The following is a 96,031-nucleotide window of genomic DNA, read 5'->3' on the forward strand; positions in this document are numbered from 1 at the left end:
CACGCCGGACGGACCATGGGCGTCGCGGACCCGCGTAATCTCGCTGGCGACGAGATCGAGCGCCACATCCCACGACACTTCGACGAAGTCATCGCGTCCGCGTGCGTGGCCATCGGCAGCCTCGCGCTTGTCGAGCCAGCCGCGCCGCACCATCGGCGTGCGAATGCGGGTGGGCGAGTAGACCATCGGCGCGATCGATTCGAGCAACGGCGAGGGGTTGGGATCCGCCGCGAATGGCTCGCAGCGGATCAACCGGCCGTCTTCCACGACTGCCGTGAAGGCGCCCCAATGCGCCAGTTGCGGGTAGCGGCGAATCGTCACGGTCTCAATCGCCCTGGATGCCAGCCTTGCGGATCAGGTCGCCCCATTTGGCGCGCTCCGTATTCAGCAGCTTGGCGAACTGCTGCGGCGTGTCCGACGTGGCGTCCATGCCGGAAACCGCCAGACGCTGTCGGATGTCCGGATCGGCCATCACTTTCACGAGTGCCTTGTTCAACTGCGCGATGACCTCGGCCGGCGTGCCGGCGGGCGCCACCAGCCCGTACCAGTTGGTGACGTCATAACCGGGAACGCCCGATTCCGCGACGGTCGGCACGCCGGGGAACTGCGGCGAGCGCGTGGCGGTGGTCACGGCCAGCGCACGCAGCTTTCCCGAGGCGATCAGCGGCTTTGCCGAGGGATCCGAGAACGTGATCGGCACGATGCCACCCATCACATCGGTCAGCGCGGGCGTGGTGCCCTTGTACGGCACATGCTGCATCTGCAGCCCCGTCAGCATCTTGAACTGCTCGGCCGCGATCTGGCCGATGGTGCCGTTGCCACCCGACGCGTACGAGAACTTGCCATTGGCGCTGCGCAGGGCCGCGAGCATGCCGTGTACGTCCTTGTAGGGCGCATCGGCGCCTGTGACCAGCACATTGGGCATCGTGACCAGCACGCTGATCGGTGCGAAGTCCTTCTGCGGGTCGTAGTTCAGCTTGCGCAGGTTCGGCCAGATCGTGAACGAGCCCGGCGTGGCGACGTACAGCGTATAGCCGTCCGGCGCGGACTTCGCGACCAGATCCGTGGCGATCAGTCCGCCCGCGCCGGGACGGTTGTCGATGATGACATTGGCTTTGAGGTGCTCCGACAGCGCGGGCGCAATGGCGCGCGCGAGCGCATCGGCGCCGCCGCCCGGCGGGAAGCCCACCACTACGCGGATTGGCTTCGATGCATCGGGCCAGGCCGCATGGGCGGCGAGCGGCGCGGTGACGGCAAGGAAGGGAACGAGAAGGCGCAACGCGCGTGCAAACATGATCAAACTCCGGTCAACCAGTAAAACTTCACTTCGCCGCATGGCGGGACGCTGCAAGTCAGGAAATCGACACCGTGTCCCATTCCCAGGCCACGAACGCCAGGCGCTCGCCGGTATGGACGACGGGATCGCTACGCAGGCCGATCAGCACGCCATCGCGTGATAGCGGCTTCACGGGTGTGAGCGACGCGTCGAGCTTCAGCGTGTCGCCAATCGATGCGCCTTCCGGCACCAGATCGCCCGCGCGCGCCGCCGGGAGGAACAGGCCCCCTTCGTCGGCCGTGATCCAGCCGCGCCGCTTGACGCGTCGCAGGCTGGTGGCAGCCGGCTTGGCCGGTCTGTCCGGCGTGGCATCGAGGATGCCCATCTGCACGGCCAGTGTGTGGAAGCCGGTTTCCGCCACTGCGATGTTGTCGGCCTCGAAGCGGCTGCCGCTGCCCAGTTCGAGCATGAACGCGCAGACGCCCGCGGCCAGGCACTGATAGTCGAGCGCGCCAGCGATATTGCCGGGAAGTTCGCCCTTGCCGCCGACGTCCTGCTGGCAGGCAACATGCGGATGAAACGGCGCCATTGCGGCCAGTACATCGGCCTCGGTGACGCGGCTGTCCGGATGCACCTTGTAGACCGTGTAGGGCCGCGCGTCGAACAGCGGGTTCATCGTATGGAGGTTGATCAGCACGTCCGCCACGCCACGGATTTCGCTCATCAGGGCATGGGCGAGACGTTCCGAGACGAGTCCACCGGCGTTACCCGGATATGTCTGGTCGAGATCGAGTTCGTCGTAGGGATTGCGCTTGCGGCGCGCGTCCAGCGCTTGCGGATTGCCCGTGGGCGTCACCACGACATTGCCGCGCAGGGTGGCGGGATCGAGGCTGCGCGCGAAGCGCAGCGCGGCCACCATGCCATTGATTTCGTCGCCATGCACCTGGCCGTGCAGCCATAGCGTGCGGCCCGGTTGTGCGCCGCGCACCGCGACATAGGGCAGCGTGACGGACATCCCCGAGGCCATCGAGCCAACGGGAAGTTGCCCGCTGGTGCGGGCCGGGCCGGATTGCTGGCGCAGCCAGTCACCGATGATGGGCATGGGAAGACTCCTGATGTGTGAGGGGTAGATCGGCTATATCGGCAATCGCGGCGAAGGCCTGGTCGAGGTCGGCCAGCAGGTCGGGCACGCCTTCCAGGCCGATGTGCAGGCGGATCACGGTGCCATGGGCGGCCCAGTCCGTGACGCTGCGCGCGCGGCGCATGTCGGCCAGCACGGCCAGGCTCTCGAAGCCGCCCCAGGAGGCGCCGATGCCGAACAGCGTGAGACTGTCGACGAACCGCTCCGGCGCCACCGGTGCCTGCGAGCGCAACGTGAACGACAGCAGGCCGTTGGTGCCGTGGCAGTCGCGTTGCCAGAGGGCATGGTTGGGATCGTGCGGCAGGGCAGGGCAGAAGACGTCGGCCACTTCGGGGCGATCGAGCAGCCAGTGGGCCACTGCGAGGGCACTCTGCTGATGCTGTGCCAGACGGGCGCCGAGCGTGCGGATGCCGCGTTGCACCAGATACGCGTCGTCCGGGCTCACCGTGATGCCGAACGCATCGGCCATCGTCGCCAGTTCCGGCCACGCCGCCTCGGTGGTGCAGACGGTGCCCATCATCACGTCGGAATGGCCGCCGAGATATTTGGTGGCCGCCATCAGCGAGATATCGGCGCCGAGTTCCAGCGGCCGGTACAGCAGGCCAGAACCCCAGGTGTTGTCCGCCGCAACCAGCGCCCCATGGGCGTGGGCACGGGCGGCCAGTGCCGGCAGGTCGCACATCTCATAGACCAGCGAGCCGGGCGCTTCCACATAGACCAGTCGCGTTTCGGGCCGCAGCTTCGCGTCGAGATCGGACCCATCCGCCGCATAGAAATCAGTGGCGATGCCGTGCTGGCGGAGGAAGCCGTTGGCCAGGTTGCGCACGGGCTCGTAGACGCAATCGGGCAGCAACACATGTTGTCCCGGCCGCACGTAGGCTAGGATGGTCATCGCGGCAGCGGCCAGCCCCGAGGGAAACAGCCGCGTGCGATAGCCGCCCTCGAGCATGGTCACCATGTCTTCCAGCGCGAAGTTGGTCGGATTGCCGCGCGCGCCGTAGGTGAACAGCCGCTCGGTATCGCGGCGCGCACGCATTTCGCGTTGCTGCGCCACGGAATCGAACAGGACGGTGCTGGCGCGCACCACCGGCGGGTTCACGGGCTGGCCGCCTTGCACGGCATATGTGCGTCCGGCATGGGCAAGGCGGGTAGGAAGCGATGGTGTCATGGTTGGCCTGGGGGGATGGCTCATGGTTGTACGGGACGTCGCAAGGACCGTGCCCTGTTGTGCTAATGCCGGATCGGGGGTCAGTCGACGTGCGCGCCGGAGAGCTTGACGATCTGCGACCAGCGCGAGATGTCCAGCTTCAACTGCGCCGCGAAGGCCTCCGGCGTGTTGCCCACCACGTCGCTGCCGCCTTCGTTGATTGTCTTCACCACGTCCGGCATCTGCAGCACCTGCACGATGGCGCGATTCAGCAGCGCCACGCGTTCCGGCGACGTGCCGGCCGGCACGAAGAAGCCGTACCAGTCCTCGAATCGTGCATTGCGATAGCCCAGGTCTTCAAGCGTCGGCACCTTGGTGAATACCCCGAGACGGCGCGGGCTGGTGACGGCCAATGCCCGCATGCGGCCGGTCTGGATGAAGCCCGCCACCGAGGAGGTCGACGTGATCAGCACATCCACCTGTCCGCCAAGCAGGTCGTTGATGGCCGGCCCCGCGCCCTTGTACGGCACATGCTGCAGCGACACGTTGCTGTCCTTGTCCAGCACCACGCCCACCAGATGCGACAGCGTGCCGTTGCCGGGCGTGGCGTAAGTGATCTTCTGTGGCTGCGCCTTGGCCTGGGTGGCCAGCTCCTCGAAGGTCTTCCACGGGGCGTTGGCCGATACCACGATAGCCAGCGGTGCCGCGTTGATCTGCGTGACCGGGATGAACTGCTTGACGGGGTCGAAGCCGGGCGAGCGATAGAGCGTCGGGTTCACCGCCATGATCGACACTTGCGAGGTCAGCACCGTATAGCCGTCCGCCTTCGATTCCGCCGCATAGCGCGTGCCGATGTTGCCCCCCGCGCCGCCACGGTTGTCGATGACGGCGCTCTGGCCCAGCACCTGCGACAGGCGCGTGGCCACCACGCGCGAAACGGCGTCGTTGCCACCGCCGGCAGGGAAGGGCGACACGATGCGCAGCGGCTGCGTCGGGAAGCCATTCACCGGGGCCAGCGGCTGCTGTGCCGACGCAAGGCTCGTCGTGACAGCGGCGGTGACGGCGAGTGCTGCAACCAGGTACTGCGAAAGACGGGATGACATCGGGCGTGACATGGGGCGACCTCGTTCTTATATGGCAGGTTTAGGGCGGCGGTGCAGGGGTGAGATGAAATCAGGCGATGGGCGGGAAGTGGAATGTGGCCAGTTCCTGCGCGTCCAGCTGCGCGATCAGGCCGGTTTCCCACGCCAGGTACTGGCGCGCGGCGGCCTTGTTGCCGTCGTGGCGGTCGTGGACGAAGAACAGGTAGTCGATGCAGCACGCATCGGGCAGCGTGTCGGCGCCCTGATGGGTCGGCAGGCCAGCGGCGCGCCATGCGTGCAGGCCGCCTTGCAGGCGCCGCACATCGGGATAGCCGAGCGCATGGAGGTCGCGCACGGCGATGTCAGCCGGATCGTCGCCATCGGCATCACCGACGAGCACCAGTGTGGTGTCGTGCGGCACGCCATGCAGGTCATGCGCGAGCCGCGCGCGCGTGGTCCACTGGCTCCCGGCGATATGGCCGGCGCGGAAGCTCATGCTGCCGCGCAGATCGATGGCCAGCATCGACCGGTCCACGAGACCGGCGGCCAGTGCCGCAACGCTGACGGCCTCCGGCGAGATCGCTCCATGCGTGGGCCCTTGCGCGGCCTTGACGCCGGCCGCCAGCCCGGCCTGCAGCCCGCCATCGAGGACCACGGCGTCGTGGCCCATCTGGCGCAGCCAGCTCGCCACCACCGTCGCACGGACGCCTTCCGCATCGAACAGCACCAACCGCGCCCGGCGTACGCCGACGTACTGGTCGGTGGCCTGCATCAGCTGGCCGCCCGGCGTGTGCTGCGCGCCGGGCAGGGTCTGCGCAGCGAATTCCTCGGCTGTGCGCACGTCGCACAGGTAGGTGGTGCGCGACCGGTCCGCCAGCCAGCCGATGGCCTGCGCCGCAGCGATGTGCGGCACGTTGAAGCGCGCGGCCAGCGACTGTGCGGCATGGCGCGCGGCGTCGAGGTCGCGCGGGGTGGCGTTGTCCGGATACCGGGCCGTGCCGCCGTGTTCGAGCGTGAAGTCGTTCAGATACCAGCCCTGCGTGCCGTTTTCGAGCGCGTAGACCGGGTTGCTGACACCGACGTTGATCAGCGACTGTGCGCCGATGATGCTGCGCGTGCGTCCCGCGCAATTGATGACGATCGGCGTGGCGGGATCGGGCACCAGATCGCGCAGGCGATAGGCCAGCTCGCCATTGGGGCAGCAGATGGCGCCCGGGATGTTCATCTTGCGGAATTCGCTGATCGGGCGGCCATCGAGCACAACCGGGGCGTTCGGGCCGGCCTGCATCGCGGCAAGCTCGGCCGCCGAGACGCGCGGCGTGCCGTAGTGATGCTCGGCCAGTTCGCCGAACGTCTTCGAAGGCAGGTTGACCCCGGCGAAGAGGGTGTAGCCGGCGGCCTGCCATGCCGGCATGCCGCCGTCGAGCACGAACAGCGCCGTGTAGCCGAGCCGCGCCAGCGCACTGGCGGCGGCTTGCGCCACGCCGTCGCCATTGTCGGCCAGCACGATGCGCGCGTCAGTGCGCGGCGCCAGTCGCCCGACATCGAGTTCCAGGCGGCTGAATGGCAGCGGCACGGCGTAGAACGGATGGCCTTCGCCGTATTGGCCGTGCTCTCGCACGTCGAACAGCGCGATTTCGTCGGCATCGTGCAGCCAGCCTTTCAGGGTGGCGGCGTCGACAGCGGTGTGGTGTGGATGGCTCATGAAATTCCGGGCGATAGGGGGCCGTCCTCTCCGCAGAGAGGAAAATTCGGCGTGCTGTGTCAGGAGTCGGGGGGCGGCCTTGTCTGGCGCAGGCCCCCCTCAGGCGGCTGTGGTTACCGGCGGGTCTGTACGCCCATGTTCATGATCTGGCAGCGTCCGGTCTCGAGGTCGAACGTCAGCCGGTCGGTCAGCGTTTCCAGCGCGCGGCCGTACATATGCAGGTGGCGGATGACGTCGTCACCGCGGATCTCGACCGAGTGAATGTCATCCGGCAGCAGGGCGATGCCGTGGCGCGGCCCCACCTCTACCGTGCGCGAGTGCTCGAGCGTGCCCACGCCTGGCTGGCTGCCATCGTCCGTGCGCGCGTAGACGTCGTTGAATTCCACGCCGCTGACGCCGGCCACGCAGGCCCATGTGGTGTGGTTGTGCGGCGGAATGCGCTTGCCGGGGCGCATGACGTTCAGGTAAAGCGCGTAGGTCTTGTCCGGATCCTCGGCGATGAGGTAGCGCGCCTGGCGCTCGCCGGGCTCCGGGGGCGGGTAATCGGCCTCGGCCCAGAATTCGGTGTGCGCGGCCAGGTCTTCCACATGGGTCAGGACATCGGCCAGACTGGCGCGAGTCACGCCGCCCCTGTCTACGATGTTCCTAATGGATTCAATGGTGTCTCCGACGGCTGCCTGGCGCTGTTGTGCGATGGACATGTTGCGATCAATCCTTGCAATCGTTGTTTTTGACGGGTAGAACGGTGTGTCGAGTTTCACTGTAATGAACACCTGTCCTGAAAACCACTTAATGCGCAACGAAAATCCATTAGCAGGTCTAATGAATGCGTAATCTTGACCTGGACTTGCTTCGCACCCTGGTGGCCATCGCCGACCACGAGACCTTTGGCGCTGCCGCCGAAACCGTGCAGCGCACCCAATCGGCCGTGACCCAGCAGATGCAGCGGCTGGAAGAGCAGATCGGGCTGCCGCTGTTCGAACGCCAGGGGCGTGGCAAGCACCTGACGCGTCATGGCAAGAAGCTGCTGGAGTACGCGCGGCAGTTGCTGACGATCAACGACGAAGCCCTGCGCATGTTGCGCGAGGGCGACCTGACTGGCTCCCTCCGCATCGGCGCGCCGCATGACGTGGCCGACACCATCCTGCCGGGGCTGCTGTCGCACATCGCGCGATCCTCTCCCGCCCTGCGGCTGGAGATCCACGTGGGGCGAAGCCCATTCCTGATGGATTCCCTGCGACGCGGCGAGATCGACCTGACGGTTTCCACGCGCGAAGACAACACGCTCGACGGCATCGTGCTGCGGACCACCCCGACGATCTGGGTCTGCTCGGCGGATTTCGTCTACGAGCGTGGTACGGCGGTGCCGTTGATTCTGGCCGACGAGCCGAGCCTGTTTCGCAAGCTGTCGCTCGAAGCGCTGACGCAGGCCGGCGTGCCCTGGCGCATTGCGTATCTGGCGCCCAGCCTGATCGGCATCAAGGCGGCGCTGCGCGGCGGGCTGGGCATCACCGCACGCAGCATCGACCTGCTGGCGGCGGACATGCGCATCCTCGGCGAAGCCGACGGCCTGCCGCGGTTGCCCGATGTCACCTATTACCTTTGGGCACGTCCCAATGCGGTCAATCCCGTCGCGCGTCATGTCTTCTCGATGCTTAAAACAGCGCTGCAGCGCGGATTGGTCAGCGCGTGACCGGAGCGCGCGATTTCAGCCGTGCAACACTTAAGAAGGCGCCATCGTAGGCGCGGGTGTGCGGGATGCCAACGAATAAGATTGCCTATCGTTATCTGTCGATGGCTTTCGTTTTGCTTTCAGCCGAACAATCAGTCGCCAGGCACCATGGCGCGCACCTGCGCGAGCAGCCACGCGTGAGCGGGGTCGGAGAAGGGGGAGGAAAAGGAGAAGGGGGAGTGGAAGTAGACGCAGGCCAATGTGCCGGTTTTTCGATGGGGAGCGCATCGTCCCGCCTGGATAGACATGGACGATGCGATCGTTTAGGCAGACGACATCAGTTTGCAGTGGGCATGGCGAACTCGGCGCCGCGCGCGGTGTCGTTGGGCCAGCGTTGCATGATGCTCTTCTGCCGGGTGTAGAACCGGACGCCTTCCTCGCCATAGGCGTGCATGTCGCCAAACAGCGAGCGCTTCCAGCCGCCGAAGCCGTGCCACGCCATCGGCACGGGGATCGGCACGTTGATGCCGACCATGCCAACTTCGATACGACGGGCGAATTCGCGCGCCACTTGCCCATCCCGCGTGTAGCAGGCCACGCCGTTGCCGAACTCGTGCTCGTTGACCAGCTTTACCGCTTGCGCGAAATCGTCTACGCGCACACACGACAGCACGGGGCCGAAGATCTCTTCCTTGTAGATACGCATTTCGGGAGTGACGTTGTCGAACAGCGTTCCGCCGGTAAAGAACCCCTGCTCATGGCCGGGCACCTTGTAGTTGCGGCCATCGACAACAAGCTTCGCGCCTTCCTGCACGCCGAGCGCCACGTAGTTCTCGATGCGTTCGAGCGCCTGGCCGGTCACGACGGGGCCCATCTCGGCGTCAGCTTCCATGCCGTTCTTGATGATGAGTTCCCGTGCGCGCGCTTCCAGCTTCGGCATGATCTTGTCCGCCACGTCGCCGACGAGCACGGCCACGGAGATGGCCATGCAGCGCTCGCCCGCCGAGCCGTATGCGGCACCGATCAGTCCATCGACGGCCTGGTCGATATCGGCGTCGGGCATGACCACCATGTGGTTCTTTGCACCGCCCAGGGCCTGCACCCGCTTGCCGAGCCGCGCGCCCGTCTCGTAGATGTAGTTCGCAATCGGCGTCGAGCCGACGAAGCTCACGGCCTTGACCTCCCGGTGATGGAGCAGGGCGTCGACCACCGTCTTGTCACCTTGCACGACGTTGAAAACGCCATCGGGCAGTCCGGCTTCCTTGAGCAGGCGGGCCATGAAGAGCGATGCCGAAGGATCGCGCTCGCTTGGCTTCAGGATGAAGCAGTTGCCGGTGGCGATGGCGACCGGGAACATCCAGCACGGCACCATGCAAGGGAAATTGAACGGCGTGATGCCTGCCACAACGCCCAGCGGCTGGCGCAGCGTCCAGTTGTCCATGCCGGTGGAGACCTGGTCGGTGAAGTCGCCCTTGAGCAGTTGGGGAACACCGCATGCAAATTCGATGATGTCGATGCCGCGGCTGACTTCACCGGCCGCATCGCTGAGCACCTTGCCGTGCTCGGCGGTAATGATCGCGGCAAGTTCGTCCTTGTGCCGGTTCATCAGTTCGAGGAACTTGAACATGACGCGCGCCCGGCGAATCGGCGGGGTATCGGCCCACTTCGGAAACGCTGCGGCGGCGGATGCGACGGCTACATCGACGTCCTGCGCCGTGCCCAGTCGAACCTGGCGCGCGACCGCGCCAGTAGCAGGATTGAACACGGCCTGCGACCGCTCGCCGTTGCCTTGATACGGTTCGCCGGAAACAAAGTGAATCACCTCGGCGGGGTGGGTATAGGGCGCAGTCATGGTCATCTCCTGTCAGTGTCGGGCGGGGATCGACATACCCGCCGCGTGATCGATGACTGGAGTGTATGGATGGCCGCTCCCGCGGGGTAGTCACCCACCGCCGAACATATTGTTCAGGAAATTTAGCCACTGCCATGTTATAGATACGAAAAGTCCCATCAAAAAAGTGCCGATTAAGGAGTGTCTGGATGCGCAAGGACCACGTGGAGGACCTTTGGGAGCACCTGCATTGGCTTGTGGTGCTGCATCAGCAAGGCAGTTTCAGCAAAGCTGCCGCACGCCTTGGCGTCAGCAAGGCCTCGATGAGCCAGCACATTACGGATCTCGAGAAGGCCGCCGGCATTACCCTGGTGCAGCGGACTACCCGCAGCGCTTCGTTGACGGATGCGGGGCGGCAAATGGTCGAGTCCATGCGTGGCGCGTTCGAGCAGATCGCAACGGGCTACGCCCAGGTGCGCGACCTGGCGGGCGCACCCAGGGGGTTTCTTCGCGTGACGGCGCCAGTGGCTTTTGCCAGGCAACAACTGATACCTCGTCTGCCCGATTTCCTGCGCCGTTATCCGCAGATCCAGCTTGAGTTGGATATGTCGGATCGATTGCGGCCGCTGGCGCAGGAGGGCTTTGACATCGCCGTCAGGCATACATCGACCCCGCCGGAGACCCACGTCGCATGGACCCTCGCGGCCACGCGCTCGGTGCTGGTGGCAAGCCGTGCGTACCTGCGGAGCAGGGGGACGCCGGAGACGCCGCAAGCCTTGATGGGCCATGCATGCCTTCACTATCCACGGCTGCAGGGCGCGGCCACATGGACCTTTGTTCCTGCGGTGGCGGAGCGCAATGTCCGACATGCCGATCCCGTGACGGTGCCGGTGACGGGTCCCTTGTCCGTGAATAACAGCGAAGCCTTGCGCGATGCCGCAATCGAAGGCCTGGGCATCGCGCTGCTTCCGGACTTCAGCGCCCAATCGGCGCTGGAAACCGGACGGCTCGTCGAGGTCCTGCCGGAATGGCGTTCAGCGGGTGCCTTCGGGGATTGGCTCTACGCCATCCGCCCCTACTCCGCGCATGCCTCGCGGGTCTCGCAAGTCTTCGTGGAGTACTTGCGAGAGTCCTTCGCGCAAGGGTTTACCTCAACGCCCCCAACCCTGATCTGACGCGCGTCGCGCAATACGTCGACTACAAGGCGCTTTTGGCCTTTTAGTTCAAAAAATATCAAGTTATTTAATATTGATTCAGAAATATCGATTACTTAAACTCGCTTCAACACCCACCCACAAAAGACTCAGGGGAAAAGTGATGGAGGCGACAAAGCCCGCGCAACGCACGCTGAAGGTACGTATTGCCCGCGGCACCGAGGACGGCAATTTCACGACCTATGAGGTGCCATGGCGCGAGAACCAGACCGTTCTCGACGTGGTGACCGAAGTGCAGCGGCGTATCGAACCAACCCTGTCCTACCGCTTCGCGTGCCGGGTTGGGGTATGCGGATCCTGCGCGATGACGGTGAACGGCAAGCCGCGCTGGACATGCCGCACCCACGTCAGCCGCGTAGAAGAGGATGGCGTGATCGTCATCGAGCCGTTGCGCAACATGCCGCGCATCAAGGACCTCGTGGTCGACATGTCGGAGTTCTTCGACAAATGGAAGAAGGCCGGCAGCACCTTCGTGGGCACCGCGACGCGCCATGAGCCCCCGGCCGCGGTATCCCCGACCAGCAAGAAGCGAAAGATGGCCGACGCTGCCATCGAATGCATCAACTGCGGCGTTTGCTATGCGTCCTGCGACGTGGTGGCATGGGACAAGGAGTACCTCGGTCCCGCCGCGTTGAATCGCGCATGGACCCTCTTCAACGACGAACGTCATGCGGACCCCAAGGACGTGCTGAAGAAGGCGACTTCCGGCAGCGGCTGCAATTCCTGCCATACGCAGGGCAATTGCATGACGCACTGCCCGGTCAGCCTGAGCCCGACGGGAAGCATTGCCGGCCTGAAGAAGAATGCCCTGCTGCAATTCCTGAAGGGAGGGGACTGATCATGGAGCAGCGTCTGTTCGCCCTTCAGCGCCTCAGCGCGATGGTCATGGCGCCGTTCGTGCTGGTACATCTGGGGATCATCCTCTATGCAGTGCGAGGCGGCCTGACCGCCGCCGAGATTCTCGCGCGCACGCAGGGCAGTCTTTTCTGGATTCCGTTCTATTCCCTGTTCGTGATCAGCGTGGCGGTGCACGTGCCGATCGGGCTGCGCAACATCCTGATCGAATGGGCGCGCCTGAGCCGCGGCGCCGCATCGGTGTGCTGCTTCCTCTTCGGCCTGTTGCTGCTGTCGATGGGCCTGCGCGCGGTTGCCGCAGTGGGAGGCTTGCTGTCATGAAGTCTCCGAGAAACCACCGCGCCTACTGGGCCTTCCTTGGTCACCGCCTGTCGGGGCTGGCGCTTGGCGTCTTCCTGCCCGCGCACTTCTATGTCCTTGGACTCGCGCTGGAGCAACAGGCGCGTATGGACGCGTTCCTGAAATTCGCCGACATGGGCGCCGTCAAGTTCGGCGAATGGGGCCTGGTGCTGCTGTTTTCCATCCACATGTGCTTTGGCCTGCGACTGCTGGCGCTTGAACTCCTGCCATGGAGTACCACCCGAGACGCGCGCCTGTCGTGGATCAGTTGGGGTGGTGTGCTGTCGCTGTGCGTCGGCGTGATCTTTGCCCTGGGGGTTATTTGAAATGCAGATCGAGAACCACAAGACGGACATCCTGATTCTTGGCACGGGCGGGGCAGGGCTGTTTGCCGCCCTGCATGCCAAGAAGGCCAATCCTGCGCTCAAGGTTTCCGTGGCGGTGAAGGGCCTGCTCGGCAAGTGCGGTTGCACGCGGATGGTGCAGGGCGGATACAACGTGGCGCTGTCCACAGGCGATTCGGTCGAACGCCATTTCATGGACACCATCGAGGGCGGCAAATGGCTGCCGCGCCAGGATCTGGCCTGGCGGCTGGTCGAAGGCGCGGTCGAGCGCGTGCGGGAACTCGAGAACGAGATCGGCTGCTTCTTTGACCGCAACCCCGACGGCACGCTGCACCAGAAGGCTTTCGCGGGCCAGAGCTTTGACCGCACCGTCCACAAGGCGGACCTGACCGGCATCGAGATCATCAATCGCCTGATGGAACAGGTGCGGGCCCTGGATGTGGAAGAGCTGGAGGAGCACCGCGCCATCGAGCTGATCCCGGCCGCGGATGGCTCCGGCATCGCCGGCGTGCTGTTCATCGACATGCGGCGCGGCACCTACCGCTTCGTACAGGCCAAGGCGGTGCTGCTGGCCACGGGGGCGGGCCCGACGATGTACCGCTACCACACGCCATCCGGCGACAAGACCTGCGACGGCCTGGCGATGGCCATGCGCTACGGGCTGAGCCTGCGCGACATGGAGATGGTGCAGTTCCACCCGACGGGACTGCTGGGAGGCCCGGATACCCGCATGACCGGCACGGTGCTCGAAGAGGGCCTGCGCGGTGCCGGCGGTTGGCTGGTCAATGGCAACGGTGACCGTTTCATGACCAACTATGACGCACGCGGCGAGCGCGCGACGCGCGACGTGGTCAGCCGGGGCATCTACGCCGAAATGCGCGCAGGCCGGACCGGCCCGATGGGTGGGATCTACATCCAGATGAGCCACCTTGGACCCGAGAAGGTGGCCAAGACGTTCCCCGGCATGGTCAACCGCTGCAAGGATTGTGGCTTTGACCTGGCCGGCGGTCGCGTGGAGGTGGTGCCCACCGCTCATTATCTGATGGGCGGCGTGGAGTTCGATGTGGATTGCAGCACGGCTTCGCCGGGACTGTTTGCGGCCGGGGAGGATTGCGGCGGCGTGCACGGCGCCAATCGCCTGGGCGGCAATGGCGTGGCGAACTCGACGGTATTCGGCGGCATCGCCGGCGATTCGATGGCTGCGTATGCCACCGGTGTGCAGCATTGGAAGGAGCCGGACAAGCGCGTCATCCTGCGCGGTATCGAGCGTGCCGAGTATCCGTTCTCGAAGGCTCCCGGCGCCATTCACGAGTTGCGCGATGCGCTCGCCCAGACGATGTGGGACGACGTCGGTGTACTGCGCCACGAGGCGGCGATGCGCCGGGGACTGGATTCCATCGCTTCGCACAATGCCGCACTGCTGGCCATGGGCGTTCCGGATGGCGACCGCCGCTACAACGTCACCTGGCATGACTGGCTCAACCTGCAGAGCCTCGTGGACATGTCCCGCGTGATCACCGTTTCCGCACTGGCGCGCGAGAACAGCCGGGGCGCGCATTTCCGCGAGGACTTCCCGGAGCCCGGCGATCTGCACGGGAGCCGCTACACCCGCGTGACCGCGGACGGCGATGATATTCGCCTGGACATGGTGCCAGTGAAGTTCGACATCGTAACGCCAGGCACGTCCCTGATTACCGGTGAGGCCGGTCAACCCCCAAAAGTTGCAGCATAGAGGACCGCTACGATGACCATCTCCATCGATCGGGTCGAGGAAGCCGCGTTCGAGATCATGAAACGCGCGGCGATCGAGATCCCCAAGGACTACAAGCAAGGCATCCAGGCGTTGCAGAAGACGGAGACCGGCAAGCTGCCGCGCTTCGTGATCCACGCCATGCAGGACAACTGGGAAGCGGCGGACCAGGACCGGCGCCCCATGTGTGCCGATACCGGGCTGCCACGCTACTACGTCAAGGTTGGCAACAACGCTTCGGTGCAGCGCGGCTTCGTCGCGGTCGAGCGCGCGCTGCGCAAGGCCACGGCCGATGCCACGCTGGCGGTGCCGCTGCGGCCCAATCGCGTGCACCCGCTCTGGCGCACGGACAACAACAATAACGTCGGCATCAATGCGCCGGAGATCGAGTGGTCGTTCGAGCCCGACGCCGACTGGGTCGACATCACGACCGTGCACAAGGGCGGGCTGTTCGGCACCGACTACCGGATGCTGTTCCCCGGCGACGGCATCGACGGTATCAAGCGATTCGTGCTCGATACGCTGATTGCCTTCGGCAAGCGCGGGCTGGCATGCCAGCCCGCCATCGTCGGCATCGGCCTGGGCGGCTCGAAGGATACCTGCATGCAGCTTGGCAAGCAGGCGGCCTGCCTGCGCGTGGTGGGCGACCGCAATCCCGATCCCAAGATCGCCGAACTCGAGCGCGAACTGATGACGCTGGGCAACTCGATCGGCATGGGTGCCATGGGCTTCGTGGGCTCGTCGATGGTGGTGGACTGCCATATCGAGGTAGGCCACACCCACACGGGCGGGATGCCGATCAGCCTCCACACGTTCTGCCTGTCGTCGCGGCGGGCAACGGCCCGGATTCACCCGGACGGCAACATCGAGTATCGCACGGACCCCCAGTGGTTCACCCCATACCTGCGCAGGGAGACGGTCGAATGGTAAGCCCCCAAGACGATGAACTGAAGGTCTTCCACATCAATCTGCCAGCCACGACGGAAGACCTCGCAAGACTTGAGCTGGGCTCGGCCGTCTACTTGACCGGCCTGGTCTATACCGCCCGGGAAGGCATCTACAAGAAGGTGCTCGATGAGGGCCTGGAGGCACCGGTGGAACTGCGCGGGCTCAGCAACGTGAACTTCCACTGTTCACCGGCTGCGGCGCCCAACGAGGACGGCGGCTACAACGTAGGCGCGGTGACCGCGACGGCAAGCTTCCGCTTCTCCAAATGGATTCCCAAGTGGATGGAGAAGACGGGGTGCCGCATCTTTATCGGCAAGGGTGGCATGCCCGCCGACGACTACAAGCGCGTGCTGGCGCCCGGCGGGGCGATCTACCTCACAACCGTCGGCTATGGCACGGGCGCGCTGCTTGGGCGCGGCATCAAGCGTGTGCAGGACGTGTTCTGGCTGGATGAACTCGGCATTGCACAGGCGATGTGGATGTTCGACGTCGAGAACTTCGGTCCGTTTATCGTCGAGAGCGACCTGGAAGGCAATTCGCTGTTTGCGCAGCACGCGGAGATCATCAACGCCGGGATCGACAAGCTCTACGCCGGCCTCAAGCCGCCGGCGCTGCACCGGTACGGCGAGACCGACGATCGCAAGAACGAGGTGATGTAAGGCCATTCCCGCATCCAACCAGCCAGGAAGACGACATGATCATTGATTTCAGACTCCGCCCGCCGGTCGGCGGCTTTCTCGACACGTTGATGTACTCGGCCGGCGAGCGGCGCGACGGCTTTACCCGGACGGTTGGCTTCGAGCCTTCCCCCGCAGCGCAACGACAGTCCATGGAACTGCTGCTCAAGGAGATGGACGAAGGCGGGGTCGACAAGGGCGTGGTGGTCGGTCGCCTTGCCGGCACGCTGGGAAGCGTCTCCAATGAAGACGTCGCACGCATCGTGGGCGACTATCCGGAGCGCTTCATCGGTGCCGCCTCGATCGATCCGACGAACCGCGTGGCGGCGTGCAAGACCATTTCGGACGCGGTCGCCCACGGGTTCAAGGCCATCAATATCGAGCCCGGCTCCTACCCGGTTCCCATGTACGCGGACGATCGACGCCTCTATCCGATCTACGCGCACTGCGAGGATCTGGAGGTGCCGGTGATCATGATGGTAGGCGGAACAGCCGGCCCGGACTTGAGCTACTCCGACCCCGTGCGCACTGATCGCGTGCTGGCGGACTTCCCTAAGCTGAAGGTCGTCGTTGCGCACGGCGGCTGGCCCTGGGTGACCGAGATCCTGCACATCGCGTTCCGCCGCCCGAATATGTACCTTTCACCGGACATGTACTTCTCGCGGATGCCAGGCTGGGAGGAATACGTCAAGGCCGCGGATTCCTTCCTCGCAGACCGCATGCTGTACGCAAGCTCGTTCCCATTCTGCCCGGTACGGGACTACAAGCAGTGGTTCGAAACATTGCCGATCCGTCCCGAGAACCTCGAAAAGGTGATGGGTGGCAACGCCCGCCGCCTGCTGGGCATCTAGAGTTCGACATGGACGTCAAGACGCTCTACACGCTGGTAGCCATCGCCGACCGGGGCAGCTTCGCGGAGGCCGGCAATGCTATCGGCCTGACGGTATCGGCCGTCAGCATGCAAATGCGCTCGCTCGAAGAGGAGTTGGGCATCACGATCTTCGATCGTAGCCGCAGGCCGCCGGTATTGACGGACGCCGGCCTCGCCTTCACGAATCGCGCCCGAGACCTGCTGACCCACTGGGAGAGCATGAGCGCGGCCCTCAAGCGCGATGCGGCTGGCGGTGTGCTCAAGCTCGGCTCGGTTCACACCTGCGTCTCCGGGGTGTTGCCGCTGGCCTTGAAGCGCCTGCACCAGCAGGGTCATCGCATCGACATTCACCTGACCACGGGCCTGACACACGATCTGGAACGGGCGGTGCACCGGCGGCAACTCGATGTCGCCGTTGTCACCGAGCCGGAGGTTCCACGCCTGGACCTGCAGTTCATGCCTTTCTTCAACGAAGAGTTTGTCGTGATCACCCACGCCACTACGCGCGGCGATTCGGACAAGGGTGTGCTGGAAACCACGCCTTATGTGCGATTCAATCGCACGGCGCGCGTGGGCCTGCTCGTTCAGGAAGAAATGGTGCGACGACAGATCGCCGTCCGCTCGACCATGGAGATCGACACGCTCGAAGGCGTCATCGCGATGGTCGCCAACGGCCTGGGATCGTCAGTGGTGCCGGCCCGTGGCGTCGAGAACGAATTTCCGGCGTCGATTCGCACCATTCCGTTCGGCTCGCCGCCGCTGATGCGTCGCATCGGGATTCTGGTGCCGCGCGACAACCCCCGTGCGCATCTGTCGAGGTTGCTGCTGGACGCATTGACCGCTGTCACGACACCCGCCAGCACACCGGACGACGGCCGCCCGAAGCTGGTGCAGAAGGGCTGACGCATGCGGTAAGGACGTATACGAAAGTCGCATACGAAAGCGACGCCACACAAAGGAGACAACGATGAACGCAGCAAGCACTGGCAAGGCCATCTGGCATTGGTTTGGACGAGGGCGGCACGGGTTGAGCCGGATACGTCAGCATCCCGTTGTGAAAGAGCTGTGCGGCGATGCGGACGCCAGGCGATACAACACATCGACCGCGGCAGCCATGTTTGCGTTTGCGATTGCTCCGCTAGCCATGGTGCCGGCTCACGCGGAGGAATGGCCGGGCAAGCCGATTCGTCTGGTAGTGCCGTTTGCCGCGGGCGGCGCGACCGATCTGCTTGCACGTGCGGTGGCCGTGGAACTGGGCAAGCAATGGAAGCAGCCCGTTGTCGTGGACAACCGCCCGGGTGCAGGCGGTGCCGTGGGCGCGGAAGCCGTAGCCAAATCCGTGCCGGATGGCTACACGCTGCTGCTCGCCTCCGGCAGCATGTTCACGGTCAACCCGTTCATCTATCAGAAGCTTCCCTACTCGGCTGAAAGCTTCGAGATGATCAGCAAGATCGCCAGTGGGCCGATGGTGGTAACGGTCAACACGAAGATTCCGGCGAAAACGATGACCGAGCTCATCGCTTATGCAAAGGCCAACCCGGGCAAATTGACCTTCGCGTCGGCAGGCAACGGTAGCCAGGTGCATATCGCCAGTGAAGCGTTTGCCGACGCTGCCGGCATCGACGTCGTGCATGTGCCGTACAAGGGCGAAGGACCGGCCTATGCGGACCTGATGGCGGGCACGGTAGACATGACAGTGGGGAACATCAATGCCATCTCCCCGCTCCTCAAGGGCGGCCGCCTTCGCGCGCTTGCCGTGACGGGCAACGAACGGTCCGCGCTGCTTCCTGACGTGCCGACTGTCGCGGAGGCGGGGCTGGAGGGCTTTACGTTCTATGGCTGGTTCGCGCTGATGGCGCCGGCCGGCACGCCAAAGGCGTTGACGGCGAAAATGTATGCCGACCTGGAGCGCGCCGCTGCAGAACCGGGCATGCAGCGCTATCTGGCCGCGCAAGGCATGGCCAGGACGATCACGCCGAAAGGTCGTCTTCCCGAGGAGATTGCCCAGGAATCGGGGCGCTGGAAGCCGCTGGTGACAAAGCGAAAGATCTCCGCCAACTAGGACGGGCACAGGGCATGGGCACTGAACATTACGCAGCCCTCGGGGCAACAGTGGTTGGCGCCTACACGGTGTTCGGACTCACCGGCTTCGGTGCGGCGATGGTCGCCGTGCCGATCCTGGTGCAGTTCATCCCGCTGCAGTTCGTGGTGCCGCTGCTGCTTCTGCTCGATCTTGTGACGACCACAATGGTTGGCCTGCGCAACTGGAGCGCTGTGTCTCGTCAAGAGCTGTCCCGCCTGATCCCGTTCATGATGGTGGGCGTGGCGCTCGGTACGACCGTACTGGCCAAGGTCGAGTCCCGCTGGCTGCTTGTCGGGTTGGGACTCTTTGTGCTCATCATGACGGGGCGGACGCTCCTTGGCGGCGCGCATCGGGAGGAAGAGGCGGCGAGGGGGTGGTCAGTGCCGGCCGGCGTCGTGGGCGGTGTGTTCAGCGCATTGTTCGGCACCGGAGGTCCGGTCTACACCATGTACCTGTCCCGGCGACTTCCGCGGATCGACGAGTTTCGCTCGACCATCGCGGCTGTCATCATGGTGAGTGCGCTGGTGCGCCTGACAGCATTTGCATACAGCGGATTGCTGTTTCAGAGTGATTTGCTGCGCAGTGCCGTGTTCGCCCTGCCATTCGGCCTCGTCGGCCTGGCGATAGGTTCTCGCCTGCGTCGTCGGATCTCGCCCGACGCGGTGCGTCGCGCGCTCTTGGTCCTTCTCTGCATCAGCGGCGTTTCGGTGCTCTGTCGCGGCTTGTTGATGCATTGAGACAAACTTAACAGGATTTTTATCGCGCTCGACGCCATCTTGATGCAGCTTGTATCTGAGTCCGCATACGCTTGATTTGTCACCGTACGATATCAATCGAGGATAAAGATGTGGCTCAGATTTGCACTTGGCGGCCTTGCGATGTTGGCGGTAGTTGCCCTCTTCTGGTTCCAGTTCCGACTGGCAAACAAGGTCTCCCGCGTGGAGGACGTCGCTTTCGATCATCTGGAACACAAGGCAAAGTCGCATTGACCCCGCAGCGGGGCCATCAGACGGTTCAGAACGTGTACGCCGCCGACAGGTAGACGAAGTTTGTATTGTGGCCGCCCACGGCGCTGAGGACTTTTGCCACGTCGACATGCACCAGGCCGGCATTCATGACAATGTGCCGGTCCACCTGCCAGTACACGTCAAAGGCAAGTTGGCTGCCCGTGTAGCGCCCGGCGCGACCCGCCGTGCCGGGAATGGGCGTGGCCACGCTCGTGTAGACGGCATCGTTGGTCGTCTGTCGCCAGATAAAGTCCCAGGACAGGGTCAGCTTGAGTCGCGGAATCGGCTTTAGCGTCAGGGACGGCTGTAGGTCCATGACATTCGATGCACCCAGTAGTCCTGCCTGATTGAAGTACGCCAGTTTTGGAAACAGGCCGCCATACGTGCCCAGCTTTCCGTCGCGCGGATTGGTATCACCACTGCCGATGGTGGCCTTGATGCCCGCACGCGCCTTCCAGTCGGCGACGGAAAATCCATAGCCGGTGTCGGTGGAGAAGCCCCAGGCAAGCAAGTCCTGCGCGCCAAAACTGCCAAACTGTCCCAGGGCTTCCCAATCCCAGTCCCACTGACCGTGCGTGCCAAAGACCCGCCCACCAACGGAATGCCGTCGCTCCACGCCGGTTCCGATGCTGTACAGCGCGTGGTTGTTCTCGAAGCCAAGGTAGTAGACGTCGATGCCCGATGACGGCACAAAGGTCTTGGGGAAGGTCGAGTAGACGCCCCAAAAGGCCTGCGACTGATTGGGCCGATCGTCGAAATCGCCCGCCTTCAGCAGCACCGGCCGCGTGGCAAACGCATCGATCTTCACACCGCTGTTTGTAGCACCACCCACGCGGACACCATCGAAGGCGCGCCGGACGTTTGGCGCATCCCGCACCGACACCAGCCGTTGCGCGCCGAATGCCATCTCCTGACGCCCGACCCGCAGCAAGGCGGTGTCCATCGTGCTGCCTGCCTTCGGCACATGCACATCGACAAACGCCTGTTGCACGTCCACCCGGTCTTCGTAAGGCGGTATGGCGACCTCCTTGCCCGGCGCCAGATGATTGCCGAGTTGCACGAATGCGCGCAGATAGTCGCCAGCATGCACGTCGGCATGGAGGAGGAGGCGATGCAACAGGTAGCCGTCCGCCGACGGGCCCGGCACGCCGAAGTTCGGCGCCGAGTAGGATTCGAAGCGCTCTCGAATCTCTCCGCCCAGGCTCAGATAGATGTCCGGTGAACCGAGCGGCCGATACTTGATCGCGTCCCAGGGGTCGCTACGGCGCGCCGGATCTCGCAGATAGCTGTAATCCTCGTCGTAGCGAAGAAAATTGTATGGGGGCGGTGACGGCTGGGCGCATCCATTGGACGACATGCCCGCGAGAACGCAGGCCAGTACCACCGGCGGCGCGGACGCTCTTATCGACATGCGTGACATTGACCACTCCTGCGATCAAGGAACCGGCAGGGCCGCCAGGGCCATGCCGGTTCCGACGCTTAGCGCGCGGAGTCCAGCGCCTCGCCCTTCTTCTGCACGTCTTGCGCCTTCGCGTAGCTTTCAATCAGCAACTGGTAGGCCGGGAAGATCTTCGTGTAGATCTCCGCCCATTGCTGCGCGTCATCGCGATGCCACGTGCGTTGCAGTTCGGAGGCCACGCCGGCGGTATCCATCGGTACCACACCGGCCTGCACCACGCGGGCCAGCGTGATTTCCTGCGCCATCTTCGAGTAGGTGCCGGAAGCATCCACTACGGCGAAAACCCGGTACCCGTCAGCCACGGCGCTGATGGACGGGAACGCCATGCACACACTCGTGATGGTGCCGGCGATGATCAGGGTTTTCTTGCCTGTCGCTTCCACGGCGGCGACGAATTCGGGGTTGTCCCATGCATTGATTTCGCCTTTGCGCGCGACGTACTTCGCGTGCGGTGCGTTCTCGTGAATCTCCGGAATCAGCGGGCCATTGGGCCCTTGTGGCACGGAAGCCGTAGTAATGACCGGCAGTTTGCACAGCGTCGCCATCTTTGCCAGGGCGGCGGCGCGCTGGCGCAGTTCCGGCATGGGCATATCGCCTACGGTCTGGAAGAGACCGCTCTGATGATCGATCAGCAGCATCGCCGAGTCGTCCGGGTCGATGACAGGTCGCTTGCCGTTGAAGTTGGCGGGTTGGGACATGATGGGTCTCCTGGGTAAGGGGCGGTGGCATCGCACCGTGTGGAAGGTCTGGCCGCTCGCGACCATTCGTCGGATGGAGAAAGCATAGGATTGGGACGCGGGACGCACTAGAGTGCTAGATTGGACGTCATAGTCCTATCTGGTGAACGATGAAGGGAGAAGGAAGTGGCGTGCAGGACCTAAATGACCTCTACTTCTATGTGCAGGCGGTTGAGCACGGCGGATTCGCGCCGGCTGGCCGCGCACTGGGAATGCCCAAGTCCCGGCTTAGCCGGCGCATCGCCGTCCTGGAGGAACGACTCGGCGTTCGGCTGATCCAGCGCTCGACGCGCCGCTTCACCATGACCGAGATTGGCCGCACCTACTACGAGCATTGCAAGGCGATGCTGATGGAGGCCGAGGCTGCACAGGAAGCCGTGGAGCTGACGCGCGCCGAGCCGCGCGGTACCGTCAGGGTGACCTGTCCGGTGGCATTGCTGCACGCGCACGTCGGCGACATGCTGGCCAGGTTCATGGCCGCGCACCCGCAGGTGATCGTGCATCTGGAAGCGACCAATCGGCGCGTGGATCCGGTCGGCGATGCTGTGGATGTTTCCATCCGCGTCAGGCCGGCGCCATTGCAAGACAGCGACCTTGTCATCCGCGTGCTGGCGGAACGCAGGCAATGTCTGGTGGCCAGTAGCGCCCTGGTAGAAGGGCAGCGCGAGCTGCCACGCGCGCCGGCTGATCTCGCCGACCTGCCAAGCCTTGCACTGGGCGCAACGCAGGCGGAATACGCCTGGACGCTGTTTGGTCCGGATGGGGCGCAGGCGGTGGTGCGACATCGCCCGCGCCTGGTGACAGGCGATATGATTGCACTGCGAGCCGCAGCACTGGCAGGTGTCGGTATCGGCCAGCTGCCGGTGATGATGGTACGTGAGCAGTTGAACGCGGGGCAGCTGGTACGGCTCCTGCCGGACTGGGCACCTCGCGCCGAACTGCTTCACGTCGTATTCCCGTCCCGGCGCGGCGTTTTGCCAGCCGTACGCGCATTGATCGAGTTTTTGGTCGAGAGATTTGCCGAAATGGACGAGGAGTAGGGGCAGGCCGCAGTAGATCTCGAGCAGGCGTCTTTGCGGCGGTCTCTTCACCCCAATCCGATTTGGCATGTTTCCTGCCTTGTTGAGGCTATCGCCAAGCGCCCCCTCGAATCCGCAGGAAAGATGAAGATTCAGTCGGAAATTTCTGCAAGGGCGCCGCTTTCAGACAGACAAATCGCATGAAGGATGAATACCGCCGGCACCCACTGACACCCGACGACACGTTTCCGGCCGCGTCCGGTCACGCGGCGGACAACTTCGTCCGCGTGCGCGGGGCCCGTGAGCACAACCTCAAGAACGTCGATGTCGATATCCCACGCAACGCGCTGGTCGTATTTACCGGGGTCTCGGGGTCCGGCAAGTCCTCCCTGGCATTCGGCACGCTTTACGCGGAAGCGCAGCGGCGCTACTTCGAGTCGGTGGCCCCCTATGCCAGACGGCTGATCGAGCAGGTTGGCGTGCCGGAGGTGGATGCGATCGAAGGGCTGCCGCCCGCCGTCGCGCTCCAGCAGCAACGCGGTACGCCGAATGCACGTTCCACGGTTGGAAGCGTCGCCACGCTGGGGAGTCTTGTCCGCATGCTCTATTCGCGCGCGGGCACTTATCCGTCCCGGCAGCCGATGCTGTACGCCGAGGACTTCTCGCCCAACACGGTGGAGGGCGCCTGCCCCACGTGCCATGGTCTGGGGCGCATCTATGATGTGACCGAGCAGTCGATGGTGCCCGACGATACCTTGTCGATACGCGAGCGCGCCATCGCGGCGTGGCCGCCCGCATGGCACGGGCAGAACCTGCGCGACATCCTGGTGACGCTCGGTTACGACGTGGACAAGCCGTGGCGCGAGCTGCCGAAGAAGGACCGTGACTGGATCCTGTTCACCGAAGAACAGCCCACGGTGCCGGTGTACGCAGGATTCACGCCCAAGGAGGTGCGCGCCGCGCTCAAGCGCAAGATGGAGCCGAGCTATCAGGGCACGTTCACGGGCGCCCGTCGCTATGTTCTGCAGACCTTCGCCACGACGCAGAGCGCGCTGATGAAGAAGCGCGTTTCGCAATACATGATTGGACGCGAATGCCCGGCCTGTCACGGCAAGCGGCTCAAGAAGGAAGCGCTATCGGTGACGTTTGCGGGCATGGACATCGGCACGTTCGCGAACCTTCCGCTTGCCCGCGTGGCGGAGATCATGCGGCCGATTGCGCACGGCGAGTGGGCGAGCCCCGAGGCAATCTCCGGCGCGGTGCCGAGCACGAAGGCGATGCGCGCCGCCACGGCGCGGCGCGTGGCGGCAGGGGGATCCGCACACAAGGCGGCGCCCGACGTGCGACGCACGCCCAACCTCTCCGACGAAAAGCGGCTGGCCGCGCAGCGCATCGCGGAAGAGCTGATGGAGCGGGTTTCCACGCTCATCGATCTCGGGCTCGGGTATCTGTCGCTGGACCGCAGCACGCCGACGCTGTCATCGGGCGAATTGCAACGGCTGCGGCTGGCCACGCAGCTATCTTCCCAACTGTTCGGCGTGGTCTATGTGCTCGACGAGCCCTCGGCCGGGCTGCATCCCGCCGATGGCGAAGCGCTGCTGGTGGCGTTGCGACGATTGAAGGCCGCCGGCAACTCGCTGTTCGTGGTCGAACATGACACACAGACCATGCGTCACGCGGACTGGATCGTAGACGTGGGGCCGGCCGCTGGCGAGGGCGGCGGCCACGTGCTCTACAGCGGGCCGCTCGACGGGCTTGCCGCGGTGCAGGCATCGCGTACCGCAGCGTATCTGTTTGGCGAGCAACAGGTGCCGCTGCGAGAACCCCGCGAACCCGCTGGGTGGCTCAAGCTCGTGCATGTCGCCCGCAACAATCTCCACAAGATCGATGCGGCGATACCACTGGGGTGCTTCGTGGCGGTGACGGGTGTCTCGGGATCGGGGAAGTCGAGCCTGATCAGCCAGGCCCTGCCGGAGTTGGTGAACCGGCATCTTGGCCGCGCCAACGATAGCGATGCCGACGAGGAGCGCGATCCACTGTTCGCGGTGACGGATACGCCGACAAGTGGGCGCGTGGCGGGCGACCTGGAGGCGGTGCGCCGTCTGGTGCGCGTCGACCAGAAGCCCATTGGCCGCACCCCGCGATCGAACCTCGCTACCTATACCGGGCTGTTCGATCATGTCCGCAAGCTGTTTGCCGACACCCCCGCCGCGCGCAAGCGGCGCTATACGCCGGGACGATTTTCCTTCAACGTCGCCCAAGGCCGTTGCCCCACATGTGAAGGCGAGGGCTTCGTCAGCGTGGAGCTGCTGTTCCTGCCGAGTGTGTATGCGCCGTGTACCGCCTGCCACGGCACGCGCTATCAGGCGCAGACGCTGGAAATCACCTGGCAAGGCCGGAATATTGCCGAGATCCTCGACCTGACCGTCGATGCGGCATGCGAAGTCTTTGCGGATGAGCCTTCGGTGATGCGATCGCTGAAGGCGTTGCAGGACATCGGATTGGGATACCTTCGATTGGGGCAGCCGGCCACCGAGCTGTCGGGTGGCGAGGCACAGCGGATCAAACTGGCCACCGAACTGCAGCGCGCCCAGCGCGGCGACACGCTCTACGTGCTGGACGAACCCACCAACGGACTGCATCCGGCCGATGTGGACCGCCTGCTCCTGCAACTACAGGAGCTGGTGGATGCGGGCAATACCGTGGTCGTTGTCGAGCACGACATGCGTGTCGTGGCCCAGGCGGATTGGGTGATCGACATGGGTCCGGGCGCCGGAGAGCAGGGCGGCCGCGTCGTGGCTAGCGGCCGCCCCACCGATATCACCAGCGTGGCGACGAGCCGCACTGGCGAATATCTGGCAAAGGAATTGAGTTGACCCGTTCAAGGCCGCTCAACCGTCGGTCGACACTGTGACGTGTTCCCAGGCGCAGAGTTCGCTTGCTGCAGCAGACAGCTTGCTTCGCACGAGTTGGAGTGCGTCGCTACCAAGCAGAAGATGCGCGGGCGGCTGATCTGCATCGATCACGGCGAGCATCGCACGCGCTGCCTTTGCGGGATCTCCCAACTGCTTTCCGCTCTTCTCGATACGTGCCTCGCGAACCGGTTCGAAGATAGCGTCGTAGTCGGGGATTGAGCGTGGCGTGCGGGTCATCGATCGACCCGCCCAGTCGGTGCGAAACGAGCCCGGCGCGACAGCGGTAACCGCAATACCGAAGGGCTGCACTTCCTTGGCAAGCGCGTCCGAGATGCCTTCCAGAGCGAACTTGCTCCCACAATAGTAAGCAATACCGGGCATCGTGATGTAGCCGCCCATAGACGTAATGTTAAGAACATGACCGCGCCGGCGTTCACGCATGAAAGGCAGCACGGCCTTCATCATGGCGACTGCGCCGAACACGTTCACGTCGAACTGTCGGCGCATCTCGGACAAAGGCGACTCTTCCAGAATGCCTTCATGCCCGTAGCCCGCGTTGTTGACGAGGACATCGATGGGGCCGACGTTCGATTCGATCTCCGCAACGACGCCGTCGATGGCGTCGAATTCGGTCACGTCGAGTATGCGGGCGAAAGCCCTGTCGATGGATAGCGCTTCGAAGTCTTGCTTCGCTCGCGCGCTTCTCACCGTGCCGACCACGCGGTGGCCGGCCGCCAGCGCCTCTTGAGCGAGCGCACGACCAAAGCCGCTGCTGACGCCGGTAATGAGCAAGCGTTTGCTGGATGCCATTTGAGCTTCTCCGTTCGGTAGACTGGAGAGCGCATGTTATTCTGCAGAAATCAGTGATATAAGCGCCAATCTCCTGTTTTTCTTGCCTAAAACTATGTATTCGAAGAGTGATACGGGTAATCATCCGTCTTCGTCAGACGGCGGGCAACGACGATTGGTCGATCTGCTCGGCGCATTGGCGCACAACGAGGGATACAACCTCACGGCGCTCCCCGGGGTCCGAATACTGCGCTCCGATCGCGCCTTGTCGCGTACTCCGGTTCTTTACGATCCGGGAATTGTCATCGTTTGCCAGGGCCGCAAGCGTGGTTACTTCGGTGACAAGCGCTATGTCTACGACGCGCAGCACTACCTCGCCGTCTCAGTTCCCGTTCCATTCGATATGGAGACGGACGCGACGCCGGCGCATCCCCTTCTCGCGATGTATTTGCACCTGGATTTTGCGGTCGCCGCCGAGTTGATGCTGCAGATCGACCGGCAGTCGGTGGCCGAGCGCGCGCAGCCACCGCAGGCCATGATGTCAAGTCCAATGGATGCGGACATGCGCGCATCGGTATTGCGCTTCCTGGAGGCGATGAACCGACCGCTCGAGGCAGCCGTGTTGGGTCCCGGACTGCTGCGAGAACTGTATTTCCGGGTACTCACCGGGGAGCAGGGAAGCGCCATGCGAGAGGCGCTTGCGATGAAAGGTCAGTATGGAAAGATCGGCCGGGCGCTGCGCCGCATTCATGCCGATTACGCGGAACCGCTCGACCTGTCGCAACTCGCACTGGAAGCCGGCATGAGTATTCCTACCTTCCACAGCCATTTCAAGGAGATCACGCAGACGTCACCCATGCAGTATCTAAAGTCGACGCGCCTGCATCAGGCTCGCCTGCTAATGGTGCGTCAAGATCTGACCGCAGAAGCGGCTGGCCGTGCCGTGGGCTACACAAGTCCATCACAATTCAGCAGAGAATTTAGAAGACTTTTTGGCTTGACCCCGGCGGCGGAGGCGAAGCGAATGCGAGAAGGGTTTGCGGTCCCCCCGGTGTTCCATGACGCTGAGTACGTCTCCTCGCACTGATGGCGCTTGCTGTCCGGATAGACTTAGCATCTTTCGATTTCACGGCGGGGCCTGACCCCTTGCGAGCAACAATCACCTATGCCTTACGATCTGACCAACCGGCTGGTACTGGGGCTCGCGTCGAGTGCGCTGTTCGATCTCGACGAGTCCGACAAGATTTTCCGCGGCGACGGCGAGGAAGCCTACCGCGACTACCAACGCAAGCACCAGCACGTGCCGTTGCGCCCGGGCGTGGCATTTCCCTTCATTCGACGACTGCTATCGCTCAACGAACTGCGTCCGGGTGATCCGCTGGTGGAGGTGATCCTGCTCTCCAGGAATGATCCCGACACCGGCATGCGGGTGATGGAGTCGATCAAGGCTCATGGGCTGGATATCAGTCGTGCCCTGTTTCTGCAGGGCGGCGCGCCGCAGCGCTATATCGAAGCCCTGAACATCAGCCTGTTCCTTTCCGCAAATCAGACCGATGTCCGCCAGGCGATCCTGGCTGGGCATGCGGCCGGCCAGGTTCTGGCTGGCACCTTGCCCGCCGATACGGAGTCTGACGAGCTACGGCTGGCCTTCGACTTTGACGGGGTGATTGCCGACGATGCGGCCGAGGCCGTTTTCCACAACGGCCAGCTCGACGCATTCCTTCAGCACGAGCAGAAACACATCGACATCCCCCACAATCCGGGACCCCTGGCGCCGTTCCTGAAGAAACTGGCGGTGATCCAGGCGCTCGAGAGCGAGCGCGTGCAGCGGGACCCGCAGTACAAGCAGAAGTTGAGCGTGGCGATCGTCACCGCGCGCAACGCGCCGGCGCATGAACGCGTGGTCAACACCATGCGCCACTGGGGCATCTCGGTCAACGAGGCGTTCTTTCTGGGCGGGGTGGAGAAGCGGCTCGTCCTGGAAGTGCTCCAGCCGCACATTTTTTTCGACGACCAGCGCCTGCATCTGGAACCGGCCGCCGGGACCCTGCCATGCGTCCATATCCCGTTCGGGATCCGAAACGCCGAGCAGCTTTCCCCGGAGGCCGTGGATGGCGGGGCGATGCCAGCTTAATTCGCCTTACATGGCAGTGATGTTTTTCGCCTTGACGATGGCGCTCCAGCGGTCGTAGTCCTTGTTCAGGCGTGCCTGCATCTGCTTGCCGTCCTGGAACGAGGCGATGGCGCCGGCACTTACCAGCTTCTGCTGCAGTTCCTTGTCGCTGGTGACGATGTCGCGGGTCTCGCGGGCAATGCGGTCCACAATGGCCTGCGGCGTCTCCAGCGGCGCGATCAGGCCGCCCCAGGAGTCGAAGTCGAAGCCCGGGAAGCCCTGTTCGGACACCGTCTTCACGCCGGTCAGCAGCACCTTGGCATTGGGCGAACTCAGGGCGATCGCCTTGAGCTTGCCGGCGCGGATGTGGGGCAGGGCGGCCACTACGTCGGCGAACATGATGCCCACCTGTCCGCCCAGCAGGTCCGCAACGGCCGGCGCACTGCCGCGGTACGGCACGTGCTGCATGTCGAAGCCGCCCAGGTCCTTGAGCTGCTCCATGGCCAGGTGCCCGAAGCTGCCGGTGCCCGAGCTGGTGTAGTTCAGCGGCGTCTTGCTGGCCTTGGCGAAGCGGATCAGGTCCGGCAGGGTCTCCACGCCGGGCACCACGGCGGGATTGATGACGATGGCCATCGGCAGCACATAGACCGTGGCCACGGACAGGAAGTCCTTCTTCACGTCATAGGCGTTGTTCTTGTACATCAGCGGTGCCAGCAGGGCCGGCATGCCGAACATCGACAGGCTGTAGCCATCGGCCGGGCTCTTGATAAAGCTGGCCGTGCCGATGGAACCCGACGCACCCGGCTTGTTCTCGATGATGACCTGCTGCCCGAGCCGCTCCGACAGCTTCTGGGCCACGATCCGGGCGGCGGTGTCCGTGGGGCCGCCCGCCGGGAACGCGACGGTCATCTTGATGAACTTCTCCGGCCAGCCGGTCTTGGCGAGCACGGCGGGCATCATCGATGCCAGGGAGGCCGCGGCGCCGGCCTTGAGGATCTGGCGGCGGCTGAGTCGCAGCTTGGTCATGGGTTTTGTCTCCAGTTTTGAATCGAAATATCGGGATCAGATCACGCCTCGGGATCGCAGGCCCGCGATAGCGTTGTCGTCGAGTTGTAGCACTTCCTTGAAGATTTCCGTGGTGTGCTCGCCCATATGGGGCGGCGGGCGCCGCACGGGCAGGCGTTGGCCATCCATCGCATAGGGCGGGGCCAGCACGGCCTGCGCGCCGGCCTCGGTGTCGTGGAAATGGTGCAGCAGCCCCGCGTCGGCGGTGCGTTGGGACTGTAGCGCGTCGAGCATGCCCAGCACCTCGCCGCACGGAATCTGCGCGGCGGTCAGCCGTTGCAGCAATTCGGCCCGGGTGAAGCGCCGCAGGGTCTCGCGCAGCGCGGCCAGTAGGGTGTCGCGATGGGCCGAGCGCGTCGTGTTCGTCGCAAATCGCGGATCTTCCGCCCATTCGGGACGACCGATGACTTCGCGGCAGAATCGCTGGAACTGGCCGTTGTTACCCACGGTGATCACGAGCGGGCCGTCGGCGGCCTCGAAGACGCCGTAAGGAACGATGGACGGATGGGCGTTGCCGAACTTCGGCGGATCGCCGGCCTTGAGCAGCGCTTCCATGCCGTAGTACGACGTGATCATCAGCCCGCAGTCATAGAGGGCCATCTGCACATGGCGTCCGCGTCCGGTGGTGTGGCGCGCGAACAGCGCCGCCAGGATCGCCTGCCCGGCGTACATGCCGGTGAACATGTCCACGGCCGCGACGCCAAACTTCAGCGGACCTTGCCCGGCCTCGCCGTTGGTGGCCATTACGCCGGCTTCGCCCTGCACCACGAGGTCGTAGCCGGGACGCTCGGCCTCCGGCGTGAAGCGCGCGTAGCCGGAGATCGAGCAATAGACGAGGCCCGCATTGTCCGCGCTGAGCTGTTCGTAGCCAAGGCCCAGCTTTTCGGCGCCACCGACCTTGAAGTTCTGGATCACCACGTCGCTGCGCGCGGCCAGCTGGCGCGCCAGCTGCACGCCCTCTTCGCTCTGCAAGTCCAGGGTGACCGAGCGCTTGTTGCGGTTGGCGCTATTGAAATAGGAGGTATTGCGCGTGCCGATCCGCACGCCCCAGTCGCGGGTGTCGTCGCCGCGCGCGGGGTGCTCGACCTTGATGACATCGGCGCCGAGGTCTGCCAGCGCCATCGCACACATCGGCCCGGCCAGTACGCGCGAGAGGTCAAGGATGCGCACGCCTGCCAACGGCAACGGCGCGGCCTGATTCTGTAATTCCATTGTCTGTGTCTCCTGTCAGCGCATTGTCTATATGTTCCGTATGCTTGACAATTGCTACCAATCCGCAACGCATATGACTACGGAAAGTTGACAATGGACCTGAACGGGCTGTCCCTGCTCGTGGACATCATCGAGGCCGGCAATCTCAGCCGCGCCGCGGCGCAGCTCGGCATGAGCCGCGCCAACGTCAGCAAGCGCCTCAACCACTTCGAGCGGCAGATTGGCGCGGAATTGCTGCGACGCAGCACGCGGCAACTGGAACCGACGGAACTCGGCTGGCAGTTGTATGAGCATGCCCGGGCCATCCGCCACGAAGTAATGGCGGCGCAGGAGTCGGTCCAGAGTCTGGGGAAGCGGTTGAGCGGCACGGTCCGGCTCAGCGTGCCGAGCGGCTTCGGCCAGCACACCATGTCCGCGTGGTTCATCGCGTTCATGAACCTGTATCCGGCCATCACGCTGAACGTGGTGTTCGACAACGACATCGACGACCTGATCAAGGGCGCGGTGGACTTCTCCGTCCGCGTGATGGGCGACGCGCCCACCAACGCCGTGGCCTGCAGCCTGGGCGACGTCGAATATGTGGCCTGCGCGACGCCGGATCTGGTGCGCACCTACGGCATGCCGCAGACCCTCGAGCAATTCAAGGACCTGCCGCTGATCACCTCGGAACTGACGGGCCAGAAGCTGCACGCGGCGGGGAGGCCGGGCCCGGCAAGCCGGCAGCTCGACATTCGGCCCAGGCTGATGTCGGCGAACTTCTTCTTCCTGCGCGATGCCATCCTCCAGGGGCTGGGGGTGGGACTGGTGCCGCACTACATGGTGGATCAGGACCTCGCCACGGGGGCGCTGCTGCGCCTGCCGCTGCCGCCGGAGGATTTATCTTTCCTCCGGACCACCATGTACCTGCTCTACATGCCGGCGCGCTACCAGACGCGCGCCGTGGCCACGCTGATCGCGTTCCTGCAGGAACGCGCGGCAGGGCGCGGCGCCTAGATCACACCGTGTTCGTAGGCGTAGCGGATCAGGTCGGTGTTCTTCTTGACCCCGAGCTTGTCCATGGCCGTGGATTTCTGCGATGAGACGGTGCTGATCGACCGCCCGACCCGGGTGGCGATCTCCTGTAACTGCAAGCCCTGGACGTAGAGGCGCACCACTTCCGTCTCGCGCAGGGTCAGGTCGTGGACTGCCTTCTTCATGGCGCCGGAGGCGTTCAGCAGCGTGCGGATGGTCGAGGAATAGAAGCACTCGTCCGTGGTGGTCACGTGCACGCAGGCCTGGACCACCTCGTCGAGTTCATCCTGCTTGCTGACGAACGCGCGCACGCCGAGGTGCATGGCACGGGCCACGATGCCCGGGTTCATCTGGCCGCTGATCACCACGATGCGGGCGTCGGGATGGCGCGCGATGAGCTGCCGCAGCAGGTTGAAGCCGTCGACACTGCGGTCTGCCTGCCCCATGGCGAAGTCTGTCACGATGATGTCGAGTTCGGCATCGGCCAGCGCATGGATCAACGCGCCGCCGTTTGCGCATGCGCAGATCACCTCGAACCCAGGCGTGGCGGCGAGGCAGTCATGCAATGCCTTGAGGATGAGAGGGTGGTCGTCTGCGACGGCGATGCGATTGGCCATCAAGGTCATAACGTTGTCTCCGAACAGGTCATGCTGGCGTGGTCAAGGCCCCGCCGGCGCGTGGCGGCCGGCGGGTGAGGGGGAGAGCTATCGGGGACGATTGGCGCGCAGGCTGGCCTGCTGCGCCGCGAGGGCCGTGCGCAATGCCTGGTACTCGGGCAGGAGGCGGACCATCTGCATGACGAACTGTTCGCAGCGCTGCGAGGGCACCGGGGAGGCCGCCGTGCACAGCACCGCGGCCGGATGCGCCAGCGCCGGATGGACGGCCAGCCAGCGCGGCGTGGCCGCATAGCCGCGCAGGCGCAGCAGCATCAGCAGTTCCACCGGCACGGCCTGTTCGATGGGCTGGTCGAAGTCCGCGAGTGCCGTGGGCGAATGGCCGTGGCTTTGCGCGAGATGGCGGTCGGCCAGTTGTAGCGCCAGTTCCACGAACGCGGTTTCGTTGTCGCGCCAGTGCAAGGCCATATCGGCAAGCGGCGATTCCGTGGGGCGGAACGCGGCCCCGGGCACCTCGACATCGAGCGCCTGCCCGGCCACCCGGATGATCATGCCGGTGACGCCGCTCAGCGTGGGCTGGTAGAGATTGTCGAGTTCGGAGTGCTCGCCAAACCATTCCCGTAGCGCGAACGCCGCCAGATCGCGCCAGTCGAGCGCAAGCAGCATCGCCACCTGGAGCGCCAGATCGGACAGATCGGTCTTGTTATAGTGGGTGCCGTACCAGTGCTTGCGGTGCACGACCATAGCGTGCGAGCCGGCCAGGCTTTCGAGCACGCCGGACCGCAGGCTGGCCGTATTCGGCGCGGGCGCACCGCGCGCGGTGGCATTGATGGCCTGCCATTGGCGAACCCGGCCCAGTCGGTACATCGCCCGCGCCACGCGCGATAGCGATACGGTGGCCGGTGCTTCGAAGAACTCGGCCATGGTCTTGCAGTACCGATTCCTGAGCAGGGCAGCCTCCATCTCGGCGGGATGGGTGCCGAGGTGGCTCGGATGGTCTGTCTCAACCTCCAGCGGAATATTTGTTTGCATATGCGATCTGTGTGAACACCGTTGGCCTACGTTAGCCGCTTAGCCGTGATGTCACCATCGCTGTTTCCTGAAAATGCAATCTCTCTGCTGTCAGGCCACCCCCTTCGTCGACATCGATTTGAATAATCTGCGAGTCGCTGGACCTACCAGTGATAGGAGAAGCCCACCGCGCCGCCATGCGTGCTGCCGTGGGTGCCGAGTTCGCCGTCGTAGCGAATGGACAATCGGCTACGCGGCGTGGGACTGACGCTCATGCCCAGCCGCAGTTGAGCGGCATTGCGGTTCTGGCCGCTGCCGTGCACCGTGAAGTCGGTGGCGGGGGCGCCGGCGTAGCGCGCGTTGATAGCCAGCGTGTTCGTGCCGAAGGTGTGGACCCAGGCCGCCGCGGCGTCGATACGCCACGCGCCGCCCGGTCCGTCGAACAGATGGCGCCACTCGGTGCCGAGCAGCGACCGGACCGAATGCGTCGTGCGCGAAGGCAGCACAAGGTTGACGCTGTCCGCCCCGGATTCCACCGTGCCGGACAACTTCACAGACTGCAACTCCGCGCCGGCAAACGGTGACAGCACGCCGGGCAGGGCCAGCGGCAGGTCCACGCCGGTGCGCAGGGCGGTGAAGAACTGATTGCCGTGCGCGCCGCCCGTGGCCGTACGGGGCACCTCGGTGAACGTGATGTCGCGACGCATATCGTCGATATTGCGCGCGTAGCCCAGTGCCTGCCGGAACCAGAAACGGCCTGCCGTGTAGCGGCCATAGAGCACGGCCTGATAGCTGTCGAACTGGCCGTGCACCGGCAGGCCGTGGGTGAAGGTATTGCCGTGGAGGTAGCCGAATGCCATCCCGCCGGTGAACGCCGGCGTCCATTGATAGTCGACCCCGGCCATGACGCCCGCCAGGTTGATGTCCTGCGACAGCCACGTGTCATACCCGCCGATGCGGCCGGTGTTGCCCAGCACTGTGGCCCATGCGCAGAAGCGCCCCGCCGGTGCCGCGCCGGTGCAGGTGTTGTCCGCAAGCCGGGTGTCGATGGCGTTCATGCCCGCCCGCGCCGCCGCGTAGTGGGCGTTCGGCAGCGCGGCGTAGGCTTCCGCGCTCAACTGGTCGATCGCCGCGTAGGCTCCTGCACCTTCCTGATTGAACAGTTCGAGCGCCACCGACAGGAAGTCCCGGCTCGGCGCGTTGTTGGTGCCTGCGGCGAAGGCGTCGCGGTCCAGGGCAGTTTCCACGGCGATCTCGTTCGGTGTACCGCCGGCCAGGGCGAAGCCGCGTGCGACCACGAGGTAGGCATTCCCGGCATCGTAGGCCAGGGACGGCGTGGCGAACGGATTGAGCGTGGTCACGCCCGCGAACGTGCCGGTCAGCCCGCCCGAGGCCGACAGGATGCGGTACGTATCGGCAGGACGCAGCGACAGCGCGCGCAGACGGGCCTGCACCATGCCGCCGGCCAGCGCGGCGGGGCCGGTGACGTCGATCAGGTCGTTGCTGGTGGGCGAGACATCCACCTGATACACGGCGCCGGCCGCGTGGCTGTAGCTGCCCACGACAGACAGCGTGCCGACCGACAGCGGCGCCCTCGGCGTAGTCGGCAAGACGGTGTTCCCGGGCGCGACGATGCCCTGCACGCTGACGGCGCCCTGTACCGTGCCCGTGCCGGCCAGCGCCGCGCCGGGCGACACCGCCACGGCCGGGCTGGCGAGCGTGCCGTTCACGCGCAGGGTGCCGGTCTCGACCGTGGCCGATGTCCCGATCTCCGCGGTGCCGTCGAGCAACCAGTCCGTGCCGCGCATATAAAAATTGGGGAAGTTATAGGCGCGGCCGGGCAGGCTGCCGCTGCCCTGCAGAATCAGGGCGTTGCCGGCGCCGTTGCCACCGTCGAGGTCGCCCGATAAGGCGCTGCCGGTATCGAGCGTCAACGTGCTATTTGCCCCGGTGAACTGCACGGCGACGCCGCTGCCGCTCAGCGTGCCCGCGTTGACGATGGCGACGTTGGCGCCCGCCACGATGGCCGGCCCCTGGCTGCCGGCGATCGTCGCCCCCGGCTGGTTGACCACGCTGGCGGGACCATCCGCGCCACCGATCCGGATGGCCGGGACGCCCGCGCCGCTGGCCGTGATCGTGCCGGCATTGACGATCTGGCTCCCGCCGTTGAGGGTGATGGCGCTGGTTGTCGGCGACTGGAGCGCTCCGCCCGGCGCCACTTCTATATAGAGGCCGGTGACGCCGGGCTGGGCGGTCAGGCTGCCGGTGAGCTGCCCGGCCACCACGAAGCCGCCGCCGCCGACCTGCCACGCCTGCTCGTCGAGGTTCGCGCCCGTCAGTGTCCAGATGCTGGCGCCCTGCTTCTGGAGGATGCCGAAGTTCCGGTACTGCGCGGCGGGGCCGAGCGCGGAGAGGTCGAAGCTGCCAGCGTCGGCGCCGCCGAGCACCAGCATGTTGCCGGCGCTGCCCGCCGCGCCACCGTCCACGACGCCGGTGATCCGCGAGGTGCCGCTGATCTCGAGCCGGTCGTCCGCCGGGCCGAAGGCGATGGCCACGCCGCTGCGCCCGTTGATCGTGCCGCTGTTGACGATGGAGGCCGGCGCGCTGGGGCCCGAGTGCAGGTCGATGGCTGCGCCCTCGTCCGACGCAATCAAGCCGGCGTTGTCGAGGGTGAGGGCAGGCGTGGCCAGGATGCCGTGCGCATGCCCGACGATGCGGCCCGTCGCCAGATTGACCACGGTGCCGCTCTCGGCGAAATGGATGGCGGCCTGCGTGCTGGAGTAGTCGAACACATCGCCGGCGATGTCGCCGGCATTGATCACGATGCTGCCGGACTGCCCGAGGTAGATGCCGTCGAGCTTGCCGGCGATCACCGCGCCGGCGTGGTTCACCACGGTGCCGCCGGCGAACATCGCCACCGCGGTGGTGCCGGGGCTCGCCAGCACGCCGAAGTTGGTCAAGGTGCCCAGGGGGAGGTGCACCGCGTTGTAGCCGCCATAGACGGTGCCGTTGTTGGTCAGTGCCCAGCCGGAGCTGCCCGATGCGTCGATGGCAACGGCGCCGTTCCCACGCGTGTCGATGATCGCGCCGGGTACCACGACGAACGGGTTGTCGGCGCGGCTCAGTTTGTAGCCCACCTCCGAACTCGTCAGGTCAGTCGCATGAAGGGGCTGGAAGGCGGTGGCGAACAACAGGAGTACAGCGATGCGAACTCGGGACGGAACGGGCATCGGCAATTTCCCATGGATCGGAAACTGAATCCAATATGTTTGATAATGGGTGATATTGGATTATCAGAGGATTATCGGGTGGATTTGAAGGGCAGTGTATGTGATGCGAAGGGGTTGGGAAAGTGGATTAATGTCAGGGCGGGGGATTTATTTTCCTGCGGAGTCTGATATTTATTTTCCCGATCGACATAACGCAATCTCGCGATTGTCATTTATTATCCATGTGCCGGTCGACCATGCAAGAAATACAGAGCCAGCAGGCTTGACAGCGAAGGGGGCTGCTCACTCCCAGCGCAATGCCGGATTACCCGGGGAGCGCTCCCAACATATATGTAACAGCGCTGGAATTCTGGGTGGCTCGCCCTAGGGTATTAGGATGGGCACTGCCCTTCTCATTTTGCATCCTTAGCCACAGGGGATTACGAATGGCCATCCAGTCACTCGCATCTCATAGCACGGCGCAATTACGAAGAATGATTGGCCACTTGCAGACGGAACTGGACGCCCTGGAGCGTCTGTCTTCACTGGATACCGAGGTGCAGGCGCGCCTTGGCTACGCCTGCACGCGGCTGCGGGAGGGGCTCGAAGCGGTGGAGGACGCACAGCGCTCGCTGCGATCGCTGCAGGAAGTGCGGCCTTCGGCACTGCGCAATGCCCGTCCGTCGCGCAAGGCCTGACGGACGGGTGGACGGGCATATGGCGACGAATCAGGCCATCGCCGGCATCCCTGCCAGGAGTTTGTCCAGCGTGATCGGGTAGTCGCGCACCCGCACGCCGGTGGCGTGGTAGATGGCATTGGCCACCGCCGCGCCCACCCCGCAAATGCCGAGTTCTCCCACGCCCTTCGCTTTCATCGGCGAGGAAATGGGATCCACCTCGTCCAGGAAAATCACGTCCTGGTGGGGAATATCGGCGTGCACGGGCACCTCGTAGCCGGCGAGGTCGTGATTGACGAAAAAGCCCACGCGCTTGTCGATGGCAAGTTCCTCCATCAAGGCGGCGCCCACGCCCATCGTCATGGCGCCGATCACCTGGCTGCGTGCCGACTTCGGATTCAGGATCCGCCCCGCCGCGCAGACGGCCAGCATGCGGCGCACGCGGATCTCGGCGGTTGCCATGTCCACGCCCACCTCGACGAAATGCGCGCCGAAGGTCGATTGCTGGTACTTCTTGTCGAGATCGCCGAATTCCAGGGTGTCCTCGGCGGTCACGCCGTCCCCCGCCGCCTGTGCCAGCGGCACGCTGCGGCCCCCGGCGCGAATCTGGCCACCCTCGAACACCGCGTCCGTGCCGCTCAGGCCGGCACGCTCGGCCAGCAGTTGGCGCAGCTTCACGCAGGCGGCATAGACGCCTGACGTCGAACTGTTGGCGCCCCACTGCCCGCCGGACCCCGCCGACACCGGGAACGACGAATCGCCCAGCCGCACCACCACCTGTTCGATCGGCACGCCCAGCATCTCGGCCGCCGTCTGGGCGATGACCGTATAGCTGCCCGTGCCGATATCGGTCATATCGGTCTCCACGATGACCCGGCCGCCCTTGTCCACCCCCACGCGCGCGCCGGACTTCATGACGAGGTTGTTCCGGAAGGCCGACGCCACGCCCATGCCGACCAGCCATTGCCCCGCCTTGGTCGCACCGGGTTTGGGATTGCGCGCCTGCCAGCCGAAGCGCTCGGCGCCCAGCCGCAGGCATTGGACGAACTGCCGCTGCGAGAACGGCCGCGCCGGCTTCTCCGGATCGACCTGCGTGTCGTTGAGGATGCGGAACTGCACGGGGTCGATGCCGGCCTTCTCGGCGATCTCGTCGATGGCGATCTCCAGCGCCATCATGCCCGGCGCCTCGCCCGGCGCGCGCATGGCGTTGCCTTCGGGCAGGTCCAGCGTGGCCAGTCGCAGCGCGGTCATCCGGTTGGCGCCGGCGTAGAGCAGGCGCGTCTGCTGCACGGCGGTCTCGGGCCCGCCGCCGGGCAGGTCGCCCGACCAGCTTTCATGGGCGATGGCCGTGATCTTGCCGTCCCGCGTGGTGCCGATGCGGATGCGCTGGATCGTCGCTGGCCGGTGCGTGGTGTTGTTGAACATCAGGGGCCGCGTCAGCGCCACCTTCACGGGCCGCTTGGCCGCGCGCGCGCCCAGCGCCGCGAGCAGCGCCTCGGCCCGCACGAACAGCTTGCCGCCGAAGCCGCCGCCGATATAGGGCGAGATCACGCGCACGTTCTCCTTGGGGATGCCGAGCGTGGCCGCCAGGTCTTCGCGGCCCCAGGCGATCATCTGGTTGGCCGTCCACAACGTGAGCTTGTCGCCGTTCCAGGCGGCGATGGAGGCGTGCGGCTCCATCATCGCGTGCGACTGGTCGGGCGTGGTGTAGGTGGCGTCCAGCTGCACCGGCGCTGCCGCAAAGCTGCCGGCGAAGTCGCCGACGGCCGTCTCCGGCTTGCCCGAAAAGTCATCGCCCTTCGGCGCGACGGCCGTATCGCGCGCGGCGGCCAGGTCGAACGCGCCTTTCTCGGCGGTATAGCGCACGCGGATCATCTGCGCCGCCGCGCGGGCCTGCTCGAAGGTCTCCGCTACCACCAGCGCCACGGCCTGGTGATAGTGCTGGATCTCCGGGCCGCCGAGCAGCTTCGCGGTATTGCGCTGGCCCTTGCCGAGCTTGCCGGCATTCGCGGCTGTGACGATGGCCAGCACGCCGGGCGCGCGGCGCGCGGCGGCGGTGTCCATCGACACAATGCGGCCGCGTCCGATGCCGGCACCGACCACGTAGCCGTACGCCTGGTTGCGCGCCACGTCGTGCCGCTCGTAGGCGTAGGGCGCCGTGCCGGTGGCCTTGTGGGGACCGTCGATACGGTCCGTGGGTTTGCCGACCACGCGAAGCTGGTCGATCGGATTGGTGGTGGCGGGGGTGTCGAATTTCATCGTCCGTCTCCTCCGGTCAGGTGCGGGCCTGCGCCAGCACGGCGGCGAGGGTGCGCTGGAACAGCGGCACCTTGAAGGCGTTGTCGTGGGTGGGCCGGGCGTCCGCGAACAGGCGCTGGGTCACGGCCTGGGCGCCGCGCGGCAACTCGGTCTCGGCGGCTTCCAGGCGCCACGGCCGGTGCGCCACGCCGCCCACGGCCACGCGGCCGGTGCCGTCGCGCTGCACGATGGCGGCCACGGACACCAGCGCGAACGCGTACGAGGCCCGGTCGCGCACCTTCCGGTACAACTGCGCGCCGCCGATGGGCGGGGGCAGCGTCACGGCGGTGATCAGCTCGCCCGGCTCCAGCGCGGTCTCGATATGCGGCGTGTTGCCCGGCAGCTTGTGGAAATCGAGGATCGGGATGACGCGCACGGCGCCCTTCGGGTTGACAGTCTCCACCGAGGCGTCGAGCACGCGCATCGCCACGGCCATGTCGCTCGGATGCGTGGCGATGCACGCATTGCTGGCGCCGATGACCGCATGCTGCCGCGTCACGCCGCCGATGGCCGCGCAGCCGCTGCCCGGCACGCGCTTGTTGCAGGGCTGGTCGGTATCGTAGAAATAGGGGCAGCGCGTGCGTTGCAGCAGGTTGCCCGCCGTGGTGGCGCGGTTGCGCAGCTGCCCGGAGGCGCCGGCCAGCAGCGCGCGCGCCAGCACGCCGTAGTCGCGCCGCACGCGCGGGTCGGCGGCGAGGTCGGTGTTGCGGACCAGCGCGCCGATGCGCAGCCCGCCCTGGGAGGTGGCCTCGATCTTGTCCAGCGCCAGGCCGTTCACGTCGATCAGGTGCAGCGGGGTCTCGATGCCGAGTTTCATCAGATCGAGCAGATTGGTGCCGCCCGCGATGAAGCGGCTGCCCGGGATGCGCGTGGCGGACGCGGCGGCCTGCGCCGGCGACTGGGCGCGTTCGTAGGTAAAGGGGATCATGCTTTTCTCCCGGCGACGTCGCCAATGGCGTCGAGGATGTTGGAATAGGCGCCGCAGCGGCAGATGTTGCCGCTCATCCGCTCGCGGATCTCCTCGGCGCTCAGGGGCGGGCGCGCGTTGAGGTCCGCGCTGACGTGGCTCGGGATGCCGGCCTGGATCTCGTCGAGCACGGCCACGGCGGAACAGATCTGGCCGGGCGTGCAGTAGCCGCACTGGTAGCCGTCATGCTTCACGAAGGCCACCTGCATCGGATGCATGCGCTCGGGCGTGCCCAGACCCTCGATCGTCGTGATCTTGGCCTCGTGGTGCATCACGGCGAGCGTCAGGCAGGAGTTCAGCCGGCGCCCATCGACGATGACCGTGCACGCGCCGCACTGGCCGTGGTCGCAGCCTTTCTTGGTGCCGGTCAGGTGCAGGTGTTCGCGCAGGGCGTCCAGCAGCGTGGTGCGGGTGTCGAGGTCGAGGTCGCGCCGCTGGCCGTTGACGATCAGCGACACCTTGTGGGAGATGGGCGGGCGCGTGGTGGCGGGGGAGGGCGCGGCGGCGGGCTGGCCGGTGGCGGCGCCCGGCACGGCGGCGGCGGTCACCGTGACCGCGCTCGCCTTGAGCAGTTCGCGCCGCGATAGCTTGAGAGGCTGATGGTCGCGGAAGTCTTCCATGGGGTGGGGTCCTTGTTATCGTCCGTGGGCGGGGACGCCAGAAATTGCAATGTGGCGACGGTTGCGCGCAGTTATTACACGGCGCGGGCCGGCCGAGCGGGGCGGCTGCCAGTGCGGGCAGAGCGGCGCACAAAACATGCCCGAGCCCGCCCGCGCCCGCCTGCGCCCTCGCCCGGCCTGCCCGCCGGCATTCGACGTTTCACGTCGCCATGAAGCATCGGCGGCACGGCGTGACGCACACTGCATCCATTCGCCACGGAGCCGCCCCCATGTACGTTGCCGATCCGATTGCCGCCGTTACCGATCCCGACCCCTATCCGTACTACCGGCACCTGGCCGCCACGCGGCCGTTCTACCACGATGCCGCGCTGGGCCTGTGGGTGGCCGCCAGCGCCGACGCGGCCGCCGAGGTCCTCGCCCATCCCGACTGCCGGGTCCGCCCGGTGGCCCAGCCGGTGCCGCCCGCGCTGGCCGGCACCCCGGCGGGCGCCCTGTTCGGCCGGCTGGTGCGCATGACCGACGGCGCGCCCCATGCGGCGCTCAAGGCCGTGGTCATGCGGGCGATGGCCGGCATCGACCTTCCGGATGCCCGCACCCGCGCCCGCGCGCTGGCCGCCCACCTGCCGCGCGCGGAGGCGGACGACGCCCACGAGGCCAATCGCTGGATGTTCACGCTGCCCGTGCTCTGCGTGGCGGACCTGCTCGGGCTGCCGCTGGAGCGGGACGAAGCCGGCCATGTGTCCACGCGGGTGGCGGGCTTCGTGGCGACGTTCGCCGCGGCCATGTCACCGCTCGCCCGGCCTGCCGATGTGGAGGCGGGCGCCGTGGCCGCGCAATGGCTGACGCGCTGGGCGGGGGAGCATGCCGCCCCCGGCGGCTTGCTCGCGGCGATGTCGCAGGCCGCTATCGACACCGCTATCGACGCCGATATCGACCCCGCCACGCTGCTGGCCAACGCCATCGGCCTGATGATCCAGGCGTGCGAGGCCACGGCCGGGCTGGTTGGGAATACGCTGGTGCGGCTGGGGCGGTTGGGCGAAGCATCGGGCGATCTGGACGAACTTGTCGCGGACGTCGCCTGTACCGATCCGCCGGTGCAGAACACGCGCCGCTTCCTGGCGGCGGACGCCACGCTCTGCGGCGAATCCCTGAAGGCTGGCGATGCCGTGCTGGTGCTGCTGGCCGCCGCATCGCACGACCCGGCGGGGGCGCGCCCCGACCGCCCCTGGACCTTCGGCACCGGCCGCCACGGCTGCCCCGGCGACGCGCTGGCGCGTCTTCTAGCAGCAACCACCGTCGACAGCCTGCTCCAGCGCGATGTCGACCCGCGCCGCCTGCTGGCCGGCTTGCGCTATCGTCCGTCCGTGAACGCCCGCATTCCGCTGTTCACACCATCCCACTAATAAATAGAGGAGCCCCCATGATTGCCGTGATCTTCGAAGTCGAACCCGCGCCGGGCCGCCAGGACGCCTATCTCGACATCGCCGCCCACCTGAAGCCGACGCTTGAGGCCATCGATGGCTTTATCTCGGTGGAGCGCTTCCAGAGCCTGACCACGCCGGGCAAGCTGCTGTCCCTCTCGTTCTTCCGCGACGAAGCGGCGGTCATGGCATGGCGCAACACGCTAGACCACCGCCAGGCGCAGGCGGCCGGGCGCGGCGGCGTGTTCGCCAACTACCGGCTGCGCGTGGCCCAGGTGCTGCGCGACTACGGCCTGAACGAGCGCGACGAGGCGCCGGCGGACAGCCGGGCGGTCCACGCCGAGGTGCCCACCGGCATGCCCGCCCCCCGCTGAAGGAGTTTGTCGATGTTCCACGTAGGTCCTGAATTCGCGTTTATCGGCCTGACCTTCCTGCTGGCCGGCTTCGTCAAGGGCGTGGTGGGCCTTGGCCTGCCGACCGTGGCGGTGGGCCTGCTCGGGCTGGTCATGCCGCCCGTGCAGGCCGCCGCGCTGCTGGTGGCGCCGTCCATGGTGACCAACGTCGTGCAGCTGTTCAGCGGCCCGCGCTTCGGTCAACTGCTGCTGCGGCTGTGGCCGATGCTGGTCACCATCTGCGCCGGCACGTGGCTTTGCGCCGCGCTGGTGCCGGCCAGGATGATGGACCACGCCACCAACGCGCTCGGCGTGGCGCTGATCGTCTATGCCGTGATGGGCCTCGCCGCCGTGCGGCTGGTCGTGCCGCCCCGGGCGGAACGCTGGATGGCGCCGCTGGCCGGGCTGGTTACGGGGGCGATCACCGCCGTGACCGGGGTCTTCGTCATTCCCGCCGTGCCTTACCTGCAGGGGCTCGGCCTCGACAAGGAGAGCATGGTGCAGGCGCTGGGGCTGTCGTTCACGGTCTCGACCATCGCGCTGGCGGTGAGCCTGGCGCTGGGCGGCGCGCTGCTCCATACGCCGGTGCTCGGGGCCTCGCTGCTGGCGCTGGTGCCCGCGCTGGGCGGGATGTTCCTCGGCCAGTGGCTGCGGCACCGGATCAGCGCGGAGCGCTTCCGGCGCCTGTTCTTCTGCGGATTGCTGTTGCTGGGGGCGGATCTGGCCCTGCGCGGCATCGTCTGACCGGACATGGCATGAAAACCTGACACAATCGCCCCCGATACTGGTGCAGGATCGCAGCGTGGCATCCGCCACGGCACCAGACGACGAAAGGGCGATGCGGCATGACACGGCGCAGGGGTACTACCCAACTGTGGGCAACGCTGGGCAAGCAGGCGGCGCGTAGCGCCCGGCGCCTGCAACGCACGGTGACCAATTCCGTGCTGAAGACGGCCAAGCAACAAAGCAGTGCGGTCAGCGAGGCCGTGGGCCGCGCCGTGGGCAAGGCTGCGCACAGGGCGCTGACCGGCGTGGTCACGCCGGCGCCGTCGCCGGTCAGCAAGGGCGGCGGGGTCTGGGAGGAGGGGGTCTGGGGCTTCACCCTTGGCCTGGGCGCGCTGGGCCAGCGGCGCTACCGGATCTTCGTGCCGCCAGGCGTGAGCGCCGCGCGACCCGCGCCGCTGCTGGTGCTGCTGCACGGCTGCGGGCAGGACGCCGCCAGCTTTGCCGCCTGCGCGCGCGTGACCACCGTGGCGCGCGATGCGCGCTGGGTGGTGCTGATGCCCGAGCAGTCGGTGCAGGCGAACTCGCAGCGCTGCTGGAACTGGTTCCGGCCGGACGCCCGGGGCGCATCCGAGGCGGCGCTGCTGATGTCGATGATCGACCATGTCTGCCGGCGCTACGCCATCATCGGCGAACGGGTCTGCACGCTGGGGCTGTCTGCGGGCGGGGCGATGGCGATGATGCTCGGCCTGCGCTATCCGGATCGTTTTGCCGCCGTGGGTTCGCACTCGGGCGCGGTGCCCTACAGCGCCGTCAACGCGGCCCAGGCCCCGCGAGCCATGCGCGGCGAGCGCGTACCGGACGCCGTGGCGGCCCGGCTGGCGCTGGCGGGCCGGCGACCGCCCCCGCTGCTGCTGTTGCATGGCGATGACGACACCGTGGTCACCTACGACAACGCCACGTCGGCCGCTGCACTGTGGCTGGAGCTGCTGCCGCCCGGCGCGCCCGCCCCCAAGGCCATGCCGCCCCGGCGCGTGCGGCGCGGCACCCGGCGTGCGGTGGATGTCTTCGACTGGCAGGCCGGCGTGCGGCCCTTTATGCGGCTGGTCAAGGTGGAGGGGCTGCGCCACGCCTGGAGCGGTGGCGCGCCGGGGCAGGCCTTCGCCGACCCGACCGGCCCGGATGCGCTGAAGATCGCCCTGCGCTTTTTCTCCGTGAACGGGCGCGGGCTGGCTTGATGGGGTGACTTACCCCGGGGTTTAGTTCGTGCCGACCGGCTCGAAGGCCACGTCGCTGGTCGGACACGCCACGCACGGCAGGATCAGGCCCTCGTCCTTTTCATCCGCACTGAGTCCCGGCCATTCGATCCGATAGCGCACGCTCCCCGCGTGAAGCTGGCTGATGCAGGCCCGGCAGGTGCCGTTGCGGCAGGAGCTGGGCAGGGCGACGCCTTCGAGCAAGGCCGCCTCCAACAGGCTCAGCGCGGCCGGCGCGGCGTAGTGCGTCTCGCCGGGCAGCACGCGGGCGGTGAATTCGGCGCTGTCGTGGGTGGTGATGTCGTCCGGATCAGGCATCGGCTTCCGGAAACTGGGCGCGGCCATGGGTGGCGTCGCGCAGGGTGGCGATGGCGGAATCGCGCAGCGTGGCCGGCAGGCGGATCACCAGCCGGGCCAGCGCGCCGTACTGGGTGTCGGCCAGCATGCAGCCCTCGCCAGCCATCGATTCGATCCAGCGGCGCACGCGCGGTTCGTCGGCATAGTCCACCTCGACATCCAGCGTGGCGTAGGCGATGCGCTCGACGCGCTCGGCGTCCTTGAGCGCGGCGGCGATCGCATCGGTATAGGCGCGCACGAGTCCACCCGCGCCGAGCTTGACCCCGCCGTAGTAGCGGATCACCGCCGCCAGCACGCCATCGAGATCATGGTGGCGCAGCACTTCGAGGATCGGCCGGCCCGCCGTGCCAGACGGCTCGCCGTCATCGGACATGCCCGACTGTCCACCCGCCAGCAGCGCCCAACACACATGCGTGGCCCCCGGGTGCTGCGCGCGCAGGTCCTGGAGCACTGCCATGGCGGCCTCGCGGTCCGGCACGGGCGTGGCCAGGCCGATAAAGCGGCTCTTGCGGATCTCGAGGTCCGAGTGGACGGGGGTGGCAAGCGTGTAGGTGGGCAAGGCGGCGAAAATCGGCCGAAACCGGCGGGGTGACTGGGCAGGAGGGGAGTGTAGCGCAGCCGGGGCGCTGCGCCGTCCGGGTCTGACCGCGCCGGGGCGCCGCGCCTGCTACCCTTGCGCCTGTCACCCGCGAAAACAGGAGCGCCCATGAACCGCCCGTCCCCCGACCTCGCCGCGCGCCGCATGGCGCCTGCCACCGAGCGCAACCGGGAGCCGATCCTTGCCGTGCTGCGCCAGGTGCTGCCGGCCAGCGGCACGGTGCTCGAGATTGCCAGCGGCACCGGCCAGCACGCCGCGCACTTTGCCGCCGCGCTGCCGGGCATCACCTGGCAGCCGAGCGACCCCGATGCCACCTGGCGCGAGTCGATCGCGGCCTGGGCGGCCCACGCCGGGGCGACGAACGTGCTGCCGCCGCTGGCCCTCGACGTGCGCGCGGAACCCTGGGGCATCGACGCCGTGGCCGCCATCGTCTGTATCAATATGGTCCACATCTCGCCGTGGGCGGCCGCCGAGGCGCTGTTCGCCGGCGCCGGCAAGCGGCTCGGGCCGGGCGGCGTGCTCTATCTCTACGGCCCCTACAAGCGCGACGGCGCCCACACGGCGCCCAGCAACGAAGCCTTCGACGCGCAGCTGCGTGCCGCCGATGCCGAATGGGGCGTGCGCGACATGGAAGCGGTGATCGCCCTCGGGGCTGCCCAAGGCATGACCTGCGACGCGCCCATCCCGATGCCGGCGAACAACTTCAGCCTGGTCTTCCGCAAGCCGGCGGCAGGCTAGCCGCGCACGAGCATGATCACCGCCGTGACGATCAGGCAGACGGCGAACGCGGCGCGCAGGCGGCGCTCCGGCATCCGGTGCGCCAGCGCCACGCCCCAGGAGATCGTCAGCATGCCGCCGAGCGAGAGCGGGATGCCGCTGGTCCAGTCGACATGCCCGGCCTGGGCATAGGTCATCAGCGCGACCACGGCGCCCGGCGTGACCAGCGCCAGCGCCAGCCCCTGCGCGGCGGCCTGCCGCATGCCGAACAGGCCGACCAGCGCCGGCGCGGCTACCACGCCGCCGCCCACGCTGAAGAAGCCCGAGAAGAGCCCACCCACCACGCCCACAGCCGGAATCCAGCGCGATGACAGCCGCGCCTGCTGCTGGGTCACGGCCCGGCCGGGCATCAGGCGCCACAAAAAATACAGGGCAAGGCCGATCATGAAGATCGCGAAGATCCGGCGCAGTAGCTGGGCGTCCATGGCGGTGGCCAGCCGGGCGGAGAAGTAGGTGGCCAGCACGGCCGAGAGGCCGAGGACGATGGCGGTGCGCAGTTCGATATCGGCCCGCTTGCGGTACTGCCAGAAGCCGATGACCACGTTGGGCGCGATCATCACCAGCGAGGTGCCCTGGGCGAGCTGCTGGTCCATCCCGTAGAGCAGGCCGAGGGCCGGAATGGCGATCAGCCCGCCGCCGATGCCGAACAAGCCTCCGACCCCGCCGAGCAGCCCTCCAAGTCCGAAGATGAGCAGGGCAGACAGCAACGAATGGTCAGGCATGGTGAATCCGGGGGCATCAGGGGGGCGAAGAGCGTCGATGATACGCGGACATTGGGGGATACATGGCCGCCGCCCGGGGGCTACCCTTTAGCGATCCGCTAACTACCCTTTCGCCGGCGCAGTCAGCGCCAGCGTATTGGCGCGCACTTCCACCCTGACCGGATCGGTCTGCTTCCATTGCCGCCGGGGCACCACCAGCTTCCAGCCGGCTGCCTCGTCCGGGTTGCGGAACAGGGCGACGATGCCGACGAACTCGGCATCGGCATGCATCGGCTCGGCCAGGCTGACCCGCTCGTCCGGGCGCAGGACGACATCGCGCTGCGCCAGCAGGTCGGGCTTCAGCGCTGCCAGGTCGTTGGTCTGGAGCTGGGCGTAGCTCAGTTCGCGGAAGGCGTCGGGCGTCTTCAGTTGGTAGACCCGGACCACCGTCGACAACGATTTCCCGGCGTCGGTGGCGTTCAGCGACGACCGGCTGGCGAGGTCGAGATTCATCGTCTTGACCTGCGTGGTGAAGGCCCACTTCGCGGCGTCCACGGTGTTGTCTTTCACGGCCTGGCCGATGCCGCATCCGGCAAGGCTGGTGGCGAGGGTGGCGAACAGGCACATCGCCCCGGTGCAGAACGGCTGTCTCATCGTGTTTGTCCTCATGATTAGTGGTGGCTGGAGGGGTGGCGCTCCGGGCGCGCGGCGGGTTGGACGATGCCGTTCCAGATGCCCAGTTGCACCCGGGTCACGGCTTCCTCGGGCGCGGGCAGCTGGGTGGAATAGCCCAGCCGCACCGCCCCGTCGTTCAGCGCCGGCGCCGGCATCAGCGACGTGCGCACGTGCATTTCGATACAGGCATGCGCGGTGTGCCCAAGGTAGAAGCGCAACAGGGCCATCACCTCCCGGTGCTGGGCGTGGCCGGGCATCAGGCCCTGCACGAGGTCCGCCGTGCGGGGCGTGATGACCACCCGCACGGCATTCGCGCGATCGAAAAAACCGCGCCCGAGCACGCAGTTCTGCCCGAGCGGCCGGCGTTCGTCGGCGCCGGCCGGCAGGCGGGTCCAGACCGGATGGAACTCATCCACGCGCACGCCGGCGTCGGGCACCGCGTGTTGCAGCACGCCGGCCAGGCCCTCGGCCGTGCGGGTGCGCTGGCTGGCCAGCCCCAGCATCGACAGCAGCTTCTGGGTGGGCACGGTGTTGCTGACGGCGGACCCGCCAAGACCGAGCCCGAGCAGGCTCAGCAGGTAGCGGGATACCTCGTCGCCGCCGTCGCGCCGGAAGCCCAGCGGGTAGCGGTACTTGCGCGCCACGCGATAGAACTGCGTGACGATGCGGTGGTGGAACAGGTCGAGGAAGGCCGCCAGCGGCTCCGCGCCATCGCGCCGCTGGGCCACTTCGTCGACGAAATACGATGGCATACGGGCATCGACGCCATACAACCCCAGGAAGTTGGTGCGCACTACGGGCGGGGCGCCGGGGTGGTCCGGGTCACGCTCCACGGCGTCGATCTCGCGCCCCGGAAAGCCGAGCCGGCCGTTCGAGCGGAAGCGTACCGGCTCATTGGCCGGCGAATCGGTGGTGCCGAGCGGCGGGTGGCCTGGCGCCGCCAGCTCGATCAACTCGCACAGGCGGAAGAAGTTCATGCGTGGGGCATCGGCCAGCAATGCCTCGCTCAGCGGGCGGGGCGCCCGGTTGTCCGGTGCGTTCAAAACGCCCCCCCCTGGCCCTTGCTGTCCGGCCACGTCAGCCGCTGTCCGGACGGTTGCGAGACAATCACGAGCCGCGTGTAGAGATTGAGCGTGGCGTACAGCGACAGGAAGCGGTTCAGCATCTCGCCGAACAGTTCGAGGTCGCCCGCGCCGGCAAAGCGCGTGCTGTCCAGCCAGACCTCGATCTCCACGCCGCGCAGCAGGCCGCCGCTCTCCAGTTTTTGCAAGGGGCGGTGCCGCACCTCGGCGATGGCATCGATCCGTTGCCGGTTGGTCTCGCCGTCCGTCCAGTCATAGAGCGCCAGCGTGCCGCGCAGCACCTCCGCGTCGAGCAGCGAGAGGTAGTTCGGCGCCAGATGCGAGAGCACGCGCCAGTGGAAGCGGTCGCCGGTGGGCGGATAGACGGGCAGCGTCGGCGCCGTGAGGTTGCGGATCGACGCCACGTTGGTGAAGCCACCGCGCATCTGCGTGATGCCAGCCTCGCGCAGGCCCTTGCGCGGCAGCATGCCGTGGGTGCCGGTGACGGACAGGGACAGCGTTTCCTCGGGCAGCGTGTCCTGCTGCTCCCAGGCATGGCCGCCGAGCACCAGCCAGGTGTCCACCCGGCCTGACGGCCCGCGCCGCACGCGCGTGTGGAAGTAGCGCTCGGGCATCTCGTGCCGCAGCATGCCGCCGCGATGCCGGAACGCCGCGAATGGTGCGTACTCGAAGCGCTCGCCGCTGGCGGGCTCGAAGCCGCGCACGGTGTCCACCGAGTACGCCTCGACATGCCGGCCATGCTGCGCCATCGCCCGCACGCGGTACTCGGTCTCGCAGTGCGTAAGAGTGACCGGGTCAGCCTCGAGTTCGAACAGGTTGATGATCGGCGCGCAATGCAGCCGCACATTCTCGGCGGAGAAGCGCAGGTCGTCCGGGAACGGCCGGGCGAGCACGACCTCGACATCGAACTGTTCCGCCTCCGGCGCCAGCCGGGCGATGGCGGGGAGGTCGAGCCCGAACAGGTCCACGAACATGAACTTCTCGGGGAACGTGAAGTACTCGAGCATCAGTTGGTAGCCGCCGAAGGCGTTGTCCGGCTTGGGCCACAGCCGCTCGTCGGCCGCGAAGCCGGCGGGCCGCAGCGACAGGCCCGGCATCGGGAGGGGCGTGCCGGGGCGGTCGGCCGGGTGACCCGGCACCCGGACGTGCATCGCCACCGGTTTGGCGGTCAGCGCGGCATAGAGCGCGAGCGCCAAGGGGCGGTCGGCATGGAGAAACAGCCGCAGGCGTGGCACCTCCAGCAGCGCGATCTTGGCCTGCGCCTGCAACGCCAGCCGCAGGCGGATCACCGAGCGGCCGTCCTCGCGGGTATAGGTGGCCGCTTCGGTCAGGCGCAGCGGATACAGGTCTACAGCCTGCGTGGTGCGGTAGATGCAGGCAACGCTGTCGGCCTGACTGCTCTGGCCTTGCCCCGGCTGCGCGCCCAGCGCAACCGGGTCGGAGACGACTTCCAGCCCGGCAGGCAGCACCTCGTGGCGTTGCAGCGTGCCCATGGCCGGCGCCATTTCGATGATCGAGAGCGACGGGATCATGCGCAGGTAGTGGGGCCACAGCATGCTGACGAGGCCCTCGGTCAATTCCGGCAGTTCATCGTCCAGTTTGTGACGCAGGCGGCCCATCAGGAAGGCGAAGCCCTCGAACAGCCGCTCGACGTGCGGGTCGCGCTCGCCGATGCGGTCCAGGTTCAGCATGCGCGCGCGGTCCGGGTAGGCCTGGGCGAACTCGGTGCCCGCTTCGCGCAGGTAGCGCATCTCCGCTTCGTAGTAGCGCAGGATCTCGTTGTCTTGGGTCGGGTGCTTCATGTCTCGGAAAGGCTAGGCGGTGGCGATGGCGCGCGCCGGGTCGATGGCGATCAGATCGACCAGCAGGGTGTCGATGCGGTGGGCGATGGCGGGCTTGTCGGCGTCCTTGCGCGACAGCCGCGCCCGGAGCAGCCGCAGCAGTTGCTGCTTGGCCTCGAACGCGAGGCCCGGCTCCCACGCGGCCAGCTGGAAGCGCGCGGCGGTGGCTTCCAGCGTGGCGAGAAGGTGCAGCGCCGTATCGGCGCGATCCGCGCGGGCGGCCACGCGCGCCATCACCAGTTGACGGATGAAGCGGTCGCGCTCGCCATCGGGCAAAGGCAGCCCTTGCAGCCACGCGAACGCCACGTCCAGACTCTGCTGCGCGGAGAGATCGATGGCCTGGGCCTCGGTTTCCGCCCAGTCGGTGCTGGCGGATGAGACCGACACCGGCGCGACGGCCTCGCCTCGCTCGACATCGCGCACGGTGGCGTGGCGCGCGATCCACTCGAGCGTGGTGTCGTCGGCGAATGGCGTGCCATCGGCAAAGCTCAGTTGCTCGATGCCGGGCAGCCGCTCCAGCATCAGCGCGCAGTCGGTGGCCAGCAGGTCCCGGACGCGCGCGTAGTCGCCGCCGGCCTGGTCCTGCGCCGTGAAGGCGTAGTACTGGAGGTCCAGCCAGAAATGGTTGGCGCCCTCGGCAAAGGCGCGTTCGAGCCGGTCGAGCAGTTCCGGCCACTGCTTCTGCAACAGCAGGCGCTTGAGTTGGGCGCGCAACTCGGCGCGTGGGGCGATTAGCCGCGTCTTGCCGCTGGGCTCGTGCGGCGGCGCCTCGGTCAGGGTGTCCCAACGGACGCAGCGCATGAGCCGGTACGCGGCCAGATAGCCCTGCGGCTGCTCGCGCAGGAACGTGGCCATCTGGCGCGCGCGGTCCAGCAGGTCGCGCGAGGAGGAGACATCGCCCGTGGGCAGCGCCATTGGCGTCGCGGACGGGGCGGCCTCGGCGCCGGTGTCATGGGCGGCGGGCGATTCCACGCGGCCCTCGAAGCGGCGGAAGAGGGCATCGAGCGCCGGCCGCGCGGTCTCGGGCCACTGCGCGGTGCGCTCGAGGATCAGCGCCAGCGCCGACAGCGTGCGCTCCAGCGGCAGCCCGGTCAGCCCGTGCACGCGGTCGAGCCGATCCGTGAACGTTGCGCTGGCGAGCCATTCGAGCGACGCCTTGCGGCTTTCGGCCCGGACGGGCAGCAGTTGCGTGCCGAAGCGGTCCACCAGCGCCGCCAGCAGCTCGAAGCCGGACGCGATGCCCTCCGCACCGTCCCGCCGCATGCGCGCGTAGAGATAGTAGGCGGCGAGCCGCGCATCCTTGGCGGTGCCCTGGAGCAGACGCTCCGCCGTCTCGACAATCAGCGTGTCGTTGACATCGGACAGCTTGGCGACTTCGTCCTTGATGGCGAGGAAATCGTCGTCGTAGCCGGGGTCGTCCCCGGCGGGCGCATCGGGGCGGATGGGCCGCAGCCACGGTTCCCATCGCGCGATGGCCGCCCGGGCCAGATCCGACGGCGCGCGCGTGCCGAACAGCGCGTTGAGCAACTGGTTAAACATCGTTCCCCTTGGTGGTGGATGGTTGGGGCTTGTCGAGGAAGATCCGGGACGGCAGCACGAAATCGCGCAGCGAGAGCAGTTCGAGCGGCCCATGGCCAAGCTCGGTGCGCAACTGGTAGCGGATGGGGTAGGTGACGTCCTTGGCCGGCGGCTGCATGGCCGGGCGCGCGGTGAGGCTGTCGGGGTCCGGCGCCGCAGCCACGACGGGGCTATCCGGCTGGCCCTGCCATGTGAGCTGGAACGTGGCGCTGTCGATCGGCTCGATGCTGGCCCGCTCGAGCATCCTGACGAGGCCCCATCGTCCGGTGAACTCATAGTGCTTGTTGGTGCCGGCCGTCTCGGCCTGCCACTGGAGCCGGGTGCCGGGGTTCTCCAGGTTGCTCGCCGGCCACGTCATGGCTTGCCAGTGTTCGCGCTGGTTGTAGTAGTGGAGGGTCTGGCCGTCGAGGGTCAGTAGCGTATCGGTCAGGCCCGGCGTGGGAATCGGCTTCATCTCGAACTGGTAGCGGGGCTCGCCTTGCGTGAGCAGCCGCGTGCCGATGCGCTGGAGCCGGTTGATCGCCGCAAGGAAGGCCGGATCGAACGCGAGCGCGTGCCCGCCCGACGCCGCCGGCTGCCACGCATCGCCCTGCAGTTCGAGCACGCCGGCGAGCTGGGCCGTGAGAAAGCCGTGGATCAGCCCGCCCTGCGGACGCAGGAAGCGGGCCAGTTCCGGCAGCGAGGCGTCGTTAGCGGTATCCGCAAACGGGTAGCGGCCGGCGAAGGCGCGGCCCCATGCCATGGCGATGCTGTCTCGCCAGGCGGCGTTCAGGCTGGCCTGCGCCGGCTGGAGCACGGTCTGGGTGGCCTGGGCGATGGGGCGCACGAACAGCGACTCGCCCATCCCGGCCCACTCGGCGCCGAGGCTTGCAGCAATCAGTTGCGCGTACGCCTGGGTATCGGCCAATTCCGAGCCCTTGCCCTGGAACAGCGCCTGCGCCATCTGGCGGGCCTGGGCGTCGGCGTCCGGGCTGTTGCTGACCTGCTGGAGCCGCAACCGCAGGGCCGTCGCGCGATCGAGGAAGCGCTGCAGGCTCATGTCGCCGCCGGCACCTTCACCAACGGCCATCAGCCGCTGGATGGGTCCGAAGGTCGAGCCCAGCGGGCCGGCGGTGTCGGGCTTGACGATCCCGGCGCTGGCTGCCTTCTTGCCGAGCATGTCCTGCGCCTTGGCGACGAGTGTGTCTGACAGCGAGTCCTTCCGCGCGCCCGCGCCGCCCTGGTAATCGAGTGACTTCATTAGCGCGATTACAGGCGACTGCCGCGCATCGGCCATCAGCTTCAACTGGTCGATGGCTGCCGGCAACGTGGGCGCGGGCTCCCACTGGAGGCTGTTCATGAAGCGCTGCCACTGCTCGGCGTAATCGGCGAAATACTGGGCGGTGAGCGTGGCCTGCAAGTCATTTGGGCTGTCCGACTGCTGGGCATTGCCGTCTGACAGCACCCAATCGCTGGCGACTTCCGTGCGCTTGGCGGCCCGCGCGATGGCTTCGGCCACGTGGCCCTCGTAGGCCTGCCGGGTGTAGGCGCCGGGCACCAGCGCATTGGCTCGGACCAGCCCGCGCGCGTCGGTGCCGGGGGTGAGCGACACCAGCGTCTGATCCGCGTACTTGTTGCCGATGCCATCGATCACCTGGCGGTAGATCGTGTCCTGCGCGTTGCGCTGGCCGATGACCGCCAGCACCGTGCGCCGCGCGCCGGCCACCAGCTCGGGGCTCGCCTCGATGCGCCAGTCGGGATGGGCCTTGACGCGGGCGGCATGGAACGTGAGCAGCCGCTCCGCCAGATCGTCCCGCTCGCCCGGCGTGATACGGGCCTCCGTCTGCCAGTGCCGGACCAGTTGCGGCCCGAGGAAGTCTGGCTCGGCGCGCTCGGGGTTGGCCAGCATCAGATAGGTCTTGAGTGTGTGATGGCCGTCCAGCGCCCACTGGCTGGCCTGCGCGTCGAGCCCATCCACCGGCATCTGGGAGAGATCGACGAGCACATCCTCCAGATCCTGCTGAATCGGACTGACGAGAAGCTCGCGGCTGGCCGCCGCATAGGGCTTCCACATGGCCGCAAGCAGGGCGGCGTCGCGGTTCAGGCCGAAGCGGGTGGTGAGCGGCGCGTGATGACCGGGGCGCGGTTCGTAGCGTTCGATCTGGTGTTGGAGGGCGACGAGCGAGCGGAGGCGCCCGGCTGGGCTCAACTCGGATGCGTTGGCATCGATAGCCCACTGCGTGGCGTGGATGTTGCGGGCGTTCTGGAAGCCGGACAGCAGCATCCCGGCGGTCCATAGCCCGATGGCGCCGAGGGCGATGGTCGAAAAGACGGTGACGGGGTGGAAACCGACACGCCGGCCGGGATGACGGCGGGCGGAATCGGCGATGTGTTGCCAGAGGGGCGATCTATTGGCCGGCGAGTGCGAAGAAAACAGGATACCGGCCGGCGTGATGCGGTGGCTATGCGTTCCAGCAAGGGCAGCCGACCACGCGGCAAGCGGCTTGATCCGAGCGTCAAGCCGTTGAGACAATTGTGCGAGGCGGGTCGCGGAACCGCCCTCCATTAGGCGTGCCGTTCCGTGGCGTGCAAGACGATCGCGAAGGTCCCGAAGACGCCCTTCAATAGCTGCGGCATCGGCGCGGCTCGGCAACGCGCAGCCTATGACAGAGGTATCGCTATCGGAATCGTGGTTCGCGGCAGAAACGTCAAGCACATAGGTGGGCGCTGCCCAGCGTAGTGCTTCGGCGATCCGAACAAGACGTACCATGCCGATTGGATTGCCGCGTCGGGAAGGATCAAGATTGGTGTTGTCATCGATCACTAGTAGGACAGCATCCACCGGGCGCCCGGGGCGGAGCTTCCGGAGTTCCGTCAACCATGCGTGATCCGGGCTTCCGTCTTGCCCTCCCTTTTGCCATAGCAGTACCGCATCGTCCGTCATCAGCCATTGGCGATTCGCCAGGTCGGGCAACAGCTTCTCGATGGTGTCGTCGGCGCCGGTGAGGAGCACCCAGGGCAGCCGATTGCCGCGCCGCAAGCACGCGCCAACCCGCTTCGGCCAGGTCTCCCGAAGCGATGATAGCGTTATCGGCTGTGTCGCAGAACTCCCCAGGCCACCGAGCGCGCCTTGCGTCGTGCCGACCAGATTGGACGCTCCAAGTCGAAGGTGGCCGCGCACCGCTTGCGACGCCTTGGCCCAGCGTGCCCATCTCGATAGCGAGGCGCCTATGGCCAGTACGAGCGCGCCCAGCGCAATCCCAGACAGCCACGTGCTCTTCGCCTCCTGTGTAGGGATGCCGAGGCGCTCGCCCCAAATGCTGATGGCACCGGCAATCAGTAGTGCGAGAACAAGGATCGACACAAGGTCAAGTTGCAGCTTCTTCATGATGGCGTGATGCTTTTGCAGGTGTTACCCGTCTTGGGGGCGAGTCAGACATCCATGTATGAGGTGTATTGCGACGGCAGCAACAACGGGCTGGGGCTGCAACGGCAGACACAAAGATCGTCGCTCAGCGCAGCCTCGCGTCCATCGGGGCCCGTGGTGGACAGGCGCGGACCGATACATACGATCTGTCCCACCGACTTGCAGACTGGACACCAGACTGGGTCGCCCTCATAGGCTTGCTCGCGATGCCCTACCATATCGTTGGCGTCTCCGCCCTGTACGATGCCCCCCAAGGTGGTGAGATCCCCCCTCAAGATGTCGTATCGTCTGGTCATGCCGACTCTCCTGGCTCACAAGGCGCCGGGCCGAAGCCGCATGCTGTTGAGCAATGTGTCCCACATCTGTATGGCGCCGGCTTCGTCGACAGGAGATGTCGCGAGCTCCGGTGTAAGAGAATGCGTACTTGGGCCCCCCAGTGTCAGCCGAATCTCGGTGTGGGGTTGCGCGACGGTCTCGGGGTCTCCCTGCGCCATCAGATAGAACTGATAGATCTGTATCGTTCCATCAGTGATGGAAAACAGTACTTCCTCTGCTTCCATCCCGGCGACCTGTCGTTTGCCATCACGCAGGAAGCGGACGTTGCCGCTGAAGCCTTTATTGTTCAAGTTACCGCGTAAATCTGGTAGGGTCTGACGAAGCGATAGCTTCTTGTCTGATTCCACGGCATCGCGCATTCTGATGAGGAGCCCCGCGTACCTTCCCGGTAGCAGAGCAAAGCTCTGAGTAACGCGCTCGCTATCGCGTGAACGGCCGCCAATCAAAGCCCCGTCGATACAGAATCCTGGTTCGGTCGGGACCGTCCAGTCGTCACGATAGGTGACGTCTCGAAGGACTTCGGATAGGCCGGCGATGGCGGACTGAATAATCCTCTTGGGTACCGTCGACTTCATCGCTAGCATCGTGCCGCCGGCCAGGACGTATCCTTCCTGCTTGAAGAAGGGATCCGGTCGTTTTCCATCCATCGTAAATAGGAAGACTCGTGAGTTTTGGGTCGGTGATGCAACCTGCTCCAGCATCGGTACATTCACCTTAAAACGCATGGATTCCAAGCCCCTTTCCTTCATCTCCTGGTAGGAAATCGAGCTCTCGCGCTTTTCCCTGCGCAGCGTTTCTTCACGTTTGCGCATTTCATGGTCAAACGTCTGGAAGCTGACATTCCTCCTGATCTCAATTTCGTCGCCCCAGAAGCCGTAACGCTCAGAACTGATCTCGCTCGCCGCAGGGCGATCGAATACGAAACGGCCGATACACCAAGGTCTCGAATTAGCAAGCAGCGGGTTGTTCATCATCATAGGTTCCACGGGAGCGATCTGCGCACACGCAGACAGAAGATTCATTGAGACAAGAATCGGGAGTATAGAAAGTCGGATTCGATAGGATGTTCTCGTCAATTATCTAGCCCCTCAACGGAATGGACGATTCTTGCAACGCTATAGAGAGTGGCCCAGCGCGACCACGGATGATTGAAGCTGGCCTGGTGCTCGTACCCACCTTGCACGAAGACCATCTGCACACCTCGGGCTTTATTGCCCGGAACGCCAGGTAGCAAGCCTCGGCCTTGCGCCGCAGCGGACAATGCAGGCACCGTCCCGTCTCCCGGGACAATGCCGTTATCCCGCTGACCAGGCTGCGGGATAACGGCCGCCTTCTGGACGGTCACTTTGACAAACTGCCCGCGGACGAGAACGATCATCGTCCCGTTGTGATCATCCTCAATCAATTTTGCGGCTATGAGATCTTCCTTCGTCGTACCATCGGGAAAGGCTCCCTCCCACAAGACTTTGCCCCAGGTTTGCAATTTTTCCGCGGGCAGTCCGGGTTCCAAAGGCTTGGGCGTCTTCGATTCCGCTGTCGAGTGAGGTTTCAGATTTCCATCTGCATAAAGCGCGAAAGTGTTGGGATGATATGTGTTGACCAAGCGCTCTTGACGCTCTACTACGGACTGCATCAAACCGCTGTAGTACTCAAATACATCAAGAGACATGTCCTTCCGCTTCAGCATCTTCTCCACCACCCCTGCGGGATCGAGCAACGATCTGTCCGGAAGTAACCCGTACCAGACTGCATCGGTGTAGAGGCTCCTAATCGCATCTTTCTCTGGAAGGGCTATGATCTCCCTACCGTCTCGTTTGTCCACGAATATCCACCACGGTGCCCCATCGTTGTAATCGGGCGTCGGGGACAGTTCCATCGGCCCTTCCGCGTTGCTGGCGATCGCCACGAACTCAGCATCGTCTCGGCCAAGAAGACTCTCGTTAATGAATCCTTCGGCGCCTGTGCGGAGTCGCTTTGCAAATAGTGGCGCGCCAGTGGCCGGCTGAACTCCATGGATGACACCGAGGATGTCGTTCTCTCCGCCGCAGAATGCCGAGGCCATGCGGGCCACCAGTCCCCCCATCGAGTGGGTGATGATGATGGCCTTGTCGGTATGGTTTTCGCGGCAGATCTGGCGAATGCCCAGAATTGGCGTAACTTCCTTGGTCACTGTGTGTTTGAAGGAGAGTCCGTCCAGCACCTCCTGCGCTGACTTTTCATTTGATTGCAGGAAGTTGTAGCCAATGGCGTAGACGGGATAGCGATACCTGGCCAAGGCCTTGAATTCGTCGGAATCGGCAGTGATCGCTTGCCCCTCTCCGAAAGCGCCATAGTCCTTCGGATCCGTACCGAGCACGGCCTTCAAGGCGGCGTTCTCCCCGCCAGGATCGCCATGTGCCCATTCCCCAATCGGCTTACCCATCTTCATAGGATTGTTCAGTGTGGACTCAAGCCACGCTAGCGTCGGATGGTAGCTCCAGCGATGCACGGTGCCCCAGCCGCGTCGACGAGCCTCGTCTTCGTCAAGGCCACAGTCACCCACGTCCACCGGGCCGAATGGATCGACGACCGCACCCAGCGGGTCATATCGGCTGGCGCGACCGGCGGCGCTTCTGAACCATCCGCGAATGATAGAAAGGACGCCGCCGAGGCTGGAGAGCACAGCATCCATGTTCGGTGGATACCATACGGTCTCCGTCGAGTCTTCCTTGCTCAAGAGCAGCGAACCCATGACACCTGGCAGGAAGACGACGGGGATCGGCTGCCGGTCGTCCGCGTAGACTTCCTTGCGCCGCTTGTCACTATCCGGCGTTAGGAGCGTCCGGACGGAGGGCGTGCCATCCGGGTCGAAGCCGCCCTCTAGTCGTACTACTTGTTCCTCTCCCGCTCCAGTGTCGGAAAGGGGCACGTTATCCAGCGCGGGATTCGCCGGGCTCTGCATTCCACCGCTCATACCACTCCTCATTGATCGTGCATGGAACAACCATTCGTCACAGATCGGATCTGAACGCCGTCATCGGTCGATCGGCTTCAGGATGGCGCAGTCGAACCGGTCCGGCTCACCGACAAAAATCACCGGACACTGCCCGTTACCACCCATCGACAAGGCTGCGCACGCTATGGCAAGCCATGGTGCCGCCGCGCGTGCATCGCCGATGGTTTGATCGATCTCAACTGGGCGCCCATGCATGCCCAACGCCAACGACGCCTCACGCAAACGTCCCGCCTCGCTGGCGGAGACGCCGGTCTGCCAGCCGCCCACAGTTCGGTCACCGGATAGGCCGCCCCACATTAATGCGCGGGAGATCGCTTCGCGCGCATCGGAGAACCTGCCTCTGACCGGGCGATGCAGCGCGGCGACGCCTGAGAGCCGATGCTTGGATGCATGCGATTCAGGGACCAGCAATAGCGCAACGCCTGCCTCCGCGGTGCCTGCTGGTGGTGTGTCCGCCAACAGGCCGTGCAGTTGCACGGAGACGAGCAGGATCGCGCAGTCGGCCTCGCCTTCGAGCGCTGCGTCCATCCATTGGTCGAGGAACATGAGACTGGGTGGCGCATCGCTGACCGGTGTTTGTGTAGCCCGCAGCGGCTTCGCGTGCCAACGCTCCTGCCACAACGCTTCGTTCTCCCGTGGCGTGAACTGATTGGCAATATGCAGCCGAACCGCGATGTCTAGTTGCATCGGCAGGGACTGGATCTTGTCTGAGATCTCTGCAAGCAACTCATCGAACAACCATGCTGTGACTTCCCGACGCCGACGACGATCGTCCTCTGCTCGTCCCGCCGAGGTTCGCATGCCGGGTGTGACTAGCCACCGCGCCTTGACTGGCTCGCCTGTATCGGCAATCGGGGCTTGGACGGCAAGACGCAGGGCGCCCGAGCGTACGCGAGCGAGGTCCTGCTCTTCGGGGTATGACGAGAAGCGCGTCGCTGCCCCAAGGATCCTGAGTGGCACGCTTGCCGCCTGGAAAACCTGCGTGTTATAGGCCTGGACGACTTCATTGTGCAAAGAAGCGTCAAGCTGCTTGCCTTCGTAAGCACTGAAGCGGCGCAGGACAATCCAGGCCGGCACCCCTATAGGGAAGCCAATGACGCTAATCCAGAATGCCGGAGTGCTGGTTGGCAAGTCTGCCGGCCAACATAGCAATACAACGGCGACGCCCAGCAAGAGCATGCCGATGAAGAGCACAGACCATAGCAGTCGGGAAGGCGGTCGGACCTTTGCAGAAGTGGACTCAGGCAGTAGTGAGAAATCGACAGCCATTATTCAGTCCTGTGGTGTGAGCTGACGCAAATCAATGGAAATCCGGTTCACGCTGTGCCTCTCGCTTTCCGCAGGATTCGGATCTCGACACCCTCGACATCGTCGCTCTTCTGCATCTGCGTGCGCCCGTGCTCGTCCGTGATCCCCTTTATGCGGCTGCCGTCGCCCCGGACGATCTCGTAGGGATGACGCTTAAGCACTTCACCGGTAATTCTGCTATGCAGGACAAAGGGGTCGTTGAATGCAGTTGTGCGAAGACTGTTCATCTGCTGTGCGAGGGAAGAGGGGCCTTGCCGACTGAATGCTGCGGACTTGACGGTGCGGTCTCCGCGCGTACCGTCTTCGATGCCGGTAGACGACATGCGCAGGTATGAGCCACCGCACTTGAGCAGCAGTTCCTCCTTTGCTTCGATGACGACCCGTCCGTTGCCGCTCTTGATGGTCATGTCCTTTCCGGAACGAAGAGTCATCTCGTCGCACTGCGCGTGCATCTCGATCTTGCCCTTCGCCGCGATCAGCCTGATGCCGAGCTTTTGGGCGAACAGCGACACCATCTCTCCCGCAGCCAGGGTGAAGCGTTTGAGAACGCTCAGATCCGCTTGGTTTCCGGACGTGAGAATCAGATTGTCGATGGCGGTCAGTTGCAGGTCGCTGCCTGAGGCCAGTGCTATGCCGGCGGGTGCGCTGACAAGCACGCCTGCCTTTCCGAGGTCCGCGAGCGTCTCGTCAAGCAGCGCCTTTTGCCGTCTGCAATCGGCGGCACTGGCTTCTGCTACCGAAGCCGCTGACGCCAGCGCCTCGCTCTGTTGCAGTGCTTGATCAAGGAGGCGTCGCGCCGCTTCCATTTCGAGTTGTTGACCGTTTGCCTTTGGCTGGTCATCCGCCGAGATAAACAACCCCTTACCGCCCCGAATCGCCCCCCAACCAGACGTCCGCAGCTCGAACCCCTCCCCCCGCTTCTTCCACTTCCCATCCACCATATGGCCAAGTGTCAGCTGCGATTTGCCGGAATGCTCCGTGGACAGCTTGACGTGCTCCTGGCCCTCCCAGTCCTCGAACTCGAGCTTGTTGTCGCTCTGCGTACGAATGACGTTGCGCGACAGCCAGCGGTCGTGATTGGTGATCAGGTCCGTCTGACGGCTGTTGTGGTGGACGTGGGCGATGTAGGGCTTGTTCGGGTTCCCGTCCCGGAACGCGATGGCGGCTTCGGTGCCGTCGATCAGCGGAAAGTGGAATCCTGTCTGGAATGCGCCGGCGAATGGCTTTGCCAGCCGCAGTGGCACGCACTCACCACCACCGGGCCATTTCTCGAAATCGAAGTCGAAGCGGACGGTGTAGTAGCCCTGCTGCGTCAGGTAGGCGTACGTGTATTGGCTGGGTGAGGTAATGCGGGCGCTCAGCGTGCCTGCGATCTTTGGCCAGTTGGCCTCATCCAGCGGCAGCCGGAAGCGACGATCGGATGGGATCGATTTGAAGGTATTGCGATACGCCGCATCGCGCGCGCCGGTGTGGGTGACTTCGGTGATGACCTGCCCGTTTGGGGCGTCGGGCAAGTCGAGATCCATTCTCAGGATCCGCGCCGGACGCAGTTCCAGGACGTTGCTCTCGCCCTCGTATTCGACCTGAGACGCCATCGCCGCCTCATGACGAAGCTGCGCTTCCCATTTGGCACCATCGAAATCAAGGTGATGCGTACCGAAGACATACGGTTGCCCGTAAGTGGTCTTGTCCTTCCTCGCAACGTTGGCTTCGCCCTTCAAGGGTTCCCATGCCAGATCCGGGTTGTAATCTGCCACGAGGAACGATTCGGGGACCGTTTTAGCATTAGTACGAATGCCAAAGACGGCTTCGATGCCGGCCTCAAGCCCGGCCGATTCCCGATAGGGCACACGCAATTCAGGCTTGTAGAGGTAATGGTCGATGTCGTCGCCAAACACCACCATCTCGCCGAATTTCCCCGGCAGGAAATAGGAATAGAGCCCTTCCTGCTCCATCAGTAGCCGGATGAAGTCCCAATCGGACATCTGGTACTGCAAGCGGAACGGGTGCTGCGGGTACTCGCGCCGAAGCTTGAAAGCGAACTGGTGACCAACCAGTTCGTGCCGCCGCAGGATCGCCTCGATGATCTGGGGCGCGGTCTGGTGCTGGTAGATGCGGGTGGATTGGGTCAGCCGAAGCCGTGCCACTAGCGGTTCCACCACCATCTGGTAGCCGTGAAAATCCTGCGTCTGCTTCGTCTTGGAGAACTGCGTGATGCAACCCGCGAACTTGCGCGGCTCGGTGCCATCACCAGGGTCGATCTCGAATGTCGCGGGCTTGCCGAGGTAGCTGGCGCGCTCAAGCTCCAGCGGATGCGTAAGCTGGACAGTGACGGCGTAGGGAGCGCCGAGCTTCTCCACCGCTTCGAACGACACCACCGACAGACCCACGGCGGTCTCCGCGCCCGGCACCTTCAGGAAGTAAGACTGCTGGCCACCGCCCAGTCCCTTGAGCAGCGCTTCCCCGTATGCCTTCAGTGTTGCAACCCCACCCGACATCGTCTCTCTCCAAGGCCGGGCAATCCGGCGTAACAGGTCAGGCGTGCCGCTTCGCAAGCGACATGCTCCTGCGCGCCGCACCTTACCGTCTTGTGGCTTTCAGGAAAATAGGACTGGATCGAATTATTGATTTAGATAAAAAAGATCAAAAATCCGACGAATTTTAGGAAGTCACCTAAATACAGCGGGAAATAAAAAAGATAGTCTCCCGCACTTGCGTGTCTACCGGCCATGCGGCGATCGACGAATCGAGTGCCGTGCGGATTGAAAACCTGTTGGAGAAGGAAGCGAGAATGGCAGAGAGCTTCCAGAACGAAGTGCCCAAGGCGCGGGTCAACATCAAGCTGGATTTGCATACCGGCGGCGCGCAGAAGAAGGTGGAATTGCCACTGAAGCTGCTGGTGATGGGCGACTACAGTAATGGGCAGGACACCCGCGCGCTGGCGGAGCGGGAGAAGGTTTCCATCAACAAGAACAACTTCAATGCGGTCCTGGCGGACTTCAATCCGCGGGCGAAGATTGCCGTCGAGAACACGCTCGCCGCCGATGGCTCCGAGCTGCCCGTTGATCTCGACTTCCATTCCATGGATGACTTCAAGCCGGAGGTAGTCGCCGGCAAGGTGCCCGAGCTGCGCGCGCTGATGGCGGCGCGCAATCTGCTGCGCGATCTCAAGTCGAACCTGCTCGACAACGCGATGTTTCGCCGCGAGCTCGAGAAGATCCTCAAGGACCCCGGGCTGTCCGAACGCCTGCGCGCCGATCTGCAGAAGATCGGCCAGGCTGCCCCGGCTCCCGCCTCCGCCCAGTAACCCGTTACCCGAGGATTTTCCCCATGGAAAAGAAGCACGAACTGTCCGCACGTACCCATAGCGCCGCCGATAGCGCCGCCGCTGCCGCCGTCCTCGACGCACCGGGCAAGAGCGTCTATGAGGCGCTCTGCGAGAAGATCAACCTGTCGCCGGTCCGCAGCACGCGGCCGGTGGAGTCGTTCCAGAGCGCCGATGCGTTGTCCGAATCGTCGCTCGACGAGCGCGTGGCGCAGGCCATGCACGTGTTCCTGAAGATGATTCAGGACTCGTCACAGCAGGTGGACCGGCTCGACAAGAGCCTGCTCGACTTCCACATCGCCCATCTGGACGAGAAGATCAGCCGGCAGCTCGATGCCATCATGCATCACGAGACGTTCCAGGAGATCGAATCGGCCTGGCGCGGCCTGAAGTTCCTGGTCGATCGCACTGACTTCCGCAAGAACGTGAAGATCGAGGTGCTCGATGTCTCGAAGGAAGCGCTGCGCCAGGACTTCGAGGACACCCCCGAGGTGATCCAGAGCGGCCTGTACCTGCACACCTATATCCAGGAGTACGACACGCCGGGCGGCGAGCCGATCGGCTCGATCATCTCGAACTACGCGTTCGACCGCAGCCCGCAGGACATCGCCCTGCTGCGCAATATCTCGAAGGTGTCGGCGGCCGCGCACATGCCGTTCGTCGGCGCGGTGGCGCCGGAGTTCTTCGGCAAGACGTCGATGGAGGACGTGGCCGCGATCCGCGACATCGGCAACTATTTTGACCGCGCCGAATACCTGAAGTGGAAGAGCTTCCGCGAGTCCGACGACGCGCGCTACATCGGCCTGACGCTGCCCCGCTTCCTGGCGCGCCTGCCGTACGGTCCGGAAACCGTGCCGGTCCGGGCGTTCAACTATACGGAAGCCGTCAAGGGGCCGGATCACAACCGTTACCTCTGGGCCAATGCATCGTTCTCGTTCGCCGCGAACATGGTGCAGAGCTTCATCAAGAACGGCTGGTGCGTGCAGATCCGGGGGCCGCAGGCTGGCGGTCTGGTCGAGGACCTGCCGATTCACCTCTATGACCTGGGCACCGGCAACCAGGCCAAGATCCCGACCGAGGTGTTGATTCCGGAAACGCGCGAGTTCGAGTTCGCCAACCTTGGCTTCATCCCGCTGTCGTACTACAAGAATCACGATTTCGCGTGCTTCTTCTCGGCGCATTCGACCCAGAAGCCGGCGCTGTACGACACCAAGGAAGCCACCGCCAACAGTCGTGTCAACGCGCGCCTGCCGTACATCTTCCTGCTGTCGCGCATTGCGCATTACCTGAAGCTGATCCAGCGCGAGAACATCGGCACCACCAAGGACCGCCGCCTCCTCGAGTTGGAGTTGAACAGCTGGATCAAGACGCTCGTGACCGAGATGACCGATCCGGGCGACGAACTGCAGGCATCGCACCCGCTGCGCGACGCGCGGGTCATTGTCGAGGATATCGAAGACAACCCGGGCTTCTTCCGCGTGAAGCTGTTCATCGTGCCGCATTTCCAGATCGAGGGGATGGACATCAACCTGTCGCTCGTCTCGCAGATGCCCAAGGCGAAGAACTGAAGCGGAATCGGCCCGATACCATGAAGATCACAAGACCGCTGTGGGCGCAGGGCATCTTTATGACGCCGCAGCATTTCCAGCAGCAGGCGCTATGGGAGCGCCACGCCGGCGAGCAGATTGCGCGTATCGCCACCCCGGAACCATGGGGCGTCGTGCGCGTCGTCATCGATTCCCAGGCACTGACAGTGAATCGACTGGCGGTGAGTTCGCTTGCCGCACGCCTGCCGGATGGCACCGTGATCGACACGGAGACGGCCGACCGGACGCCTCCCGCGCGCGATCTGGCCGATCTGCCGGCCGGTGCAGACTCGGCGGTGGTCCTGATCGGGCTGCCGCTGATGGACGCGCTGGGTGGCAATTGCGTCGACGATGGCGAACGGCCGGCGCGGCCACGCCGCTTCGTGCGTGAGTACCTGGAGGTCGCCGACCTGCACGGTGAGGGCAAGGAGGAAATCAGCGTCGAACGTCACGCACTGGCCCTGCTGTTCGACGGCGAGGCACAAGGCGACTACGTGACCTGCCCGATCGCTCGGCTTATCCGGACGCCGCAGGGCCAGATCGAACTCGATCCGGCCTACGTGCCGCCAAGCCTGTTCCTGTCCGCAAGCGAGCAGCTGACCGCCCGCATGGCACGGCTGTCGACCATCCTCAGCGCAAAGAGTGCGAGCCTGGGCGTGCGCCGGCGCGAGCGTTCCGACCAGATGGCCGATTACGCCGTGGCCGATGTGGCGCTGTTCTGGCTGCTGCACAGTGTCAACAGTGCCTGGCCGGAGCTGGCGCGGCTGCGCGCGGCCCCGCAGCAGCATCCCGAGCAACTCTACCGTGTGCTGGCCCGGCTGGCGGGCGCGCTGCTGACGTTCTCGACCACGGAGACCCTGCAGGCCATTCCGGCCTACGACCACATGGCGCCAGAGCCCGTATTCGCGGAACTGGAGTCGATGATTCGACGGCTGGTGGATGCGGTAGTGCCGTCACGCGTCGTGCCGGTCGCGCTGGAACGGCTGCGGCCCACGATCTGGGACGGCAAGATCCTCGATGAGCGCCTGGTCGAGGGCACCGAGTACTACCTGTCGGTGCAGGCGGGCATGCCCGCGCACGCCTTGCTCGAACAACTGCCGCGCCTTTGCAAGGCGGGGGCGCCGGATGAAGTCTCGCAGATCGTCAACTCGGCGCTGCCCGGCATTCCGTTGCGGACGATGTCGCGCCTGCCTGCCGCCATTCCCGTGCGGATCGAAAACCAGTACTTCGCGCTTGACAGTGCCCACCCGGCGTTCCGGCGCATGCTCGACGCGCGGGCGTGCCAGTTCTATGTGCCGGCTTCCGTGCCGGACGTCTCGCTCGAACTCTTCGCGGTATTGCCGGCATGACAACTTCGCTTCCGATCTTTCCGCTCGCGCTACGCGATACGGCCCTGACTGTCGCTTCGCTGGCCGGCGGGGACAGGCCCGTGACCTTCGCGGCGTTCCGTGAAACGTGCCTGGGCCATATCGCCCGGCTGCGTGAGGAACTCCGGGCGGCGGGGCAATCCCCGGATGTCGTCGAGGACGCGATCTATGCGCAATGCGCGCTGATCGACGAGTTCGCGCTCCGCCACCTGGAAGGGGCGAGCCGGGACGAGTGGGAGCACGAGCCCTTGCAAGTCAAGGAGTTCCAGAGTCACGACGCGGGTGACGCGCTGATCGACCGCATCGAACGGCGCCTCGCAGCGCCCCAACCGGTGCTGCCGTTGCTCGCGGTCTTCCATGTGGTGCTTGGGCTGGGCTTCCAGGGGCGATTCGCCCTGAACGGCGCCACGGACCGCGCCGCATTGCTGCGCGCGCTCGATGAGCGACTGGCGCGCGCGGGGCTCGACCAGGGCAACGGGCCGGTCATTGTCACCCACGGCAAGGCACGCGCCGGCAGGCGCATCTCGCCGATTGCATGGGTGGTGCTGGCGCTCGTTGGCGCCGGGCTGGTCTATCTGGCGCTGGACCGCTGGCTCGACGCGGCCATCGCGCGGCTGGCTGTTTGAAGGGCGCGACGTGACCGGTTATCCCTATCGCACCTTGGCCGGCTGGATCGCGGCGCTTTGTCTGGCGTGGCTCGGATTCAGCTCGCCGTGGTCGACCACGTGGAATTTGCTGCTGGGGCTGTTCGTCGTGGCGCTGATGTTGGTGGCGATGATTGTCGCCACGCGGCGCGGGCGTGCTGGCCGTCAGGCCTCGCAGGCGGTGCTGGTCGCCGTGAACGCGTCACTCGATGTATTGCCCGGCGACATGCGCCGGAATACGCCGCTCGTGCTCGCCGTTGGTGAGCCGGACGGCGCTTTGGTGCGGGCATTCGGCGACGAATTGGTCCGTATCACCGAGTCCGCGATCTGGGTACGTGTGGGCGACCCGTCGCGGCTGGCTCACGTGGCGGATGCCCTGAAGCGCTGGCGCGACGGGCAGGGCCCGGACGCCGTGGTGTGCCTGACCGCCGCCGACCGGATCCGAGACGCCGCAACGCTGAGCGCGCGCCTCGGCCGTTTGCGTCACGCGATTGGCGAGGCGAGCCGCGCCGTCGGCTATCCGCTGCCAGTGTGCATCGCGGTCTACGGCGAGGACGCCGCAGGTCCGCCGGACGAAAGCCCATGGTTCGGTATGTCTGGCGAAGCGATGCCGGCGGACGAGGCATGGATCGCGCAAGTCGCGGCGAGCCTCGACCAGTACGCCCGCGCCGCCAAGCCGGCCGACCGCGCCGCACGTTGGTATCGCGCTAATCGGCTGCACGCCCTAGCCAGATGGGCGCAATCGACGTTGTTGCCGCGCTTACGGGACGACAGCCGCGACGGCCACCGTACGGGAAGGCCGGTGCAGGTGGCCGCTGTCGGCGCGATCGCGGTATGCGGCACGCCAGCCGACAACTCGCTGTTTGCCAGTGCCGTGGCCCGCATCACCGGTCTGGTCGGAGCCCGCCCGGCACAAGAGGGCGGCAGCGGTCGCTACCCACTGCCGGACCCGTTGATCCGTGGCATCGGTCGACAGCCGGCGCGGCGCGCGCTGCCACGTGCGCTGGCGCATGGCTTCGCGTGGCTCGCGGTGGCGTTCTGCGCGGCTGCGGCCGCCTCGGCGTGGCAGAACCGGGCGCTGGTGGCGCGCGTCACCGGCAATATGGACCGCTATCGCGCGTTGGCGCCGGCACAGGACGCCGCGCGTATCGATGCGCTCAAGGTCATCAAACGCGACCGGGACGAACTCGACCGCCACGCCCGCAACGGCGTGCCGCTGCGGCTCGGCCTCGGTCTGTATCGCGGGGCCGCGCTGCGTGCGCCAATCGACACGCTGATCGCCGGCTACCGCCCGCCGCCTCCGCCGCCGGCCACGATCGAGCTGGACAGCCTGTCGCTGTTCCGCAGCGGGAGCGCCACCCTGAATCCCGGCTCCAACCGCGTGCTGATCGGTGCGCTGGAAATGATCCGGGCGCATCCGGACAAGCGCGTGCTGGTGGCCGGCCATACCGATGCCACCGGCAACCCGCGCAGCAACCTGCGCCTGTCGGAGGCCCGCGCGGTGTCCGTCCGCAACTGGCTGGCCGATGCCGCCGGCTTGCCGTTGACGCATTTCGCGACGCAAGGCTACGGCGACACCCGCCCGAAGGCGGGCAATGACACGGAGGCGGGCCGCGCCGCCAATCGCCGTGTGGAAATTACCCTTGTTCCCGATTGCCGTGACGGCGATCGGGTCACTTCTGGCCAGTCGGCCTGTTCATTTCAGCAGAAGGAGTAAGTAAATGGCAATTCCCGCATACATGTGGATCAAGGACGATGGTGGCGCCGACATCAAGGGTTCGGTCACGGTTTCGGGCCGCGAGGGCAGCGTCGAAGTGGTGGCGTTCGATCACGCGGTCAAGATCCCGACGGACGCCAACACCGGCAAGCTGACCGGCACGCGCGTGCACGAGCCGATCGTCTTCACCAAGGAGACCGACGCCTCGACGCCGTATCTCTACAAGGCCGTCTCCAGCGGCCAGACGCTGAAGGCGGTGGAGATTCGCTGGTACAAGATCGACGACGCCGGCAAGGAGAAGGAGTACTTCAACACCAAGCTCGAGAACGTCAAGGTGGTCGGCGTCACGCCGAAGATGCACGACATCAAGAGCCCGGCCTTCGAGAAGCACAACCACCTCGAGAGCATCGAGCTGCGCTACGAGAAGATCACCTGGTCGTACAAGGACGGCAACATCATCCACGCCGATAGTTGGAACGAGCGTGCCTGAGTAAGGTCGGGCCGGCCTCGCGCCGGCCCCTCGGCCGCGCCGCCGGCCGCCCCATCCCTCGACCCCGCATTCTTCCCGCCCATCGCCATCCCTCCCTCATGACTGCCCGCGACCATTCCCCGTTCCTGCGCCGCCTGAACCCCCATTGCGCCCGCGCGCTGACCGAGGCGGCCAGCCTTTGCGAAACCCGCGCCCACCGGGACATCGAGGTCGAGCACTGGCTGATCAAGCTGCTCGAACTGGGCGAGGGCGACCTGCTGGCGATCCTGCGGCGCTATGAAATCGATGTCGATGCCATCTGGAATGCCTTGCTCGTCGCCATCGACCGCCTGCCGCATGACCTGCGCGGCCGGCCCGGGCTCTCGCCGCGCGTGGGGCAGTGGCTGGAGGCGGCATGGATGCGTGCGTCGCTCGCTGCGACGGCACCGGGTGACACCGACATTCGCTCGGCGCACCTGCTCGCCGCGCTGGTGGAAGCGCCGCATTGGCTGCGCGCGCCGGATGCCTGGCCGCTGCTCAGCATCACCGCCGCGCAGATCGAACGACTGATGCCGGAGCTGGATCAGATATCGAGCGAGGCGCACGGGCTGCCCGAGATCCTTCCCCTTCCGACCGACACCCCGGCCGTGGCGCACCTCCCCGACAACCCGGTGCTGGGCCGCTTCACCATCGACATCACCGCCAAGGCCCGTGCCGGGCAGATCGATCCGGTCTTTGGCCGTGATGTCGAGATCCGGCAGATGATCGACATCCTCGCGCGGCGCCGTAAGAACAATCCGATCCTCGTGGGCGAGCCCGGCGTCGGCAAAACCGCACTGGTCGAGGGGCTCGCGCTGCGTATTGCGGAGGGCGATGTCCCGGCGATCATCGCCAACACCAGTGTGCTGACGCTTGACCTCGGCCTGTTGCAGGCCGGCGCCGGCGTCAAGGGCGAGTTCGAGCAGCGGCTCAAGCAGGTGATCGAGGCGGTGCAGCAGTCGCCGACGCCAATCCTGCTGTTTATCGACGAAGCCCATACGCTGATCGGGGCAGGTAACAGCGCTGGCGGCGCCGACGCGGCCAACCTGCTGAAGCCGGCGCTGGCGCGGGGCGAGCTGCGGACCATCGCGGCGACCACGTGGTCCGAGTACAAGCAGTATTTCGAACGGGACGCGGCACTCGAACGCCGCTTCCAGATGGTGAAGGTGGACGAGCCCGACGACGCGGCCGCGTGCCTGATGCTGCGCGGCCTCAAGGAGCGCTATGCGCGGCACCATGACGTGCATGTCACCGATGCGGCGGTCGTCGCCGCCGTGCGCCTCTCGCGCCGCTACCTGACCGGGCGCCAGTTGCCCGACAAGGCGGTCGACCTGCTCGATACCGCCGCCGCGCGGGTGCGCATGAGCCAGGACGCCACGCCGATTGCCTTCGCCCGGTGCGAGGCCGAGCGCGCGGCGCTGGAGACCGAGCGGGCTGCGCTGGCGCAGGACGAGGGCGCCACGGGCATCCGTGACGCCGCACGGATCGGCGCCATCGACAGCCGGCTGGAGGCGCTGGACGGCGACCTCGCCCGATTCACGCAGACGCTCGCCGCCCAGAAGGCCGCAACGGAAACCCTGTTCGGCCTGCGTCGCCAATGGCAGGCCGCGGACGAGGCGCTGCGGCAGGACCTCTCCCCATCGATCGAAGCCGCTCACCGCGCGGTGGGTTCGGCCGGGCAGGCCGCCCTGATCCGCGCCGAGGTGGATGAGCACGCGATTGCCGAAGTCATCGCAGACTGGACCGGCGTGCCGGCCGAGAGCCTGCTGGCCAGCGAACTGGCCACGCTGCTGGACCTGGAGGCCAACCTGGGCAGCGTGGTGGTGGGTCAGGACGAGGCGCTCGCAGCGCTCGGCAAGCGGCTGCGGGCGGCGAAGGCGGGGCTCAAGGCCGAGGACGCGCCGATCGGCGTGTTCCTGCTCGTGGGGCCCTCGGGCGTCGGCAAGACCGAGACGGCGCGGGCGCTGGCCGACCTGATGTTCGGCGGCGAGCGGGCGCTGATCACCATCAACCTGTCCGAATACCAGGAAGCGCATACGGTGTCGCAGCTGAAGGGCTCGCCGCCCGGCTACGTCGGCTACGGCGAGGGCGGCGTCCTGACCGAGGCGGTGCGCCAGCGCCCCTACAGCGTGGTGTTGCTCGACGAGGTCGAGAAAGCCCACCGCGACGTGCTGAGCCTGTTCTATCAGGTGTTCGACCGTGGCTTTATGCGCGATGGCGAAGGCCGGGTGATCGATTTCCGCAACACGGTGATCGTGATGACGTCGAACCTGGGCAGCGACCAGATCCTGGCCGCCACGGACGCCGTGACCGAGGCCGGCGGCGCGGCGACCCCCGGCATGCTGATGGAGGCGATCCGCCCGACGCTGGTCGAGCATTTCCAGCCCGCGCTGCTGGCGCGCTTCCAGACCGTGGTGTTCCGGCCGTTGGCCGCCGGGCCGATGGCGACAATCGTACGCATGAAGCTGGATAAGGTGAGCGAGCGGGTGGCGCGCCGGTTCGGCGTGCCGCTGCGTTACGACAATGGGCTGGTGGACGCGCTGGTCGCCGCCTGCCTGTTGCCGGACACCGGCGCGCGCAATATCGACAGCCTGCTCGACCAGCAGATCCTGCCGGTGCTGGCCCGCGAGCTGCTAATAAGAATGGGGAACAAGACAGCGGAGACGAGCGCCCCGGCCACGATCCGGCTGACCTTCTCGGACGCAGACGGCATCGGGCTGGAATTCGATGAGGCTGGCCAGTAATGGCCGGCGGTCCGGGCCTGTTCGAGGCCGTGACAGGGCATTTCGCGAATGGGGTGCCGGTCGAGGAATTCGATCTGGCGACGCAGACCTTCCTGTCCGTCCAGGACAATATCCAGCGCATTCTGAACAGTCGGCGCGGCGGGCTGGCTCATCTGCCGGACTATGGGCTGGGCGACCTGTCGCGCATCTACCGGCACCTGCCCGCGTCGGCCCACACGCTCAAGCGGGAGATTGAAACCACGCTGCTGCGCTACGAGCCGAGGCTCCGGGGCATCGATATCGACATCGACGATACCGAGCCCGGGATGCTGCTGAGTTTCACGATGACCTGCCACCTGCGCCGCGCCGGGCTGGTGCGCTTCGGCACGCATTTCATGCCTGACGGCAAGACCCGGCTGACGCTGCTGCGCGCGGTGCAGGACCGCGACTGAGGGGCTACGGCTAACGCCGTTCAGTCGACCTGGGCGCCCGAGGCCTTGACGATCTTGCCCCATTTGTCGATATCCGCACGCAACATGGTCGAGAACTGCTGCGGCGTGCCGATGAGCACCTCGGCGCCCTGCGCGGCGAGCTTGTCGCGCAGCGGTGCGTCGGCCAGCGCGGCCTGCAAGGTCTTGGCGAGCTTCTCCGTCACCGCCTTCGGCGTGCCGCGCACGGCGAACAGGCCAACCCAGAGATCGCCGCTATAGCCGGGCACGGTTTCGCTGATGGCCGGGATGTCCGGCGCGAATGGCGACCGCTTGGCCGAACTCACACCCAGCGCCCGCACCTTGCCGGCCTTGATATGGGCCAGCACCGAGGGCAGGCTGGCGAAGGCCATCGGCACCTGGTTGCCGAGCACGTCGTTCAGCGCCGGCGCCACACCCTTGTAGGGCACATGTTCAAGCTTGATGCCGGCCATGCTGTTCAGCATCTCGCCGAGCAGGTGGTTCAGCGTGCCATTGCCGGCCGACGCATAGCGATAGAAATCCGGCTTGGCCTTGGCCATCGTGATCAGCTCCGCCATCGACTTGGCCGGGAACGCGGGATTCACGACCAGCACGTTCGGCACCGTCGCCACGGGGGCGATCGGCTCGAAGTCCTTGATCGGATCGAACGGAATCTGGCGATAGAGCGACGGGTTGATCGCCTGCGTGCTGCTGATGGTCATCAGCAGCGTGTAGCCATCGGCCGTGGCGCGCGCGGCGGCCTGGGTGCCGATGTTGCCGCCGGCGCCGGGACGGTTCTCGACCACCACCTGCTGGCCCAGGCGCTGCGACAGATCGGCGGCCACCAGCCGGGCGACGATATCGTTGGTGCCGCCCGGCGCCTGGGGCACGATCATCTGGATGGGCTTGCTGGGATAGGTGTCGGCGTGGGCGCTGCCCACGGCGGCCAGCGTGAGAGCCACGGCCATGCCGGCGAGGGCGGGAAGGGTGCGAAGCATTGTTGTCTCCTATGGCGGGCGGTTATCTGGGATGTCGGTCCCGCCCATGCTGGCGCCCACTCTAGCCGAGGCCGGTGCGCAGGAGAAATTCAATCGCCGACTATGGCCATAAGGATTTCTTATCGGCTGGCAGGTGCCGTAGGGGCGGGCGGCGGCGCCAGCGAGCCGCCCTGGGCGATGCGCGCTGCAACGATCTCCCGCAGGATGTCGGCGACGGCTTCGGCCGCATTCGAACGCGGCAGCGCGCGCGGCCAGCACAGGGACAGCGTGCGGCGCAACTCCGGCAGGATCAGGCGACGCCCGATGCCCCCCTCGGCATCGCCAGCCCCATCCCCATTCCCTTCTGCGCCCGGACTCTCGCCCAGCGACGACGCCGGCAGCACCGTGCAGGCCAGCCCCTCGCGGGCGGCGGCCAGCAGGAAGGGCAGCGAATCGAGGTCCGCCACCACGTTCAGGGCGATACCGGCCTTGGCGCAGCTGCGCTCCACCACCTCGCGCAGGCCCTGCGAGCCGCTGGGCAGCACCAGCGGCATGCCGTCGAGGGCCTTCAGTGCGATGGTGGCCGAGCGGGTGGCGCGCCCGGGCGGCGTGCCGATCAGGTAGAGCGGTTCGCTGGCCAGCGGTTCGGGCTCCACAGCGCGCGACGCCGTGTCGCGGAACAGGATCGCGAAGTCGAGCCGGTTCTGGTTCAGCAGCTCGGAGATATAGCCGCTCATGCTCTCGAACAGTTGCAGCCGCACCTGCGGATAGCGCTGCCGCACGGCCCGCACCAGCGGCATGCCGAAAGCCGCCGCCGCCGTGGTCGGCAGGCCGATGGCGACGTTGCCGGAGATTTCCGAGCCGGCCACCCGGACGTCCGCCCCGGCCATCTCGACCTGGCGCAGGATATTGCGAATGTGACGATAAAGTGTCTTGCCGGCCTCGGTCGGCCGTACGCCCTTGGCGCCGCGATGCACCAGCGGCACGCCGAATTCCTCCTCGAGCGCGGCCAGTTGCTGGCTCAGCGCCGGCTGCGCCACGCACACGACCTCGGCGGCGCGCGTCAGGCTGCCGTGGTCGACGATCGCCACGAAATACCGCATTGCCCGGATGTCCATCGCTGCTGCCTCCTGCCCCGTTCGCCGGGTGTCGTCTCGTTGAGGGTATTGATTCTACTTATGGAGGCTTCGGCAATCCCTATTTCACATAGTCGGGGCGCGCGGGTAGATTGGCGGCATCGAGCACCCCCGGACCCATCGCCATGACCCGACCCCTAGCCGGCATTACCGTCATCTCCCTCGAACAGGCGATTGCCGCGCCCTTCTGCACCCGCCAGCTGGCGGACCTCGGTGCACGCGTGATCAAGATCGAGCGGCCCGGCCCGGGGGATTTCGCCCGCGCCTACGACACGCGCGTGCGCGGCCTGTCCTCGCACTTCGTCTGGACCAACCGTTCGAAGGAAAGCCTGACGCTGGATGTGAAGGCGCCCGGCGCCGCGCCGGTGATGGAAGGGCTGCTGGAGCGCGCGGACGTGCTGGTGCAGAACCTCGCCCCGGGCGCGGCGGCCCGGCTCGGGCTGGATTACGAGACGCTCTCGGCCCGCTATCCGCGCCTGATTGTCTGCGACATCTCGGGCTACGGCGGCGACGGCCCCTACCGGGACAAGAAGGCCTACGACCTGCTGGTGCAGAGCGAATCGGGGTTCGTCTCGGTGACCGGCACGGCCGAGGAGGGCGTCAAGGCGGGTGCCTCGGTGGCGGACATCGCCGCCGGCATGTACGCCTATAGCAATATCCTGGCGGCGCTGATCGAGCGCGGCCAGACCGGGCGCGGCAAGCGGATCGACGTGTCGATGCTGGAGTCGATGGTCGAGTGGATGAGCTTCCCGATGTACTACGCGTTCGATGGCGCCGAGCCGCCGCCGCGCGCAGGCGCCGCCCACGCCACCATCTACCCCTACGGGCCGTTCCCGACCGGCGACGGCAAGACCGTGATGCTGGGGCTGCAGAACGAGCGGGAGTGGTCGGTCTTCTGCAAGACCGTGCTGGGCGAGCCGGCGCTGGCCACGCATGCCGCGTTCGCCACCAACAGCCTGCGCAGCGCCAACCGCGCCCAGTTGCGGGCGCGGATCGTCGAAGCGTTCTCGCATATGACGGCGGAGCAGGTGGTGCAGCGGCTCGAGGAGGCCAAGATCGCCAACGCCAACGTCAATACCATGGCCGATGTCTGGCACCACCCGCAGTTGGCCGCCCGGGAGCGGTGGCGCACCGTGGCGTCGCCGGTCGGCGAGATCCCGGCGCTGCTGCCGCCGGGCCTGACCGATGCGCGCATGGATCCGATTCCCGCAGTCGGCGAGCATACCGATGCCATCCTGTCGGAAATCGGCTGTTCCGCCGCGCAAGTGGCCCAACTTCACGCCGACGGCGTGGTTTGATCAGGAGCCGACCATGACTACCCCCCGCGTACCGCGCAGCTACCTGTTCGTTCCCGCCTCCCGCCCCGAGCGCATCGGCAAGGCCCTGTCGGCCGGCGCCGATGCGGTCATTGTCGACCTGGAGGATGCCGTCGCCCCCGATGCCAAGGCCGAGGCCCGCGCGGGGCTGTCCGACCCCTGGAGCGGCCTGCGGACTGCCGCCCAGGTCGGCGGCGTGCAGCTTTTTGTGCGCGTGAACGGCGCCGATACCGCATGGTTCGCCGACGATCTCGCCTGGTGCCGGGCGCATCAGGTGCGCCAGATCATGCTGCCGAAGGCCGATGCCACCGCGCTGGCCGCCCTCCACGCCGAGCTGCCGGGCGCCCACTGCCATGCCCTGCTGGAGACCGCCGCCGGGTTTGCCGACCTGTACGACGTGGCGCGCGCGCCCGGCGTCACCCGGCTGGTGTTCGGCAGCATCGACCTGATGTTCGATCTCGACGTGGCTGACGATGGCGAGCCGCTGCATCACTTCCGCAGCGAGTTGGTACTCCATTCGCGCGCGGCCGGGCTGCCGGCGCCGGTCGACGGGGTCTGCACCGCCATCGGCGATGCCGAGGCGCTGGCGGACGACACCGCCCGGGGCCGCCGCTTCGGCTTCGGCGCCAAGCTGCTGATCCATCCGAACCAGGTGGAAGGCGTGCATGCGGCGCTGGCGCCGTCTGCCCAGGAAGTGGCGTGGGCACGGCGCGTGGTGGACCAAGCCGCCGCCGCGCAGGGCGCGGCCATCGCCGTGGACGGCAAGATGGTGGACCGCCCGGTGCTCGAACGTGCGCTGCGGATCGTCGCCGCAGCGCCGGGCCCAGCGGCGCCATCCGCCTCATCCGCCACCTCCGCCTGAACCGGGCGCAGCGCCAATCGGTGTTTTCCCGACCCACACGTTGGGCGAATTTGGGTGGGAATGCCGACAAGATGAAAGCCGTTTGTAATGAGATTGCGATTGAATGCGCACGGGAGATCGTGCGCGGCAAGGCAGCGCGGCTAAAAGAGCGGGTTCCCGGGGAGCGATGAAAGAAAATCGCCCGCCCGGTGCACCGTTCGGCTGGCACGGTCGTTTACGTCAGACCGAAGTGACATTGAGCCAGACCGATCGTGCATTTTTCAGTTTCCCGCGCCGCCATGGCCGTGCTGCTGGCCGTGGCAGCCGTTGCTGGCCACGCCGCCAGCCAGCCGATGCCCCCAGACGGCCCCTGTGTGCCGCCACCGGCCAAGGCCACGCTCACACTTGCCCAGGCGCGGCTTGACGCCCAGCGCTGCAATCGCGACATCATTGCCGCCCGGCGCGGCGAGGAAGCCAGCCAGGCCGATGTCCAGATCGCCTCGCAACGGCCGAATCCGGTCCTGAGCCTCGGTGTCACTAATATCAATCCGCATGCGGGGGTGGGATCGGGCAGCCTGCGCAGCAAGACGGTGGATTCCACGCTGCGCATCGATCAGGTCATCGAAACCGCCAACAAGGGCAACCTGCGCGTGGACGCAGCCCGCAAGGCCAGCGCCGCCGCCGGGGAGACCACCCAGGCCATCGTGGCGCAGCAACTCGGCGCGGTGGACCAGGCCTGGTACGAAGCCGTGGTCAGCCAGACCCGGCTGGAAGTGCTGACCGAGACCGTCGGCCTCTATTCCCGCACCCAGCAAGCCAATGAGACCCGGCTGAAGGCCGGCGATATTTCCCGCGCCGACGTCACCAAGCTCCAGCTGGAAACGCTGCGCGCCCAGAGCGACCTGCGCAACGCCCAGGCTGACCACGCCAGCGACAAGGCCGCCCTGGCCGCCGCCATCGGTGTGCCGGGCACGCTGATCGACAACCGACTCGTGCCGGACTGGCCGGCGCTGGACACCCCGGTCCCACCGGTGGACCCCGACGTGCTGCAACGCCGCCCCGACGTGACCGCCGCCGAAGCCCGGCTGGCCGCCGCCGCCGCCTCGCGCGACCTGGCCCGCGCCGGCCGCGTGCCCGATGTGACGGTGGGCGCGCAGGCCGAGCACTATCCGCAATCGCCCACTAATACCTATGGCGATGGCAACAGCTACGGCGTGTTCATCTCGATCCCGCTGTTTGTGCGGCACAGCAATGGCGGCGAGGCCCGCCGCGCGGAGGTGGATTACTACGCCGCGCTGGACGACCGCAACCGCATCCTGCTGGAGGCGCAGAACGACATCGAGCGCCTGCGCAGCCAGCTAGAGGCCGCGCGCGCCACGCTCCAGCAGATGCAGGCCGCCGTGCTGCCGGCCGCCGAGTCCGTCGCGAACAGTGCCGAATTCGCGTACACGAAGGGTGCCACGGGCGTGCTGGATCTGCTCGACGCGCGCCGCGCGCTGCGCCAGACCCGCGTGGACGCCGTCGAGGCGCAGGGCAACTACGCCAAGGCGCTGGCCGCCTACCGCACCGCGCTGCAAGCTACCAATTCCGATATCAACAAGCTTCCCCAGGTCCGTACCGATGCGTCGCGTCCATAACATGCTGTCTTCGTCCCAGTGGTTCCGTCCTCTCCGCCTGGCAGCCGTCGGGTCACTTTGCGCGCTGGCGCTGGTCGCCTGTGGCAAGAAGGAGGCACCCGTGGCTGATGACGACCCCAAGGTCAGCGGCCAGACCATCCAGTTTCCGGAGTCGGTGAAGACCCTGCCCGGCATCGTCGGCCAGCCGGTGAAGCTGGGCGGCGACCGCATGCTGAGCCTGCCGGGCCGGCTGGTCTGGAACGAGGACAAGACCGTACGCGTGACCACCCCGTTCGCGGGCCGCGTGATGGACATCCTCGTGCAACCCGGCGCGACCGTGAAGGCCGGCCAGCCGCTGGCGACGCTGACCTCGCCCGACTATGGCCTGGCCCAGGCCGATGCCCGCAAGGCCGCCGCCGACAGCGCCGTGGCCGCCAAGTCCCTGGCACGCCAGCGCGAGCTGTATGGCGCCGGCATCGTCGCCCAGAAGGAACTGGAGCAGGCGCAGGCCGATAGCGCCCGTGCCGCCGCCGACCAGCAACGCACGCAGGCGGCGCTGCGCATGTACGGCGCGGCCGCCGGTGGCGATGCGGTGAACCAGCGCTTCGCGCTGCGCAGCCCGATCGAGGGCCTGGTGGTGGAGCGCAATATCAACACGGGCATGGAACTGCGCCCGGACCAGGCGCCCAGCTCGCCGCTGTTCCTGATCACCGACCCGACCACGCTCTGGGCCCAGGTGGATGCGGCCGAGGCGGACCTCGGCCTGTTCAAGCCGGGCGTGACGGTGCAACTGACCAGCGCCGCCTATCCGGGCGAGACGTTCCAGGGCACCGTGGTCAAGATCGCCGATTACGTGGATCCGTCGTCGCGCAGCATCAAGGTGCGGCTGACCGTGCCGAACGCGGACCGCCGCCTGAAGGCCGAGATGTTCGTCACGGCGCGCCTCCAGGCCGCCTCGTTCAAGGGGATCGCGGTGCCGTCGAAGGCCGTGTTCCTGGCTGACAACAAGAACTACGTGTTCGTCCGCAAGGGCACGAACACGTTCGAGCGGCGCCTGGTGAAGACCGGCGTGTCACTGCCGGGCATGACCGAGGTGCTGGAAGGGCTGACCGACGGCGAGGTGGTGGTCACCGACGGCAACCTCTATCTGCAGGACATCCTGCGTGACGCCACGGCGGTCAATGCGGCGCGCGCGTCCGCCAAGTAAGGGAATGGCGGACACATGATCTCCCGTATCGTCAACTTTGCGCTGCACCAGAAGCTGTTCGTCTGGCTCGGCCTGATCATCTTCGTCGCCGGCGGCCTGGCCGCCTTCAAGAACCTGCCGATCGAGGCCTTCCCGGACGTCTCCGACATCCAGGTCAACATCATCACGCTCTACCCGGGCCGTGCGGCCGAGGAAGTGGAGCGGCAGGTCACGATCCCGATCGAGACCGCCCTGGCCGGCACGCCGAACTCGGTGCGGGTGTTCTCGCACACCCAGTTCGGCCTGTCGTTCATGATGGTCACGTTCAACGACAAGGCCACCGACGTCACCGCCCGCCAGCAGATCATCGAGCGGCTGCGCAGCGTGGACCTGCCCGACGGCGTGCATCCGGACCTCGCGCCGCTCTCCACGGCCATCGGCGAAATCTATCGTTTCCGGCTGACCGGCAAGGGCTATTCGCCGCAGGAACTGCGCACGCTGCAGGACTGGGTGGTCGAGAAGAACCTGCGCCAGGTGCCCGGCGTGGCCGACCTGGTGACGATTGGCGGCAGCATCAAGCAGTACGAGGTGAACCCGAACCTGGCGCGGATGCGCGATGCGGGGATCTCGTTGTCCGAACTGTTCACGGCGCTCCAGCGTGGCAACTCGAACGCCGGCGGCGGCGCGGTGGCGCATGGCCGGCAGCAGTTCCTGCTGCGCTCACTGGGCAGCTTCCGCACCTCGGCGGACATCGCCAACGTGGTGGTGAGCGAGAAGAACGGCACGCCGATCCTGGTCAAGGGCATCGCCGAGGTGAAGGTGGGCTCGGCGCCGCCGCAGGGCCTGATGGGGCAGGACGACGAGGACGATATCGTCTCTGGCATCGTGGTGATGCGCAAGGGCGAGAACCCGTCGATCGTGCTGGACGCGCTGAAGCAGAAGATCGACCTGCTCGACAGCACGATCCTGCCGAAGGGCGTGAAGATCGTGCCGTACTACGACCGCTCCACGCTGATCGACAAGACCCTGCACACGGTGTTCGGCAACCTGGTGGAAGGCGCGCTGCTGGTGATGGCGGTGCTGTACCTGTTCCTCGCCAACGTGCGTGCGGCGGCCATCGTGGCGCTGGTGATTCCGCTGGCGCTGCTCTCCACCTTCATCGGCCTGACCTGGGTGGGCATTCCGGCCAACCTGCTGTCGCTCGGCGCGATGGACTTCGGCATCATCGTGGACGGCGCGGTGATCGTGGTGGAGAACATCTTCAAGCGGCTGGGCGAGCTGAAGGAGCAGCAGATCCAGGACAACAAGGCGCGGCTCAACGCCATCCTGCTGGCGACGACCGAGGTGGGCCGGCCGACCGTGTTCTCGATGGTGATCATCATCGCGGCGCACATCCCGATCTTCACGCTGCAGCGCCATGAGGGCAAAATCTTCGCGCCGATGGCCTATACGGTGACCGGGGCGCTGATCGGCTCGCTGATCATCTCGCTGACGCTGGTGCCGCTGCTGTGCCACCTGCTGCTGAAGAAGAACATCGCGCACGAAGACAACTTCATGGTGCGCCACTGCAAGCGGCTCTATGAGCCGATGCTGAAGTGGGCGCTGGACCACAAGAAGATGGTGGTTGGCATCGCGCTGGGTTTGCTGGTCGCCACCGTGGGCGTGGGCAAGTTCCTCGGCAGCGAGTTCCTGCCGGAGCTGGACGAAGGCTCGATGTGGGTCAGCTTCGACCTGCCGGCGTCGGTCTCGCTGGATGAGGCCCGCGACCAGGCGCGCAAGCTGCGGACCGTGATCCGCCAGACGCCCGAGGTGAACACCACGATCTCCAAGGTGGGCCGCCCGGACGACGGCACGGATCCGAAGCTGATCAACACCGTCGAAATTCTGGTGGACCTGAAGCCGGACCAGAAGTGGCGGGCCGGCTACGACAAGCGCAAGATCATCGAGGAAATCAACCGCAACCTGCGCCAGATGCCCGGCATCGAGCCGAACTTTTCGCAGCCGGTGCGCGACAACATTCTTGAGAGCATCTCCCAGATCAAGGGCCAGATCGTGATCAAGGTGCAGAGCGACAGCCTGCAGCAGAACAAGCAGGTAGCGGACCAGATCCTGGCGAACGTGCAGTCGGTCAAGGGCGTGATGCGCGCGTTCATCGACCGCGACGGCGAACTGCCGCAGTACGTGCTGGAGTTCGATCGGGCCCAGGCGGCGCGCTACGGCATCAACGTGGCCGACGTGCAGGACCTGATGGAAACCGCGCTGGCCGGCAAGGCCGCCACGGAGCTGTGGGAGGGCGAGCGCCACTTCAGCGTGGCCGTGCGCCTGAAGGCGGGCGAGCGCGAACTGCCGAACCTGCCGAACATCTTCATGCAGACCGCCGATGGCGCGCAGGTGCCGCTGTCGCAACTGGTGACGTTCCGGGCCGCCTCGGGCGCCATGAACATCAGCCGCGAGAACGGCCAGCGCACCACGTCGATCGGCATCTTCATCCACGACCGGGACATGGGTAGCGTGGTGAAGGACATGCAGGCGCTGGTGAAGAAGAACGTCAACGCCGAGGACGTGAAAATCAGCTGGTCCGGCGAGTTCGAGAACCAGGAGCGCGCCATGGCGCGGCTGTCGATCGTGGTGCCGCTGTCGGTGCTGGTGATCTTCCTGCTGCTGTTCAACGCGTTCAAGTCGTTCAAGAGTGCCACGCTGATCATCTCGAACATCCCGTTCGCGCTGATCGGCGGCGTGTTCGCGCTGTTCCTGACCGGGATTCCGCTGTCCGTCTCGGCGGCGATCGGCTTTATCGCGCTGTTCGGCCAGGCCGTGCTGAACGGCGTGGTGATGGTGACGTACTTCAACCAGTTGCGCGATGAAGGGCTGTCCGTGCGCGAGGCCGTGCTGGCTGGCTCGATGGATCGGCTGCGGACCGTGCTGATGACGGCGATGCTGGCCATGCTGGGCCTGTTCCCGATGGCGATCTCGCGCGCGATTGGCGCGGAGACGCAGCGCCCGCTGGCCATCGTGATCATCGGCGGCCTGATTACGGCAACGATGCTGACGCTGATCGTGCTGCCGACGCTGTACGAGTGGATGGTGGGACGCTCCTGGCCGGACGAGGAGCCGGAGGACGAAGACCACAACCGGATCTCGCCCTCGCTGGCATCGTAAGCCCGCAGCATCGTGAATCGCTCCCGGTCCCCCGGGGGCGATTCACATTCTGGGCTTCGTTCCCGGAAACAGCGGCCACGCCATCAGCGCGATCACAGCAGTGCCGGCCCAGACCACCGGCCATGAGGTGGCCGCGAGCCAGTGCGGCAGGGTTAGTGGCGTGAGGAAGAATCCGAGGAACACGGCGGTATTCGCCATGCCGAGCGCCGTGCCCGCGCGCTCGGCCCCGGCCATGGCGGCCAGCTCCGCATAAGCCACGCCGTGCCAGGCCGAGACGCAGATGCCGGCGAGGGCGATCATCGCCGGCAGCAAGGCCATCCACAGGCCGTGGGCGTTGCCGGCGCTGCCCTGGACGCAGGCCGCCAGCACCAGGAAGGCGGCCACCGACACCAGCGTGCAGCCGCGCAGATAGGCGCGACGGTTGCCACGGCGGTCGGTCCAGCGCCCGCTCCATACGCGCATTGCCATCGCGCCGCCCTGCACGGCGACCATGGTGGCGGTGATGACGCCGAGCCCGGCGTGCGCAAAGTCGTGCAGGAATATCGACGCGAACGTCAGCACCGCGAACTGCGGCATGCAGAGCAGGCCGATGGCCGCGACGATGCGCCAGATGCCCGGTTGCCGCAGGGGATTCGCCGTGGGAACCCGGCACGCCGGTGACGCCACGCAGCCTGCCGCCGGCGGCTCATGCAGCCATCGCCACGTCAGCCACGCCGACACGCCGCACAGCAGCGCCACCCATCCATAGACCCATGCGAAGCCGACTGTCGAGGCGAGCCACGGCAGCGTAAGGGCGCCGATGCCACCGCCCAGCGGCACCGCCGTCTGCCGGATGCTCATGGCCAGCCCGCGTTCGCCTTCGCGGAACCAGCGCATCACGGCGCGACCGCTCGCGCCATTGACGCTCCCGCTCAACAGCCCGACGACCGCCATCGCACTCATCAGCCAGCCCAGCGGCGGCGCATGGCCACCGGCCGGGGCGAGCCAGAGCGCCATGACCAGCAGGGCGATGGCGGTGGAGGCGAGGCCGCCGAGCAGCACGGGGCGGTCGCCCCAGCGGTCCGCCGCCACGCCCCAGGGCAGTTCGGACAGGGCGACGCCGAAACCGAGCGCCCCGAGGGCGAGGCCCAGCTCGGCGTTGTCGAAGTGATACCCCGTCCGCAGCCAGACGGCGGTGGTGGGAATGCCGCTGGCGCCGGCCATCACGCTGGCATTGGCGGCGACGCCCACGCCGAGGACTTTCCAGCGGTGGCCTGCACCGAAGTGATGATTTGTCGACGCGGGCGCCGAGGCAAGGGTCTGGGATGACATGGCTGGTTTCCGATCGATGATTTGACCGGACCGAGTCTCTCACCCACAATTCATCCTGAATATCAGAAAATACTTCAGCAATCGTTCGACAAAACAGGATGATCGATGTCACGCACGAATTTCGACGTCGCCGCCTTGCGTAGCCTGCTGGCGGGGATGGAGTTGGGCAGCTTCGCACGGGCGGCGGATCGCGTCGGGCGCTCCACGTCCGCCATTAGCGCGCAGATCAAGAAGCTGGAGGAGCAGGCCGGCACGGCGCTGTTCCGCAAATCCGGACGCGGACTGGCGCTGACGGCGGCCGGCGAGGCCATGCTCGGCTACGCCCGGCGGCTGGTGGACCTGAATGACGAAGCCGCGGCGGCGGTGCGCGGCGTGGATCTGGCGGGCGGCATCCGACTGGGCTTGCAGGAGGAATTTGGCGAAGGGCTGCTGCCCGACGTGCTCGGCAGGTTCACCCGCGCGCACCCGAAGGTGCGCATCGAGGCGGTGGTGGCGCGCAATGCCGAACTGCTGGCGCGGATCGATACCGGGCGGCTGGACCTCGCGCTGATCTGGTCCGATGGCGGTCTGGGATCGCCCGATCCGGGCATCCCCGGCTACGCGCTGGGCCAGCGCGCAGTCGAGCCCATCGACGAACCGCCCATGTGCTGGGTCGGCTCCGCGACGGCGCCGATGATCTGGGAACCGGGCGAGCCGCTACCGCTGATCGCCTTCGACCGCCCATGCCAGTTCCACGCCGCAGCCACGGCTGCGCTGGATCGCGCCGGCATTCCATGGCGCCTGGCGTTCTCGAGCCCTAGCCTCGGCGGGCTGTGGGCCGCCGCCGCCGCGGGCCTGGGGCTGACCGTGCGTTCCCGCTACGGCCTGCCTGCCAACGTGCGCGCGGTGCCAGCCGGGGAGGCCGGCCTGCCCGGGCTGCCGTCGCTACCGCTGGTCATGCTGCGGGCGGCGCCGATCATGCCGCCCGAGGTGGAGCGGCTGGCGGACATCCTGCTGGCGTCGTTGCGGGAAGCGCGGGCGGCTAGTCAGTCGTCGTAGCGGTGCCGGCTCGGCCGGAAAAGCACCGCGCCCAGCAGCACGCCAATCCCGAGCGCCATGCCGATGGCGCGCATCGGCTGCTTGTTCACGTACTCGGTCACGCACTCCTGGCCTTGCTGCCAGTTGTGACTGACCGTCGACTTGATCGAGTCCAGCGCCTGCGAGCCGCGCTCCGCCTTGGAGAGAAACGTCTTCTTGGCGGCGTCGACGGCCTCGCCGGTCAGATTCGGCAACTGCGAGAGCAGATCGTCGAGATCCTTGGCCAGCTGGTTGGTGTCGGCGCGCAGGTTGGCTCGCGCGGCGGATGCATCGGCGCTCGAATTCTGCGGATTGAGGTTGTTCGGATCCATGCGTGTCTCCTGTCAGGCAGTGCGAAGGTGCGGGGGAAGGTGCGGGAAAGTCGATGCAACACATGCCTGCGCAGGTTCCGTACCAGCACACGCGCCGCCACCCCACTCGTGCGGCGCGCTCTCTAATATAGAAACGCCGTGGCAAGTTACCGGTGCTTGTAATTTGTCCGCGACCGCAAAGGGTGCGCGACACGCCGCCCCGGACCGCTGCACGCGCCCGGCAAGGCGGGCGCTCCCTCGGCACGCTCGTTGCGGATCACGGGTCCCACACCCCCACGCAAGGAGTTGCAGATGAACACCGCTGATCCCACCCTCACTTCCGGCCAGGGTGCCGGCATCGTCGGCTCCGGCGTGGGCGAAGGCCCCGGCCCCGAGGTGATGGCCGCATCGAGCCTCGACGACACCAAGGTCTATTCGTCCGACGGCGAGCACGTCGGCGAAATCTCGGAAATCATGATCGATGTCCCCCGCGGCCGCGTGGCCTACGCCGTGCTGAGCACCGGCGGCTTCCTCGGTATCGGCGACACCCTCCACGCCATTCCCTGGAGTGCCCTGGTCATGGACACCGACGCCAAATGCTTCCGCCTCGGCCTGACCGCGGACCGCATCAAGGACGCCCCAGGCTTTAACAAGGACAGCTGGCCCGGCATGGCCGATCCGCAGTGGGCGACTACGATCCATGAGTACTACGGGCGGGATCCGTATTGGACTGGAGTGGGTGGGGCGCTTTGAGCTGAGCGTTTGCTGGCTGGATAGGCGGCGGCCGTTGCAACGACGGCCGCCGTTTTTGTTTGCTCGTGGACTGTAACGGGACGGCGACCATGCGTTGTCAGGGCACGTCATTGAAATCTGATTTAAAAATGATTCATGTCACTTATGACTCAGATTTGACGGAATCGTAAAAGCTGCCGGTTTTCCCGGAAACCGTTTGCTGGGGCGGACCCCACTTTCGGGCGGAACAGATTTGTGCCTTGGGATGGCGATGGAATCAGAAAAAAGTGGGGTATGCCGGACCCTGCGTAGTGCCGTACGCTCCGCCTCGCTTATAAAAAACTTACAACTGGTTACAAGTAGGCTCGCGGTAGTAGTACGGCGTTTCGCGCATCTTCTGTGCGAGTAGGACCCGAATTGCTGACGGCGGCCACGCGTGCGCCAGCAGCCGGGGTCCAGAATGAATCGTCTTTGTTACCGTCTCGTTTTCAACAAGACACGCGCCATGCTGATGGCCGTGCAGGAAACCGCAAGCAGTACCGGGTCCGGGCGGCGGGCTGGCCGGAAGGCTGTGGGGGGTGAGACGCGGCGGGTCTGGACGGGAAGCCTCTGCGTTGGCGTGCCCGTGCTGCAACTGGCAGCGTGGATGGCGATGGGGGTGCCGATGGTGGCCGGCGCGCAGATCGTCGCCGACCCCAATGCGGGCGCAAGCCGCCCCGGGGTTGTCCAGACGGCGAACGGCCTGCCGCAGGTCAACATCACGCGGCCATCGGGGGCAGGCGTCTCCGTCAATCACTACAACCAGTTCGACGTCAACAAGGCCGGTGCCATCCTCAACAACTCGCCGGGCATCGTGGCGACGCAGCAGGCGGGCTACATCGACGGCAATCCCAACCTGCAGCCCGGCGGGTCAGCAAGGATCATCGTCAATCAGGTCACCAGCACGCTGCCCAGCCAGTTGCGTGGCTACCTCGAAGTGGCCGGCCCGCGTGCGGAAGTCATCGTGGCCAATCCCAACGGGATCCTGGTTGATGGCGCGGGATTCATCAACACGAGCCGCGCGACGCTGACGACCGGGATTCCGGTCTATGGCGGCAGTGGCAGCCTTGATGCCTTCCGCGTGACCGGCGGGCAGATCCTCGTCGAAGGCGGTGGCCTGCATGCCACGGGCGTGGATCAGGTGGACCTGATTGCGCGAGCCGTCAAGGCGAATGCCGCCCTGTATGCCAATAACTTGAACGTCGTGGCGGGTGCCGCCCAGGTGGATCGCGCGACGCTCTCCGCCTCGGCCATTGCGGGCAGTGGTCCGGCGCCATCCGTGGGCATCGACGTCAGCGAACTCGGCGGCATGTATGCCAACAAGATCCTGCTGGCGTCCACCGAGGCGGGCGTGGGGGTTTCCACGCGCGGCGTGGTGGCGGCGCAGGCTGGCGACCTTACGCTGACGGCGCAGGGGCGGCTGCAACTTGCGGGGCAGACCAATACGACCGGCGCGATGACCGTCAGCGCACGGGACGGGGTCGATAACAGCGGTACCACCTATGCCGGCCAACGGCTGGCACTCGGCACGCAGGGCGCGCTGACCAACAGTGGCACGCTCGCGGCGGGCGGCGGCCTCTCGGCGAACGCAGCGTCGATTGCATCGAGCGGCACGCTGGCGTCCGGCGTGGGCGCCGACGGCACCGTTTCGCAGGCCGGGACGCTGGCGCTGAATGCCAGCGGCGCGGTGCAGGCGAGCGGCAAGGTGCTCGCCGGGGCGGACGCTACGGTGCAAGGTGGTTCGGTGAATCTGGCCGGCAGCGAGACATCGGCCATTGGCGCCGTGCAGATCAAGGCCAGTCAAGGCGAGATTGATCTGCACGGCGCCACGCTTTCGGCGGGCGGTGCGCTCGGCGCTCATGCAAGCGGCGCCCTTGATGCGTCAGGTGCCACACTACGCGCCGGCGGAAGCGCGAATGTGACGGCCGCAAGCGTCTCGAACCGGAACGCGCAATTGATCGCGGACGGTGCCATCGACATCCGTTCGGCAGGCGCGGTCGACAACGCCGGCGGTGTGATGCAGGCGGGCGGTGGACTCTCAATGGACACGGCGTCGCTCGGGAATCAGGCAGGGCGTGTGGTCTCGCTCAATGGCGATGACTTGACGATCGCCGCACGAGGCACCATCGAAAACACTACTGGCACCACCGCGAGCGGAGCGCAGGGTGGGGTCATCGGTGGCAACGGCAGCGTGCGGGTCGATGCGGACGTGCTCGTCAATCACGGTCAGATCAATGCCGGGAGCGGCGCAAAGCTGCACGTGGACAGGCTTGACAATGATGCCGGCGCGGTCATCGCGGGCGGTGCCGCGGACATCTCCGCGTCCGGCGCGGTATCGAATCGCAACGGCATGATTTCCAGTGCCTCGGTGGATCTCAATGGCGGCACGATCGACAATCGCGGCGGCCGGATCGAGGCAGACGGCCTTGCACTCCGCACAACCGGCGACCTGAACAATGCGGGTGGAACGATTGCGCAATATGGGCCTTCCGATACGACGATTGTCGCTGGCGGTACGCTCGACAACACTGGCGGCTCCGTCGCCATCAATGGAAGCGGTGGGACCCTCGATGTTGGCACGCTGACCAACAAAGGCGGGAAGATCGCCCACGCGGGTGCTGGCCGAATGACCGTACTTGGCGAAAGGGGCGCTGCCGACAACACCGACGGCAGCATTCAATCGAACGGCACCATTGATGCTCGCCTCCTCGCTTTGGACAACACCAGGGGCGTCATCTCCGCGCAGGGCGATGTGAGCCTCGTCGCGGGGAACGGCATCACGAACCATCAGGGCGCCGTCTACGCTGACAAGTCGCTGAGCGTCGGAACCCTTCGCCAAATTGACAACGCGGCGGGCTCGCTGCAGGCCGGCGGCGATCTGACGCTGAGTGCGACAGGGGTCCTGTCCAACAATGGTGGAACGATTTCCGCCAACGGCGCGGATTCCACCGTAAGCGTCACGGCTGCCGGGGTCGATAACACCGGTGGCCGGCTCACCAATGCGGGGGCCGGCGCAACCTCAGTCAGCACCGCAGGTTCGTTGAACAACACGGGGGGCACGCTGGGAGGGAACGGAAACACGACGCTCGCCGCCCGCGATCTTATCAACACCGGCGGCGGCAATGTCGCCGGTGGGGGCTCGCTCACGTTATCCGTCAGCAACAGCGTGGACAACCGTGGCGGCAGAATCTACGGCGGGCAGGCACTGACGATGCAGCAGGCCGGCGCCTACATGGATAACAGCGATGGCACGCTGCTGGGTGGAAAGAGCATCGCACTAAACGTGAGTGCGATGAACAACCTTGGGGGCAGCGTACGTGCCAACCAGGATATCGGCGTCGGCGGTGCATTGGCCGGCAGTGGCGAGATGACCGCCGGAGGTAACCTGAGCCTCGACGTCAACGGGGACTACGTCAATGACGCCGCCAACCGGCTGGCAGCAAATGGCGACCTCCGTGTGACGGCCACGGGCGCTGTCACCAACACCGGGCGCCTGGCTGCGCGGGAGGATCTGACGGTTCAAGGCAGCAACGTGGTCAACGCCGCCGGCGCCACCATGACGGGCGCCACGACTAACGTCAGCGCCAGCGGTACGATCAGCAACGCTGGCCGGATCGACGGTGACGCTGTAATGACCAATAGCGCAGCGCTTGGTAACACGGGCACGATCATCGGCAACGCCATCCAGGTGCAAGCCAGCGATGTTTCCAACGCCGGGGCGGCCGCGATCATCGCTGGCGCATCGGATGTGAAGATCTACGCCAGCAATGCCGTCTCGAACACCGACGGCGCCACGATCTACAGCATGGGCAACCTCCAGATCGCTCGCGATGGCACGCGGGACGGCGGCGGCATGCCGGCGAACCAGATGAACGCGCTGGTCAATAGTTCGGCAACCATCGAGGCCGATGGGGATATCGACATCGCAGCGCGTTCGGTGGTGAACAAGCGCACGAGCATCGTGACGGAGGGTGGAACGCCGGTGGAGACGGCGCGGCAGACGTTGACGGCTTGGATGGCCGGATTCGAGGGCGATGGCAGAGGGGGCTACAACAGCCTTGTGTTTCCGCAGTGGCGCTGGAATTCGAACGAGGCGCCCATCAGCGCAGACATGATGAATGCGCTGAGGAACCCGATTACCGTCGAGGTCCCCAAGTCAGACGTTGTCTACGTCGACACCAGTAACAAGACGCTATCGTTCTCCAAGGCGCCGATAGACCAATATGAGGGGCAGTGGTTGTGCCCGGAGAACGGTGATTTCTGCGGAAACCTGCTTGTAGACAGGAACATCGCGTCAAATCCCGTGCAGTACTATCAGGCGATCGAAGACACGGGCGCCGGCTATAAGATCACGTTCTGGCCGAACTGGAACCCTGCTACGCAGATCCGGCCGGACCAGCAGATCGTCCGCTACGACCTCGGGCCGGACGTACACGACTACAGCGAAATCGCGCGTACCACTGTCACGATGACGGCTACTGACCGACTGATCAGTGCCACGGACGCCGGAAAAATCCAGGCACGCGGTGCCATTCGCATCAATGCGGACGGTGGCGCCATCCTCAACCAGTCATCGACAATGGCGGCGGGCGGCAACCTTTCGCGCCGTGCCGCGGGCGGCACCATTGACGATGTCGGTACGGTCCTGCAGCAGACGGTTACCACAACGAGTACCTCGACCTTCTACTGGCACCAGAAGAGCGGCGGAAACTCGGATCAGCAGACTGTGGTCTATGCCCCCGAGCCGCAGGCCCCGACCACGGTGGCAGCGCTCCCGAGCGTTGTAACGTCCAATCAGACCGTACAGACGAGCGCCCGGGATGTCTCCGTGGGTGCGGTGAACGCTGTCGGCGTGGATGTGAGCAGCAGCGGCGTGGCCGGCGGTGGCGGTAGCGGCGCGCACATCGATGGTGCGGCCGGCAAGACTTCGCGTCCGCAGACCTTGGGTACCGCCAGTGGCGGCATTCCGAACCTGCACCTGCCGACCAACGGGCTCTATACCTATCGCAGCGCGCCGGGCGATACCTACCTGGTCGCCACCGATTCGCGCTTCACCCAGTACAACAACTTCATCTCGAGCGACTACATGCTCGGCGCGCTCGGACTGGATCCTCAGCGTACCCAGAAGCGCCTTGGCGACGGTTTCTATGAAGAAAAGCTGATCCGCGACCAGGTAACGGCGCTGACCGGAAAAACCTTCCTGACGGGTTACACCGACCAGATGGAGGAATACAAGGCGCTGATGAACAACGGCGTGACCTACGGCAAGGCCTTTGGCCTGGCGCCGGGGGTGGGTTTGACCGAGGAGCAGATGCGGCAGCTCACCACGGACATGGTGTGGATGGTGTCGCAGGACGTGACCCTGCCGGACGGAACGACGCAGTCAGTGCTCGTGCCCAAGGTCTATCTCGCGCAGGGCCCCGGCGTGGACCTCAACGCCACTGGTGCGCTGGTGGCGGGGAATGCCGTGGCGATCAACGCCACGGGGAACGTCAACAACAGCGGCAATATCGTCGGCGATGTGGCCACGCAGGTGCTGGGCACCGATATCGTGAACCGGGGCGCCATCGGCGGCACCACCGGCACGACGCTGGTCCAGGCCGCGCAGGATGTGCGCAACCTGGGCGGCCGGATTGGTGGGCAGGATGTGGTCGTCGCAGCTGGGCGTGATGTCATCAACGAGACGCAGACGATCTCTGCAGTGCAATCGGTCGACAGATCCAGTGCCAGCGCCACGGCCGTGGGTGGGCAGGCGGTCATCGAAGGCAAGGGCAATGTCGCAGTGCTTGCCGGCCGCGATGTGACGCTGGCCGGATCGACGCTGGCTGCAGGCGGCGATGCACTAATTGGTGCGGGCCGCGACATCAACATGGGCACGGTGGCCCTTGGCACAACGCAGGACACGCGCAACGGCCAAAGCTACAGCCACGATGCCGCGACCACCTACCAGGGGAGCGATGTCACGGCCGGCAAGGGTTTGACGGCTGTCGCCGGGCGAGACGTAGTCCTGGCCAATGCCGCCGTCAGCGCAGGCACGGATGCCACGCTGGTGGCGGGCCAGAACCTGGTCGTACTCAACACGACGGACTCGCAGGTCCATGCCGAAGCATCGCTGGGCGGCAAGAGTGCTTCCTACACCAAGTCGTCCTATGACGAGACGGTGCGCGGCAGCGAGATCGAAGCGGGCGGCAACGCCAAGCTGGCGGCTGGACAGACGGCGCTGGTCGGTACGGTACTTGCCGCCAACGGCATCGAGGCGACGCAGACGTCAGGCGCAGGCAGCGTGGCGGTCATCGGCTCAAGCGTGACGGCCGGCACGGGTGCGTCCGGTGGCGGCGTAACCATGGTCGCCACGGAAGACGTGATCGTGGCCGAGGGCCGTGAGGTGCATGCATCCAGTGCGGAGCAACGTTCGCGCAGTAGCGGGTTCCTGTCGCGCTCGTCGAGCCACGATGCAATCGCCAGCTACGCGGACGTGGGCGTGGGTAGCGCCATCAGCGGCAACACGGTCCAGGCAGTCGCTGGCAACGACCTGCTCATCCGCCAGAGCACTGTCACGGCAACGGATGCCGTTGACCTGACGGCAGCCAGAGGAAACGTCGTGATCACGGCCGGCGAAAACGTTCGCGAAGTGACCGAGACGCACGAGCGCTCTTCGTCCGGCGTTAAGTTCTCGGCGGGGCAGGGTGGAATCGGCGTGTCGGCTGGCAGCAGCAACGCTAAATCGTCGTCGCATACCGTGGCCGTGACCCAGAGCGACGCACGCTCCGCAGTGGGTGCCACCAACGGCAGCGTCACCATCACAGCGGGGAAGGACGCTGTCATCATCGGTAGCGACCTGATCGCAGGTCGGAGCGGCGACAACGAGAGCGCCGGCCACATCGACATCCAGGCCGAGAACATCGCCATCACTACCGGCATCGACCGGGTCGTGCAGGACAGCAGCCAGAGTAGCAAGTCCAGCAGCTTCGGCGTCGCCGTCGTCGGCACGCCGCTGGATTCTGTACGCAACATCCAGGCCAACAGCCAAGCCGACAGCAAGGTCACGGCCACAAAGCAGGTGGCGGGCGAAATCGGCCATTCGGCGGGAACGGCGCCGCAGATCGCGGTGACTTACGGGCGGAACTCCAGCAGCGCCGAGTTTCATTCCGAAAGCCTGACCAACAGCGGCAGCACGCTGACCGGCGCGGGTGACATCATCCTGCGCGCCACCGGCAGCGGGGCGAAGAACGATGCCGGCAAAGCGCTCGATGGTGACATCCTGCTGCATGGCGGCATGGTCAGCGCGGGCGGCAAGGCGGTGCTGGACGCGCAACGCAACGTGAACATCGAGGCATCGACGGATACGTACAGCGAGTCGTCTTCGTCGCAGAGCAGCGGCTGGAAGATCAGCACGGCCGGCGCTACGCTGGGCGACATCGGCCGTAGCATCAACGGCGGTGCCAACAGCAGCGGCGTGACCGTTGTGCCGTATGGCAGCCAGAAGGCCAATTCCAGCAGCGAACTGTCCGCCAGCCAGCAGAACGCCAGCACGATCACCGGCGATTCCGTCACGATTACCAGCCGCACCGGCGACGTGCGGATCGCAGGCAGCGGCGTGGCCGCAGAGCATGACATTGCCATCTCGGCCAAGCAGGGTCGGGTGGACATCCTCTCGGGGCAGGAAACCAAGTCGCAGCGTAGCGACAGCAGCAGCAAGGCCATCGGCGACCTGGGTGGCAACGGCTATGCAGGGACCTTCGGCGTACGGTCTGAATCGCACCATCTTGATGCAAACAGCACGAGCGAGAACACTGTGCGCAGCCAGGTGGTCAGCGACAGTGGCAATGTGAGCATCACCGCCAAGGACGACCTCACCGCGCGCGGTGCCGATATCTCCGCAGGGCAGGACGTGACCCTGATCGGCAGGAACGTCGTGCTCGATCCGGGCGAGGATTCCAGCGCGATGAACCAGAAGGACAAGTCGAGCCAATATGGCGTGACGCTAGCCTTCTCGGGCTATTCCGTGCAGGCGGCACAGGCGGCAGAGAACGCAGCACGGGCAATGGAGAGCGGTGACGGCAAGTCGGCTGCGCTGTATGCGGTGCAGGCGGGCATTGCGGCGGCCAATTCGGTGGGCGCGGTCAATGCGTTGCAAGGCCAGGGCAAGCCCCCCGTCAGTAACTCGGCAACGGGCAATCCGGGCAATAGCAACGGCGGCGGGTCGATCATCAAGGCCACGGTTAGCATCGGGGGCGGCAGCCAGCAGGCAGAAGTCCACAACGCCCAAAGCAGCAGCCAGGGCACTACGGTCAACGCAGGCGGCTCGGTCAACATTATTGCGGCAGGCTCGGGTGCAAAAGACGCTGAAGGCTACTTCACCGATGGCGATATCAACGCGCGCGGTGCGGAGATCAGCGGCAAGAACGTCGCGCTGACTGCCGCGCGGGACATCAACCTGGAGAGCGCACAGGATGCCGCGAGCCAGAACAGCAAGAGCAGCGGCAGCAACGCCAGTATTGGCGTGGGCCTGTCCCTGGGCGGCACCCAGAACGGCTTCACGATTGAGCTGGCGGCGGCACAGAACAAGGCCAAGGCTGACGGCACCGCAGTCACGAACCAGAACACGCATGTCACGGCTGGCGACACGCTGACCATCGCCAGCGGCCGTGACACGAACCTGAAAGGCGCCACGGCTACCGGCGACACCATCAAGGCTGATATCGGACGTGACCTGAACATTGAAAGCCGTCAGGACACGGACGATTACCACAGCCGCGAATCGTCATCGGGTATGCAAGCCAGCATCTGTGTGCCGCCGATCTGTTACGGCACCACGGTGAGCGCCAGCGGCAGTGTGAGCAGCGGCAAGACGGATAGCACCTATGCATCCGTGGTGGAGCAAACCGGGCTCTATGCCGGCAAGGGCGGGTTCGATATCAACGTGGA

The 96,031-nt window shown here is 66.0% G+C and carries 75 protein-coding genes (1 of these 75 only partly in view); 39 read left to right on the plus strand and 36 right to left on the minus strand.

Features of this window, described 5'->3' with window-relative positions; translation table 11 throughout:
* The 7 genes from AC1DFU_RS05520 to AC1DFU_RS05550 all read right to left on the minus strand — a co-directional run.
* Window positions 1-321, minus strand: the 5' end (the start) of a protein-coding gene (locus AC1DFU_RS05520; RefSeq protein WP_441591328.1) for a molybdopterin-dependent oxidoreductase. It extends 1,926 nt beyond the left edge of the window; 321 of the gene's 2,247 nt are visible here — the first part of the coding sequence; its start codon is at window positions 319-321; the stop codon falls past the left edge of the window.
* A gap of 4 nt (window positions 322-325) precedes the next feature.
* A complete protein-coding gene (locus AC1DFU_RS05525; RefSeq protein WP_441591329.1) occupies window positions 326-1,294 on the minus strand; it encodes a Bug family tripartite tricarboxylate transporter substrate binding protein in 969 nt (322 codons plus the stop codon).
* A 58-nt stretch (window positions 1,295-1,352) separates the two neighbouring features.
* Complete coding sequence (locus AC1DFU_RS05530) at window positions 1,353-2,378, minus strand: M14 family metallopeptidase (RefSeq protein WP_441591330.1); 1,026 nt, start codon at window positions 2,376-2,378, stop codon at window positions 1,353-1,355.
* Entirely contained in the window at window positions 2,362-3,585 is a 1,224-nt protein-coding gene (gene metC, locus AC1DFU_RS05535; protein WP_441591331.1) for a cystathionine beta-lyase, read from the minus strand. The genes AC1DFU_RS05530 and metC overlap by 17 nt, the downstream gene beginning before the upstream one ends.
* An 80-nt stretch (window positions 3,586-3,665) precedes the next feature.
* Entirely contained in the window at window positions 3,666-4,667 is a 1,002-nt protein-coding gene (locus tag AC1DFU_RS05540; RefSeq protein ID WP_441591332.1) for a Bug family tripartite tricarboxylate transporter substrate binding protein, read from the minus strand.
* A 70-nt stretch (window positions 4,668-4,737) separates the two neighbouring features.
* On the minus strand, window positions 4,738-6,351 hold the full coding sequence (locus tag AC1DFU_RS05545; RefSeq protein WP_441591333.1) for a rhodanese-like domain-containing protein: 1,614 nt from the start codon (window positions 6,349-6,351) through the stop codon (window positions 4,738-4,740).
* Window positions 6,352-6,464: 113 nt separating this feature from the next.
* The gene (locus tag AC1DFU_RS05550; RefSeq protein ID WP_092293595.1) at window positions 6,465-7,052 is read right to left on the minus strand and encodes a cysteine dioxygenase family protein; all 588 of its coding nucleotides are present in this window, start codon (window positions 7,050-7,052) and stop codon (window positions 6,465-6,467) included.
* A 125-nt stretch (window positions 7,053-7,177) separates the two neighbouring features.
* Here AC1DFU_RS05550 and AC1DFU_RS05555 point away from each other — a divergent pair, with 125 nt between their 5' ends.
* Window positions 7,178-8,044, plus strand: a complete 867-nt coding sequence (locus AC1DFU_RS05555) for a LysR substrate-binding domain-containing protein (RefSeq protein WP_092293593.1) — start codon at window positions 7,178-7,180, stop codon at window positions 8,042-8,044.
* Between the two features lie 316 nt (window positions 8,045-8,360).
* Here AC1DFU_RS05555 and AC1DFU_RS05560 read toward each other — a convergent pair whose 3' ends face one another.
* Window positions 8,361-9,875 (minus strand): CoA-acylating methylmalonate-semialdehyde dehydrogenase, encoded by a 1,515-nt coding sequence (locus tag AC1DFU_RS05560; RefSeq protein WP_092293591.1) that lies wholly within the window; start codon window positions 9,873-9,875, stop codon window positions 8,361-8,363.
* 188 nt (window positions 9,876-10,063) lie between these two features.
* On the opposite strand from AC1DFU_RS05560, the gene AC1DFU_RS05565 reads away from it, so the two are divergent.
* From AC1DFU_RS05565 to AC1DFU_RS05615, 11 genes are all read left to right on the plus strand, one after another.
* A complete protein-coding gene (locus AC1DFU_RS05565; protein WP_441591334.1) occupies window positions 10,064-11,029 on the plus strand; it encodes a LysR family transcriptional regulator in 966 nt (321 codons plus the stop codon).
* Between the two features lie 142 nt (window positions 11,030-11,171).
* Entirely contained in the window at window positions 11,172-11,906 is a 735-nt protein-coding gene (locus tag AC1DFU_RS05570) for a succinate dehydrogenase/fumarate reductase iron-sulfur subunit (protein WP_092293587.1), read from the plus strand.
* 2 nt (window positions 11,907-11,908) lie between these two features.
* Entirely contained in the window at window positions 11,909-12,244 is a 336-nt protein-coding gene (locus AC1DFU_RS05575) for a succinate dehydrogenase (RefSeq protein ID WP_092293585.1), read from the plus strand.
* Window positions 12,241-12,588 (plus strand): succinate dehydrogenase/fumarate reductase transmembrane subunit, encoded by a 348-nt coding sequence (locus tag AC1DFU_RS05580; protein WP_441591335.1) that lies wholly within the window; start codon window positions 12,241-12,243, stop codon window positions 12,586-12,588. Before AC1DFU_RS05575 ends, AC1DFU_RS05580 begins: the two co-directional genes overlap by 4 nt.
* Window position 12,589: 1 nt before the next feature.
* On the plus strand, window positions 12,590-14,338 hold the full coding sequence (locus AC1DFU_RS05585; protein WP_441591336.1) for an L-aspartate oxidase: 1,749 nt from the start codon (window positions 12,590-12,592) through the stop codon (window positions 14,336-14,338).
* A gap of 12 nt (window positions 14,339-14,350) precedes the next feature.
* Entirely contained in the window at window positions 14,351-15,286 is a 936-nt protein-coding gene (locus AC1DFU_RS05590; RefSeq protein ID WP_441591337.1) for a fumarate hydratase, read from the plus strand.
* Entirely contained in the window at window positions 15,280-15,963 is a 684-nt protein-coding gene (locus tag AC1DFU_RS05595) for a fumarate hydratase C-terminal domain-containing protein (protein ID WP_441591338.1), read from the plus strand. Before AC1DFU_RS05590 ends, AC1DFU_RS05595 begins: the two co-directional genes overlap by 7 nt.
* Window positions 15,964-15,998: 35 nt before the next feature.
* Window positions 15,999-16,832, plus strand: a complete 834-nt coding sequence (locus AC1DFU_RS05600) for an amidohydrolase family protein (RefSeq protein WP_092293575.1) — start codon at window positions 15,999-16,001, stop codon at window positions 16,830-16,832.
* Window positions 16,833-16,840: 8 nt separating this feature from the next.
* Window positions 16,841-17,755, plus strand: a complete 915-nt coding sequence (locus AC1DFU_RS05605) for a LysR family transcriptional regulator (protein ID WP_092293573.1) — start codon at window positions 16,841-16,843, stop codon at window positions 17,753-17,755.
* Between the two features lie 64 nt (window positions 17,756-17,819).
* Window positions 17,820-18,914 (plus strand): Bug family tripartite tricarboxylate transporter substrate binding protein, encoded by a 1,095-nt coding sequence (locus AC1DFU_RS05610; protein WP_092293571.1) that lies wholly within the window; start codon window positions 17,820-17,822, stop codon window positions 18,912-18,914.
* 14 nt (window positions 18,915-18,928) lie between these two features.
* Entirely contained in the window at window positions 18,929-19,672 is a 744-nt protein-coding gene (locus tag AC1DFU_RS05615) for a sulfite exporter TauE/SafE family protein (RefSeq protein ID WP_092293569.1), read from the plus strand.
* Between the two features lie 277 nt (window positions 19,673-19,949).
* Here AC1DFU_RS05615 and AC1DFU_RS05620 read toward each other — a convergent pair whose 3' ends face one another.
* Window positions 19,950-21,362: an alginate export family protein gene (locus tag AC1DFU_RS05620; RefSeq protein ID WP_441591339.1), complete on the minus strand. Its 1,413-nt coding sequence runs from the start codon at window positions 21,360-21,362 to the stop codon at window positions 19,950-19,952.
* 59 nt (window positions 21,363-21,421) lie between these two features.
* Complete coding sequence (locus AC1DFU_RS05625; RefSeq protein ID WP_092293565.1) at window positions 21,422-22,099, minus strand: hydrolase; 678 nt, start codon at window positions 22,097-22,099, stop codon at window positions 21,422-21,424.
* Window positions 22,100-22,269: 170 nt separating this feature from the next.
* Here AC1DFU_RS05625 and AC1DFU_RS05630 point away from each other — a divergent pair, with 170 nt between their 5' ends.
* Window positions 22,270-23,178, plus strand: coding sequence for a LysR family transcriptional regulator (locus AC1DFU_RS05630; RefSeq protein ID WP_092293563.1), 909 nt, complete (start codon window positions 22,270-22,272; stop codon window positions 23,176-23,178).
* A 179-nt stretch (window positions 23,179-23,357) separates the two neighbouring features.
* Window positions 23,358-26,033: an excinuclease ABC subunit UvrA gene (locus tag AC1DFU_RS05635; RefSeq protein ID WP_441591340.1), complete on the plus strand. Its 2,676-nt coding sequence runs from the start codon at window positions 23,358-23,360 to the stop codon at window positions 26,031-26,033.
* Between the two features lie 15 nt (window positions 26,034-26,048).
* On the opposite strand, the gene AC1DFU_RS05640 is transcribed toward AC1DFU_RS05635, so the two are convergent.
* Window positions 26,049-26,882 carry an oxidoreductase gene (locus AC1DFU_RS05640; protein WP_441591341.1) on the minus strand — a complete coding sequence of 278 codons (834 nt, stop codon included), beginning with the start codon at window positions 26,880-26,882 and terminating at the stop codon, window positions 26,049-26,051.
* 94 nt (window positions 26,883-26,976) lie between these two features.
* Here AC1DFU_RS05640 and AC1DFU_RS05645 point away from each other — a divergent pair, with 94 nt between their 5' ends.
* Window positions 26,977-27,948, plus strand: coding sequence for an AraC family transcriptional regulator (locus AC1DFU_RS05645; protein ID WP_441591342.1), 972 nt, complete (start codon window positions 26,977-26,979; stop codon window positions 27,946-27,948).
* A 78-nt stretch (window positions 27,949-28,026) separates the two neighbouring features.
* Complete coding sequence (locus tag AC1DFU_RS05650) at window positions 28,027-28,995, plus strand: 5'-nucleotidase (protein ID WP_092293555.1); 969 nt, start codon at window positions 28,027-28,029, stop codon at window positions 28,993-28,995.
* A gap of 6 nt (window positions 28,996-29,001) precedes the next feature.
* On the opposite strand, the gene AC1DFU_RS05655 is transcribed toward AC1DFU_RS05650, so the two are convergent.
* The gene (locus AC1DFU_RS05655; protein WP_092293553.1) at window positions 29,002-30,000 is read right to left on the minus strand and encodes a Bug family tripartite tricarboxylate transporter substrate binding protein; all 999 of its coding nucleotides are present in this window, start codon (window positions 29,998-30,000) and stop codon (window positions 29,002-29,004) included.
* A gap of 36 nt (window positions 30,001-30,036) precedes the next feature.
* Window positions 30,037-31,251: a CaiB/BaiF CoA transferase family protein gene (locus AC1DFU_RS05660; RefSeq protein WP_441591343.1), complete on the minus strand. Its 1,215-nt coding sequence runs from the start codon at window positions 31,249-31,251 to the stop codon at window positions 30,037-30,039.
* A 93-nt stretch (window positions 31,252-31,344) separates the two neighbouring features.
* On the opposite strand from AC1DFU_RS05660, the gene AC1DFU_RS05665 reads away from it, so the two are divergent.
* Entirely contained in the window at window positions 31,345-32,244 is a 900-nt protein-coding gene (locus AC1DFU_RS05665; RefSeq protein ID WP_092293549.1) for a LysR family transcriptional regulator, read from the plus strand.
* On the opposite strand, the gene AC1DFU_RS05670 is transcribed toward AC1DFU_RS05665, so the two are convergent.
* The 3 genes from AC1DFU_RS05670 to AC1DFU_RS05680 all read right to left on the minus strand — a co-directional run bounded on the left by AC1DFU_RS05670 (window position 32,241) and on the right by AC1DFU_RS05680 (window position 37,117).
* A complete protein-coding gene (locus AC1DFU_RS05670; protein ID WP_092293547.1) occupies window positions 32,241-32,888 on the minus strand; it encodes a response regulator in 648 nt (215 codons plus the stop codon). The genes AC1DFU_RS05665 and AC1DFU_RS05670 overlap by 4 nt on opposite strands.
* A 78-nt stretch (window positions 32,889-32,966) precedes the next feature.
* Window positions 32,967-33,908, minus strand: coding sequence for a hypothetical protein (locus AC1DFU_RS05675; RefSeq protein ID WP_143093876.1), 942 nt, complete (start codon window positions 33,906-33,908; stop codon window positions 32,967-32,969).
* Between the two features lie 143 nt (window positions 33,909-34,051).
* Window positions 34,052-37,117 (minus strand): autotransporter outer membrane beta-barrel domain-containing protein, encoded by a 3,066-nt coding sequence (locus AC1DFU_RS05680; RefSeq protein ID WP_441591344.1) that lies wholly within the window; start codon window positions 37,115-37,117, stop codon window positions 34,052-34,054.
* A 473-nt stretch (window positions 37,118-37,590) separates the two neighbouring features.
* Here AC1DFU_RS05680 and AC1DFU_RS05685 point away from each other — a divergent pair, with 473 nt between their 5' ends.
* A complete protein-coding gene (locus AC1DFU_RS05685; protein ID WP_255370771.1) occupies window positions 37,591-37,794 on the plus strand; it encodes a hypothetical protein in 204 nt (67 codons plus the stop codon).
* Window positions 37,795-37,824: 30 nt separating this feature from the next.
* Here the strand turns inward: AC1DFU_RS05685 and paoC are convergent, their stop codons facing one another.
* From paoC to paoA, 3 genes are read right to left on the minus strand one after another with little or no spacing between them, the layout of a single operon-like run.
* On the minus strand, window positions 37,825-40,032 hold the full coding sequence (gene paoC / locus AC1DFU_RS05690) for an aldehyde oxidoreductase molybdenum-binding subunit PaoC (protein ID WP_441591346.1): 2,208 nt from the start codon (window positions 40,030-40,032) through the stop codon (window positions 37,825-37,827).
* A gap of 16 nt (window positions 40,033-40,048) precedes the next feature.
* Window positions 40,049-40,999 (minus strand): FAD binding domain-containing protein, encoded by a 951-nt coding sequence (locus AC1DFU_RS05695; protein ID WP_092293539.1) that lies wholly within the window; start codon window positions 40,997-40,999, stop codon window positions 40,049-40,051.
* Window positions 40,996-41,658, minus strand: coding sequence for an aldehyde dehydrogenase iron-sulfur subunit PaoA (gene paoA / locus AC1DFU_RS05700; RefSeq protein WP_092293538.1), 663 nt, complete (start codon window positions 41,656-41,658; stop codon window positions 40,996-40,998). Before paoA ends, AC1DFU_RS05695 begins: the two co-directional genes overlap by 4 nt.
* A gap of 269 nt (window positions 41,659-41,927) precedes the next feature.
* Here paoA and AC1DFU_RS05705 point away from each other — a divergent pair, with 269 nt between their 5' ends.
* From AC1DFU_RS05705 to AC1DFU_RS05720, 4 genes are all read left to right on the plus strand, one after another.
* Window positions 41,928-43,061 carry a cytochrome P450 family protein gene (locus AC1DFU_RS05705; RefSeq protein WP_441591347.1) on the plus strand — a complete coding sequence of 378 codons (1,134 nt, stop codon included), beginning with the start codon at window positions 41,928-41,930 and terminating at the stop codon, window positions 43,059-43,061.
* Between the two features lie 17 nt (window positions 43,062-43,078).
* Window positions 43,079-43,453, plus strand: coding sequence for an antibiotic biosynthesis monooxygenase family protein (locus AC1DFU_RS05710; protein ID WP_092293536.1), 375 nt, complete (start codon window positions 43,079-43,081; stop codon window positions 43,451-43,453).
* Window positions 43,454-43,465: 12 nt separating this feature from the next.
* Entirely contained in the window at window positions 43,466-44,215 is a 750-nt protein-coding gene (locus tag AC1DFU_RS05715) for a sulfite exporter TauE/SafE family protein (protein WP_369823406.1), read from the plus strand.
* 101 nt (window positions 44,216-44,316) lie between these two features.
* Window positions 44,317-45,432 carry an extracellular catalytic domain type 1 short-chain-length polyhydroxyalkanoate depolymerase gene (locus AC1DFU_RS05720; protein ID WP_092293533.1) on the plus strand — a complete coding sequence of 372 codons (1,116 nt, stop codon included), beginning with the start codon at window positions 44,317-44,319 and terminating at the stop codon, window positions 45,430-45,432.
* Between the two features lie 21 nt (window positions 45,433-45,453).
* Here the strand turns inward: AC1DFU_RS05720 and AC1DFU_RS05725 are convergent, their stop codons facing one another.
* Together AC1DFU_RS05725 and AC1DFU_RS05730 are read right to left on the minus strand one after the other, a co-directional pair.
* A complete protein-coding gene (locus AC1DFU_RS05725; RefSeq protein WP_092293531.1) occupies window positions 45,454-45,768 on the minus strand; it encodes a 2Fe-2S iron-sulfur cluster-binding protein in 315 nt (104 codons plus the stop codon).
* Window positions 45,761-46,366, minus strand: coding sequence for an IMPACT family protein (locus AC1DFU_RS05730; RefSeq protein WP_092293529.1), 606 nt, complete (start codon window positions 46,364-46,366; stop codon window positions 45,761-45,763). Before AC1DFU_RS05730 ends, AC1DFU_RS05725 begins: the two co-directional genes overlap by 8 nt.
* Window positions 46,367-46,513: 147 nt before the next feature.
* Between AC1DFU_RS05730 and AC1DFU_RS05735 the strand changes: the two genes are divergently transcribed.
* Window positions 46,514-47,143 carry a DUF938 domain-containing protein gene (locus AC1DFU_RS05735; protein WP_441591348.1) on the plus strand — a complete coding sequence of 210 codons (630 nt, stop codon included), beginning with the start codon at window positions 46,514-46,516 and terminating at the stop codon, window positions 47,141-47,143.
* On the opposite strand, the gene AC1DFU_RS05740 is transcribed toward AC1DFU_RS05735, so the two are convergent.
* The 11 genes from AC1DFU_RS05740 to AC1DFU_RS05790 all read right to left on the minus strand — a co-directional run bounded on the left by AC1DFU_RS05740 (window position 47,140) and on the right by AC1DFU_RS05790 (window position 63,602).
* Window positions 47,140-47,904 carry a sulfite exporter TauE/SafE family protein gene (locus tag AC1DFU_RS05740; protein WP_441591349.1) on the minus strand — a complete coding sequence of 255 codons (765 nt, stop codon included), beginning with the start codon at window positions 47,902-47,904 and terminating at the stop codon, window positions 47,140-47,142. The genes AC1DFU_RS05735 and AC1DFU_RS05740 overlap by 4 nt on opposite strands.
* A gap of 102 nt (window positions 47,905-48,006) precedes the next feature.
* Complete coding sequence (gene tssJ / locus AC1DFU_RS05745; protein ID WP_441591350.1) at window positions 48,007-48,537, minus strand: type VI secretion system lipoprotein TssJ; 531 nt, start codon at window positions 48,535-48,537, stop codon at window positions 48,007-48,009.
* 17 nt (window positions 48,538-48,554) lie between these two features.
* Entirely contained in the window at window positions 48,555-49,535 is a 981-nt protein-coding gene (tssG, locus tag AC1DFU_RS05750) for a type VI secretion system baseplate subunit TssG (protein WP_092293521.1), read from the minus strand.
* A 62-nt stretch (window positions 49,536-49,597) separates the two neighbouring features.
* Entirely contained in the window at window positions 49,598-51,442 is a 1,845-nt protein-coding gene (gene tssF, locus AC1DFU_RS05755; RefSeq protein ID WP_441591351.1) for a type VI secretion system baseplate subunit TssF, read from the minus strand.
* Between the two features lie 12 nt (window positions 51,443-51,454).
* Window positions 51,455-53,020, minus strand: coding sequence for a type VI secretion system protein TssA (gene tssA / locus AC1DFU_RS05760; RefSeq protein ID WP_441591352.1), 1,566 nt, complete (start codon window positions 53,018-53,020; stop codon window positions 51,455-51,457).
* The gene (locus tag AC1DFU_RS05765; RefSeq protein ID WP_441591353.1) at window positions 53,013-55,322 is read right to left on the minus strand and encodes an ImcF-related family protein; all 2,310 of its coding nucleotides are present in this window, start codon (window positions 55,320-55,322) and stop codon (window positions 53,013-53,015) included. Before AC1DFU_RS05765 ends, tssA begins: the two co-directional genes overlap by 8 nt.
* A gap of 1,148 nt (window positions 55,323-56,470) precedes the next feature.
* Window positions 56,471-56,761 (minus strand): PAAR domain-containing protein, encoded by a 291-nt coding sequence (locus AC1DFU_RS05770; RefSeq protein ID WP_441591354.1) that lies wholly within the window; start codon window positions 56,759-56,761, stop codon window positions 56,471-56,473.
* Window positions 56,762-56,776: 15 nt separating this feature from the next.
* On the minus strand, window positions 56,777-57,778 hold the full coding sequence (locus AC1DFU_RS05775; RefSeq protein ID WP_410748525.1) for a T6SS immunity protein Tli4 family protein: 1,002 nt from the start codon (window positions 57,776-57,778) through the stop codon (window positions 56,777-56,779).
* Between the two features lie 95 nt (window positions 57,779-57,873).
* A complete protein-coding gene (locus tag AC1DFU_RS05780; RefSeq protein ID WP_441591355.1) occupies window positions 57,874-59,754 on the minus strand; it encodes an esterase/lipase family protein in 1,881 nt (626 codons plus the stop codon).
* A gap of 60 nt (window positions 59,755-59,814) precedes the next feature.
* Window positions 59,815-61,065: a hypothetical protein gene (locus tag AC1DFU_RS05785; protein WP_441591356.1), complete on the minus strand. Its 1,251-nt coding sequence runs from the start codon at window positions 61,063-61,065 to the stop codon at window positions 59,815-59,817.
* 47 nt (window positions 61,066-61,112) lie between these two features.
* Window positions 61,113-63,602, minus strand: coding sequence for a type VI secretion system Vgr family protein (locus AC1DFU_RS05790; protein ID WP_441591357.1), 2,490 nt, complete (start codon window positions 63,600-63,602; stop codon window positions 61,113-61,115).
* Between the two features lie 293 nt (window positions 63,603-63,895).
* Between AC1DFU_RS05790 and tssB the strand changes: the two genes are divergently transcribed.
* The 8 genes from tssB to tssE all read left to right on the plus strand — a co-directional run bounded on the left by tssB (window position 63,896) and on the right by tssE (window position 73,426).
* A complete protein-coding gene (gene tssB, locus AC1DFU_RS05795; RefSeq protein WP_441591374.1) occupies window positions 63,896-64,411 on the plus strand; it encodes a type VI secretion system contractile sheath small subunit in 516 nt (171 codons plus the stop codon).
* Between the two features lie 23 nt (window positions 64,412-64,434).
* Window positions 64,435-65,997 carry a type VI secretion system contractile sheath large subunit gene (tssC, locus tag AC1DFU_RS05800; protein WP_092293503.1) on the plus strand — a complete coding sequence of 521 codons (1,563 nt, stop codon included), beginning with the start codon at window positions 64,435-64,437 and terminating at the stop codon, window positions 65,995-65,997.
* Between the two features lie 20 nt (window positions 65,998-66,017).
* A complete protein-coding gene (gene tssK / locus AC1DFU_RS05805) occupies window positions 66,018-67,364 on the plus strand; it encodes a type VI secretion system baseplate subunit TssK (RefSeq protein WP_092293501.1) in 1,347 nt (448 codons plus the stop codon).
* Window positions 67,361-68,008: a DotU/TssL family secretion system protein gene (locus AC1DFU_RS05810; protein WP_092293499.1), complete on the plus strand. Its 648-nt coding sequence runs from the start codon at window positions 67,361-67,363 to the stop codon at window positions 68,006-68,008. Before tssK ends, AC1DFU_RS05810 begins: the two co-directional genes overlap by 4 nt.
* A 10-nt stretch (window positions 68,009-68,018) precedes the next feature.
* Window positions 68,019-69,743: an OmpA family protein gene (locus tag AC1DFU_RS05815; RefSeq protein ID WP_441591358.1), complete on the plus strand. Its 1,725-nt coding sequence runs from the start codon at window positions 68,019-68,021 to the stop codon at window positions 69,741-69,743.
* A gap of 4 nt (window positions 69,744-69,747) precedes the next feature.
* Entirely contained in the window at window positions 69,748-70,233 is a 486-nt protein-coding gene (locus tag AC1DFU_RS05820; RefSeq protein WP_092293497.1) for an Hcp family type VI secretion system effector, read from the plus strand.
* Between the two features lie 98 nt (window positions 70,234-70,331).
* Window positions 70,332-72,995 (plus strand): type VI secretion system ATPase TssH, encoded by a 2,664-nt coding sequence (gene tssH / locus AC1DFU_RS05825; protein ID WP_441591359.1) that lies wholly within the window; start codon window positions 70,332-70,334, stop codon window positions 72,993-72,995.
* Window positions 72,995-73,426 (plus strand): type VI secretion system baseplate subunit TssE, encoded by a 432-nt coding sequence (gene tssE, locus AC1DFU_RS05830; RefSeq protein WP_092293493.1) that lies wholly within the window; start codon window positions 72,995-72,997, stop codon window positions 73,424-73,426. Before tssH ends, tssE begins: the two co-directional genes overlap by 1 nt.
* Before the next feature lie 20 nt (window positions 73,427-73,446).
* Here the strand turns inward: tssE and AC1DFU_RS05835 are convergent, their stop codons facing one another.
* Window positions 73,447-74,421 (minus strand): Bug family tripartite tricarboxylate transporter substrate binding protein, encoded by a 975-nt coding sequence (locus AC1DFU_RS05835; protein ID WP_092293491.1) that lies wholly within the window; start codon window positions 74,419-74,421, stop codon window positions 73,447-73,449.
* A gap of 119 nt (window positions 74,422-74,540) precedes the next feature.
* Entirely contained in the window at window positions 74,541-75,518 is a 978-nt protein-coding gene (locus AC1DFU_RS05840; protein WP_441591360.1) for a LysR substrate-binding domain-containing protein, read from the minus strand.
* A gap of 143 nt (window positions 75,519-75,661) precedes the next feature.
* Between AC1DFU_RS05840 and AC1DFU_RS05845 the strand changes: the two genes are divergently transcribed.
* The 5 genes from AC1DFU_RS05845 to AC1DFU_RS05865 all read left to right on the plus strand — a co-directional run bounded on the left by AC1DFU_RS05845 (window position 75,662) and on the right by AC1DFU_RS05865 (window position 83,654).
* Entirely contained in the window at window positions 75,662-76,834 is a 1,173-nt protein-coding gene (locus tag AC1DFU_RS05845; protein WP_441591361.1) for a CaiB/BaiF CoA transferase family protein, read from the plus strand.
* A 13-nt stretch (window positions 76,835-76,847) separates the two neighbouring features.
* Window positions 76,848-77,714, plus strand: a complete 867-nt coding sequence (locus AC1DFU_RS05850; RefSeq protein WP_441591362.1) for an HpcH/HpaI aldolase/citrate lyase family protein — start codon at window positions 76,848-76,850, stop codon at window positions 77,712-77,714.
* 278 nt (window positions 77,715-77,992) lie between these two features.
* Window positions 77,993-79,330, plus strand: a complete 1,338-nt coding sequence (locus tag AC1DFU_RS05855; protein WP_092293483.1) for a TolC family protein — start codon at window positions 77,993-77,995, stop codon at window positions 79,328-79,330.
* 1 nt (window position 79,331) lies between these two features.
* Window positions 79,332-80,516, plus strand: coding sequence for an efflux RND transporter periplasmic adaptor subunit (locus tag AC1DFU_RS05860; protein WP_369823404.1), 1,185 nt, complete (start codon window positions 79,332-79,334; stop codon window positions 80,514-80,516).
* 15 nt (window positions 80,517-80,531) lie between these two features.
* Window positions 80,532-83,654 carry an efflux RND transporter permease subunit gene (locus AC1DFU_RS05865; protein WP_092293479.1) on the plus strand — a complete coding sequence of 1,041 codons (3,123 nt, stop codon included), beginning with the start codon at window positions 80,532-80,534 and terminating at the stop codon, window positions 83,652-83,654.
* Between the two features lie 42 nt (window positions 83,655-83,696).
* On the opposite strand, the gene AC1DFU_RS05870 is transcribed toward AC1DFU_RS05865, so the two are convergent.
* Window positions 83,697-84,965 carry an MFS transporter gene (locus tag AC1DFU_RS05870; RefSeq protein ID WP_441591363.1) on the minus strand — a complete coding sequence of 423 codons (1,269 nt, stop codon included), beginning with the start codon at window positions 84,963-84,965 and terminating at the stop codon, window positions 83,697-83,699.
* 105 nt (window positions 84,966-85,070) lie between these two features.
* Between AC1DFU_RS05870 and AC1DFU_RS05875 the strand changes: the two genes are divergently transcribed.
* Window positions 85,071-86,003 (plus strand): LysR substrate-binding domain-containing protein, encoded by a 933-nt coding sequence (locus AC1DFU_RS05875; protein ID WP_092293475.1) that lies wholly within the window; start codon window positions 85,071-85,073, stop codon window positions 86,001-86,003.
* On the opposite strand, the gene AC1DFU_RS05880 is transcribed toward AC1DFU_RS05875, so the two are convergent.
* Window positions 85,991-86,353, minus strand: coding sequence for an ElaB/YgaM/YqjD family protein (locus tag AC1DFU_RS05880; protein WP_441591364.1), 363 nt, complete (start codon window positions 86,351-86,353; stop codon window positions 85,991-85,993). The two genes, AC1DFU_RS05875 and AC1DFU_RS05880, sit on opposite strands and share 13 nt — an antisense overlap.
* Window positions 86,354-86,644: 291 nt before the next feature.
* Between AC1DFU_RS05880 and AC1DFU_RS05885 the strand changes: the two genes are divergently transcribed.
* Window positions 86,645-87,085, plus strand: a complete 441-nt coding sequence (locus AC1DFU_RS05885; protein ID WP_092293471.1) for a PRC-barrel domain-containing protein — start codon at window positions 86,645-86,647, stop codon at window positions 87,083-87,085.
* A gap of 484 nt (window positions 87,086-87,569) precedes the next feature.
* Window positions 87,570-96,031 (plus strand): hemagglutinin repeat-containing protein (locus tag AC1DFU_RS05890; protein ID WP_477159854.1); only part of this gene is annotated, 8,462 nt, incomplete at its 3' end.

This window comes from Cupriavidus sp. 10L45, assembly GCF_056395225.1.

Excerpts from the sequence above, each read along its gene's own strand:
- AC1DFU_RS05525 (WP_441591329.1), bottom strand. The coding sequence starts at position 1,294 with ATGTTTGCACGCGCGTTGCGCCTTCTCGTTCCCTTCCTTGCCGTCACC.
- AC1DFU_RS05530 (WP_441591330.1), bottom strand. The coding sequence starts at position 2,378 with ATGCCCATCATCGGTGACTGGCTGCGCCAGCAATCCGGCCCGGCCCGC.
- metC (WP_441591331.1), bottom strand. The coding sequence starts at position 3,585 with ATGACACCATCGCTTCCTACCCGCCTTGCCCATGCCGGACGCACATAT.
- AC1DFU_RS05540 (WP_441591332.1), bottom strand. The coding sequence starts at position 4,667 with ATGTCATCCCGTCTTTCGCAGTACCTGGTTGCAGCACTCGCCGTCACC.
- AC1DFU_RS05545 (WP_441591333.1), bottom strand. The coding sequence starts at position 6,351 with ATGAGCCATCCACACCACACCGCTGTCGACGCCGCCACCCTGAAAGGC.
- AC1DFU_RS05550 (WP_092293595.1), bottom strand. The coding sequence starts at position 7,052 with ATGTCCATCGCACAACAGCGCCAGGCAGCCGTCGGAGACACCATTGAA.
- AC1DFU_RS05555 (WP_092293593.1), top strand. The coding sequence starts at position 7,178 with ATGCGTAATCTTGACCTGGACTTGCTTCGCACCCTGGTGGCCATCGCC.
- AC1DFU_RS05560 (WP_092293591.1), bottom strand. The coding sequence starts at position 9,875 with ATGACTGCGCCCTATACCCACCCCGCCGAGGTGATTCACTTTGTTTCC.
- AC1DFU_RS05565 (WP_441591334.1), top strand. The coding sequence starts at position 10,064 with ATGCGCAAGGACCACGTGGAGGACCTTTGGGAGCACCTGCATTGGCTT.
- AC1DFU_RS05570 (WP_092293587.1), top strand. The coding sequence starts at position 11,172 with ATGGAGGCGACAAAGCCCGCGCAACGCACGCTGAAGGTACGTATTGCC.
- AC1DFU_RS05575 (WP_092293585.1), top strand. The coding sequence starts at position 11,909 with ATGGAGCAGCGTCTGTTCGCCCTTCAGCGCCTCAGCGCGATGGTCATG.
- AC1DFU_RS05580 (WP_441591335.1), top strand. The coding sequence starts at position 12,241 with ATGAAGTCTCCGAGAAACCACCGCGCCTACTGGGCCTTCCTTGGTCAC.
- AC1DFU_RS05585 (WP_441591336.1), top strand. The coding sequence starts at position 12,590 with ATGCAGATCGAGAACCACAAGACGGACATCCTGATTCTTGGCACGGGC.
- AC1DFU_RS05590 (WP_441591337.1), top strand. The coding sequence starts at position 14,351 with ATGACCATCTCCATCGATCGGGTCGAGGAAGCCGCGTTCGAGATCATG.
- AC1DFU_RS05595 (WP_441591338.1), top strand. The coding sequence starts at position 15,280 with ATGGTAAGCCCCCAAGACGATGAACTGAAGGTCTTCCACATCAATCTG.
- AC1DFU_RS05600 (WP_092293575.1), top strand. The coding sequence starts at position 15,999 with ATGATCATTGATTTCAGACTCCGCCCGCCGGTCGGCGGCTTTCTCGAC.
- AC1DFU_RS05605 (WP_092293573.1), top strand. The coding sequence starts at position 16,841 with ATGGACGTCAAGACGCTCTACACGCTGGTAGCCATCGCCGACCGGGGC.
- AC1DFU_RS05610 (WP_092293571.1), top strand. The coding sequence starts at position 17,820 with ATGAACGCAGCAAGCACTGGCAAGGCCATCTGGCATTGGTTTGGACGA.
- AC1DFU_RS05615 (WP_092293569.1), top strand. The coding sequence starts at position 18,929 with ATGGGCACTGAACATTACGCAGCCCTCGGGGCAACAGTGGTTGGCGCC.
- AC1DFU_RS05620 (WP_441591339.1), bottom strand. The coding sequence starts at position 21,362 with ATGTCACGCATGTCGATAAGAGCGTCCGCGCCGCCGGTGGTACTGGCC.
- AC1DFU_RS05625 (WP_092293565.1), bottom strand. The coding sequence starts at position 22,099 with ATGTCCCAACCCGCCAACTTCAACGGCAAGCGACCTGTCATCGACCCG.
- AC1DFU_RS05635 (WP_441591340.1), top strand. The coding sequence starts at position 23,358 with ATGAAGGATGAATACCGCCGGCACCCACTGACACCCGACGACACGTTT.
- AC1DFU_RS05640 (WP_441591341.1), bottom strand. The coding sequence starts at position 26,882 with ATGGCATCCAGCAAACGCTTGCTCATTACCGGCGTCAGCAGCGGCTTT.
- AC1DFU_RS05645 (WP_441591342.1), top strand. The coding sequence starts at position 26,977 with ATGTATTCGAAGAGTGATACGGGTAATCATCCGTCTTCGTCAGACGGC.
- AC1DFU_RS05650 (WP_092293555.1), top strand. The coding sequence starts at position 28,027 with ATGCCTTACGATCTGACCAACCGGCTGGTACTGGGGCTCGCGTCGAGT.
- AC1DFU_RS05655 (WP_092293553.1), bottom strand. The coding sequence starts at position 30,000 with ATGACCAAGCTGCGACTCAGCCGCCGCCAGATCCTCAAGGCCGGCGCC.
- AC1DFU_RS05660 (WP_441591343.1), bottom strand. The coding sequence starts at position 31,251 with ATGGAATTACAGAATCAGGCCGCGCCGTTGCCGTTGGCAGGCGTGCGC.
- AC1DFU_RS05665 (WP_092293549.1), top strand. The coding sequence starts at position 31,345 with ATGGACCTGAACGGGCTGTCCCTGCTCGTGGACATCATCGAGGCCGGC.
- AC1DFU_RS05670 (WP_092293547.1), bottom strand. The coding sequence starts at position 32,888 with ATGACCTTGATGGCCAATCGCATCGCCGTCGCAGACGACCACCCTCTC.
- AC1DFU_RS05675 (WP_143093876.1), bottom strand. The coding sequence starts at position 33,908 with ATGCAAACAAATATTCCGCTGGAGGTTGAGACAGACCATCCGAGCCAC.
- AC1DFU_RS05680 (WP_441591344.1), bottom strand. The coding sequence starts at position 37,117 with ATGCCCGTTCCGTCCCGAGTTCGCATCGCTGTACTCCTGTTGTTCGCC.
- AC1DFU_RS05685 (WP_255370771.1), top strand. The coding sequence starts at position 37,591 with ATGATTGGCCACTTGCAGACGGAACTGGACGCCCTGGAGCGTCTGTCT.
- paoC (WP_441591346.1), bottom strand. The coding sequence starts at position 40,032 with ATGAAATTCGACACCCCCGCCACCACCAATCCGATCGACCAGCTTCGC.
- AC1DFU_RS05695 (WP_092293539.1), bottom strand. The coding sequence starts at position 40,999 with ATGATCCCCTTTACCTACGAACGCGCCCAGTCGCCGGCGCAGGCCGCC.
- paoA (WP_092293538.1), bottom strand. The coding sequence starts at position 41,658 with ATGGAAGACTTCCGCGACCATCAGCCTCTCAAGCTATCGCGGCGCGAA.
- AC1DFU_RS05705 (WP_441591347.1), top strand. The coding sequence starts at position 41,928 with ATGTACGTTGCCGATCCGATTGCCGCCGTTACCGATCCCGACCCCTAT.
- AC1DFU_RS05710 (WP_092293536.1), top strand. The coding sequence starts at position 43,079 with ATGATTGCCGTGATCTTCGAAGTCGAACCCGCGCCGGGCCGCCAGGAC.
- AC1DFU_RS05715 (WP_369823406.1), top strand. The coding sequence starts at position 43,466 with ATGTTCCACGTAGGTCCTGAATTCGCGTTTATCGGCCTGACCTTCCTG.
- AC1DFU_RS05720 (WP_092293533.1), top strand. The coding sequence starts at position 44,317 with ATGACACGGCGCAGGGGTACTACCCAACTGTGGGCAACGCTGGGCAAG.
- AC1DFU_RS05725 (WP_092293531.1), bottom strand. The coding sequence starts at position 45,768 with ATGCCTGATCCGGACGACATCACCACCCACGACAGCGCCGAATTCACC.
- AC1DFU_RS05735 (WP_441591348.1), top strand. The coding sequence starts at position 46,514 with ATGAACCGCCCGTCCCCCGACCTCGCCGCGCGCCGCATGGCGCCTGCC.
- AC1DFU_RS05740 (WP_441591349.1), bottom strand. The coding sequence starts at position 47,904 with ATGCCTGACCATTCGTTGCTGTCTGCCCTGCTCATCTTCGGACTTGGA.
- tssJ (WP_441591350.1), bottom strand. The coding sequence starts at position 48,537 with ATGAGACAGCCGTTCTGCACCGGGGCGATGTGCCTGTTCGCCACCCTC.
- tssG (WP_092293521.1), bottom strand. The coding sequence starts at position 49,535 with ATGAACTTCTTCCGCCTGTGCGAGTTGATCGAGCTGGCGGCGCCAGGC.
- tssF (WP_441591351.1), bottom strand. The coding sequence starts at position 51,442 with ATGAAGCACCCGACCCAAGACAACGAGATCCTGCGCTACTACGAAGCG.
- tssA (WP_441591352.1), bottom strand. The coding sequence starts at position 53,020 with ATGTTTAACCAGTTGCTCAACGCGCTGTTCGGCACGCGCGCGCCGTCG.
- AC1DFU_RS05765 (WP_441591353.1), bottom strand. The coding sequence starts at position 55,322 with ATGCTGCTGTCCGGCTTCCAGAACGCCCGCAACATCCACGCCACGCAG.
- AC1DFU_RS05770 (WP_441591354.1), bottom strand. The coding sequence starts at position 56,761 with ATGACCAGACGATACGACATCTTGAGGGGGGATCTCACCACCTTGGGG.
- AC1DFU_RS05775 (WP_410748525.1), bottom strand. The coding sequence starts at position 57,778 with ATGATGATGAACAACCCGCTGCTTGCTAATTCGAGACCTTGGTGTATC.
- AC1DFU_RS05780 (WP_441591355.1), bottom strand. The coding sequence starts at position 59,754 with ATGAGCGGTGGAATGCAGAGCCCGGCGAATCCCGCGCTGGATAACGTG.
- AC1DFU_RS05785 (WP_441591356.1), bottom strand. The coding sequence starts at position 61,065 with ATGGCTGTCGATTTCTCACTACTGCCTGAGTCCACTTCTGCAAAGGTC.
- AC1DFU_RS05790 (WP_441591357.1), bottom strand. The coding sequence starts at position 63,602 with ATGTCGGGTGGGGTTGCAACACTGAAGGCATACGGGGAAGCGCTGCTC.
- tssB (WP_441591374.1), top strand. The coding sequence starts at position 63,896 with ATGGCAGAGAGCTTCCAGAACGAAGTGCCCAAGGCGCGGGTCAACATC.
- tssC (WP_092293503.1), top strand. The coding sequence starts at position 64,435 with ATGGAAAAGAAGCACGAACTGTCCGCACGTACCCATAGCGCCGCCGAT.
- tssK (WP_092293501.1), top strand. The coding sequence starts at position 66,018 with ATGAAGATCACAAGACCGCTGTGGGCGCAGGGCATCTTTATGACGCCG.
- AC1DFU_RS05810 (WP_092293499.1), top strand. The coding sequence starts at position 67,361 with ATGACAACTTCGCTTCCGATCTTTCCGCTCGCGCTACGCGATACGGCC.
- AC1DFU_RS05820 (WP_092293497.1), top strand. The coding sequence starts at position 69,748 with ATGGCAATTCCCGCATACATGTGGATCAAGGACGATGGTGGCGCCGAC.
- tssH (WP_441591359.1), top strand. The coding sequence starts at position 70,332 with ATGACTGCCCGCGACCATTCCCCGTTCCTGCGCCGCCTGAACCCCCAT.
- tssE (WP_092293493.1), top strand. The coding sequence starts at position 72,995 with ATGGCCGGCGGTCCGGGCCTGTTCGAGGCCGTGACAGGGCATTTCGCG.
- AC1DFU_RS05835 (WP_092293491.1), bottom strand. The coding sequence starts at position 74,421 with ATGCTTCGCACCCTTCCCGCCCTCGCCGGCATGGCCGTGGCTCTCACG.
- AC1DFU_RS05840 (WP_441591360.1), bottom strand. The coding sequence starts at position 75,518 with ATGGACATCCGGGCAATGCGGTATTTCGTGGCGATCGTCGACCACGGC.
- AC1DFU_RS05845 (WP_441591361.1), top strand. The coding sequence starts at position 75,662 with ATGACCCGACCCCTAGCCGGCATTACCGTCATCTCCCTCGAACAGGCG.
- AC1DFU_RS05850 (WP_441591362.1), top strand. The coding sequence starts at position 76,848 with ATGACTACCCCCCGCGTACCGCGCAGCTACCTGTTCGTTCCCGCCTCC.
- AC1DFU_RS05855 (WP_092293483.1), top strand. The coding sequence starts at position 77,993 with ATGGCCGTGCTGCTGGCCGTGGCAGCCGTTGCTGGCCACGCCGCCAGC.
- AC1DFU_RS05860 (WP_369823404.1), top strand. The coding sequence starts at position 79,332 with ATGCTGTCTTCGTCCCAGTGGTTCCGTCCTCTCCGCCTGGCAGCCGTC.
- AC1DFU_RS05865 (WP_092293479.1), top strand. The coding sequence starts at position 80,532 with ATGATCTCCCGTATCGTCAACTTTGCGCTGCACCAGAAGCTGTTCGTC.
- AC1DFU_RS05870 (WP_441591363.1), bottom strand. The coding sequence starts at position 84,965 with ATGTCATCCCAGACCCTTGCCTCGGCGCCCGCGTCGACAAATCATCAC.
- AC1DFU_RS05875 (WP_092293475.1), top strand. The coding sequence starts at position 85,071 with ATGTCACGCACGAATTTCGACGTCGCCGCCTTGCGTAGCCTGCTGGCG.
- AC1DFU_RS05880 (WP_441591364.1), bottom strand. The coding sequence starts at position 86,353 with ATGGATCCGAACAACCTCAATCCGCAGAATTCGAGCGCCGATGCATCC.
- AC1DFU_RS05885 (WP_092293471.1), top strand. The coding sequence starts at position 86,645 with ATGAACACCGCTGATCCCACCCTCACTTCCGGCCAGGGTGCCGGCATC.